105 protein-coding genes and 11 tRNA genes (1 of these 116 cut by a window edge) are annotated in these 112,069 nt (G+C 65.1%); 71 read left to right on the forward strand and 45 right to left on the reverse strand.

What is annotated here, in order from left to right; translation table 11 throughout:
- Positions 1-222 precede the first annotated feature (222 nt).
- The 3 genes from LK539_RS16210 to LK539_RS16220 form a co-directional block, all read right to left on the reverse strand.
- Positions 223-1,416: a PLP-dependent aminotransferase family protein gene (locus tag LK539_RS16210; protein WP_227802102.1), complete on the reverse strand. Its 1,194-nt coding sequence runs from the start codon at positions 1,414-1,416 to the stop codon at positions 223-225.
- Positions 1,417-1,528: 112 nt separating this feature from the next.
- Positions 1,529-1,990, reverse strand: a complete 462-nt coding sequence (locus LK539_RS16215; RefSeq protein ID WP_227802103.1) for a RidA family protein — start codon at positions 1,988-1,990, stop codon at positions 1,529-1,531.
- 65 nt (positions 1,991-2,055) lie between these two features.
- Positions 2,056-2,961, reverse strand: a complete 906-nt coding sequence (locus LK539_RS16220) for a DMT family transporter (protein ID WP_227802104.1) — start codon at positions 2,959-2,961, stop codon at positions 2,056-2,058.
- Between the two features lie 113 nt (positions 2,962-3,074).
- On the opposite strand from LK539_RS16220, the gene LK539_RS16225 reads away from it, so the two are divergent.
- Positions 3,075-4,493, forward strand: coding sequence for a PLP-dependent aminotransferase family protein (locus LK539_RS16225; RefSeq protein WP_227802105.1), 1,419 nt, complete (start codon positions 3,075-3,077; stop codon positions 4,491-4,493).
- A 1-nt stretch (position 4,494) separates the two neighbouring features.
- On the opposite strand, the gene LK539_RS16230 is transcribed toward LK539_RS16225, so the two are convergent.
- The 10 genes from LK539_RS16230 to LK539_RS16275 all read right to left on the reverse strand — a co-directional run bounded on the left by LK539_RS16230 (position 4,495) and on the right by LK539_RS16275 (position 14,984).
- Positions 4,495-4,983: a VOC family protein gene (locus LK539_RS16230; RefSeq protein ID WP_227802106.1), complete on the reverse strand. Its 489-nt coding sequence runs from the start codon at positions 4,981-4,983 to the stop codon at positions 4,495-4,497.
- Between the two features lie 84 nt (positions 4,984-5,067).
- Positions 5,068-6,264 carry a Gfo/Idh/MocA family protein gene (locus LK539_RS16235; RefSeq protein ID WP_227802107.1) on the reverse strand — a complete coding sequence of 399 codons (1,197 nt, stop codon included), beginning with the start codon at positions 6,262-6,264 and terminating at the stop codon, positions 5,068-5,070.
- The gene (locus tag LK539_RS16240) at positions 6,261-7,316 is read right to left on the reverse strand and encodes a sugar phosphate isomerase/epimerase (protein ID WP_227802108.1); all 1,056 of its coding nucleotides are present in this window, start codon (positions 7,314-7,316) and stop codon (positions 6,261-6,263) included. Before LK539_RS16240 ends, LK539_RS16235 begins: the two co-directional genes overlap by 4 nt.
- A gap of 13 nt (positions 7,317-7,329) precedes the next feature.
- A complete protein-coding gene (locus LK539_RS16245) occupies positions 7,330-8,295 on the reverse strand; it encodes a substrate-binding domain-containing protein (protein WP_227802109.1) in 966 nt (321 codons plus the stop codon).
- A 29-nt stretch (positions 8,296-8,324) separates the two neighbouring features.
- Positions 8,325-9,332, reverse strand: a complete 1,008-nt coding sequence (locus LK539_RS16250; RefSeq protein ID WP_227802110.1) for an ABC transporter permease — start codon at positions 9,330-9,332, stop codon at positions 8,325-8,327.
- Positions 9,301-10,800, reverse strand: a complete 1,500-nt coding sequence (locus LK539_RS16255; RefSeq protein ID WP_227802111.1) for a sugar ABC transporter ATP-binding protein — start codon at positions 10,798-10,800, stop codon at positions 9,301-9,303. Before LK539_RS16255 ends, LK539_RS16250 begins: the two co-directional genes overlap by 32 nt.
- Complete coding sequence (locus LK539_RS16260; RefSeq protein ID WP_227802112.1) at positions 10,797-11,651, reverse strand: sugar phosphate isomerase/epimerase; 855 nt, start codon at positions 11,649-11,651, stop codon at positions 10,797-10,799. The genes LK539_RS16255 and LK539_RS16260 overlap by 4 nt, the downstream gene beginning before the upstream one ends.
- 20 nt (positions 11,652-11,671) lie before the next feature.
- Positions 11,672-13,411: a GMC oxidoreductase gene (locus LK539_RS16265; protein ID WP_227802113.1), complete on the reverse strand. Its 1,740-nt coding sequence runs from the start codon at positions 13,409-13,411 to the stop codon at positions 11,672-11,674.
- A gap of 30 nt (positions 13,412-13,441) precedes the next feature.
- Positions 13,442-14,041 carry a gluconate 2-dehydrogenase subunit 3 family protein gene (locus tag LK539_RS16270; RefSeq protein WP_227802114.1) on the reverse strand — a complete coding sequence of 200 codons (600 nt, stop codon included), beginning with the start codon at positions 14,039-14,041 and terminating at the stop codon, positions 13,442-13,444.
- Positions 14,042-14,081: 40 nt separating this feature from the next.
- A complete protein-coding gene (locus LK539_RS16275) occupies positions 14,082-14,984 on the reverse strand; it encodes an AraC family transcriptional regulator (RefSeq protein ID WP_227802115.1) in 903 nt (300 codons plus the stop codon).
- Between the two features lie 262 nt (positions 14,985-15,246).
- Here LK539_RS16275 and LK539_RS16280 point away from each other — a divergent pair, with 262 nt between their 5' ends.
- A complete protein-coding gene (locus tag LK539_RS16280) occupies positions 15,247-16,086 on the forward strand; it encodes a DUF1080 domain-containing protein (RefSeq protein WP_227802116.1) in 840 nt (279 codons plus the stop codon).
- A gap of 105 nt (positions 16,087-16,191) precedes the next feature.
- Entirely contained in the window at positions 16,192-18,111 is a 1,920-nt protein-coding gene (gene htpG, locus LK539_RS16285; protein WP_227802117.1) for a molecular chaperone HtpG, read from the forward strand.
- A gap of 99 nt (positions 18,112-18,210) precedes the next feature.
- Here the strand turns inward: htpG and LK539_RS16290 are convergent, their stop codons facing one another.
- Genes LK539_RS16290 through kynU form a run of 6 tightly spaced genes read right to left on the reverse strand, consistent with a single transcriptional unit; the run spans position 18,211 to position 23,022 of the window.
- Positions 18,211-18,609, reverse strand: a complete 399-nt coding sequence (locus LK539_RS16290) for a GFA family protein (RefSeq protein WP_227802118.1) — start codon at positions 18,607-18,609, stop codon at positions 18,211-18,213.
- Positions 18,606-19,145 (reverse strand): GNAT family N-acetyltransferase, encoded by a 540-nt coding sequence (locus tag LK539_RS16295; protein WP_227802119.1) that lies wholly within the window; start codon positions 19,143-19,145, stop codon positions 18,606-18,608. Before LK539_RS16295 ends, LK539_RS16290 begins: the two co-directional genes overlap by 4 nt.
- Entirely contained in the window at positions 19,142-19,693 is a 552-nt protein-coding gene (locus LK539_RS16300; protein WP_227802120.1) for an alpha/beta hydrolase, read from the reverse strand. Before LK539_RS16300 ends, LK539_RS16295 begins: the two co-directional genes overlap by 4 nt.
- A gap of 57 nt (positions 19,694-19,750) precedes the next feature.
- Complete coding sequence (locus LK539_RS16305) at positions 19,751-20,863, reverse strand: acyltransferase (RefSeq protein WP_227802121.1); 1,113 nt, start codon at positions 20,861-20,863, stop codon at positions 19,751-19,753.
- A gap of 54 nt (positions 20,864-20,917) precedes the next feature.
- Complete coding sequence (gene kynA, locus LK539_RS16310; protein ID WP_227802122.1) at positions 20,918-21,754, reverse strand: tryptophan 2,3-dioxygenase; 837 nt, start codon at positions 21,752-21,754, stop codon at positions 20,918-20,920.
- A gap of 11 nt (positions 21,755-21,765) precedes the next feature.
- Entirely contained in the window at positions 21,766-23,022 is a 1,257-nt protein-coding gene (gene kynU / locus LK539_RS16315) for a kynureninase (RefSeq protein WP_227802123.1), read from the reverse strand.
- A gap of 637 nt (positions 23,023-23,659) precedes the next feature.
- On the opposite strand from kynU, the gene flhD reads away from it, so the two are divergent.
- The 15 genes from flhD to LK539_RS16390 all read left to right on the forward strand — a co-directional run bounded on the left by flhD (position 23,660) and on the right by LK539_RS16390 (position 36,095).
- Entirely contained in the window at positions 23,660-23,977 is a 318-nt protein-coding gene (flhD, locus tag LK539_RS16320; protein ID WP_027863769.1) for a flagellar transcriptional regulator FlhD, read from the forward strand.
- Positions 23,978-24,041: 64 nt separating this feature from the next.
- Positions 24,042-24,590 carry a flagellar transcriptional regulator FlhC gene (gene flhC, locus LK539_RS16325; RefSeq protein WP_227802124.1) on the forward strand — a complete coding sequence of 183 codons (549 nt, stop codon included), beginning with the start codon at positions 24,042-24,044 and terminating at the stop codon, positions 24,588-24,590.
- Positions 24,587-25,324, forward strand: coding sequence for a methyltransferase domain-containing protein (locus tag LK539_RS16330; RefSeq protein ID WP_227802125.1), 738 nt, complete (start codon positions 24,587-24,589; stop codon positions 25,322-25,324). The genes flhC and LK539_RS16330 overlap by 4 nt, the downstream gene beginning before the upstream one ends.
- Positions 25,325-25,462: 138 nt before the next feature.
- The gene (gene motA / locus LK539_RS16335; RefSeq protein ID WP_227802126.1) at positions 25,463-26,317 is read left to right on the forward strand and encodes a flagellar motor stator protein MotA; all 855 of its coding nucleotides are present in this window, start codon (positions 25,463-25,465) and stop codon (positions 26,315-26,317) included.
- A 46-nt stretch (positions 26,318-26,363) separates the two neighbouring features.
- Entirely contained in the window at positions 26,364-27,296 is a 933-nt protein-coding gene (gene motB, locus LK539_RS16340) for a flagellar motor protein MotB (RefSeq protein WP_227802127.1), read from the forward strand.
- Between the two features lie 19 nt (positions 27,297-27,315).
- Positions 27,316-27,864 carry a chemotaxis protein gene (locus LK539_RS16345; RefSeq protein WP_227802128.1) on the forward strand — a complete coding sequence of 183 codons (549 nt, stop codon included), beginning with the start codon at positions 27,316-27,318 and terminating at the stop codon, positions 27,862-27,864.
- A 75-nt stretch (positions 27,865-27,939) separates the two neighbouring features.
- The gene (locus tag LK539_RS16350; protein WP_227802129.1) at positions 27,940-28,305 is read left to right on the forward strand and encodes a response regulator; all 366 of its coding nucleotides are present in this window, start codon (positions 27,940-27,942) and stop codon (positions 28,303-28,305) included.
- A gap of 36 nt (positions 28,306-28,341) precedes the next feature.
- Positions 28,342-30,501, forward strand: coding sequence for a chemotaxis protein CheA (gene cheA / locus LK539_RS16355; RefSeq protein WP_227802130.1), 2,160 nt, complete (start codon positions 28,342-28,344; stop codon positions 30,499-30,501).
- Between the two features lie 24 nt (positions 30,502-30,525).
- The gene (locus LK539_RS16360; protein WP_227802131.1) at positions 30,526-31,026 is read left to right on the forward strand and encodes a chemotaxis protein CheW; all 501 of its coding nucleotides are present in this window, start codon (positions 30,526-30,528) and stop codon (positions 31,024-31,026) included.
- A gap of 85 nt (positions 31,027-31,111) precedes the next feature.
- Positions 31,112-31,969: a CheR family methyltransferase gene (locus LK539_RS16365; protein ID WP_227802132.1), complete on the forward strand. Its 858-nt coding sequence runs from the start codon at positions 31,112-31,114 to the stop codon at positions 31,967-31,969.
- Between the two features lie 17 nt (positions 31,970-31,986).
- Complete coding sequence (gene cheD, locus LK539_RS16370) at positions 31,987-32,580, forward strand: chemoreceptor glutamine deamidase CheD (RefSeq protein ID WP_227802133.1); 594 nt, start codon at positions 31,987-31,989, stop codon at positions 32,578-32,580.
- A gap of 50 nt (positions 32,581-32,630) precedes the next feature.
- Positions 32,631-33,692, forward strand: a complete 1,062-nt coding sequence (locus tag LK539_RS16375) for a chemotaxis response regulator protein-glutamate methylesterase (RefSeq protein WP_227802134.1) — start codon at positions 32,631-32,633, stop codon at positions 33,690-33,692.
- Between the two features lie 119 nt (positions 33,693-33,811).
- Positions 33,812-34,204: a chemotaxis response regulator CheY gene (cheY, locus tag LK539_RS16380; RefSeq protein WP_159697806.1), complete on the forward strand. Its 393-nt coding sequence runs from the start codon at positions 33,812-33,814 to the stop codon at positions 34,202-34,204.
- 1 nt (position 34,205) lies between these two features.
- Positions 34,206-34,844 carry a protein phosphatase CheZ gene (gene cheZ, locus LK539_RS16385; RefSeq protein ID WP_227802135.1) on the forward strand — a complete coding sequence of 213 codons (639 nt, stop codon included), beginning with the start codon at positions 34,206-34,208 and terminating at the stop codon, positions 34,842-34,844.
- 45 nt (positions 34,845-34,889) lie between these two features.
- The gene (locus LK539_RS16390) at positions 34,890-36,095 is read left to right on the forward strand and encodes an EAL and HDOD domain-containing protein (RefSeq protein ID WP_227802136.1); all 1,206 of its coding nucleotides are present in this window, start codon (positions 34,890-34,892) and stop codon (positions 36,093-36,095) included.
- A gap of 170 nt (positions 36,096-36,265) precedes the next feature.
- Here LK539_RS16390 and LK539_RS16395 read toward each other — a convergent pair whose 3' ends face one another.
- The 6 genes from LK539_RS16395 to metG form a co-directional block, all read right to left on the reverse strand.
- Positions 36,266-37,039 (reverse strand): PilZ domain-containing protein, encoded by a 774-nt coding sequence (locus LK539_RS16395; RefSeq protein ID WP_227802137.1) that lies wholly within the window; start codon positions 37,037-37,039, stop codon positions 36,266-36,268.
- 114 nt (positions 37,040-37,153) lie between these two features.
- Positions 37,154-37,993: a pantoate--beta-alanine ligase gene (panC, locus tag LK539_RS16400; RefSeq protein WP_227802138.1), complete on the reverse strand. Its 840-nt coding sequence runs from the start codon at positions 37,991-37,993 to the stop codon at positions 37,154-37,156.
- Between the two features lie 32 nt (positions 37,994-38,025).
- The gene (locus tag LK539_RS16405) at positions 38,026-38,937 is read right to left on the reverse strand and encodes a ScpA family protein (RefSeq protein ID WP_227802139.1); all 912 of its coding nucleotides are present in this window, start codon (positions 38,935-38,937) and stop codon (positions 38,026-38,028) included.
- 19 nt (positions 38,938-38,956) lie between these two features.
- Positions 38,957-39,166 carry a DUF3460 family protein gene (locus LK539_RS16410; protein ID WP_227802140.1) on the reverse strand — a complete coding sequence of 70 codons (210 nt, stop codon included), beginning with the start codon at positions 39,164-39,166 and terminating at the stop codon, positions 38,957-38,959.
- Between the two features lie 66 nt (positions 39,167-39,232).
- Positions 39,233-40,549, reverse strand: coding sequence for a hypothetical protein (locus LK539_RS16415; RefSeq protein ID WP_227802141.1), 1,317 nt, complete (start codon positions 40,547-40,549; stop codon positions 39,233-39,235).
- 167 nt (positions 40,550-40,716) lie between these two features.
- Positions 40,717-42,876, reverse strand: coding sequence for a methionine--tRNA ligase (gene metG / locus LK539_RS16420; protein ID WP_229520785.1), 2,160 nt, complete (start codon positions 42,874-42,876; stop codon positions 40,717-40,719).
- A 148-nt stretch (positions 42,877-43,024) separates the two neighbouring features.
- Between metG and apbC the strand changes: the two genes are divergently transcribed.
- Both apbC and LK539_RS16430 read left to right on the forward strand, forming a co-directional pair.
- Positions 43,025-44,113, forward strand: a complete 1,089-nt coding sequence (gene apbC / locus LK539_RS16425; protein ID WP_227802142.1) for an iron-sulfur cluster carrier protein ApbC — start codon at positions 43,025-43,027, stop codon at positions 44,111-44,113.
- Positions 44,114-44,146: 33 nt separating this feature from the next.
- Positions 44,147-44,923, forward strand: coding sequence for a hypothetical protein (locus LK539_RS16430; RefSeq protein ID WP_227802143.1), 777 nt, complete (start codon positions 44,147-44,149; stop codon positions 44,921-44,923).
- A 1-nt stretch (position 44,924) separates the two neighbouring features.
- On the opposite strand, the gene LK539_RS16435 is transcribed toward LK539_RS16430, so the two are convergent.
- Positions 44,925-46,094 carry an EAL domain-containing protein gene (locus LK539_RS16435; RefSeq protein WP_227802144.1) on the reverse strand — a complete coding sequence of 390 codons (1,170 nt, stop codon included), beginning with the start codon at positions 46,092-46,094 and terminating at the stop codon, positions 44,925-44,927.
- Positions 46,095-46,271: 177 nt separating this feature from the next.
- On the opposite strand from LK539_RS16435, the gene LK539_RS16440 reads away from it, so the two are divergent.
- From LK539_RS16440 to LK539_RS16475, 8 genes are all read left to right on the forward strand, one after another.
- Positions 46,272-48,809, forward strand: a complete 2,538-nt coding sequence (locus LK539_RS16440; protein WP_227802145.1) for a diguanylate cyclase — start codon at positions 46,272-46,274, stop codon at positions 48,807-48,809.
- A 36-nt stretch (positions 48,810-48,845) separates the two neighbouring features.
- Positions 48,846-50,201: an aminotransferase class I/II-fold pyridoxal phosphate-dependent enzyme gene (locus LK539_RS16445; protein ID WP_227802146.1), complete on the forward strand. Its 1,356-nt coding sequence runs from the start codon at positions 48,846-48,848 to the stop codon at positions 50,199-50,201.
- Between the two features lie 82 nt (positions 50,202-50,283).
- Positions 50,284-51,675 (forward strand): glutamate--tRNA ligase, encoded by a 1,392-nt coding sequence (gene gltX, locus LK539_RS16450; protein WP_227802147.1) that lies wholly within the window; start codon positions 50,284-50,286, stop codon positions 51,673-51,675.
- 125 nt (positions 51,676-51,800) lie between these two features.
- Positions 51,801-51,876 (forward strand) — tRNA-Ala (locus tag LK539_RS16455).
- A gap of 45 nt (positions 51,877-51,921) precedes the next feature.
- Positions 51,922-51,997, forward strand: a tRNA-Glu gene (locus LK539_RS16460).
- Between the two features lie 94 nt (positions 51,998-52,091).
- Positions 52,092-52,167, forward strand: a tRNA-Ala gene (locus LK539_RS16465).
- Positions 52,168-52,199: 32 nt separating this feature from the next.
- Positions 52,200-52,275: transfer RNA gene (locus LK539_RS16470), tRNA-Glu, on the forward strand.
- Positions 52,276-52,347: 72 nt separating this feature from the next.
- Positions 52,348-52,423, forward strand: a tRNA-Glu gene (locus LK539_RS16475).
- Positions 52,424-52,674: 251 nt separating this feature from the next.
- Here the strand turns inward: LK539_RS16475 and LK539_RS16480 are convergent.
- The 3 genes from LK539_RS16480 to LK539_RS16490 are packed head-to-tail and all read right to left on the reverse strand — an operon-like array spanning position 52,675 to position 55,770.
- The gene (locus LK539_RS16480) at positions 52,675-54,564 is read right to left on the reverse strand and encodes a S8 family serine peptidase (RefSeq protein WP_227802148.1); all 1,890 of its coding nucleotides are present in this window, start codon (positions 54,562-54,564) and stop codon (positions 52,675-52,677) included.
- 30 nt (positions 54,565-54,594) lie between these two features.
- The gene (locus LK539_RS16485; RefSeq protein WP_227802149.1) at positions 54,595-54,861 is read right to left on the reverse strand and encodes a hypothetical protein; all 267 of its coding nucleotides are present in this window, start codon (positions 54,859-54,861) and stop codon (positions 54,595-54,597) included.
- 60 nt (positions 54,862-54,921) lie between these two features.
- Entirely contained in the window at positions 54,922-55,770 is an 849-nt protein-coding gene (locus LK539_RS16490) for a hypothetical protein (protein ID WP_227802150.1), read from the reverse strand.
- Between the two features lie 402 nt (positions 55,771-56,172).
- On the opposite strand from LK539_RS16490, the gene earP reads away from it, so the two are divergent.
- Entirely contained in the window at positions 56,173-57,354 is a 1,182-nt protein-coding gene (gene earP, locus LK539_RS16495; protein WP_227802151.1) for an elongation factor P maturation arginine rhamnosyltransferase EarP, read from the forward strand.
- A gap of 111 nt (positions 57,355-57,465) precedes the next feature.
- The gene (locus LK539_RS16500; protein ID WP_227802152.1) at positions 57,466-58,041 is read left to right on the forward strand and encodes an elongation factor P; all 576 of its coding nucleotides are present in this window, start codon (positions 57,466-57,468) and stop codon (positions 58,039-58,041) included.
- 63 nt (positions 58,042-58,104) lie between these two features.
- Here LK539_RS16500 and LK539_RS16505 read toward each other — a convergent pair whose 3' ends face one another.
- Positions 58,105-58,719 carry a TetR/AcrR family transcriptional regulator gene (locus LK539_RS16505; protein WP_227802153.1) on the reverse strand — a complete coding sequence of 205 codons (615 nt, stop codon included), beginning with the start codon at positions 58,717-58,719 and terminating at the stop codon, positions 58,105-58,107.
- A 383-nt stretch (positions 58,720-59,102) separates the two neighbouring features.
- On the opposite strand from LK539_RS16505, the gene LK539_RS16510 reads away from it, so the two are divergent.
- Positions 59,103-60,713: an amidase gene (locus LK539_RS16510; protein WP_227802154.1), complete on the forward strand. Its 1,611-nt coding sequence runs from the start codon at positions 59,103-59,105 to the stop codon at positions 60,711-60,713.
- Between the two features lie 6 nt (positions 60,714-60,719).
- Here the strand turns inward: LK539_RS16510 and LK539_RS16515 are convergent, their stop codons facing one another.
- The 11 genes from LK539_RS16515 to LK539_RS16565 all read right to left on the reverse strand — a co-directional run bounded on the left by LK539_RS16515 (position 60,720) and on the right by LK539_RS16565 (position 72,423).
- Positions 60,720-61,259, reverse strand: a complete 540-nt coding sequence (locus LK539_RS16515; RefSeq protein WP_227802155.1) for a TssQ family T6SS-associated lipoprotein — start codon at positions 61,257-61,259, stop codon at positions 60,720-60,722.
- The gene (locus tag LK539_RS16520) at positions 61,256-62,380 is read right to left on the reverse strand and encodes a hypothetical protein (RefSeq protein ID WP_227802156.1); all 1,125 of its coding nucleotides are present in this window, start codon (positions 62,378-62,380) and stop codon (positions 61,256-61,258) included. The genes LK539_RS16515 and LK539_RS16520 overlap by 4 nt, the downstream gene beginning before the upstream one ends.
- Positions 62,381-62,536: 156 nt before the next feature.
- Positions 62,537-63,946 carry an ATP-dependent RNA helicase DbpA gene (dbpA, locus tag LK539_RS16525; protein WP_227802157.1) on the reverse strand — a complete coding sequence of 470 codons (1,410 nt, stop codon included), beginning with the start codon at positions 63,944-63,946 and terminating at the stop codon, positions 62,537-62,539.
- A gap of 46 nt (positions 63,947-63,992) precedes the next feature.
- Positions 63,993-64,232, reverse strand: a complete 240-nt coding sequence (locus LK539_RS16530; RefSeq protein WP_227802158.1) for a hypothetical protein — start codon at positions 64,230-64,232, stop codon at positions 63,993-63,995.
- Positions 64,233-64,332: 100 nt separating this feature from the next.
- Positions 64,333-64,409: transfer RNA gene (locus tag LK539_RS16535), tRNA-Met, on the reverse strand.
- A 78-nt stretch (positions 64,410-64,487) separates the two neighbouring features.
- The gene (locus LK539_RS16540) at positions 64,488-65,630 is read right to left on the reverse strand and encodes a class I SAM-dependent methyltransferase (RefSeq protein WP_227802159.1); all 1,143 of its coding nucleotides are present in this window, start codon (positions 65,628-65,630) and stop codon (positions 64,488-64,490) included.
- A gap of 10 nt (positions 65,631-65,640) precedes the next feature.
- Positions 65,641-65,850: a hypothetical protein gene (locus tag LK539_RS16545; protein WP_027863734.1), complete on the reverse strand. Its 210-nt coding sequence runs from the start codon at positions 65,848-65,850 to the stop codon at positions 65,641-65,643.
- A 155-nt stretch (positions 65,851-66,005) separates the two neighbouring features.
- Positions 66,006-66,542: a hypothetical protein gene (locus LK539_RS16550; RefSeq protein WP_227802160.1), complete on the reverse strand. Its 537-nt coding sequence runs from the start codon at positions 66,540-66,542 to the stop codon at positions 66,006-66,008.
- 118 nt (positions 66,543-66,660) lie between these two features.
- Entirely contained in the window at positions 66,661-67,281 is a 621-nt protein-coding gene (locus LK539_RS16555; RefSeq protein ID WP_227802161.1) for a DUF1287 domain-containing protein, read from the reverse strand.
- Between the two features lie 133 nt (positions 67,282-67,414).
- Positions 67,415-71,173, reverse strand: a complete 3,759-nt coding sequence (locus tag LK539_RS16560; protein WP_227802162.1) for an AAA family ATPase — start codon at positions 71,171-71,173, stop codon at positions 67,415-67,417.
- Complete coding sequence (locus LK539_RS16565) at positions 71,170-72,423, reverse strand: exonuclease SbcCD subunit D C-terminal domain-containing protein (RefSeq protein WP_227802163.1); 1,254 nt, start codon at positions 72,421-72,423, stop codon at positions 71,170-71,172. The genes LK539_RS16560 and LK539_RS16565 overlap by 4 nt, the downstream gene beginning before the upstream one ends.
- A 111-nt stretch (positions 72,424-72,534) precedes the next feature.
- On the opposite strand from LK539_RS16565, the gene LK539_RS16570 reads away from it, so the two are divergent.
- From LK539_RS16570 to clpB, 7 genes are all read left to right on the forward strand, one after another.
- Complete coding sequence (locus tag LK539_RS16570) at positions 72,535-73,773, forward strand: winged helix-turn-helix domain-containing protein (protein WP_227802164.1); 1,239 nt, start codon at positions 72,535-72,537, stop codon at positions 73,771-73,773.
- A 219-nt stretch (positions 73,774-73,992) separates the two neighbouring features.
- Complete coding sequence (locus LK539_RS16575) at positions 73,993-74,568, forward strand: hypothetical protein (RefSeq protein WP_227802165.1); 576 nt, start codon at positions 73,993-73,995, stop codon at positions 74,566-74,568.
- Positions 74,569-74,660: 92 nt separating this feature from the next.
- Positions 74,661-77,270, forward strand: a complete 2,610-nt coding sequence (locus LK539_RS16580; protein ID WP_227802166.1) for a DUF349 domain-containing protein — start codon at positions 74,661-74,663, stop codon at positions 77,268-77,270.
- A 20-nt stretch (positions 77,271-77,290) separates the two neighbouring features.
- On the forward strand, positions 77,291-77,749 hold the full coding sequence (gene moaE, locus LK539_RS16585) for a molybdopterin synthase catalytic subunit MoaE (protein ID WP_227802406.1): 459 nt from the start codon (positions 77,291-77,293) through the stop codon (positions 77,747-77,749).
- A complete protein-coding gene (gene crcB, locus LK539_RS16590) occupies positions 77,746-78,120 on the forward strand; it encodes a fluoride efflux transporter CrcB (protein WP_227802167.1) in 375 nt (124 codons plus the stop codon). Before moaE ends, crcB begins: the two co-directional genes overlap by 4 nt.
- Before the next feature lie 199 nt (positions 78,121-78,319).
- The gene (yiaA, locus tag LK539_RS16595) at positions 78,320-78,742 is read left to right on the forward strand and encodes an inner membrane protein YiaA (protein WP_227802168.1); all 423 of its coding nucleotides are present in this window, start codon (positions 78,320-78,322) and stop codon (positions 78,740-78,742) included.
- Positions 78,743-78,834: 92 nt separating this feature from the next.
- The gene (clpB, locus tag LK539_RS16600; RefSeq protein WP_227802169.1) at positions 78,835-81,441 is read left to right on the forward strand and encodes an ATP-dependent chaperone ClpB; all 2,607 of its coding nucleotides are present in this window, start codon (positions 78,835-78,837) and stop codon (positions 81,439-81,441) included.
- 72 nt (positions 81,442-81,513) lie between these two features.
- On the opposite strand, the gene LK539_RS16605 is transcribed toward clpB, so the two are convergent.
- Both LK539_RS16605 and LK539_RS16610 read right to left on the reverse strand, forming a co-directional pair.
- Positions 81,514-82,089 carry a PEP-CTERM sorting domain-containing protein gene (locus LK539_RS16605; RefSeq protein ID WP_227802170.1) on the reverse strand — a complete coding sequence of 192 codons (576 nt, stop codon included), beginning with the start codon at positions 82,087-82,089 and terminating at the stop codon, positions 81,514-81,516.
- Between the two features lie 175 nt (positions 82,090-82,264).
- Positions 82,265-82,936, reverse strand: coding sequence for a PEP-CTERM sorting domain-containing protein (locus LK539_RS16610; protein ID WP_227802171.1), 672 nt, complete (start codon positions 82,934-82,936; stop codon positions 82,265-82,267).
- 377 nt (positions 82,937-83,313) lie between these two features.
- Between LK539_RS16610 and aceA the strand changes: the two genes are divergently transcribed.
- From aceA to LK539_RS16625, 3 genes are all read left to right on the forward strand, one after another.
- Positions 83,314-84,612 carry an isocitrate lyase gene (aceA, locus tag LK539_RS16615; RefSeq protein ID WP_227802172.1) on the forward strand — a complete coding sequence of 433 codons (1,299 nt, stop codon included), beginning with the start codon at positions 83,314-83,316 and terminating at the stop codon, positions 84,610-84,612.
- Positions 84,613-84,775: 163 nt separating this feature from the next.
- Positions 84,776-85,969 (forward strand): 23S rRNA (adenine(2030)-N(6))-methyltransferase RlmJ, encoded by a 1,194-nt coding sequence (rlmJ, locus tag LK539_RS16620; RefSeq protein WP_227802173.1) that lies wholly within the window; start codon positions 84,776-84,778, stop codon positions 85,967-85,969.
- A gap of 120 nt (positions 85,970-86,089) precedes the next feature.
- Entirely contained in the window at positions 86,090-87,355 is a 1,266-nt protein-coding gene (locus LK539_RS16625; RefSeq protein ID WP_227802174.1) for an EAL and HDOD domain-containing protein, read from the forward strand.
- 166 nt (positions 87,356-87,521) lie between these two features.
- On the opposite strand, the gene LK539_RS16630 is transcribed toward LK539_RS16625, so the two are convergent.
- Both LK539_RS16630 and LK539_RS16635 read right to left on the reverse strand, forming a co-directional pair.
- Positions 87,522-88,271, reverse strand: a complete 750-nt coding sequence (locus tag LK539_RS16630) for an SAM-dependent methyltransferase (protein WP_227802175.1) — start codon at positions 88,269-88,271, stop codon at positions 87,522-87,524.
- Between the two features lie 20 nt (positions 88,272-88,291).
- On the reverse strand, positions 88,292-88,906 hold the full coding sequence (locus LK539_RS16635; protein WP_227802176.1) for a Maf family nucleotide pyrophosphatase: 615 nt from the start codon (positions 88,904-88,906) through the stop codon (positions 88,292-88,294).
- A 185-nt stretch (positions 88,907-89,091) separates the two neighbouring features.
- Here LK539_RS16635 and LK539_RS16640 point away from each other — a divergent pair, with 185 nt between their 5' ends.
- The 30 genes from LK539_RS16640 to LK539_RS16785 all read left to right on the forward strand — a co-directional run.
- Entirely contained in the window at positions 89,092-89,589 is a 498-nt protein-coding gene (locus tag LK539_RS16640) for a DUF177 domain-containing protein (RefSeq protein WP_227802177.1), read from the forward strand.
- Between the two features lie 234 nt (positions 89,590-89,823).
- Positions 89,824-90,006, forward strand: a complete 183-nt coding sequence (gene rpmF / locus LK539_RS16645; protein WP_005666806.1) for a 50S ribosomal protein L32 — start codon at positions 89,824-89,826, stop codon at positions 90,004-90,006.
- A gap of 197 nt (positions 90,007-90,203) precedes the next feature.
- Positions 90,204-91,229, forward strand: a complete 1,026-nt coding sequence (gene plsX, locus LK539_RS16650) for a phosphate acyltransferase PlsX (RefSeq protein ID WP_227802178.1) — start codon at positions 90,204-90,206, stop codon at positions 91,227-91,229.
- Positions 91,230-91,254: 25 nt separating this feature from the next.
- Positions 91,255-92,241, forward strand: coding sequence for a beta-ketoacyl-ACP synthase III (locus tag LK539_RS16655; RefSeq protein ID WP_227802179.1), 987 nt, complete (start codon positions 91,255-91,257; stop codon positions 92,239-92,241).
- Between the two features lie 169 nt (positions 92,242-92,410).
- The gene (fabD, locus tag LK539_RS16660; RefSeq protein ID WP_227802180.1) at positions 92,411-93,373 is read left to right on the forward strand and encodes an ACP S-malonyltransferase; all 963 of its coding nucleotides are present in this window, start codon (positions 92,411-92,413) and stop codon (positions 93,371-93,373) included.
- A 33-nt stretch (positions 93,374-93,406) separates the two neighbouring features.
- Entirely contained in the window at positions 93,407-94,144 is a 738-nt protein-coding gene (fabG, locus tag LK539_RS16665; protein ID WP_227802181.1) for a 3-oxoacyl-ACP reductase FabG, read from the forward strand.
- A gap of 169 nt (positions 94,145-94,313) precedes the next feature.
- Positions 94,314-94,553: an acyl carrier protein gene (gene acpP, locus LK539_RS16670; protein ID WP_020653257.1), complete on the forward strand. Its 240-nt coding sequence runs from the start codon at positions 94,314-94,316 to the stop codon at positions 94,551-94,553.
- A 32-nt stretch (positions 94,554-94,585) separates the two neighbouring features.
- Positions 94,586-95,836, forward strand: a complete 1,251-nt coding sequence (gene fabF / locus LK539_RS16675; RefSeq protein WP_227802182.1) for a beta-ketoacyl-ACP synthase II — start codon at positions 94,586-94,588, stop codon at positions 95,834-95,836.
- A gap of 157 nt (positions 95,837-95,993) precedes the next feature.
- Positions 95,994-96,491, forward strand: coding sequence for a flagellar hook-length control protein (locus LK539_RS16680; RefSeq protein ID WP_227802183.1), 498 nt, complete (start codon positions 95,994-95,996; stop codon positions 96,489-96,491).
- Between the two features lie 61 nt (positions 96,492-96,552).
- Positions 96,553-97,155: an RNA polymerase sigma factor RpoE gene (rpoE, locus tag LK539_RS16685; RefSeq protein ID WP_227802184.1), complete on the forward strand. Its 603-nt coding sequence runs from the start codon at positions 96,553-96,555 to the stop codon at positions 97,153-97,155.
- Positions 97,156-97,184: 29 nt separating this feature from the next.
- Positions 97,185-97,619 carry a sigma-E factor negative regulatory protein gene (locus LK539_RS16690; RefSeq protein WP_227802185.1) on the forward strand — a complete coding sequence of 145 codons (435 nt, stop codon included), beginning with the start codon at positions 97,185-97,187 and terminating at the stop codon, positions 97,617-97,619.
- Positions 97,620-97,821: 202 nt separating this feature from the next.
- Positions 97,822-99,303, forward strand: coding sequence for a DegQ family serine endoprotease (locus tag LK539_RS16695; RefSeq protein WP_227802186.1), 1,482 nt, complete (start codon positions 97,822-97,824; stop codon positions 99,301-99,303).
- Entirely contained in the window at positions 99,303-99,572 is a 270-nt protein-coding gene (locus LK539_RS16700; protein WP_227802187.1) for a glutaredoxin family protein, read from the forward strand. The genes LK539_RS16695 and LK539_RS16700 overlap by 1 nt, the downstream gene beginning before the upstream one ends.
- 270 nt (positions 99,573-99,842) lie before the next feature.
- Positions 99,843-101,636 (forward strand): translation elongation factor 4, encoded by a 1,794-nt coding sequence (lepA, locus tag LK539_RS16705; protein WP_159697641.1) that lies wholly within the window; start codon positions 99,843-99,845, stop codon positions 101,634-101,636.
- Positions 101,637-102,554 carry a signal peptidase I gene (gene lepB / locus LK539_RS16710; protein WP_227802188.1) on the forward strand — a complete coding sequence of 306 codons (918 nt, stop codon included), beginning with the start codon at positions 101,637-101,639 and terminating at the stop codon, positions 102,552-102,554.
- 15 nt (positions 102,555-102,569) lie between these two features.
- Complete coding sequence (locus LK539_RS16715; protein ID WP_227802189.1) at positions 102,570-102,971, forward strand: DUF4845 domain-containing protein; 402 nt, start codon at positions 102,570-102,572, stop codon at positions 102,969-102,971.
- Between the two features lie 48 nt (positions 102,972-103,019).
- Positions 103,020-103,814, forward strand: a complete 795-nt coding sequence (gene rnc, locus LK539_RS16720) for a ribonuclease III (protein WP_227802190.1) — start codon at positions 103,020-103,022, stop codon at positions 103,812-103,814.
- Positions 103,811-104,731 (forward strand): GTPase Era, encoded by a 921-nt coding sequence (era, locus tag LK539_RS16725; RefSeq protein ID WP_227802191.1) that lies wholly within the window; start codon positions 103,811-103,813, stop codon positions 104,729-104,731. The genes rnc and era overlap by 4 nt, the downstream gene beginning before the upstream one ends.
- Before the next feature lie 24 nt (positions 104,732-104,755).
- Positions 104,756-105,547 (forward strand): DNA repair protein RecO, encoded by a 792-nt coding sequence (gene recO / locus LK539_RS16730; RefSeq protein ID WP_227802192.1) that lies wholly within the window; start codon positions 104,756-104,758, stop codon positions 105,545-105,547.
- A gap of 11 nt (positions 105,548-105,558) precedes the next feature.
- Complete coding sequence (pdxJ, locus tag LK539_RS16735; RefSeq protein ID WP_227802193.1) at positions 105,559-106,341, forward strand: pyridoxine 5'-phosphate synthase; 783 nt, start codon at positions 105,559-105,561, stop codon at positions 106,339-106,341.
- Position 106,342: 1 nt separating this feature from the next.
- Positions 106,343-106,744, forward strand: coding sequence for a holo-ACP synthase (acpS, locus tag LK539_RS16740; RefSeq protein ID WP_227802194.1), 402 nt, complete (start codon positions 106,343-106,345; stop codon positions 106,742-106,744).
- Positions 106,745-106,954: 210 nt separating this feature from the next.
- Positions 106,955-108,847, forward strand: coding sequence for an excinuclease ABC subunit UvrC (uvrC, locus tag LK539_RS16745; RefSeq protein WP_373889558.1), 1,893 nt, complete (start codon positions 106,955-106,957; stop codon positions 108,845-108,847).
- 139 nt (positions 108,848-108,986) lie between these two features.
- Complete coding sequence (gene pgsA, locus LK539_RS16750; RefSeq protein WP_227802195.1) at positions 108,987-109,565, forward strand: CDP-diacylglycerol--glycerol-3-phosphate 3-phosphatidyltransferase; 579 nt, start codon at positions 108,987-108,989, stop codon at positions 109,563-109,565.
- 89 nt (positions 109,566-109,654) lie between these two features.
- Positions 109,655-109,730: transfer RNA gene (locus tag LK539_RS16755), tRNA-Gly, on the forward strand.
- Between the two features lie 81 nt (positions 109,731-109,811).
- Positions 109,812-109,887 (forward strand) — tRNA-Gly (locus tag LK539_RS16760).
- A 53-nt stretch (positions 109,888-109,940) separates the two neighbouring features.
- A tRNA-Gly gene (locus LK539_RS16765) sits at positions 109,941-110,016 on the forward strand.
- Positions 110,017-110,043: 27 nt separating this feature from the next.
- A tRNA-Gly gene (locus LK539_RS16770) sits at positions 110,044-110,119 on the forward strand.
- A 74-nt stretch (positions 110,120-110,193) separates the two neighbouring features.
- A tRNA-Cys gene (locus tag LK539_RS16775) sits at positions 110,194-110,267 on the forward strand.
- A gap of 132 nt (positions 110,268-110,399) precedes the next feature.
- Positions 110,400-111,308, forward strand: coding sequence for a tyrosine-type recombinase/integrase (locus LK539_RS16780; RefSeq protein WP_227802196.1), 909 nt, complete (start codon positions 110,400-110,402; stop codon positions 111,306-111,308).
- Positions 111,309-111,918: 610 nt separating this feature from the next.
- Positions 111,919-112,069, forward strand: the beginning of a protein-coding gene (locus tag LK539_RS16785; RefSeq protein ID WP_227802197.1) for a xanthine dehydrogenase family protein molybdopterin-binding subunit. Its footprint extends 2,495 nt past the window's final position; only the first 151 of its 2,646 coding nucleotides appear in the window; it begins with the start codon at positions 111,919-111,921; the stop codon falls past the right edge of the window.

Here is a 112,069-nt window from a genome sequence, read left to right on the forward strand (position 1 = left end):
CGCGGTAGGCCATTACCCACCTCTCCAACATGGCATGGGTCGTCAACCCGTGCCGCTTCGCGATCCCACGATACCCAATAGAGCTGTCGGCTAGATAGTCTTGGACAACCGCGAGCTTGAATTGCTCGCTGTACTTGGTCATGAAAAAACCCCAAAAGTTGTGTCCAACTTTTGGGGGTCAGTTCACATGCCGGCGGTTTTGGGGGCCTGGAAAGGCAGGACTTACAGCATGTCCTTGATCAGCTTGCCGAGGATGGCGATGCCTTCGCGGATGCGTTCCGGCGGCACGGTCACGAAGGACAGGCGCAGGGTGTTGGTGGCCGGCTCGTTGGCATAGAACGGCGCGCCCGGCACGAAGGCCACGCGCGCGGCCAGCGACTGGTCGAGCAGCTTCATGGCGTCGACGTTCTTCGGCAGGGTGACCCAGATGAACATGCCGCCTTCGGGCTTGGTCCAGGTGACGCTTGCCGGGAAGTGCTCGGCCATCGCGTCCAGCATCACCTGGCATTGGTCGCCGTACAGCTTGCGGATGGTCGGGATGTGCTGGTCCAGGAAGCCATCCTTGACCACTTCGTGCACCATCATCTGGGTCAGCTGGGCGGTGTGCAGGTCGGCTGCCTGCTTGGCCAGCTCGAGGCGGCGCACCAGCGGCAGCGGGGCGCACACGTAGCCGAGGCGGATGCCCGGGGTCAGCACCTTCGAGAAGGAGCCCATGTAGATGACGCCGTCCGGGTTCATCGCGACCATCTTCGGCATCGGCTCGCCCTTGTACGACAGGGCGCCGTAGGGGTCGTCCTCGATCAGCGGCAGGCCAAAGCGGGCGCAGGTTTCCACCAGCTCCTGGCGGCGTTCGAGCGACAACGATCGGCCGGTCGGGTTCTGGAAGTTCGGCAGCGAATACAGCAGGCGCGCGCCCTCGGCCACGCCGGCGATCGAGGACGGCACCAGGCCGTGATCGTCGGTGTCGACCGACTTGAATTCAGGACGGTAGACCGAGAAAGCCTGCAGGGCGCCCAGGTAGCTCGGAGTTTCCACCAGCACGCGGCTGCCTTCGTCGATCAGGACCTTGCCCAGCAGGTCGAGCGCCTGCTGCGAGCCCGAGGTCATGAGGATCTGTTCCGGCAGGATGCGGCTGCCTTCCGTGGAGAGCGAGTTGGCGATCCATTCCCGCAGCGGGCCATAGCCATCGGTCGGTCCGTACTGCAGCGCGACCTTGCCGGTCTCGCTGAGGACCTTGTCGTACGCTTCTTTCATGCGCTCGACCGGGAAAGTGGCTGGCGACGGCAGGCCACCGGCGAAGGAGATGATCTCCGGACGCTGGGTGATCTTCAGGATTTCGCGGATGAACGAGCTTTGCAGCTGCTGCGCGCGCTCCGAAAACTGCCACTGGATGGGGTTTGGATTTTCGATTTTCATACTGGGCTCTCTAGGGACGGACCGCACGGGTGGTGCCGGGCCATTATAAAGCACGCTGGATAAGCGGCTTCGGGAACGAACCCGGCTGGGTAAACCGGGTCCGGGACAATGCTTATTCCACTTCGACAATCATTTCGATTTCGACGCAGGTGCCGCGCGGCAGCGAAGCGACGCCGAAAGCCGAGCGGGCGTGCTTGCCGGCATCGCCGAACACTTCGCCGATCAGTTCCGAGCAGCCGTTGGTGACCAGGTGCTGCTCGTTGTATTCCGGGGTCGAGGCGACCAGGCTCATCACCTTGACGATGCGCTTGACGCGGTTCAGGTCGCCGCCGACGGCTTCCTGCAGGGTGCCGATCAGGTCGATGGCGACGGAACGCGCGGCGGCCTGGCCGTCGGCAGTGGTCTTGTCGCGGCCCAGGATGCCGGCGTTTGGCGAGCCGTCCGCGTTCTTGGCGATGTGGCCCGAGATGAACACGAGGTTGCCAGTTTGCACGTACATGACGTAGGCGGCGGCCGGGGTGGCCGGCGCGGCCAGGGTGATGTTCAGTTCTTTGAGTTTGTCGTAGACGGACATGATGTATGCAATGACGTTGAAAGAAGCCGGTATTGTACGTCCAACCCCGGTCCATTTCAGATGTTTTACTGCTGACGTACCGCCATCCGGCGTCCCGCGAACACGACGGCGGCTACCGCCAGCGCGAATGCACAGTTGGCGAAGCTGAGCGCTTCGCCCAGCAGCAGGGCGGCCCCGACCAGACTGAGGAAGGGTTGCAGCAGCTGCACCTGGCCGACCCGAGCCACGCCGCCCAGCGCCAGGCCCCGATACCAGAAGAAAAAGCCGACAAACATCGAGATCGCGGTGACGTAGCCGAAGGACAGCCAGGCGGCCAGCCCGACCTCGCTTGCCTGCGGTACGCCCTGCCAGAGCACGATGGGCGCGACCGCCGGCGCGGCCAGCAGCAGCGCCCAGCAGATGACTTCCGGCCCGCCCAGGCTGCGCGACAGGCGCCCGCCTTCGGCATAACCGACGGCGGCCGACGCCACCGCGGCGAAGACCAGGAGGTCGGCCCGGTGCAGGGCGCCGCCGCCCTGGAACAGCGCGAAGGCGATCACCAGGCTCGATCCGAGCAGGGCCATGCCCCAGAAACCGCGCGAGGGCCGCTCGTAGCCGCGCAACGCCGAGTACAGGGCAGTCACCAGCGGCAGCACGCCGACCAGCAGGGCGCCGTGCGACGCGGGCAGGGTGCGCAGCGCCACCGAGGTGAACAGGGGGAAGCCGATGATGCAGCCCGCCGCCACCAGCGCCAGGGGCAGCAGCGCGGCGCGCGGCGGCGGCGCCGCGCGCTTCCAGGCCAGCCAGGCGCCTGCCAGCAGCGCCGCGCCCAGCGCCCGCCCAAAGGTCACGAACAGGGGATCGAGCTCGGCCACGGCGATCCGGGTCAGCGGCATGGTCAGGCTGAACATGGCGACGCCAATCAGGCCAAGCAGCATGGCGCGTCCCTGGTGGCCGGGAGGAGCGGGGCGGGAGCAGAAAGCAATACTCATGAAGATCCTTCGAAAGGGCGTTGCACGGTCACGGCGATCCTTCTATGCTAGCGATTGGGGCCAATACAGTCCCAGTACACTTCTGCACTTAATTTGTTCACTGTGATGGCGAAATGACCAATACACCTGCCGCAAGCGGCCTGAACCTGTCGCGTGAATCGGGTGAGCCGCTGGCCGACCAGATCGTGCGCGGCGTCGCCGGCCGCATCGAGGAGCGCCTGCTGCGTCCTGGCGCGCGCATGCCTTCGATCCGCCAGTTCGCGCAGGCGCACGGGGTTTCGCCATTTACCGTGGTGGCCAGCTACGACCGCCTGGTGGCCCAGGGCTACCTCGATTCGCGGCGCGGGGCCGGCTTCTTCGTGCGCGAGCGTCCCCAGCCGGCCCGGCATGCGGCAGCGCCTGCGCGGGAGGCTGCGGCGACGCTCGACATTGCCTGGCTGGTGCGCAACCTGTTCCGCCAGGCGCCGCTCCAGCTGTCGCCGGGGGCGGGCGTCCTGCCGGCGGACTGGCTCGATGGCGCAGCCGTGGCCAAGGCCCTGGCCGGCCTGAGCCGGCAGAACAGCGCCGGCCTGCTCGGCTATGGCGCGCCGCAGGGTTTCCTGCCGCTGCGCCAGCAGCTCCAGCACAAGCTGCTGGAAATCGGGATCGAGGCGCCGCCCGAACACATCGTGACGACCCTGGGCGTGACCCAGGCGCTCGACCTGGTGGCGCGCGAGTTCTGCCGCCCGGGCGACACCGTGCTGGTCGACGATCCCGCCTGGTTCCTGATGTTCGGCTCCTTTGCCGCGCTGGGCTTGACGGTGGTGGGCGTGCGGCGTCTGGCCGACGGGCCCGACCTGGAGCAGCTCGCGGAACTCGCGGCGCGCCACCGGCCCAGCCTGTTCATCGTCAACTCGGTGCTGCACAACCCGACCTCGAGTTCGCTGTCGGCAGCCAGGGCCTATGGCTTGCTGCGCCTGGCCGAGCAGTTCGATTTCACGGTGGTGGAAGACGATATCTATGCCGACCTGCATCCGGGAGGCGCAACGCGCCTGGCCGCGCTGGATGGCTTGAAGCGGGTAATCTACCTGGGCGGCTTTTCGAAATCGATGGCGCCGAATCTGCGGGTCGGCTTCATCGCCACCTCGCACGAGCGGGCCCAGCGCCTGGCCGACCGCAAGATGCTGTCCACGCTGTCGACCTCGGACATTGGCGAGCGTGTGGTTTACAAAATCTTGTCCGAAGGCCTGTACCGCAAGCACCTGGACCGGGTGCGCGCGCGGCTCGATGCGGCGCGTCCCAAAGCGCTGCGCCAGCTGGAGAGCCTGGGCCTGCGCCCGGACCCGGCGCCGGGTAGCGGCATGTTCGTCTGGGTCGATGCCGGCCGCGACACCAATGCCATCGCCGCGCGCGCCATGCGCGACGAGCTGCTGCTGGCGCCCGGCAGCCTGTTCTCGCCGCAGCAGCTGGCCTCGACCCATATGCGCCTGAACGTGGCGGCGCTGCAGGACGCGGGCACGATCCGGCTCTTGGCGCGTGCCCTGGCGGTGTGAATCAGCCTTGTTCGCCGCCGCAGTTGGACGGCATCTCTTTGGCCATGGCTTCCTGGATCTCTTGCGGCGTGAGGTCGCGCTGGTGGGTGGCGACCGCCCAGCGGTGGCCGAAGGGATCGACGAACTGGCCGTAGCGGTCGCCCCAGAAGGCGTCGCCCAGCGGCATGATGGACTGGGCGCCGGCGGCCATCGCACGTTCCCACACGGCGTCGGCGTCGCGCACGTACAGGTGGATCACCACCGGCGAGCCCTTCAGCGCGATCGGACCCGGGCTGCCGTAGTCGGGAAAATCGTCGCACAGCATGACCATCGAATCGCCGATGCGCATCTCGGCGTGCATCAGCCTGCCGTCCGGGCCGGGCATGCGGGACACTTCGACGGCGCCGAAGCACTCGCGGTAAAAGTCCAGCGCCTTGGCTGCGCCTTCGCAGACCAGGTGCGGGGTAACGCTATGAAAACCTTCGGGGATGGCGCGGGTTGCCTGTTTCATCTCGAATCTCCAGTCTTGGTTGTCGGGTGTTGCTGCCACCACGACGAACGGGGAGGCTGGAATTCGACACGCAGCACAAAAAAATCAGGCCTTGCCGAGTTTCACCCAACGCGAACCCGCCGCGTGGCTCGCCAGCACGGCGTCGATGAAGCGCAGGCCGTCCACGCCGTCGTCGACCGTCGGCAGGCTGGCGCTCGCCTCGGGCAGGGGCTGGCCCGCCTCGACGGCATGGATCTGCGCCGCCGCGTCGCGGTACAGCTGCGCGAACGCTTCCAGGTAACCTTCCGGATGGCCGGACGGGATGCGGGTGGCTTGCCCGGCGGCGGCACCCCTTACCCGGCCGCGTGTGAGCCGCTGCGCGCAGCCGCCCTGGGGCGTGAGCAGCAGCTCGTTCGGGTTTTCCTGGTCAAAGGCCAGGCTGGCCTTGCTGCCGAATACGCGCAGCTTGAGCGCGTTTTCGCAGCCGGTCGCCATCTGGCTCGACCACAGCATGCCGCGCGCGCCGTTCGGGTAGCGCAGCATCACCTGCACGTGGTCATCCAGGATACGCTCGGGCGTGAAGGAATGCAGCTCGGCCAGCAGTTCGCTCGGCTGGATGCCGGTGACAAAAGCCGCGAGGTGGAAGGCATGGGTGCCGATGTCGCCGGTGCACCCGGTCGGGCCGGCACGCTGCGGATCGTTGTGCCAGTTGGTCGCCTGGAAGTCGGCGGACTGGTTGGCGCTTTCCGCCATCCAGTCCTGCGCATACTCGACATGCACCAGGCGCACTTCGCCGATTGCCCCGGATGCCACCAGTTCGCGCGCGTGGCGCACCATCGGATAGCCGCTGTAGGTGTGGGTGAGGGCGAATACGCGCTGGTTCGCGCGTGCCAGCGCGGCCAGTTCCTCGCCTTCGGCCAGAGAAATGCCGAGCGGCTTGTCGCAGATGACGTGGATGCCGGCTTCCAGGAAGGCGCGGGCGACCGGGGCGTGCAGGTGATTGGGCGTGACGATCGCCACCACGTCGATGCCGTCCGGGCGCTCCACCTCGCGGCGCGCCATCTCGCGGTAGTCCGTATAGCTGCGCGCCGGGTCGAGCCGGATCGCCGCGCCGCTCGCCAATGCCCGTTGCGCGTCGCTCGACAGGGCGCCGGCCACCAGCTCGTAGCAGTCGTCCAGCCGCGCCGCGATGCGGTGCACGGCGCCGATGAAGGCGCCGTCGCCGCCGCCCACCATGCCGAGGCGCAGGCGGCGCGCGACCTGGCCGCCATCCTGATTGTCCTTGCGTCCGATCGCCGTCATGCCTCGATCCCCATCAGTTGGCGCAGGGCGGTGCGCTCAAGGCCGCTGCCCGCGAAATCGTCGAAGGCCCTTTCCGCCACCCGGATGATGTGACGGCGAATGAAGTCGGCGCCCTCGCGCGCACCGTCTTCCGGATGCTTGAGACAGCACTCCCATTCGAGCACCGCCCAGCCGGCGTAGTCGTACTGGGCCAGCCTGGAGAAGATCGCCGAAAAATCGATCTGGCCGTCGCCCAGCGAGCGGAAACGTCCGGCCCGTTCCAGCCAGCCGCTGTAGCCGCCGTAGACGCCCTGGCGTCCGTTCGGGCGGAACTCGGCGTCCTTGACGTGGAAGGCCTTGATGCGCTCGTGGTAGATGTCGATGAAGGCCAGGTAGTCGAGCTGCTGCAGCACGAAGTGGCTCGGGTCGTACAGGATGTTGGCGCGCCGGTGGCCCTTGACGCCCTCCAGGAAGCGCTCGAAGCTGACGCCGTCGTGCAGGTCCTCGCCCGGGTGCAGCTCGTAGCAGACGTCGACGCCGGCATCCTCGAAGGCGTCCAGGATCGGCAGCCAGCGCCGCGCCAGTTCATCGAAGGCTTCCTCGACCAGGCCGGCGGGGCGCTGCGGCCACGGATACAGGTAGGGCCAGGCCAGCGCGCCCGAGAAGCTCGCGTGCGTCGTCAGGCCGAGGCGCTGGGAGGCGCGCGCGGCGTTCTTCATCTGGCCGACCGCCCATTCCTGGCGCGCCTGCGGGTTGCCGCGCACGTGGGCGGCTGCAAAGCCGTCGAACAGCGTGTCGTAGGCCGGATGCACGGCCACCAGCTGGCCCTGCAGGTGGGTCGACAGCTCGGTGATCGCCAGCCCGTGCGCGGCCAGTAAGCCCTTGATCTCGTCGCAGTAGGTCTGGCTCTCGGCGGCGATGTCGAGGTCGAACAGGCGTTTGTCGGTCGGCAGCTGGACGCCTTCGTAGCCCAGCGAACTGGCCCAGGCGCCCAGGTTGTCGAGGGTGTCGAAGGGCGCCTTGTCGCCCATGAATTGGGCGAGGAAGATCGCCGGTCCCTTGATGGTTTTCATGCCTGTTCCTGTGTCAGTAGGGCGAGTCGGGGAAATAGAACTGCTTGGCGTTCGCGCGCGTGATCAGCACCGAGGGGATGATGGTCCTGGCGGGCAGCGCCTGGCCCTTCAGGCGCGCCTCCGCCGTCATCTTGATGGCGTCGTAGATGAACTTGGGCGAATAGGACACGTCGGCCTGCACCAGTTTGTCGCCGTCCATCACCTTCTTGACCGCGAACTTGGCGCCAGCGCCGCCGAACACCTCCTTGATGTCGCTGCGCTTGGCCTGCTCGATGGCCTTCAAGACGCCGATCGCCATGTCGTCGTCCGAGGCCCAGACGGCGTCGATCTGCTTGAAGCGGGTCAGGTAGTCCTGCATGACCTTGAAGGCGTCGTCGCGGTTCCAGTTGCCGTATTTGGCATCCAGCACCTTGATGCCCGGATGCTTCGCGATCTCGGCCTTGAAGGCGTTCACGCGCTCGTTGTCGATGGTGCTGGGCATGCCGCGCAGGACCACGATATTGCCCTTGCCGTTCATGCGCTTCGCCAGGTACTCGGCCGGCAGCCGGCCGAAGGCGGTGTTGTCGCCGGCGACATAGGCATGCTGGGCCGCCGGGTTGGTGAGCCCGCGGTCCACCACGGTCACATATACGCCCTTGTTCTTGACCTGGGCCACCGGCTGGGTCAGCGAGGCCGACTCGAGCGGCAGGATCACCAGCGCGTTCATCTTGTTCACGACCAGCAGGTCCTGCACCTGGTTGGCCTGCTCCGGCGTGCTGCCGGCGGTCTTGATGATGACCTTCAGCCCCGGGTTGGCCGCTTCCAGTTCGCGCTTGGCCTGGTTGGCCCACCAGACGATGCCGCCGGTGAAGCCGTGGGTAGCGGTGGGGATCGCCACGCCGAGGGTCAGGTTGGTGGCGGCGAGGGCGTGGCCGCTGCCGAGCGCCAGCAGGCAGGCGGCGGCGCCGAGTTTCAGGATCGAGCGGATGGATGAACGCATGAGGTTTCCTTTTTTGTACAAATAGGGGTTCAGCGGCGGCCGCGCTGCAGGTAAGCCACGGCAATGATCACCACGCCCTGCACGGCAGGGTTCAGGTGCACGCTGATAATGCTGGTGAGGTTCAGGATGTTGCCGATCACGGACAGCAGGATGGCGCCGATCACGGTGCCCATGACGCGCCCGGAGCCGCCCCTCAGCGAGGTGCCGCCCACGACCACGGCGGCGATCGCCTCCAGCTCCCACAGGATGCCGGTGGTCGGGGTGGCCGAGCCCAGGCGCGGCACGTATAGGATGGTGGCGATCGCCACGCACACGCCCAGCAGCAGGTAGGTGATCACCTTGACGCGGTCGACGCGGATCGCCGCATAGCGCGCCACCTGTTCGCTGGAGCCGATCGCCTGCACGTGCTGGCCATAGGCGGTGCGATTCAGGATCACGGCGCCCAGCAGCGCCACCAGGGCGAACACCCACACCGGGATCGGTATTCCCAGCAGGCTGCCGTAGTAGACCGGGCTGTAGGCTTCGGACAGCGTGAAGTCGAGGGTCAGGGCGCCGCCGTCCGAGAGCCAGGTCAGCACGGCGCGGAACACCCCGAGGGTGCCGAGCGTGACGATGAAGGCTTCGATGCGTCCGCGCGCAATCAGGAAACCGTGCAGGACGCCGAACACCGCGCCGAAGGCGAGCGCGAGCCCGATCCCGAGCAGCACGATGCTAGTCGGCCCGGGGGGACTCGCCCCGGTCGCCAGGGTGTTCATCGCGACGATCATGACCCCGGCGATCAGGGCTGCCATCGAGCCGACCGAGAGGTCGATGCCGCCGGAGACGACCACGAAGGTCATGCCGACCGCGATGATGCCGATGAAGGCGGTGCGGGTGAGCACGTTCATCAGGTTGTCGACGGTGGCGAAATCGGGATTGAGTAGCCCACCCGCGATGCACAGCAGGATCAGGGCGAGCACCGGGCCGGCGCCTTTCAGGCGCGGCAGGGCAGGGAAGAAGGATGGCCTAGTGGCCGGCGTGTTGGGTGTCGGTTGCATGGGAAATGATGTTTTCTTCACTGAGTTGATCCGGGCCGAGCACGGCCTGCAGGCGCCCGCCGTGCAGCACCGCGACCCGGTGCGACAGGCCGATCAGCTCGATCAGTTCGGACGAAATGACGATCACCGCGCGTCCTTCGCTTGCTAAGCGGTGGATCAAGGTATAGATGTCGCGCTTGGCGCCGACGTCCACGCCGCGGGTCGGCTCGTCGAGCACGACCACGCGCGGATCGGAGTGCAGGTATTTGGCCAGCGCCAGCTTTTGCTGGTTGCCGCCCGAGAGCGAGCGCGCGAGGCAGTCGGGGTCGCGCAGGCGGATGCCGAAGCCCGCGATCGCCCGTTCGAGCGCGGCGCGTCCGGCCTTCAGGTCGACCCAGGGGCGGGCGTCGCGCTCCAGGGTCATCATGGTGAGGTTTTCGCGCAGGCCGAGGTCAAGGTGCAGGCCCTTGCCCTTGCGGTCTTCGCTCAGGTAGGTCAGGCCATGGCGCATGGCGTCGCGCGGGCTGCGGATGTCGACCGGCTGGCCCGCGATCTCGATCCTGCCGCTCTGCCTTGGACGCAGGCCGAGGATGGCCTCGAAGGCTTCGGTGCGGCCGGCGCCGACCAGGCCGGCGAAACCGAGGATCTCACCCGCGCGCACCTCGAAACTGAGCTTGTCGACCCAGCCCGGCACGCTCAGGCCGGACACGCGCAACGCTACCGGCGCCTTAGGGGGCGCCGGCTGCTTGGGCGGGAACATGTCCGACACGTCGCGCCCGACCATCAGGTTGGCCATCTGGCGACGGTTGACCTCCGCGGTGAGCGCGCGGGTGACGAACTTCCCGTCGCGCATGACGACCACTTCGTCGGTATGCGCTTCCATCTCGTCGAGCTTGTGCGAGATGTAGACGATGGTCACGCCCTCCTGTTTCAGGCGCGCCATCAGGGCAAACAGCGTGCGGGTCTCGCCCGCCGACAGGCTGGCGGTCGGCTCGTCCATGATCAGGAGGCGCGCCTTGCGCGCCAGGGCCTTGGCGATCTCGACCAGCTGCTTTTCGGCGACGATCAGGTCGGCGACCGGGGTATCCGGGTCGCGCGCCAGGCCCACCTGCTCGAGGTGGACGGCAGCCTCGCGCGCCATGGCGCGGCGCTCCAATAGTCCGCCGCGGGTCTTTTCGTGGCCGAGGAAGATGTTCTGGGCGATGCTCAGGTGCTCTGCCAGGTTGAATTCCTGGTGGATCAGGGCAATGCCGAGCGCTTCCGCCTCGCGTGCGCTCTCGAAGCGGCGCTCGGCGCCGTCGATCACCAGCTGGCCGGAGGTCGGACGCTCGTAGCCGGCCAGGATCTTCATCAGGGTCGACTTGCCGGCGCCGTTCTCGCCCAGCAGGCCGACCACGCGCCCCGGTTCGAGCGCGAAGTCGACGCCGTGCAGCACGCGCACGGGGCCGAACTCCTTGACGATGTGGTGGAAGCGGACCGACAGGCTCATTGCGCCGGCATCGTCGCAAGCACGGCCTTCAGGCCGGCCAGGGAGGCCGCTACGGTGTCGAGCTGGCCCATCCCGTTCGGGTATTCCTCCTGCTCGACGATGATCCATTCGGTGCCGCCGGCCTGGCGCAGGGCGCGCGTCAGGCCCGCCCAGTCGGTCTTGTCCTGGCCGATGATCGGGGTGCTGCCAGCAACTGCGGCGCCGGGCGCGAACTTGGCCTTGTAGTGGGTGCTCACGGTGCGGCCCGGGTACTTGTAGACGTAGGCCACCGGGTCCTTGCCGGCGAAGGTCGTCCAGCCCACGTCCTGCTGCAGGATCGATTCCTTCGGCGTGCTGCGGGCGATGACGTCCCAGGGCGTGCTGCCGACCGCCCCCGCCATTTCCTGGGCGTGGTTGTGGTAGCCGATGCGCATGCCCTTGGGGGCCAGCTTGCTTGATAAGGCGCTCAGTTCGCGGCTCATCGCGGCGCTGCCGTCGACGCTGGCGCCGCGCGCGTCCATCGGGATCACCAGGTTGCTGCAGCCGAGGGTTTTGTAGAAGGCGGTGGTGGCCTCGAAGCGCGCGTCTGTCAGCTGGTCGAAATGCACGTGCGCGCCGGCGCATTGCAGCCTGTTCTTGTCCAGGAAGGCGCGCAAGGCCGCCGGATTGTCCTTGTAGGGCCCGAACTCGCCGGCGAATTCCACGCCCTGGAAGCCGAGCCTGGAAATCCTGGTGAGCGTGCCCTCGAAATCCTGCTTGATCTCGTCCTTGACGGACCACAGCTGCACGCCGAGACGCGGCTCGGCCGCCATGGCCTGGGAAGCGCCGAGTAAGGTGCCCAATACGGCGCACAGCATCGCTTGCTTGTTCATCTTGTCTCCCTTGTGTGTGATCAGATCTTCCCGGCCTTGAGCTGGTCCACCGCGTAGGCGCAGGCGCGCGCGGTCAGCGCCATGAAGGTCAGCGAGGGGTTTTGCCAGGCGCTCGACGCCAGCGAGGAGCCGTCGGTGACGAACAGGTTGGGGACATCGTGGGCCTGGTTGAAACCGTTGAGCACCGAGGTCCTGGGGTCGCGCCCCATGCGCGCCGTGCCCACCTCGTGGATCGCCAGGCCGGGAGGGAACTCGGTTTCGCTCTGCTTCCCCTTGCGTACATCCTTGAGGCCGAGGTCCTCGAGGATGTTGCCGGCAGTATCGGCCATGTCCTCGCGCATCTTGCGGTCGTTCTCGCCGTGGGTGATGTCGACGTGCAGCTGCGGCATGCCCCACTTGTCCTTTTTGCTCGGGTGCAGGCTGACCTTGTTCTCGAAGCGCGGCAGCATCTCTCCCTGCCCGTACAGGTGGAAGTGCCAGGGGCCGGGCTTTCTCAGCATGGCCTTGAAGTCCTTGCCGAAGCCGGGTTTCCAGGTTGCCGACTGCCAGCCCTCGCGCGATGCGCTGCCCGCCAGCGCATAGCCGCGCAGGAAGGCCGGGTGGCGGTCGACCACGTTGCGAAAGCGCGGGATGTAGGTCGCGGTCGGACGGCGGCCGCGGTAATAATCGTTCTCGAATCCCTCGACGCGGCCGCTGGCGCCGGCGGCCCACAGGTGGTCCATCAGGTAGTGGCCGAGCACACCGGAGGAATTGGCCAGGCCGTTGGGGAAGGCGCTCGAGGTCGAGTGCAGCAGGATCGCGGTCGAGGCCAGGGTCGAGGCGCACAGCAGCACGACCCTGGCGTGGAATTCGCGCGTCTCCATGGTCTCGGCATCGATCACCCGCACCCCGGTGGCGCGGTTGGTCTTGGGGTCGTAGATCACGCTGTGCACGATGCTGTCGGTGGCGATGCGCAGGCGCCCGGTCTTGAGCGCCGCCGGCAGGGTCGAGCTCTGGGTGGAGAAATAGGCGCCGAAGGAGCAGCCCCGGTGGCACTGGTTGCGCGCCTGGCAGGGCGCGCGGCCCTGCGCCAGGTGCGCGTCGCCGGCCTTGTTCAGGTTGGCGGTACGGCCGATGATCATGCGCGCCGGTGCGTACTTGAGGTCGAACTGCTTTTTCAGCGCCAGTTCGACGGTATTCATCTCGAAGGGCGGCAGGAATTCGCCGTCCGGCAGCACGGCCAGGCCTTCCTTGCTACCGCTGATGCCGACGAAGCGCTCCACGTGGCTGTACCAGGGCGCCAGGTCGGCATAGCGGATCGGCCAGTCGGCGCCGTGGCCGTCCTTCAGGTTGGCTTCGAAGTCCAGGTCGCTCCAGCGGTAGGACTGGCGCGCCCACATCAGCGACTTGCCGCCCAGCTGGTTGCCGCGGATCCAACTGAATGGACGCTCCGCCGGCGTCGAATAGGGCATGTCGCGGTCGTTGTTGAAGAACTGCTTGGTGTGCTCGTCGAAGGCGTAGCACTGGCGCTGGACCGGGTACTGTTCCTCGGCCACTGTGGCGTCGACCCGGCCGCGGTTGGGCATGGCCCACGGGTCCTTGTTCTCGCCGATGTAATCGATGCCATGCTCGACCGGCCGGCCGCGCTCGATCATCAGGGTCTTGAGTCCCCGCTCCGTCAATTCCTTGGCGGCCCAGCCGCCAGTGATGCCCGAGCCGACGACGATCGCGTCGAACTGTTCGGGACTGCTCTTGATGTAAAACGAGGAGACTGGTTCCATGGGCGGCGGCAGGTAGAGGGTTGGCTGGTGTCAGATGGCCCAGTTGCGGGTCGAGCGGGTGAGCTTGTAGTTGCCCTGGAAGCCGCCGGGAATGGGCAGGTAAGCCAGCTCGCGCGTGGCGCCGGCCTCCGAGGTGTAGTAGGCAAAGGCGACGTAGCCCTTCAGCTGGCGGAAGAATGCCTGGCCATCGGCGTCGAAGGGGGCGCGGCCCCTGTCCATGGCTTGCAGCAGGGCGACCTGGCGCGCTGCCGGCAGGGCCCCGAAGCTGCGCCCGCCCTGCGCCTGCGCAGCCGCCTCGATGCGGGCCAGCCCGGCCTTGAAGCGCGCCTGTTCGGCCTCCAGGGAGCACACCTTGAGCAGGTGGTCGATGACCTGGTGCGCGCCGACTTCCAGGGCGCCGGGGGTGTCGGTGCGCGGGATGATCAGCTCGGCCAGCACGCCGGTCAGCTGCAGTTCGTCGCGGGTGAGGAGCGCGGGCTGGTAGGCGGCGCCGCTCCTGGCCGCCGCGACGGCGGCGAGCACCTCGCCGCTGGAGGCCAGTCCGGACAATCCGGCCAAGCCGCACAGGGCGCCCAGGCGCAGCAGGGCCGAACGACGTGGCTGGGCGGCGGTAGCGGGAGGGTTCGGCATGGCTTCCTCTTTCTGTGCAAAGGTCATGGCGGTGAGCCGGTCAAGCCGACGGCGCGGCGGCGGGGCGTGCGCCCAGGGCGCGTCCGGCGGCCAGCGACAACTGGTACTGCTTGGGCGTGATCCCGACGATGCTGCGGAACTGCTTGGTGAAGTAGCTCTGTCCGCCGAAACCGGTGGCCAGCGCGACCCGGGCGATGCTGCTGGCGCCGGGGAGCAGGCGGCAGGCTTCGTGCACTTTCATGTGCAGCACGTACTGCTTGGGCGTGAGCGAGAAGTGCTCCTTGAACTTGCGCTCGAAGGTCGACAGCGACATGCAGGACAAGCGGGCGAGGTGGTCGATACTGATGTTTTCCGTGAGGTGTTCCTGCACGTACTCGACGCAGGCCTTGAATTCATGGAAGGGCGCGATCGTGTCCTGCGAACGGCGGGCGTCGCGCGAGAAGCCTTCGATGCCGACGATCGCCCCCTCGCGGTTGCGGATCGGGACCTTGGTGGTGAACAGCCAGGTCAGTTCGCCCTTGCCGCCGTCGATCACTTCCAGCTTGTTCTTGACGCTGACGCCAGTCTCCATCACCGCCAGGTCGTCGGCGCGGATACGGTCGGCGATATCGCGCCGGAAGAAGTCGTGGTCGGTCTTGCCGAGGATGTCCTTGACGCCCGCCAGCGCATGCTGCTCCTGCAGCAGGCGGTTGCCCCAGACGAACTGGCCGGCCTTGTTCTTGGCAAAGTAATAGGTGTCGGAGAGTGTGTCGAACAGGATGCTCGGGGTCGAGATGCCTTGCGCGGCAAAGAAATTGGCGCATTCCTCGCGCGTCGCCGAGGAGGAGCCAAGGGATGGCGCACGCCCGGCGCGCTTGCGCTCGCTGCGCTCCTTGCGTTCGGCGTGCTCGGCGGGCGAGCCCATGGCAATGACCATGCCCATGCCAACGACGATTGTGCTCATCCTGCCTGTCTCCGATCTTGTGGCGGAACCGCGTGCTCGTTGCCGATGCCGGATTCCTTATGGGGAAATAGTAGCATTCTGAAAAGTTTAAGAGTGTCAATAAATCGGAAAAATTTATAACGAATTCGGCAAGCTAACTCCGGGTGGTAGCGCTATCAACATTGCCCGTGCTAGATTGACATCGCCCGTACGGACGGGCTGCTCGCGCCACCGCGACAACATTTTTCGGCGAACGCGTATTTATAAGAGAAGGAGACTCCCGATGACCCGTTTTTCCCCGGCCCGCAGGGCTGCCATCCCCCGTCTTGCCCTGTCCGGCATCCTGGCCGGCGCGATGCTCCTGTGCGCGCCGCTGCATGCCGCCGAGGCCGGATGGACCTCGCTGTTCAACGGCCGGGACCTGTCCGGCTGGACGACCTGGGTCAGCATGCAGCCGACTTCCCCGAACATGAAGGTGCCGACCTCGGTGCGCGGCTTGAACAAGGATCCGCGCAAGGTGTTCTCGGTGGTCGACGGCATGTTGCGCGTGTCGGGCGAGGAGTGGGGCGCCATCACCACGGTGGGCGACTACGAGAATTTCCACCTTAAATTCGAGGTCAAGTGGGGAACGAAGAAGTGGGCGCCGCGCCTGGATGCGCCGCGCGACAGCGGGCTGCTGTATTACGCGGTCGGTCCGGAGGGCGCCGAGAGCGGGCACTGGATGCGCAGCCACGAGTTCCAAATCCAGGAAGGCGATTGCGGCGATTACCACAGCCTGGACGGCGTGACGGTCGATGCGCACGTGGGCGACGCCAACCAGGGCGACTGGAAGTTCTTCCGCTACGACCCCTCGCTGCCGCTGCGCACCGGCTTGAAGGCGCGCATCCTCAAGCGCGGCAACTTCGAGAAGCCGACCGGGGAATGGAACACGATGGAAGTCATCGCCGACGGCAAGACGCTGATCCACATCGTCAATGGCCAGGAGGTGCTGCGCGCCGAGCGTCCGCGCCAGGAAGTGGGTGGCCAGATGGTCCCGCACACACGCGGGAAGTTCTCGCTGCAGTCGGAGGGCGCGGAGACCTTCTTCCGCAATATCGAGGTGAGGTCGCTTGGGTTAAAATAATTGCAATATTGCAGCCATGAACAGGAGGGGCCTTGAAATCCTTGTCGGTGTCCCTATATGGCTGCAATCCGTATTTTTTAACCTAGACCCACCACGAGGAACAAGATGGCAGTCGCCGAAAAAGAAACCCTTGGCTTCCAGGCAGAAGTAAAACAGCTGTTGCAGCTCATGATTCACTCCTTGTACTCGAACAAGGAAATCTTCCTGCGCGAACTGATCTCGAACGCGTCCGACGCGGCCGACAAGCTGCGCTTCGAGGCGATCAATAACGACGCCCTGTACGGCAACGACCACGAGCTCAAGATCAAGGTCGCTTTCGACAAGGATGCGCGCACCATCACGATTTCGGACAACGGCATCGGCATGAGCCGCGACGAAGTCATCTCGCACCTGGGCACCATCGCCAAGTCGGGCACCAAGGAATTCTTCAGCAAGCTGTCGGGCGACCAGCAGCAGGACGCGGCCCTGATCGGCCAGTTCGGCGTCGGCTTCTACTCGGCCTTCATCGTGGCCGAGAAGGTGATCGTCAACACCCGCCGCGCCGGCGCGTTCGCTTCGGAAGGCGTGCGTTGGGAATCGACCGGCGAAGGTGACTACAGCATCGAGCAGATCGAGAAGCAGGGCCGCGGCACCGACGTGATCCTGCACCTGCGCGCCGGCGAGGAAGAGCTGCTCTCGAGCTGGAAGCTGAAGTCGATCATCCGCAAGTACTCCGACCACATCTCGCTGCCGATCGTGATGCAGAAGGAAGAGTGGGACGAGGAGAAGAAACAGACCGTACTGAAGGACGAACTCGAGACCGTGAACCAGGCCAGCGCGCTGTGGGCCCGCTCGAAGTCGGACGTCACCGACGAACAGTACAACGAGTTCTACAAGCACGTCTCGCACGACTTCCAGGACCCGCTGGCCTACACCCACAACCGCGTCGAGGGCCGCAGCGAATACACCCAGCTGCTGTTCGTGCCGAGCCACGCCCCGTTCGACCTGTGGGACCGCAACAAGCGTGCCGGCATCAAGCTGTACGTCAAGCGCGTGTTCATCATGGACGACGCCGAGCAGCTGATGCCGACCTACCTGCGCTTCATCAAGGGCGTGATCGATTCAAGTGACCTGCCGCTGAACGTCTCGCGCGAGATCCTGCAGGAGTCGCGCGACGTGCGCGTGATCCGAGAAGGCTCGACCAAGCGCGTGCTGGGCATGCTGGAAGAGATGGCCAACTCGGAAGAGCAGGCTGGCAAGGACAAGTACGTCACCTTCTGGAAGGAGTTCGGCCAGGTCCTGAAAGAGGGCATCGGCGAGGACGCGACCAACAAGGACCGCATCGCCAAGCTGCTGCGCTTTGCCTCCACCACCAACGATTCGGACGTGCAGAACGTCTCCTTCGGCGACTACATCGGCCGCATGAAGGAAGGCCAGGACAAGATCTACTACGTCACCGCCGACAGCTACACCGCCGCGAAGAACAGCCCGCACCTGGAGATCTTCCGCAAGAAGGGCGTCGAAGTGCTCCTGCTCACCGACCGCGTCGACGAATGGATGCTGTCCTTCCTGACCGAGTTCGAGGGCAAGGAACTGGTGTCGGTCGCCAAGGGCGGCCTGGACCTGGGCGCGCTCGAGGACGAGGCCGAGAAGAAGGAACACGCGGAATTCGAAGCCGGCTACAAGGAGCTGCTCGAGAAGATGAAGGGCGCGCTGGGCGACAAGGCCAAGGACGTGCGCGTGAGCTTCCGCCTGACCGATTCGCCGGCCTGCCTGGTCGCGGACGAGAACGAGTTGTCGGGTAACCTGCTGCGCATGCTGAAGGCGGCCGGCCAGAACGCGCCGGAATCGAAGCCTATCCTCGAGATCAACCCGAACCACCCGCTGGTGACGCGCCTGAAGTACGAGGATGCGGGCGGCAGCCGCTTCACCGACTGGTCGCACATCCTGTTCGACCAGGCCCTGCTGGCCGAAGGCGGCAGCCTGAGCGATCCGGCTTCCTTCGTGAAGCGCCTGAACGAGATGCTGCTGGCGACTGCCAAGTAAGAACGAACCGGGGCCGCGAGCCCCGGTTTTTCATTGTGTCCGCACGCGGTTTCTCGTAGGGTGGTCGGCGGAGCCGACCACCCTACCGCTTTTGATGGATCAAAGATGCCGGACTTCGGCGGGCGGCGTTACCCAATTGTCGTTGCGCCCGTCGAGATAGCGCACCGGCGCCGCCACCAGGTCTTCTACCGGCAGGTCGTCGAGGCAGGCCAGCACCACCGCATGGAAGGCGCCCAGCGCCGGCGATTCTCCCGTCGAGAAGGTATTGATGCCGCAGTTCCCGCAAAAGTAATGGGCGTCGCGCCGCGTGTGGTAGCGGTATTCGCGCAAGGCCTCCGCGCCGCGGGTCAGGCGGAAGGCGCTGGAGGGCACCTGCGCCGCCCAGAAGCGCATCTTGCTGCAGATGGTGCAGTTGCACTTGATGGTGCCGGCCTGGATGTCCAGCTCGGCCTCGAACCCGACGCTGCCGCAGTGGCAGCTGCCGTGGTAGGTCTTCATCGCTGCTTCATATCGCGCGTCGCGGCAAACGCCGATGCGCCGATGTCGTACACCGCTACCGTTTGGCCGTGCCAGACCTCGTCGCCGCGGTAGCGCATGCCGAGGCGCGCCATCACCTTCGCCGAATCGGCATTGTCCGGATGGCAGATCGCCGCCAGCGAGGGCGCCCGCAAGTCATCAAAAGCAAAAGCGGCCATGCGGCGCGCCGCCTCGCTGGCGTAGCCGCGCCCCCAGCGGTCCGGACGCAGGCGCCAGCCGATCTCGTGCTCGTTGGCGGGATCGTGGCCGAGGTGCTGGATGCAGCCGGCGCCGACCAGTTCTCCCGTCTCCTGTTCGATGACACTCCACCACGAATGGCCGAACTGCTTCCAGCGGCCCTGCACGCGTTCGATCATGGCCGCCGTTTCCGCAGGCGTCTCCGGCCGGCCGCTGATGTAGCGCTGCACCGCCGGGTCGGCGTTCAGCACGCGCAGGCCCTCGTAGTGCTCCAGACAGATCGGTTCCAGGCGCAGGCGCGCCGTATGCAGGACCGTCATGTGCTGTGCCCGATCTGGTCGCAGAATTCCTGCAGCAGGCGCTCACCTTCCGGCCAGGGGCCGTGGCCCGAGGTGCCGTTGATGTGGCCGGCATCGCCGATGCGTACCAGGCGGCTGCCCCAGGCGCGGGCAAAGGCGTCGGCGCGTTCGTTGGTCACGTATTCGTCATTCGTGCTGCTGACGACGACGCTGGGAAAGGGCAGGGGAGCGAGCGGGATCGGGGCGAAGCCGTTGACCGGTACCGGATAGCTGGACGCCTCGACGTCGCTCGGCGCCACCAGGAAGGCGCCACTGACTTTCAAAGGCGAACGGCTGGCCGCCCAGTGCACCGCCAGCATGCAGCCGAGGCTGTGCGCGACCAGAATAGGCGCGCCCTTGCAGGCGGCGATGGCGGCGTCGAGCTCGGCGACCCATTCTTCGCGGTCCGGCGAGTTCCAGTCACGGTGTTCGGCCTTGGTCCAGGCCGGATAGCGGGCCTGCCACAGGGTCTGCCAGTGTTCGGGTCCGGAATTCCACAGGCCGGACAGGATCAGTACATCGCACTTCATCGCCTGCTCCCTTGAAAGAAGATCAAGGTCGATTGTACGTCGAAAGCGCGACGCGCATCAGGCGGCGGAGCGGTCGGCCGCGACGCCGCGCGGCGCCAGCAGGCGCTCGAAGCAGGCGCGCCAGGCCGGGCGGCGTCCTTCCGTCACGGCGCCCAGCACGATGGCGGTGGCGGCGATTGCAGCAAGCAGTACCAGGATGCCGCCAGCCGTGCTCCGGCCCGGATAGAACAGCTGCCACAGCCCGATCACCAGCGCATGCGAGAGGTAGAGCGTGAAGGTGTGCGAGGCTAGATAGCGCACCGGGCGCGCCACGCGCAGCAGGGCCGTGAAGCCGGCGTCGCGCGCGCAGGCGAAGTTGGCCAGCACGATGAGGCACAGCAGCCAGTCGCCGAGGTAGCGGTCGGCGCTGCCCAGCGGCAGCGCGGCGAAGGGCCAGATGGCGTTGCCGAGCGCGCGCAGCTGCTCTTCCAGGTGCAGGCCGACCCAGGCGCCAAACAGCAGCACGCTGGCCAGCCAGCCGATCCGCGCTGCGTGCACCCCCAGCCAGGGAGCGCGGTAGCTGCGGCACAGCCAGGCGCCGGCCAGCCAGACCGGCAGCAGCAGCCACAGTTTGTAGCCCATGAAGCTCAGCGCCAGCGCCAGCATCAGGATGCGGCGCCGGCCGCGCAGATAGCAGGCCAGGCCGAACAACAGGTAGTACCAGGCTTCGTAGCCGAGCGACCAGTAGGGCAACATGTAGGGCGGGGTTTCCGCCAGGGTCCAGTGCCCGCCGAGGAATAGCAGGTGCAATGGCAGGTACACATACAGCTTGTCGAGCACGTAGGCATTCGGCGGGACCACGTCCGTGAAGCTGCGCACGGCGGCGGCGGCGGCCAGCGCCAGCAGCAGGATCGGCAGCGCCACCGAATACACGCGCGACAGGCGCGCCGCCGCGTAGGCGCACGCCGAGGGACGGCGCTGGGCGGTGCTGGAGGCGATCACGTAGCCGGACAGCACGAAGAACACCATCACCGCTTCGCGCCCCATGTGCGGCAGCAGGCCCCAGGCCCCTTCAGGAATGACGCCGAAGTAGCTGATGTGCGCGAGCACGACCACGACCGCGGCGGCAAAGCGGGTCAGGTCGAGGTAGAGCGAGAAGGGCTGCCCGAGGGCGGGCGGGGCGGCTTGCATTGTTTCTTGTAATCATGAAAACAATGCGATGATACACCGCCCGCGCGCCGTGGATCAGAGTGCGGTTCGCAGCGCGAACAATTCCGGGAACAGCACCACGTCGAGCATCTTGCGCAGGTAGCTGGCGCCCGAGGTGCCGCCGGTGCCCTGCTTGAAGCCGATGATGCGTTCGACCGTGGTGACGTGGCGGAAGCGCCAGAAGCGGAAGGCGGTCTCGAGGTCCACCAGCTTTTCGGCCAGCTCGTACAGCGCCCAGTGGTGCTCGGTATCCTGGTAGACCCCGAGCCAGGCCGCCTTCACGCTCTCGTCCAGCTGGGTCGGCCGGGTCGGATCAAGGGCCAGGCGCTCGGGCGCAATGGCAAAGCCGCTGCGATGCAGGAGCATCACCGCCTCGTCGTAGACCGAAGGCGCGTGCAGCTCGCGCTCGAGGATCGCGTGCGCCTCGGGCGACTTCTCGTGCACCGCCAGCAGGTTCGGATTCTTGTTCCCGAGGATGAATTCGAGCTGGCGGTACTGGAAGGACTGGAAGCCGGACGAGGCGCCCAGATAGGGGCGGATCGCCGTGTATTCGGGCGGCGTCATGGTCGCCAGCACGTCCCAGGCGTGCACCAGCTGGTCCATGATGCGCGCCACCCGCGCCAGCATCTTGAAGGCCGGCGCCAGGTTACCCTCGCGGATGTTATGGCGCACGGCCTGCATCTCGTGCAGCATCAGCTTGATCCACAGCTCGCTGGTCTGGTGCTGGATGATGAACAGCATCTCGTTGTGGTTGGGCGAGAGCGGGTGCTGGGCCGACAGAATCTGGTCCAGGCCCAGGTAGTCGCCGTAGCTCATCGATTCCTTGAAATCGAGCTTGGCGCCGTGCCATTCGGCCTTGGTTTGGTCGTTCATGCTGCTTCCTCTCAAGTCACCGCGCTGCGCTCGAGCGCCACGTCATAGGCCTCGTTGTCGAGGATGTCCTTCAGGATCGCCACTGCATCCCACACGTCGGCGAAGCTGGTGTAGAGCGGGGTGAAGCCGAAGCGCATGATCTCCGGTTCGCGGTAGTCGCCGATCACGCCGCGCCCGATCAGGGCCGCCATCACCGCGTAGCCATGCGGGTGGGTGAAGCTGGCCTGGCTGCCGCGGCGCGCATGCTCGCGCGGCGTAACGAGGCCCAGCGGATGCGCGGAACAGGTGGCTTCGACCAGCTCGATGAACAGGTCGGTGAGCGCCAGCGATTTGCTGCGGATCGCGTCCATCGTGGTTTCCTCGAACACCTCCAGCCCGCACTCGACCAGGGCCAGCGAGACCACCGGCTGGGTGCCGCACAGGGCGCGCCCGATCCCCTCGCAGGGGGCGAAGCCGTGCGACATGGCGAAGGGTTTGGCGTGGCTCCACCAGCCCGTGAGCGGATGGGCAAACGCCGCCTGGTGGCGCTGCGGCACCCAGATGAAGGCCGGGGCGCCCGGGCCGCCATTCAGGTATTTATAGGTGCATCCGACCGCGAAGTCGGCTTCCGCCGCGTGCAGGTCGACCGGCACCGCGCCGGCCGAGTGGGCCAGGTCCCACACCGCCAGGGCGCCCCTGGCGTGGGCGTGGCGGGTGAGGGCGGCCATGTCGTGCTGGTAGCCAGTGCGGTAGTTGACGTGGGTGAGCATCAGCACGGCGCAGTCGGCGTCCACCGCGGCCGGGATCTCGTCCACCGAGTCGACCAGGCGCACCTGGTAGCCGCGGTCCAGCCATTGGGCCAGGCCTTCCGCCATATAGATATCGGTCGGGAAGTTGCTACGTTCGGTGACGATGGTGCGGCGGGCCGCGTTCGGGCCGGACGCCTGGATCTGCAGGGCCGCGGCCAGGGCCTTGAACAGGTTGAGCGAAGTGGTGTCGGTGACCACCACCTCGCCCGCGTTCGCGCCGATCAGCGGCGCCAGGCGGTCGCCCAGGCGCTTGGGCAGCTCGAACCAGCCGGCCGTGTTCCAGCTCTTGATCAGGTCCTGGCCCCACTCGCGCGCCACCACCTCGTGGACACGGCTCGATGCGGCTTTCGGGCGGGCGCCGAGCGAATTGCCGTCCAGGTAGATGACGCCGTCGGGCAAATCGAAGCGCTCGCGCAGCATGCGCAGGGGATCCTGCTGGTCGCGCGCGGCGCAGTCGGCGCGGGTAATCTGGGTACTCATTGAATTTCCTTGTGGGGCAGCGCGTGCAGGATGGCCAGGACCGGGCTGGCATCCATGCAGCGCCTTGGATCAGTTGAAGCTTGAAGCTTTTGTCAGTCTCGCAGTGTAGCAAGTTCCAGTGGCCGCCGTCCTCTTTTGTTGACTTTACGATAAGTTTTGGCGAGCGCAAAAAAAATTCAAAATTTTTTCTCAAGAACCCTAAAGTTCCCCAAACCCCTGCCGTTACCCTTTCCAGAAGCGCGGTAAAGGGTCTTGAAAAATATTTTCAAAAAACCCTAAAGTTCCTGCCAGGCGCTCCGTTAAGAGAGTGGAGAGGGCAGCAAAAGATTGAAAAAATATTTTGCGAAAACCCTAAAGTTCTCCAAAAGCTTGACGTAAACCGTATCAAGCGCACGACAGAAGCAGCGTCGCGCACCACAATTTGGCCGGTTTCCCGGCACCTTCCCAAGCCCCTTCTTCATAGGGGCGCCAGAGTGATCCAAGCGGGTTTGTCAGACAAACTCCTACGGGTCACGTCAGTCGTTCCCGGACGAAAAATACAGACTTTGTCCAATTCCTCAAAAGTTGCCCCACGGTCAGAATCTATCTCATCGGCAACACGCAAGTCGCCGAACCAACGGAACCCCGGAGATAGAAAATGACGATGAACGACATGATGGCTGAAATCCGCGACGCGAACCTGAGCTACCTGATGCTGGCCCAGCAAATGATCCGCGCCGACAAAGTCACCGCTATCTTCCGTCTCGGCATCTCCGCTGACATCGCCGAGCTGATCGAAGGCATGAGCAACGCCCAGATCCTGAAGCTGGCAAGCGGCAATATGATGCTGGCCCGCTTCCGCTTCGACGACACTGCCATCCTGTCGATGCTGACCAGCCACACCAAGGAACGCAGCCTGGCCCAGTCGCACGCCGCCATCCTGATGGCCGGCCAGCCTGTGGAAGAGATCGTATAAAATCCTGCCAGACGCGGTCCCGTCGGGATCGCCCATCAAGAAGTAACACAGGCGGGAGCAGCACATGAGCAAGAAAAGCGTCGTTTCGGAAGCCCAGGAAATCCAGCTTGCGATCGAACTGATCAACTTGGGGGCGCGCCTCCAGCTGCTCGAAACCGAAGTCTCGCTGTCGCGCGAGCGCCTGCTCAAGCTGTACAAGGAACTCAAGGGCGTCTCCCCGCCCAAGGGCATGTTGCCGTTCTCGACCGACTGGTTCCTGACCTGGCAGCCGAATATCCATTCCTCGCTCTTCATTAATATCCATAACTTCCTGGTCGAGCATGCCGGCGCTACCGGCATCCAGGCGGTGATGAAGGCGTACAAACTCTACCTCGAACAGATGCCGCCCGAGCCGGGCGAAGAGCCGCTGCTCTCGCTCACGCGCGCCTGGACCCTGGTACGTTTCTTCCAGAGCAATATGCTGGTGCTGGCCTCCTGCCAGAAATGCCAGGGCAAGTTCGTCGTCAACTCCCTCGACCTGAACGCCGGCTACCTGTGCGGTCTGTGCCACATGCCTTCGCGCGCCGGCAAGACCCGCAAGGCCAAAGAAGCTGCGGCCAACGGCGGCGAGTGAAGCCTGCCGTCGCGGCCCTGCTGCTGCAGGTCGCCGCCGTTCCGCTGACGTTGAGCGCGACCTGGCTGCTGGCCAGCAGCGGCATCCCGATGTCCTATGCCGGCGTTGCGCTGCTGCAGGGCGCCTTCGCGCTCGTATTGACGTGGTGGCGCGGCCTGGCCGCCTGGTGGCGCTTGATTCAGTTCCTGTTCCCGCTGGCGCTCGTCGGCGCCTCCCGCCTGGACATCCCGCCGCCGGTCTTCCTGGCCGTGTTCCTGTTCCTGCTTCTCCTCTATTGGTCGACCTACCGGACCCAGGTGCCGTACTACCCATCCAACCGGCGCGTGTGGGAGGAGGTAGCGCGCCTGCTGCCGGATGGGAAGGCGAGGGTGATCGATATCGGCAGCGGCCTGGGCGGGCTGGTGCTGGACATGGCGCGCCGCCCCGGCGTCGATGCGACGGGGATCGAGCTGGCGCCGCTGCCCTGGCTGGTGAGCAGCGTCCGGGCACGCCTGGCTGGAAGCCGGGCGCGTTTCATCCGCGGCGACTACCACCGCCTCGATTTTGCCGACTACGACCTGGTGTTCGCCTACCTGTCGCCAGCCGCCATGGACGCCCTGTGGCGCAAGGCCAAATGTGAAATGCGGCCGGGCGCGCTGCTTGTCAGTTACGAATTCGGCATTAACGATCGTTTACCGAACCGTACCGTCTATCCCACAGAGGGCGGCCCCGCCCTCGATATCTGGCACTTTTAGGCGACAAAACCGGCCTTTTTGCTTGCCGCTGGGCCGTTCTCCGGCTAGAGTGGTTCCTTGCGTCAACTTTGCTTGAAATCACTATTTTGATAGAGCCAGCCGGACGGTCCATTCCCGGCTTATCTGGAGCGGAATTCCTTGTTAGTCATTATTGGTTACATCGTCGTCTGCGCCTGCGTGTTCGGCGGCTTCGTCTGGTCCGGCGGCCACATCGCGTCGCTTTGGCAGCCGCTCGAGCTCCTGATGATCGGCGGTGCGGCCGCGGGCGCCTTCTTCGTCGGTAACACGATGAAGTCGGTGAAGGCGACCATGAAAGCCCTGCCGAGCATCTTCAAGGGCTCGCAGTACACCAAGGACATGTACATGGAGCTGATGGCGCTGCAGTTCGACGTGCTGTCGAAAGTGCGCAAGGAAGGCCTGATGTCGATCGAAGGCGACATCGAAGCGCCGGAAGCCTCGCCGCTGTTCTCCAAGTATCCGGCGGTGCTGGCCGACCACCACATCATCGAATTCATGACCGATTACCTGCGCCTGATGGTGTCGGGGAACATGGACGCGATGCAGATCGAAAACCTGATGGATAACGAGATCGAGACCCACCACCACGAAGGCGCGATCCCGGCCCACGTGATCGCCAAGGTGGGCGACGGCCTGCCGGCCTTCGGTATCGTGGCGGCCGTGATGGGCGTGGTCCACACCATGGAGTCGGTGGGCCTGCCGCCGGCCGAACTGGGCATCCTGATCGCGAAGGCGCTGGTCGGTACCTTCCTCGGCATCCTGCTGGCCTATGCGTTCGTCTCCCCGCTGGGTAACGTGCTGGAACAGAAGCTGGAAGAATCGACCAAGATGTTCCAGTGCGTGAAGGTGACCCTGCTGGCGAGCCTGAACGGCTACGCGCCGGCGCTGGCCGTCGAATTCGGCCGCAAGGTGCTGTACTCGACCGAGCGCCCGAGCTTCGCCGAGCTCGAAGAGCACATCAAGAAGAAGAAGTAAGCCGTGATGCCGCTTCATCCGATCAACCAGCACAGACGAGGGGACCATGGCTGACGACAACATGCGTCCCATCGTCGTCAAGCGCATCAAGAAGGTGGCCGGCGGCCACCACGGCGGCGCCTGGAAGATCGCGTACGCCGACTTCGTGACCGCGATGATGGCCTTCTTCCTGCTCATGTGGCTGCTCGGCTCGACCGCCAAGGGCGACCTCGAAGGCATCTCGGAATACTTCAAGACGCCGCTGAAGGTGGCGATGTCCGGCGGCTCGGGCGCGGGCGATGCTTCGTCCGTGATCAAGGGCGGCGGCACCGACCTGACCCGCCGCAATGGCCAGGTCAAGAAGGGCGATATCGACCCGACTTCGAAGACCTACAACCTGGAAGCGGCCAAGGCGCAGGTGGCAAAAGCCGAGGCCGACCGCCTGCAGTCGCTGAAATCGAAGATCGAATCGGTCATCGAGGTCAACCCGCTGCTGAAGAAATACAAGAACCAGCTGCTGCTCGACATCACCAGCGAAGGCCTGCGCATCCAGATCGTGGACGAGCAGAACCGCCCGATGTTCGCCCTGGCCAGGGCCGATCTGCAGCCGTACACCAAGGACATCCTGAACGTGATCGGCATGGTCCTGAACGAAGTACCGAACAAGATCGGCCTGTCGGGGCATACCGACTCGACGCCGTATCCGAGCGATGCCGGCTACAGCAACTGGGAACTGTCGGCCGACCGCGCCAACGCCTCGCGCCGCGAACTGGTGCGCGGCGGCCTGGGCGACGACAAGGTGCTGCGCGTGGTGGGCCTGGCCTCGGCCGCGCCGCTCGACCGCACCGATCCGTTCAACCCGATCAACCGGCGCATCAGCATCATTGTGATGAACAAGCGCACCGAGGAAGCCGTCCAGCGCGACGCGGCGAACCTCGAGGTGCCGGCGCAGCAACCCGCGGCAGCGGCCGAGGCGGTCGCCGCGGCAGGCGCGAAGTAGCCAGGACAGGAGGACCCGAATGAAAAGAAAAAAGATACTGGGCTCGCACGTGAAGCGCCTCCTGTCCGGGGTGGCGATCCACGGGCGGCGCCACCTGAATGAAGTCGAGACCGATCTGCTGCAGACCGAACTGCTGCTGGAAGAAGCCATCGACAAGCTGACCAGCAGCTTCATGGCGATCCACACCGCCGTCGGCGCGCGCCAGGAAGCGATCAACCGCCTGCTGGCGGGCGAGACGCCGAGCGCGGAAGACAGCGCGAACCTGGCAGACATGTCGGGCGAGATCGGCCAGCACGTGAACACGGCGATCACCAGCATGCAGTTCCAGGACATGACCAGCCAGCTGATCGACCGCACCCTGCGCCGCGTGGCCGGGCTGCGCGAATTCCTCGGCACGCTCAGCGAACACGGCGCGGAAATCGCGCCCGAGACCGACAGCGAGGAAATCGTCGAACGCCTGGGCAAGGTCAGCATGGCGCTGGCGATCCAGTCGCTCGAGCTGCGCAGCATGCTGCGCAAGTCGGTGGACCAGCATCATCTCGAAAGCGGGGACATCGAGCTCTTCTGAGTCCGCTGGCCACAACTATTTAGCCACTCAACATTCAACCGGAACAGTCCGGGATTAAAACAGCAGGAGCAAAACATGGCAAAAACGATTCTCGCGGTCGACGATTCCAGTTCGCTGCGCCAGATGGTGGCCTTTAGCCTGAAGGCCGCCGGCTACAACGTCGTGGAGGCGGTCGACGGCATGGATGGCCTCGAGAAGGCGAAGCTGCAGGGCGTGGACCTGGTGCTGACCGACCAGAACATGCCGCGCATGGACGGCCTGTCCTTGATTAAGACCCTGCGCACGCTGCCGACCTACGCCAAGACCCCGATCCTGATGCTGACCACCGAATCGTCCGACGAGATGAAGGCCAAGGGCCGCGCCGCCGGCGCCAATGGTTGGCTGGTCAAGCCTTTCGATCCGCAGCGTCTCATCGAAGTAGTCAAGAAAGTCATTGGCTGATGCCATGATGCTTCAGGCTTCAGAACGGATTTCATCATGACGATCGACATCAGCCAGTTTTACCAGGTCTTTTTCGACGAGGCAGAGGAACTGCTCGCCGAAATGGAGCGGCTGCTGCTGGGCGTCGACGTGGCAGCGCCGGACCCGGAAGACCTGAACGCCATCTTCCGCACCGCCCACTCGGTCAAGGGCGGGGCGTCGACCTTCGGCCTCACCGACATGAGCGAAGTCACGCACGTGCTCGAGTCGCTGCTGGACCGCATCCGCAAGGGCGAGATGGCGCTGACCTCGAACCACGTGGACGCCTTCCTGGCGGCCAAGGACAGCCTCAAGATGCAGCTTGACGGCCACCGTCACGGCGCCAGTGTCGACCAGGAAGCGGTCGCCAACGTGCGCATGGTGCTGCACGACCTGGCCGAGGGCCTGGTGCCGCAGGCGCCGGTGGTGGCGCCGTCCTACCTCACGGCGGACGCAAAGAACCATCACCCCACCGAGGGCGCGCACCGCTACAAGATCGAACTGCCGCCGGTGGAGCAGCGCGACATCAGCGCCCTGGTCGATGAACTCGGCCTGATGGGCCGCGTGAAGGTCACGCCGCTCGAAGGCGGGCGCAGCGCCATCATCATTACCACCCATGAGAGCCTGGACGACATCATCGCGATCTGTTCCTTCGTGCTCGACCCGGAAGACCTGAAGATCTTCGAGGCCCCGGCATTGACGCCGGAGCAGCGCGCCATCGAGGCGGCCGAGCGCAAGCGCATCGAGGAGCAGCAGGGCTACGGCTTCTTCGACTTCGACGACGAGGCCGAGGCCGGCGCGGCCAGGGAAGATGAACTGTCGGACGACGAGCGCGGCTACGGCTTCTTCCAGCCGATCGAACAGATCCGCGCCGCGGCCGGTATCGGCAGCGAAGCCGCGCCGCCGCCGGTGAAGGAAACGCGCCCGGACCCGATCGAACTGTCCGAGCTGGCCGCCGAGAAGAAGGCCGCAGCCAAGAAGGATCCGCATGCCGAATCGTCCTCGATCCGGGTCTCGGTGGAGAAGGTCGACCAACTGATCAACCTGATCGGCGAACTGGTGATCACCAACGCCATGCTCGAGCAGCGCAGCGGCAACCTTGACCCGATGGCGCACGAGCGCCTGCTCAATTCGATCAGCCAGCTGGGCCGCAATACCCGCGAACTGCAGGAAGCGGTGATGTCGATCCGCATGATGCCGATGGACTTCGTGTTCTCGCGCTTCCCGCGCATGGTGCGCGACCTGGCGTCGAAGCTCGGCAAGAAGGTCGACTTCATCACCAACGGCGCCGCCACGGAACTGGACAAGGGCCTGATCGAGCGCATCGTCGATCCGCTCACCCACCTGGTGCGCAACTCGATAGACCATGGCATCGAGATGCCGGCCGCGCGCGTGGCTGCCGGCAAGTCGGAAGCAGGGCGCTTGTTCCTGTCGGCCGGCCACCAGGGCGGCAACATCGTGATCGAAGTGTCGGACGACGGTGGTGGCCTGAACCGCGACCGCATCCTGGCCAAGGCCAGCGAGAACGGCCTGGCGGTGTCGCCGAACATGACGGACGAGGAAGTCTGGCAGCTGATCTTCGCGCCGGGCTTCTCGACCGCCGAGCAGGTGACCGACGTGTCCGGCCGCGGCGTGGGCATGGACGTGGTCAAGCGCAACATCGCCTCGATGGGCGGGACCGTGGACATCCGCTCCGCACGCGGCTTCGGCACCACGATCTCGATCTCGCTGCCCTTGACGCTCGCCATCCTGGACGGCATGTCGATCAGGAGCGGCGACGAGATCTACATCCTGCCGCTGTCCTTCGTGGTCGAGTCGCTGCAGCCGACGGCGGAAGATATCCGCGACATCGCCGGCCGCGGGCGTGTGCTGAAGGTGCGCGGCGAATACCTGCCGCTGATCCCGCTGTACCAGATGTTCGACATCACACCGCGCATCACCGACCCGAGCGAAGGCATCGTGGTGATCCTCGAGACCGAAGGCAAGAAGGCCGCGCTGTTCGTCGACGAACTGGTGGGGCAGCAGCAGGTTGTGGTCAAGAATCTGGAAGCGAACTACCGCAAGGTGGCCGGCGTCTCGGGCGCCACCATCCTGGGCGACGGCGGCGTCGCCCTGATCCTGGACGTGGCTGCGCTGGTGCGATCCTCGCGCCAGCTGCTCGACGACGCAACCGTTTAATCATTACCAACCAAGGACGTGAACATGTCTACTGTACAGAACAACAAGCCGCTGGAAGGCGCAAACGAAGGCGCTGGCAGCGAATTCCTGGCCTTCACCCTCGGCTCCGAGGAATACGGCATCGACATCCTCAAGGTGCAGGAAATCCGCGGCTACGAAGCGGTGACCCGCATCGCCAATGCACCGGAATTCATCAAGGGCGTGATCAACCTGCGTGGCATCATCATCCCGGTGGTGGACATGCGCATCAAGTTCAAGCTGGGCACCCCGGTGTACGACCAGTTCACCGTCGTGATCATCCTGAACATCGCCGGCCGCATCATGGGCATGGTGGTCGACAGCGTGTCGGACGTGACCACGCTCACCCCGGACCAGATCAAGCCGGCCCCGGAAATGGGCACCGCCTTCGACACCAACTACATGATCGGCCTGGGCACCGTGGACGAGCGCATGCTGATCCTGGTCGACATCGACAAGCTGATGTCGTCGAGCGAGATGGGCCTGATGGACAAGCTGGCGGCGTAAGCCACCGCTCCACCGGTTCCGGCACGAGCATCAGGAAATGGGAAAGCCCGGGCGACCGGGCGCACAGCAAGAAAGAGGCAAGCAAGTGCCGCAGCAAAGAACCGATACGGTCAAGGAATTCGATTTCACACGCAGTGATTTCGAACGGGTCCGCGCGCTGATCTACCAGCGCGCCGGCATCTCGCTGGCCGACAGCAAGCAGGAGATGGTCTACTCGCGCCTGGCGCGGCGCCTGCGCGCGACCGGCATCCAGTCCTTCGCGCGCTACCTCGACGATCTCGAGGCCGGCCGCATGGCGAGCGAGTGGGAATCCTTCACGAATGCGCTGACCACCAACCTGACCTCGTTCTTCCGCGAGGCCCACCACTTCCCGCTGCTGGCGGAGCACCTGCAGGCGCTGCGCCGCCGCGACGGCGCGCCGCTCACCATCTGGTGCTCGGCCGCGTCCACCGGCGAAGAGCCGTACTCGATCGCGATGACGGCCTGCGAGGCCTTCAACACGCTCACCCCGCCGGTGCAGATCGTGGCCACCGACATCGACACCAACGTGCTCGCCACCGGCGAGAACGGCGTGTATCCGATGGACCGCGTCGACAAGGTGGGCGCCGAGCGCCTCAAGCGCTTCTTCCAGAAAGGGAAGGGCGCCAACGCTGGCATGGCGCGGGTGCGGCCGGAGCTGCGCCAGCTGGTCAGCTTCCGCCAGCTCAACCTGCTGGCGGGCGAGTGGCCGGTACAGGGACAGTTCGACGCGATCTTCTGCCGCAACGTGATGATCTACTTCGACAAGGACACCCAGCGCCGCATCCTGGCGCGCTTCGTGCCCCTGATGAAGCCGCACGCCCTGCTGTTTGCCGGGCACTCCGAAAACTTCCTGTACGTGTCGGATGCGCTGCGCCTGCGCGGCAAGACGGTGTACGAACTCGACCAGGCCGCGCGCCGCTGATCGCCTGGGACACCGACATGAACAACCAGTTTGCCACCAACGTCTACTACGACCGCACCTTTGATTGCGACGCGGCCAAGATCCTGCCGGGCGAGTACTACTACACCGGCAAGAACATGCTGATCGTGACCGTGCTCGGCTCCTGCGTGTCGGCCTGCATCCGCGACCGCATCACGGGCCTGGGCGGCATGAACCACTTCATGCTGCCCGATGGCGGCGACGGCAGCAGCCCGGTGTCGGCCTCGATGCGCTACGGGAGCTTTGCGATGGAGATCCTGATCAACGACCTGCTCAAGGCGGGCGCGCGGCGCGAGCACCTGGAAGCCAAGGTGTTCGGCGGCGGCGCGGTGCTGCGCGGCTTCACGGCGATGAACGTGGGCGAGCGCAACGCGGCCTTCGTGACGGACTTCCTGAAGACCGAGCGCATCCCGGTGCTGGCCTCGGACCTGAACGACATCTACCCGCGCAAGGTGTACTTCTTCCCGAAGACCGGCAAGGTGCTGGTGAAGAAGCTGATGCAGACCCAGAACGACACGCTGGCAAAACGCGAACTCGATTACGCCAAGCGGCTCAAGGTCGAGCCGGTCGGCGGCGACATCGACCTGTTCTGACGCGTTTGACCCAGTTATAAATAACAATAAAGACCTGAAAGGGACGACTCATGACAATCAAGGTACTGATCGTCGACGACTCTGCGCTGATCCGCAGCGTGATGAGCGAAATCGTCAACTCGCAACCGGACATGGAAGTGGTGGCCACGGCCCCCGATCCGCTGGTCGCGCGCGACCTGATCAAGCGCCACAACCCCGACGTGCTCACGCTCGACGTCGAGATGCCGAAGATGGACGGCCTAGACTTCCTGGAAAAGCTGATGCGCCTGCGCCCGATGCCGGTGCTGATGGTGTCCTCGCTGACCGAGCGCGGCTCGGAAATCACGATGCGGGCGCTGGAACTGGGCGCGGTCGACTTCGTGACCAAGCCGAAGATCTCGATCCAGACCGGGATGCGCGAATACACGGAGCTCATCGCCGACAAGATCCGCGCCGCCTCGCGCGCGCGCATCAAGCGTGCGGTGCCGGGCGCGGTGCCCACGGCGCAGCTGTCGGCGCTGCGCAGCCCGCTCATCTCTTCGGAAAAGCTGATCATCATCGGCGCCTCCACCGGCGGCACCGAGGCGATCCGCGAATTCCTGATGCAGATGCCGTCGGACTGCCCGGGCATCCTGATCGCCCAGCACATGCCGGAAGGCTTTACCAGCTCCTTCGCCAAGCGCCTCGATTCGCTGTGCAAGATCAGTGTCAGCGAGTCGCAGGGCAACGAGCGGGTACTGCCGGGCCACGCCTATATCGCCCCCGGGCATTCACACCTGCTGCTTACGCGTTCGGGCGCCAACTACATGACGAAGATCGAACAAAGCCCGCCGGTCAACCGGCACCGGCCCTCGGTGGACGTGCTGTTTCGCAGTGCGGCCGAGGCGGCGGGCAAGAACGCCGTTGGTGTTATCCTGACCGGCATGGGCAAGGACGGCGCGGCGGGCATGCTGGACATGCGCAATGCCGGAGCGCACAATTTCGCGCAGGACGAGGCGAGCTGTGTCGTGTTCGGCATGCCGCGTGAAGCGATTGCGATCGGTGCTGCCCACGAAACGGGCAGTTTGCAGGCTTTGCCGCGCATGGTGCTCGAGCACCTGGCCCTGCAAGGCAGCCGAGCGTTGCGTGTTTGATCCGGATGCGGTTGTATTGCTGCCATTTTATCGCCGTACGGCAACAAAAATGCTATTCTGGAGGCTGTTGCAGTCTCCATCCACTAAACCAAAGTACAAGTTTCAAAACGGAGTAATTCATGGCTGATCCAAAGATGCGTTTTCTGGTTGTTGACGATTTCTCGACGATGCGTCGCATCGTCCGGAATCTGTTGAAAGAACTGGGTTATGCCAATGTCGACGAAGCGGAAGACGGCGTGATGGGCCTGGCCAAGCTGCGCAGCGAGCAGTTCGACTTCGTGGTCTCGGACTGGAACATGCCGAACATGGACGGCCTGACCATGCTGCAGAATATTCGTGCCGATCCCGCGCTGGCCAAGCTGCCGGTGCTGATGGTGACCGCCGAAGCCAAGAAGGAAAACATCATCGCGGCCGCGCAGGCAGGCGCCAGCGGCTACGTGGTCAAGCCGTTCACGGCCGCCACCCTGGACGAGAAGCTCAACAAGATCTTCGAAAAGATGGACAAGGGCTGACATGATGGAGCAGACTGCTGTCCAGGTGGAAGGCTCCCACGAGGAGGTCCTGAGCCGGATCGGCCACATGACCCGCGCATTGCACGAAAACCTGCGCGGTCTGGGCCTCGACAAGCTGATCGAGAAAGCGGCGAGCGACATCCCCGATGCGCGCGACCGCCTCGACTATGTTGCCCGCCTGTCGGAACAGGCCGCCAAGCGCGTGCTGGACGCCACCGACACCGCCGGTCCCGTGCAGGACGCGATCGAGACCCGGTCGAGCGAGCTGGCCGGCTCCTGGCAGGCGCTGCTGGACAAGGGTGCGTCGGACGCCGAGTGGCGTGCGCTAGCGCAGCGTACGATCGCCGGCCTGAACGAGTCGCGCATCGGCGCCGCTGCGACCCGCAGCCAGCTGATGGACATCATGATGGCCCAGGACTTCCAGGATCTGACCGGCCAGGTGATCGGCCGCATCACGGGCATTGCCCAGAACCTCGAGAAGCAGCTGGTGCAGGTGCTGATCGATTTCGCTCCGAGCGAGATCAAGCGCGAGCTGGACAACGGCTTGCTGAACGGTCCGCAGATCAACCCGGAAGGCAAGAGTGAAGTAGTAGCCGACCAGGGCCAGGTCGACGACCTGCTCGACAGTCTCGGTTTTTGATGCACGCCGGGCCGCGTGCTCGTCCAGTTTCTACTCCGCGCCCACATGCACCAAACCAATTTCATCGTTCGTGAACCGCTGCTTGATCCCAAGCAGCGCGTCATCGGCTACGAGCTGTCGTGGCAGCACCACGACGGCAAGGTGGCAACCGACAAGGAGCTGGAAGACCTGGTCGGCTTCGTCGCCGAGCACGTCAACCATGCCGAGCATGGCTGGCTATTGCGCGAAAAGCTCCTGTTCCTTGATGCCGTCCCGGAGATGCTCTCGCTGGATGCGCTGCATGCGCTGCCGCCGGAAAAGACCGTCCTCACCCTCAACATCCGCCGCCTGACCGATCCCGATGTGCGCGCTGCCGTGCAGGCGGTGCGCGTGGGCGGGGTCGGGGTGTCGATCCGCGGGGCCGACCTGAACCTGCTGGGCCGCAACCTGTCTCCCTATGCCTCCTATGTCGAGGTGCAGTTCGCCGGCGCCGACGTCGCCACCCAGGCACGCACCTATGCCGCCGCCAAGAACGCCGCGGTGCGCATGGTGGGCCGTCCTGTCGCCACCTGGGCCGACTTTGACGCCTGCGCCGCGCTCGGCCTTGATTCCTTTGTCGGCAAGCTGCACCTGACCCCGCGTCCGGGCAATCCGGTCAAGGGCATGAATCCGACCCAGAGCACGATCCTGCAGCTGATGCAAATGGTGCAGAACAACGAGGACGTGCCGAAGATCGAGAACGTCCTGAAGCGCGATCCGGCGCTGACCTACAAGCTGCTCAGCTACATCAACTCGGCCGGCTTCGGCGCGGCGCGGCGGGTAGAGTCGCTGCGCCAGGCCATCGCCCTGATGGGCTACGCGCCGCTGTACCGCTGGCTGGTGCTGCTGCTGGCCACCGCCAGCACCAGCGGCTTCTCGCCGGTGCTGATGGAAACCGCGGTGGTGCGCGGCCGCCTGGCCGAGCTGCTCGGCATGAAGGCGCTGCGCGGAGAGGCCGAGAACCTGTTCGTGGCGGGCATGTTCTCGCTGCTCGACCGTCTATTGGGCCTGCCGATGAAGGAAGTGCTGGAGACGGTGCCACTGCCGGAAGAGGTGGTCAGGGCGCTGATCGGACGCGAGGGCAAGTATGGGCCCTACCTGGCGCTGGCCGAGGCCTGCGAGCTCAATTCCAACCTGGTGGCGTCGCTGGCGGAGTCGCTCGATATCAGTCCGCTGGATGTGAACAAGGCGCATTTGTCGGCGCTGGCGTGGGCGCAGAGCGTGGCGGCGTAGAGGTTAAAGCACCTTGGATCCCGGCCTGCGCCGGGATGACGTCGATTCCGTTTCGGTTAAGCAGAGGCAGCGGTTTCTATACCGTTGACTGAAAACCGTCGTTCCGGCGAAGGCCGGAACAATCCCACTGGCATTGTTCCGCCCAAGTTCGTTCCGTAACCGCTAGCGCATCACCGCGCCGTAGCGCGCCGCTCCACCGCCCCGGTCGTTACAAACTTCTCCAGCGTCTGCTGCAGCTCCATCGAGATACTCGCAAAACTGCAGCCCACCTGCACCTGCTCGCCCAGCAGGAAGGTACGGAAGGGCCGCAGCAGGCGCACTTCGAGGTCGGCCATGACCACCAGGTTCGGACCCAACTCCAGGCGCACGCCTTCCAGCTTTTTCCCCACATGCAGGCCGAAGCACTGTTCCGGCGTGGCGCGCAGGCCGACGCCGCCCTGGGAGAAGTCGTACAGGGGCAGCTCGACCTGGGTGCCCTTGACGCGGAAACTCGCCATGTAGTGCACGCCCACCGGGGTCTCGACGCGGCGCGCGGCGCGGCGGTTCAGCACCAGGCAGGACGGCGGGAATTCGGCCGCCACGTGCATCCGGTTGTCCGGGGTCGGCTTCCAGGACTGGTCGAGGTCGAACTGCAGCTTGGCGTTGCCGCCGAGCGAAGCCACCAGCGTGGCCTTGCCGGCCGGCGGGCGCTCGCTGCCCGAGAAGTCGAGTACGAAATGGGGCAGTTCCGGATCGACCGACTCGATGCGCGCCATCAGCGGTTCGATCCAGCCGGCCGGGAACACGGTGACCGGTTCGCCGGACAGCGACAGAGCGGTGAGCGCCTCGCCGATGTCGAACGGGTCGCGCATTTCATGCGGCTCGGCGGTGCTGCCGATACGGCTGAGCGCATCCGACTGCTTCGGCGGGCCCTTGCGGTTGAGGGGAGCGGCGGTTTCGTTCACGGCGGAGTCCTTGGTTAGGCGCGGCTGTGCAGTGAGCAATTGCCGCGCACGTCAAGTATAAAGCCAGTCTTACCGATATTGCAATTCTGCAAGCAAAGTTTGCTTCCTGCTACCTCAAATTTCCAGGTTGTCGATCAGGCGCGTATTGCCCAGCTTGGCCGCGGCCAGCACCACCAGCGGTGTGCCGGCTTCCAGGTCGGCCGCGCTCGGCGCCTGCAGGTCGATGCGCTTGCGGATCGAGACATAGTCCGGTTTCCAGCCGCGTGCGGCCAGGTGCTCCATCGCGCGGCGCTCGACGGCCAGCGGATCGCGCTCGCCGGCGCGCATCGCTTCCGCCACGCCGTTCAGTTGCTGGTACAGCACCGGCGCTTCCGCCCGTTCTTCGCTGGAGAGGTAGCCGTTGCGCGAGGACAGGGCCAGGCCGTCGTCGGCGCGGTAGGTCTCGGCGCCGATGATCTCGGTGGGCAGGCCCAGCTGGCGCGCCATGTTACGGACGATCATCAGCTGCTGGTAATCCTTCTTGCCGAACACGGCCACGCGCGGCTGCACGCAGGAGAACAGCTTAGTCACGACGGTGCACACGCCCTCGAAGAAGCCGGGGCGGAACTCGCCTTCCAGGGTGTTGCCCAGCCCGTCCGGCGGGCGCACGCGGTATTCCTGGGGTTCCGGATACATGTCCTTCTCGGTCGGAGCGAACAGCACGTAGACGCCTTCCCTTTCCAGTTTCTCGACGTCGGCCTGGAAGGTGCGCGGGTATTTGTCGAAATCCTCGTTCGGGCCGAACTGCAGGCGGTTCACGAAGATGGAGGCGACCACCGGATCGCCATGCCTGCGCGCCAGGCGCATCAGCGAGAGATGCCCCTCGTGCAGGTTGCCCATCGTCGGCACGAAGGCGGTGCGCAGTTGCCCGTGCAGCTGGTCGCGCAGGTCGTCGATGGAGGAAATGATTTTCATGGGTAATAGAAGCTAATAAGGTAACCGGCCAATCAAGCCGGGGAATAGGCCAGGCGCACATAGATCGGCGCGAAGGGTTCGGCCTGCGTGATCTCGATCAAGGTTTCCTTCGCTAGTTCGAGCATGGCGACAAAGTGTACAACCACGATCGGAATCGTGTGCTGGCCTGCGAACAGTTCGGAAAATTCGACGAAGCGCTGCGACTGCAGGGTGCGCAGGATGGCCGACATGTGCTCGCGCACCGACAGTTCCTGGCGGCTGATCCGGTGGTGCTGGGTCAGCTTGGCGCGGCGCAGCACATCGAGCCAGGCGCGCTGCAGGTCCCAGGGATCGACGTCGGGCAGGGCGGGCTGGAGCGACTGCTCGACGAACAGCTGGGGACGCACGAAGTCGCGGCCTTCCTGCGGCAGGGCGCCCAGCGCCACGGCGGCCGACTTGATCTGCTCGTAGTCGAGCAGGCGCCGCACCAGTTCCGCGCGCGGGTCGCCGACGTCCTCGACCAGGTCGTCCTGGCGCTTGGGCAGCAGCATGCGGGACTTGATCTCGATCAGCATCGCCGCCATGAGCAAATACTCGGCGGCCAGTTCCAGGTTGCGCTGGCGGATCTGCTCGACGTATTCCAGGTATTGCAGGGTTACCTGCGCCATCGGAATGTCGAGGATGTTGAAGTTCTGCTTGCGGATCAGGTACAGCAGCAGGTCGAGTGGACCTTCGAAGGCGTCGAGGAAGACCTCGAGCGCATCCGGCGGAATGTACAGGTCGTTCGGCAGGCGCGTCAGCGGCTCGCCGTACAGGCGTGCGATGGCAGCCTCGGCCGCATCGGCCGCAGCATTCAGCTGGGCGTCGGCCAGCTGGGCGTCGTCAGGGGGCAGGGGCGTCCCATCCTGCGGGGGATCGGCCGGCGTCGCGTCTTCCGACTGCGGCGCCGCCTGCTCGGGCAGCATCAGGACGGGTCCCTCGGGTTCAGACCTTGGTCTGGTACGGGTAAGCCTGCTGGCGCAGGCGCGACTGCTTGATGCGCTCCTGCTCGTCCAGCGACAGCGGGGCCTTGTCCCACAGCAGGGAGCGGCCTTCGACCTGGCGCTCTTCCATGCCAGGGGTCTTGGATTTCAGTTCATTGATGAACTTGGTGTGCTCGGATTCGTACAGCGAGTGTTGTTTCTTGAAAAACATGATTTCCAGAATGAGGTAAGGAAGGTGCCGGGCAGATTCTTGTTCCCGGCAGCGTTCACGTCAAGTTTACTTGTGCAGTTCGTTCAGCTGGCGCGCGATGATGTCGTGGCTGAGCCACAGCACCGGGGCGATCTTTTCCGATGCGCCATGGAACATCAAGGGGCCCGCGCCTTCCAGCACCAGGCTCGACAGGTGGTCGGTGATCAGGGCCTTCTTGTCCTTGTGCAGGCCGGTGATCTCCTCCGAGGTGCCGATCATGACGTCGGCCAGCGCCGGCGTGTTGTCCATCGGCCAGGCCTCGAAGTTGCGGAAGTGGGCGCTGGTGGCGTCGTTATTGTACTGTTCGATCTTGTCGAGCAGCGATTGCAGCGAGGTGCCTTCGCCCAGCAGATCCTGGCAGATCTGCCACTGCTGCTCGGCCCAGGCGCCGCCGCCTTCCTTCTTCAGGGCGGTCAGGAGCGGGAACAGCGACAGCTCGACGCCGACGAAGATGTCGGAGGAGTTGGTGCGGATTTCCGGGCAGTTGAACACGGTGGCGTAGACGCCAGCTTTCCAGGCCGCTTCGGCGATCGACTCCAGGCGCATCTTGGCATAGCCCTGGGTGTAGTTGGTGTAGGTCTGCCAGACGTATTCGCCGCCGATCAGGATCTCGGTGCCGTGGTAGCCGTAGGCGGTGTAGCGGACTTCGCCGCCGGCTTTGCTCACGCGCTCGCGGATCGCGCTTGACGCATCGATCAGGTACTTGAGGGTATTGGCGGTGACTTCGTCGAAGTTCATCAGGATCAGCTTGCCCAGGTCGCTGTCGAGCAGGGCGCGCGAGGATTCGAAGCGCTCGCCGCGGCCTTTGTAGATGCGGTTGGCGATGGCCAGGAAGGCCTTGATCTTCGGGATGCCGCCGGCCATGGTGTGGGCAAAGAAGACGTTGGCGCCGTCCGGGATCAGCTTGTCGATCTCGGCCATCGCCTGGGCGGCGGAAGTGGTGAAGCGGCGCACGCCTGCTTCGCGGCAGCGCTCGATCTTTGCCCAGTCCAGCTTGTCGTCCTGCCAGGTCTTCAGCTTCACGTCCGCCAGCAGTTCAGTCGGGTTCTGCTCGCCGTCCGGGGCGTCCATGTCGAAGCCTGCCATCAGGGGCACATTGATGATCGTTCCGCCCAGCTTCTCTTCCGCCTCCGCGTGTTCTTCCGCGGTCAGGGCGCGCAGCGCGCCGCTCTCGTCACGGCGACCGACGGTGATGCCGACGATGGTCATGCCCGCCTTGCGCGCCTCGTCGATCAGGCCATTCACATAGCCGCGGCCGAACAGTTCGCCGAACAGGACGAAGACGTCGCCTTTGCGGAACACATTGGCGTCCGGGATATGGCGGAGAGGGGTGAATTCGGTCATCTTATTATCTACCTATCTTGTATGGTCTGAAGAGGGCATGCCGGCGTGAACGCAGCGGCGCTAGTTTCAGAAAAAACACGCCATTATAACGCTGGGAATCAGCGCGAGTTTGATTTTGGCGGCTGGCAGGGACGGGCTTGCGCAAGGGGCAAGCCCGCTGGCATTGCTTAGCGAATGCGCATGCCCGGGGTGGCGCCCGGCATCGGATCGAGCAGGTACAGGCCCGGATTGGCCTTCTCGTCGGCTGCCGAGGCACACAGCACCATGCCTTCCGACACGCCGAACTTCATCTTGCGCGGCGCCAGGTTGGCGACCATGACGGTCAGCTTGCCGACCAGCTCTTCCGGCTTGTAGGCCGACTTGATACCCGAGAACACGTTGCGGTAGCGGCCTTCGCCCACGTCCAGGGTCAGGCGCAGCAGCTTGCCGGCGCCTTCCACGTGTTCGCAGTTGACGATACGGGCCACGCGCAGGTCGATCTTCGTAAAGTCGTCGATCGAGATTTCCGGGGCCAAGGCTTCGATATCGCCGGCTGCCGGTGCGGCCGCATCGTCTTCCGCCGGGGAAAGCGCCGCTACCGCGAGACTGGCATCAGACACGACGGCAGGGGCAGCCGGTGCGGCAGGCTTGTCGAACAGGTTCTCGACCATCTTCGCATCCACGCGCTGCATCAGGTGGCTGTAGGCGCCGATCGTGCGGCCCAGCATGGTCTCGTAGACGGCGGCGCCGTGGGTGTCGGCCCAGCTCAGTTCGCCATCGCCCAGGAACTCGGTGACGCGTGCAGCGACTTGCGGCAGCACCGGGGACAGCATGATGCTCAGCTGGCGGAACAGGATCAGCGCCGTGGTGCAGACGTCGTGCAGTTCGGCGGTTTTCGATTCGTCCTTGGCCAGCAGCCAGGGCTTGTTCTCGTCCACGTACTGGTTGACGATGTCGGTGATCTCCATGATCTCGCGCATCGCACGGCCGTACTCGCGCGCTTCGAAAGCGGCCGCGATGCTGGCCTGGCGTTCGGCGCCCTCGTTCATCAGGGCCTTGCAGATCCAGCCCTTGGCGTTGCTTGAGAGCGTGTCGGCCAGCTTGCCGTCGAATTTCTTGGCGATGAAACCGGCGCAGCGGCTGGCGATGTTGATGTATTTGCCGATCAGGTCGCTATTGACGCGGGCCACGAAGTCTTCGCCATTGAAGTCCAGGTCTTCGACTTTCGCGTTCAGCTTGAATGCCAGGTAGTAGCGCAGCCATTCCGGGTTCATGCCCAGCTCGAGGTAGCGCAGCGGCGAGATGCCGGTGCCGCGCGACTTCGACATCTTTTCGTTGTTGACGGTCAGGTGGCCGTGCACCGCGACCTTCAGCTTTTCGATGATCGGGTGGTGCGAGAAATTCAGCATCGCCGGCCAGAACAGCAGGTGGAAGGAGACGATGTCCTTGCCGATGAAGTGGACCTGCTCGGCTGCCGGGTCGTTCAGGAAGCTTTCATAGTCGATGCCCTTCTTGCTGAAATAGTTCTTCAGCGACGCCAGGTAGCCGACCGGCGCGTCCAGCCACACGTAGAAGAACTTGCCCGGCGCATCGGGAATCGGGATGCCGAAATAGGGCGCGTCACGCGAAATGTCCCAGTCGGCCAGCTTTTCGCCGGATTCGCCCAGCCATTCCGAGACCTTGTTGACCATTTCCGGCTGCAGGCGGCCCGGGGTGTTCAGCCATTCCTTGAGAAAAGCGAAGCAGCGCGGGTCGGACAGCTTGAAGAAATACTGTTCCGACGGTTTCAGGATCGGGGTCGAGCCGGTGAACACCGAGAACGGATTGATCAGTTCGGTCGGCTGGTAGGCGGCGCCGCAGACTTCGCAGTTGTCGCCGTACTGGTCCTTGGCGTGGCAGACCGGGCACTCGCCCTTGATGTTGCGGTCGGCCAGGAACATGCCCTTGACCGGATCGTAGAAGCGGTCGACGGTCTTGGTGACGATCAGGCCGGCGTCGCGCAGTTGACGGTAGATGCCCTGCGACAGTTCGACGTTTTCCGGCGAATCGGTGGAATACCAGTTGTCGAAGGCGATATGGAAGCCGTTCAGGTACTGCGGGCGGCCGGCAGCGATCTTGGCCACGAATTCCTGGGGCGTGATGCCTTCTTTTTCGGCGGCGATCATGATCGGGGTGCCGTGGGTGTCGTCGGCGCAGACGAAGTGCACCTGGCGCTGGACACCATTATCGCGTTGCATTCGCTGGAAGCGGACCCAGATGTCGGCCTGGATGTACTCCATCATGTGGCCGATATGGAAGGCAGCGTTGGCGTAGGGCAGGGCGGTGGTGACGAACAGCTTGCGGGTCATGGTCGAAGCGTGTGTGGTTATATGAAAAGAAGCATTTTAACAGCCGAAGGCCCTACATGCGCAGGGGGTAATGCCGAGGTTTGCCAAAGCAACAAGAAGTGCGCGGCATTTTGCGCTACACTTCGCCCCAATCACCTTGGAGAAACACATGAGCATCACAGAGAACGACGTCAAGGCGGCATTGTCGGCGGTCATCGATCCTAACACCGGGAAGGATTTCGTTTCTTCCAAATCCATCAAGAACATCAAGCTCAGCGGAAACGACGTCGCGCTCGACGTCGAGCTGGGCTATCCGGCAGCCAGCCAAGTCGCGTCGATCCGCGACAGCGTGGTCGCCGGCGTGCGCGCGCTGCCGGGTATCGGCAACGTGACCGTCAAGGTTTACAGCAAGATCCTGTCGCACGCGGTCCAGCGTGGCCTGAAGGTCATGCCGAACGTGAAGAACATCATCGCGGTCGCCTCGGGCAAGGGCGGCGTGGGCAAGTCGACCACCGCCGTCAACCTGGCGCTGGCCCTGGCCGCGGAAGGCGCCAGCGTCGGCATCCTGGACGCCGACATCTACGGCCCCTCGCAGCCGATGATGTTGGGGATTAACGCGCGCCCTGAAAGCCGCGACGGCAAGACCATGGAACCGCTCGAAAACCACGGCGTGCAGGTGTCCTCGATCGGCTTCATGATCGACCCGGACGAGCCGATGGTCTGGCGGGGCCCGATGGTCACCGGCGCGCTGCAGCAGCTGCTCGAGCAGACCAACTGGAACGAGCTCGATTACCTGATCGTCGACATGCCGCCGGGCACCGGCGACATCCAGCTGACCCTGTCGCAGAAAGTGCCGGTCACGGGCGCGGTGATCGTCACCACCCCGCAGGACATCGCGCTGCTGGACGCGCGCAAGGGCCTCAAGATGTTCGAGAAGGTCGGCATTCCGATCATCGGTGTGGTGGAGAACATGAGCACCCACATCTGCTCGAACTGCGGCCACCACGAATCGATCTTCGGCGAAGGCGGCGGCGAGAAGATGTGCCAGGACTTCGGCGTCGACTTCCTCGGCAAGCTGCCCCTGACCCTGTCGATCCGCGAGCAGACCGATTCGGGCCGCCCGACCGTGGTCGCCGATCCCGAAGGTCCGGTTGCGAGCATCTATAAACAGATCGCGCGCAAGGTCGCCGTCAAGGTGGCCGAAAAGGCCAAGGACATGACCAGCAAGTTCCCGAGCATCGTCGTCAAGAACGACTGATTGCGCGTGCGTTTGAGCAAACGGGCTTGAAACATGGATGAACAGATCCAGGCGCAGATGCAGCGCATGCAGACCCTGGACGCCGAAGAGCGCTACGGCGAACTGCTGGCTTACCTGCAGGAGCTGTACGCCGCGACCGAGGCGCTGCCTGCGCCGGCGCGCACGGACTACTTCATGACGCTGTTCCAATGGAAGATGCTGATCGAGAAGTACCCGCCGGCGGCCGAGGCCCTGGCCCGGGCGCGTGACGAACAGGCCCGGCGCCTGTTGGCAGGTGAATACCATGTGGGTAGCGCTCCTCACGACCCCATGCACTTCCAGCGCGCCGATCGTGTAGCGCTGATGGTCGAGATGAACCGCACGCTCGAGGATCCTGGCGCTACCCGGGCGGTGTTTCTGCAACTTGAAGCCAGTGATCCGGCCCTGGCGCGCCGTGACGCGTACCGGATGCTGGAAGCAATTGTCGAGGCAGGCGATTTCGCGCTCGGGGAGCGCTACCGCGGCGACCCGCTCGCACTGCTGCGCGACGTGAATGTGAATGCCCAGTCGATGCCGCTGTTTCCGCCTGGCCGGCAGGCGCCAAGGCTGGCAGCAGAGCTGTCGAACCTGACCAAGGATGTCCGCATTGCCATCGCCGTACTGTGTGGGCTGCAGCGGGAAGATGAAGCACACGCCCTGCGTCGCGCGCTGCTGGATGGCCTTGCCAATGACGAACTGCGCGCGATGGCCGAACGCGAACTGGATGTCCCGGGCACCATCTTCGGCATCCACGCCGAGCGCCAGACAGCATTGGACGAGGCGGGCGGCTGATTCAGTTCTGCAGCGCCGGCCGTCCGAAAAGGTAACCCTGTCCTGCCTTGATGCCGAGCCCGCGCAGCACGCCGAGCTCTGCATCCGTTTCCACCCCTTCCGCGACCACGTCGCAGCCGGTATCGCGGGCAAACATTGTCAGCGCCGCAGCAAGTGCGCGCCGTCCCGGATCGAGGTCGATCTGGCGGATCAGGCTCTGGTCGAGCTTGATGATGTCGGGCCGCAGCTGGAGGATGTGGCGAAAGCTCGCATAGCCCGATCCGGCGTCGTCGATGGCCAGGCGCAGGCCGCCCCGGCGCAGGCCATCCAGGCCGGCTGCGATCGCCGCGTACTCCTCGACCGGCGCGTGCTCCGTCACTTCCAGCACCAGCCGGTCCAGCGGCGCCGCGCCGAGGCGCCTTGCCAGCGCACTGCCGAGGATGGTCTGCGGCGATACGTTCAGCGACAGGTAGGCACTCGGCGGCAGCTGCGCCAGGCTCCCCAGGGCAAGCTCGATCGCCAGCAGTTCCAGCTCGCTGCCCTTGTCGACGCGGTGGGCGTCGTCGAACCACTGCGCCGGCCCCCTGTCCGCGACAGCGGGAAAGCGCGACAGCGCCTCGTAGCCGAGGATCGTGCCGTCGGCCAGTGCGACGATCGGCTGGTAGGCGATGGCGAGTGCACGGCCATCGATCACCTCCGACAGCCGCAGGCTGGCCTCTTCGTGCGCCCGCTCGTTCAGGACCCGTTGCTCCAGCATGTCCGCGATCAGGCGGGCGAAGCGCGCCATGCCCTCGACGTCGACCTCGCGCAGGCTCGCGCTCGGCCTGCGGCTGTAGCAGCAGAAGGTCCCGAACACCGAGCCGTCCGAGAGCCGGATCGGTACGCCCAGGTGGGCGCGGATGCGCATGGCCTCGGTGCAATCCAGGCGCTTGAGGATGGGATAGATATGGCTGTCGTCGACGATCGAGGGGATCGATCCGTCGATGATGTGCTGGCAATAGCTTTCTGATAGAGGATCGGCATGGCCGGGCTGGACCGGCAGCTCGCCGTCGGCGGCGATGTGGCGGAAGATGCGCAGGCCGTTCCTGAATTCGGAGATGAAGGCCACGTCCATCCGCAGGCAGATCCTGGCCAGGTCCACGGCGGACTCGATAATGTCGTGCAGAGGGGCTGGAGACTGCTGGGTTGGCATCGAGACGGACCCGGAGTTGTCTTAGTGGCATTGTAGGGGGCACGGTTCGGTCCGTAAATACCTGCGCCGCAGTCTATCCATCCCGGATGTTTCCAGCGACTTTCTGTCCGAGAATAAAGCCTCCGGGAAATATCCTACTTACACTCATTGTTGGACTGTGGCGCATGGGAATCCCGGATGAGCGACATCAGAGAGCGGCGGTGGGGCGGGCGTTACCTGGACGCGGCCCACCTGTTCGTCCCTGTCAGGCTGCGGCAGGACGCCAGTGTGCTTGCCCGCGCCGAGAACGTGGTCAACGCGGCCCTGATGGCGGCCACCGCGGGACCCTTGTACGCATTGGCCTACCGGCTGCTCGGCCTCGAGCTGGCGGCGGTCGAGATCCTGGCCTGCTGCGTGGTGATGCTGATGGCCCCCCTGGTCCTGCGACTGAGCGGCAGCATCGCGCTGGCGCGCGAACTGTTCCTGTGCGCGCTGTTCTTCAATTTCACCTGGCTGACCTGGCACCTGGGCGGCATCCACGCGCCCACCGCTAGCTGGCTGATCACGGCGCCGGTGGTCGCCATGTTCCTGGGCGGCGTGGCCAGCGGAGTGTCCTGGCTGGCGATGAGCTGCGCCGCGGCCGCCGTCATCTGGGGCCTGCCGGCCTTCGGCCGCGCCGTGCCGCCGGCGCCGAATCTCGACATGCCGCTGCTGCACCTGATCTGCAACCTCGGCCTGTACGTGGTGGTGCTGGTGTTCGTGCTGCTGTTCGAGCTGACCAAGACCGAAGGCTTCGTCAAGCTGCAGCGCGCCCTGTCCACCATCAACGAGCTGGCGATCCGCGACGAGCTCACGGGCAGCCATAACCGCCGCTTCCTGCTTGGCCTGATCGACCGCGAGAAGGAGCGCAGCGACCGCAACGGCCGGCCGTTCTGCCTGTGCCTGTTCGACATCGACTTCTTCAAGCGCATCAACGACAACTACGGCCACGCCGCCGGTGACCTGGTGCTGCGCAGCTTCGCCGACGCCGTGCAGGGCCAGGTGCGCGGCACCGATGCCTTCGGGCGCTATGGCGGTGAGGAGTTCCTGCTGATGCTGCCCGAAACGCCCGCACCGGACGCGGTGGTGCTGGCCGAGCGCGTGCGGCGCGTGATCGCCGGCCTGCGCTGCCACGACAACGGCAGCGAGATCACGCTCACGGTGTCGGTCGGCGTGGCCGAATACCGGCTGGGCGAAGCCGTGGCCCAGGCCATCGGGCGCGCCGACGAGGCGCTGTACGTGGCCAAGTCGCTGGGGCGCAACCGGGTGCACTGCCACGACGACGATGAGCACCTGCCGGTGGTGGCCAGGCCGGCGGGGCAGGGGGGCGGACGGCGGTCGGCAACGAGCCCCGCGCGCCTGATCGACGGCGCCCAGTGCGACCAGCTCACTGGGCTGCTCAACCGCAACCTGCTGCGCGATCGCCTGCGCCATGCGATGGACCGGGCCAACCGCAACCGCCGCCTGGTGGCGCTGCTGCTCCTGAATATCAACGGCTTCAAGGAGATCAACGACGAACTGGGCTACGAGGCGGGCGACGACCTGCTGAACCAGGCGGGGGCGGCGGTCCGGCGCTGCCTGCGCGATTCCGACACCGTGGCGCGCTGGGGTGGCGACGAATTCATCGCGCTGCTGGAAGACCTGAGTTTCGAATCCGACGCCCAGGTGGTGGCCGAGAAGATCCTCGACCGCTTCGGCCTGCCGCTGAACGTGGCGGGACGCGAGTGCTTCGTAACGCTGGCGGTGGGCGTGGCCCTGTACCCGGCGGCCGACTGCGACCTCGATGCGCTGCTCAAGCGCGCCGACATTGCCATGCGCGGGGCCAAGCGCTGGGGCGAGAACAGCGTGCAGGTGTACTCGGGCGACACCGTGCAGCCGCAGAGCGAGCGGCTGGCGCTGAAGAACGGCCTGCGCGAGGCCCTGGTCCAGGGACAGCTGTTCCTCGAATACCAGCCGCAGATCGACCTGGTGACGCGCCGGGTGGTGGGCGTCGAGGCGCTGCTGCGCTGGCAGCATCCGGTGTACGGCCGGGTCGCGCCGAGCCGCTTCATTCCGCTGGCCGAAGAAACCGGCATGATCGTGCCGATCGGCGACTGGGCGCTGCGCACCGCCTGCCTGCAGAACCGCGCCTGGCGCGCGGCCGGACTGCCCGAGATCAAGACCGCGGTGAACCTGTCGGCGCGCCAGCTGAAGGAGCCCGGCCTGCCGGCGCGGGTGCTGGCCATCCTCGGCGAGACCGGGATGCCGGCGCACTGCCTCGACCTCGAGATCACCGAGGGCATGCTGATCGAAGACCTGGCGGGTAACTGCACCGTCATGAACGGGCTGCGCCAGGCCGGCGTGGTGGTGTCGATCGACGATTTCGGCACCGGCTATTCGAGCCTGAACTACCTGTCCGAGCTGCCGGTGGACATCCTCAAGATGGATGGCCTGTTCGTGCGCCGGCTCGGCGCCGGCGCCGCCGCCGGCAAGTGCGGGCGCTCGTTCGCGATCGCCGAAGCCATTGTCGCGATGGCGCACCGGCTGGGCATGGACGTGATCGCGGAAGCGGTCGAGACGCCCGAACAGCTGGCCGACCTGTGCGCGATGGGCTGCGATGCGGCCCAGGGCTACCTGTTCGCCCGGCCGCTGCCGCCCGGCGAGGTCGCCGCCATGCTGGCGGGCCAGGTCGAGGCCGCGCCGCTCATCCCTGCGTGAATACCGACTCACCCATTCTTGTGCCGGAGGCCTACCTTGCTGAACGAACCGATTCCGTTTGACCCCGCCCACGACCTGGATGCGCTGGCCGCCTCCGGCGCCCTGGGCGGCAACGTCGCCCTGTACCGCCAGCCGCGCGGCCCCGACCTGCTGCGCCGCGCCGCGCCGCTCGAGGACTGGTGCGCGCTGCGCATGCGCCACGGGGTGTGGCCGTATGCGCGACTGCTGTCGGGTCCACCGGGGCCGCTGGCCACGGTCGAGGGGGACGGGCTGGCGGCGGCCCAGGGGATCAACTTCGCTTCGCAGGACTACCTGTCGCTGGCCGCGCACCCGCGGGTGCTTGACGCCGCCATGCGCGTGCTGGCCGAATGCGGGCCGCACAGCGCCGGCTCGGCCATCCTGCTCGGGAACAGCCGCTATTCCGCCGCGCTGGAGCAGGAACTGGCCACGCTGCTGCGTTGCCAGCACGCGGTGCTGTTCCCGACCGGCTGGGGCGCCGCCTTCGGGGCGGTGACAAGCCTGGTCCACAGCGCCGACCACGTGCTGATCGACACCCTGGCCCATGCTTCGCTGCGCCAGGGTGCGGCGGCGGCGACGCGCAACGTGGCGGCGTTCCGGCACCTGGACTGCGACCACCTGCGCGAGCTGCTGGCGGGGATCCGTGCGGTCGACGCCAACGGCGCGATCCTGGTCGTCACCGAAGGCCTGTTCAGCATGGACTCCGACAGCCCCGACCTGCCCTTGATCCAGTACCTGTGCCGCGAGTACGGCGCCACGCTGCTGGTGGACGTGGCGCACGACCTGGGCGCCATGGGTCCGGGCGGCGCCGGCGTGATCGGGGCCCAGGGCATGCTGGGCAAGATCGACATCGTGATGGGCGCCTTTTCCAAGACCTTCGCCTCGAACGGCGGCTTCGTCGCCTGCAATGAGCGCAGCGTGCGGCGCCAGTTGCAGCTGTTCGCAGGTCCCCACATGTTCTCGAACGCGCTGTCGCCGGTGCAGGCGGCCACGGTGCTGGAATGCTTGAAAATCGTAACCGCCCCCGAAGGAGAGAAGCTGCGCGCGGACCTGATGCGCAACGCGGTCGAGCTGCGCGCGCTGCTGCAGGAGGAAGGCCTGCGCTGCCTTGGCGAGGCGTCGCCGATCGTCCCGCTGCTGCTCGGTTCCGAAGCGGCCACGCGCATCGCCGGCATGCTGCTGGCGCGTGAACAGGTCTTTGTGAATCCGATGGAATTCCCCGGCGTGCCGCTGGGCGCGGCGCGGCTGCGCCTGCAGCTGATGGCGCGCCATACGCCGGCCCAGATCCGGCGCGCGGCGCAGTTACTGGGCACGGCGGCGCGGCGGGCGCTGGCCGCCCCGCGGCCGCTGCTGCGTCGGGGCGCGGCGGCCTGAACGCAGCGGGCAGGGCGGTGCGGGGTGCGCGCGCCGATGGCGAGGGAGTAGAATAACGCCTTTCCCTTTTTTGCATCCTGACATGACCGTCCGCACCCGTTTCGCCCCGAGCCCGACCGGCTACCTCCACCTGGGCGGCGCCCGCACCGCGCTGTATTCCTGGGCCTATGCACGCCACTTCGGCGGCACCTTCATCCTGCGCATCGAAGACACCGACCTCGAACGCTCGACGCCGGAAGCCGTGCAGGCGATCCTGGACGGCATGCAGTGGCTCGGCCTGTCGCACGACGAAGGCCCGTTCTACCAGATGCAGCGCATGGACCGCTACCGCGAGGTCGTGGCCTCGATGCTGGAGCAGGGCACGGCTTACCTGTGCTACTGCTCGCCGGAAGAAGTCGAGGCGATGCGCGAACGCATGCGCGCCGCCGGCGAAAAGCCGCGCTACGACGGCACCTGGCGCCCGGAACCGGGCAAGACCCTGCCGGCTGTGCCGGAAGGCGTGAAGCCGGTGGTGCGTTTCAAGAACCCGCTCGACGGCGAAGTCACCTGGAACGACGTGGTCAAGGGCCCGATCACCATCGCCAATAAAGAACTCGACGACCTGATCATCGCGCGCCCCGACGGCACCCCGACCTACAACTTCTGCGTGTCGGTCGACGACTGGGACATGAAGATCACCCACGTGCTGCGCGGCGACGACCACGTGAACAACACGCCGCGCCAGATCAACATCCTGCGCGCGCTCGGCGCCGAGCTGCCGCAGTACGGCCACCTGCCGATGATCCTGGGCGCGGATGGCCAGAAGCTGTCCAAGCGCCATGGCGCGGTCAGCGTCATGCAGTACCCGGAGCAGGGCTACCTGCCGGAGGCAATGCTGAACTACCTGGCGCGCCTGGGCTGGAGCCACGGCGACGACGAGATCTTCTCGATGGACCAGTTCGTCGAGTGGTTCAACCTGGAACACTTGACCGCCTCGGCCGCGCAGTTCAATCCGGAAAAGCTGGCCTGGCTGAACAACCACTATATCAAGCAGGCCGACAACGAGCGCCTGGCGGGACTGGCCCGTCCTGTGCTCGAGCGCGATGGCGCGCAGTTCGAGGGTGCGCCGGCATTGCCGACCGTAATTGCGCTGGTGAAGGACCGCGCCAACACCATCAACGAGCTGGCCGATACCGCCATGCTGTTCTACCGCGAACCGAAGCCGGACGCGGCGCTGCTGGACCAGCACCTGACGGATGCGGTGCGTCCGGCCCTGGCGACCTTCGCCGAGCGCTGCAAGGACGTGGAATGGAACAAGGCCGCGATCGCCGCCATGTTCAAGGAAGTGCTCGCCGCACACGGCCTCAAGATGCCGCAGATCGCGATGCCGTTGCGCCTGATCGTCACCGGCCAGCTGCAGACGCCGGCCATCGATGCGGTGCTTGAATTGTTCGGGCGCGACGTTGTTTTGGCCCGCGTGGCAAAGTACCTCTAATGCTTTATTCGTGGAGCGCGCATTTTCTGAAAACAGGTATTTGCGAAATGCAAGGCGCTCCGCTATAATGCTCGCACTTCAGCAGCACATGGTAGTAAAGAAGCAGCAGCTACAGTGTGAAAAGAGGGGGTATAGCTCAGCTGGGAGAGCGCTTGCATGGCATGCAAGAGGTCAGCGGTTCGATCCCGCTTACCTCCACCAAACTCTGAAGTGCAGTAAGTAGCAAGGCAGTACGGTAGTTCCAAGGTCCCCATCGTCTAGAGGCCTAGGACATCACCCTTTCACGGTGAGTACCGGGGTTCGAATCCCCGTGGGGACGCCAGGGATTTGGTTCAGACTGAATTCCGGCGGCGTGCAACCAGCGGCACGCCGTAGTAAGAAGTAGTCGCAGTATGTTAGAATGTTGTTTTCCCGTAGGGGGTATAGCTCAGCTGGGAGAGCGCTTGCATGGCATGCAAGAGGTCAGCGGTTCGATCCCGCTTACCTCCACCACGTAGGAAAAACAACAGTTCTGACAGTCCAGGGTCCCCATCGTCTAGAGGCCTAGGACATCACCCTTTCACGGTGAGTACCGGGGTTCGAATCCCCGTGGGGACGCCAAGAATTTGGTAATAGTACGTTGATGCCGCGGTGCGGTGCAGCGGATAGTAGTAAAGCAGCAGACAGTTTTAGGTCCCCATCGTCTAGAGGCCTAGGACATCACCCTTTCACGGTGAGTACCGGGGTTCGAATCCCCGTGGGGACGCCAGTCAAGACCGGAGTAGACCAACGCGCATGCGCGGAGAGGTGCTCCGGTTTTTCTTTTGGTGCGTCGGTTTCGATGCGCCTCCATCACGCCTCGCAGGCGCTGCATTTCCCCTCGATCACACAGCAAGGCACACGGCGCCATGCCACGCTTGCCGCCCTCCGGCACCCTGCGCTGTTGAGGCGGACAAGTGCGGACGGATGCGCTTTGCAGCTGCTGCTGAGCTTACCCGTCCTGCCTCCTGCCTTACCCGCTTACCAGCCGGAAGGGTGCAGCCCGCCCGGTCCGAGTCCGAACGGGAAGCCCGGCATGCCGACCGCCTGCTGTGCCGCAAAGCCGGCCGGGTAGCGTACGCCATTGTCACCTGCCATCATTCCCGGCGCCATCGCGACACCCATCCCCGGTATCTGCCACTGCCCCGCCTGCTGGCCGGGCATCATCGACAGGCCGAGGGCTACCAGCGCATCCGGCATGCCGTAGCCGATGCGTGTCGGATCCCCCAGCGTCACCGGCCGTGCGCTCAGCCGCAGTACCTGGAACAGGCGCTCGACCCGTTCCGCCGACCGTGCGCGCAACAGTCCCTGGAACTCGGGCCGGTGAGCCAGCACCAGCGCCGCCAGGCCGGTCACGTGGGGCGCCGCCATCGAGGTGCCGTCCCAGGCGGCAAAATTATTCGGTGGCACCGACGAGACGATGGCGACACCCGGTGCGCACACGTCCACCTGCGGCCCGGCGCAACTGAAGCGCGCCGTGTAGAAGCCCTGTGGATCGATGTCCTGGCCGACGGTTTCGATGTGATAGCTGTCGGGCGGGAATTCGTCGATCTTGCCGATGGCGGCCACGGCCAGTACGTGGGGCGAGGCGGCGGGATACTGCACCGGCCCGCCGGAATTGCCGGCGGCCGCGATGCAGGCGACGCCGGCCTGCCTGGCGCGCAGGATCTGGCGCTCGAGGGCCTCGGACGGGCCGCTGCCGCCCAGGCTCAGGTTGACGACGTCGATCTGGTTGTCGATGCAGTATTCCAGCGCATCGATCAGCTGGCTGATCTGCCCGCCCGGGAACAGCTTGCAGACGTGGATCTCCGCTTCCGGCGCGAAGCCGCGGATGCCCCAGGCCGGATCGGCGGCGCCGATCACGCCGGCGCAGTGGGAACCGTGGCCGAGCGTGTCGGTGTTCCAGGTAGTGCGGTCGACCGCCTTGTTGATGACGTCGAAGCCGGCCCGGATGCGGTTGAGGTTGCCGTGCGTGGTAGCGACGCCGGAATCGATGACGGCGATCCGGACACCCTGGCCCCGGAAGGGAGGCGGCACCTGGTCGAGGCGCATGGCGCGCGCACCCCAGCCGAGCGTGTTCTGGCGCGGCAGGTTCTGCAGGGCCGGCCAGTCGGACAGGGGACGCAGCATGACGAGGTTCGGTTCATTCAGGCTGATGTCGGGGTCGCGCTGGTAGAAACTCCAGTGGTCGGCGCGCGGCTTGACGTACAGTCCGCTGATGGTGTGTGTGTCCTCGCCGTACAGCTTCAGCTGCGCGGTGCCGTCGGGACCGGTAACGGCGGTGCTCGGCAGCAGGCCGCCGAACAGCGACACTTCGGCATCCGCCAGCGGCGCACCGTCCCTGCCGACCACCGCGACCATGACCTCGGTCACCGGGCCGCTGTAGGGCGTCAGCGAGGACACCAGGTCGGGCCGGCGCAGCATCGGGTCGAGCAGTTGCAGGTGCTGGTCGCGCTCGACGATCAGGCGGCCCTGGCCGCGCTGGTGCAGCTCGCCGGCCTTCTGGTCGGTCATGCGCGCCACCAGCACGCCGTCGTCCGCGCCGCCGTCGCCGATACCGCCGATGCTGGAGGCGCCGATGTTGCTGCGCGCGCCGACGGTGTCGACAATGTCGATGTCGCCCAGGTTCTGCAGCGCCTGCTGCACGGACGACAGCGACAGGCTCGGCACCAGGGCCTGCGGCGCCAGGAAGCCGGCAGTGGCGGGCAGGCTGCGCGGCGCCACCAGGTATTTTTTCTTGCGTTCGGCCACGGCGCGGCCACGCGTTGCGTCGCGCGTGCGCGCGCTTTCGTCGGCGCTGGGGCGGGTCTCGGCGGCGCCGTCAGGCGGCTGCCCCGGCTGCTCGCCTGCGCCCAGGGGAGTCTTTGGCATGGTGTTTCCTTTTCTGGCGAACTGGGTGCGCTAGTCGAACAGCGACAGCGGCTGGTCCGGCTCGATCGTTAACTGGTTGAGGGTCCGACGCTTGAGCTGCTCGGCGGTGTCGTGATCGGTCTCGACCACGACGGTGTGCGGCGGCCCGCCGGCGGGCCCGATCGTGTCGACCAGGCGGATGGCAGGCTGCGCGCCCAGGCTGTCGATGAAGGCGCCGAGCGCGTGGCTGTCGGCGGCGGCGCGGACGATGTAGCGGCTGCTGCGGCCCTGGTCCGGCGCGCTGGTGGAACTCGGCATGGACAAACCTCCTTGGATAGAACCGCCTCCCACGGGGGAGGCGGGTGGTGGCACGGACGCTTAGTGGATGGTCTGCTGTGCGCCCATCTGTGCCTGCTGGGCGTAGGTCGTCCACGGGTCGGCCGAGAACGGCAGCATGCCGCCGAGCTGGCCGGCAACGCCGCCGATCGTGCTGCCCAGGGCCTGGTTGCCGAACTGGCCGCCGATGAAGCCGCCCACCGGCTGCGCAACCCGCTTGATCACGTTACCGAACCAGCCCTGCGGCGCCACCTGGCCCCCTTGCTGTTCGGCGGCGAGCTGCTGCTGCAGCACGGCCTGCTGCTGCTGGACCTGCTGCAGCTGCTGCAACAGTTGCTGCTGCTGGACCTGCAGTTGCTGCAGCTGCTGCACCACCGGGTGCTGCTGGATGCCGGCGCCTTGCACGCCGCCAGCGCTCGCATCGGCGCCGAAGGGCAGCAGGCCGCCCAGGCCGGAGAGAACACTGCCGGCCACGTTGCCAATGGTCGAGCTGCCGGTCAGGTCACCAATCAGGCCGCCGGCGGGCTTGCCGAACTGGCTGAACAGGTTGCCGACGAAGCCCTGCGGCGCCAGCTGGCCCATCTGGGCTTGCTGCTGCTGTTGTTGCTGCAGCTGCTGCAGTTGCTGCAATTGCTGGAGCTGCTGCAGTTGCTGAAGCTGTTGCGGCTGGCTCGCATAGGCAGCGCTCACCGGATCGGCGCCGAAGGGCAGCAGGCCGCCGCCGATGCCGCCGGCGATCTGGCCGATGCGGCTGCCCAGGTTGGGGTTGCCGAAGATACCGCCGATGCCGCGCCCGATCGCGCCGCCCAGCGGTGCGCCGAACATGCCGCCCAGGAAAGCCTGGGGTGCCAGTTGGCCCTGGCCAATGCCGTATTGCTGGTATTCGTTCATAGTCAACTCCTTCGTGTGAGTGCGGCCGCCGGCATCAGTTCGGCACCGCAGGCCTGGCAAGCAGGACATGACGGTGCCGACGCCCTTACGCGCCTGGCGCGGGCGACTGCGTACATGGCATTCGCGCGCCGGGTAAGGTCGGGCGCGAACGGAGCGCAGGGGCCGGGTTCATTCGGCCGGGCTCCCTGCAGGTAGGCGTTGGACTAGGGGTGGGTAGTGAAGTTTGCGGGCATGATGGAGATTGCCGGCCGCTTGCGGCACCCCTTGCGATAGCGCAGAGAACCTGCGCCCCGCGCTTGCAAACTGCTGCCGCAGGGCTTATACGCGCGGCCTTTGTTGCGGGAGAAACTGCCCGTCGAGTGAGGTAGAATGGCGGGCTTTCGACGCCTCCCGCCTTCCTGCATGAGCCTTCCCGATTCTTTCAACCGCGCACCCACGCTCGCGATCTTCTGCAAGGTCGTCGACAACTATGGCGACATCGGCATCTGCTGGCGCCTCGCGCGCCAGCTGTGGCGCGAGCACGGCGTGCGCGTGCACCTGTGGGTAGACGACCTGCGCAGCTTCCGCCACATCTGCCCGGAGGTCGATCCGAACGCAGCCGCGCAGGAGGTTGAGGGCGTGCAGGTCATCCACTGGCGCGACCAGGAAGGCAGCTTCCTGCCCGACGAGGTGGCCGACATCGTCATCGAATTTTTCGCGGTCGACATCCCGCCCGGCTACGTCGCCGCGATGGCGCAGCGCAGCCCGCGCCCGGTGTGGTTCAACCTCGAAGGCCTGACGGCGGAAGAGTGGGTGGAAGGCTGCCACCGCCTGCCTTCGATGCATCCGCGCCTGAAGCTGACCAAGCATTTCTTCTTCCCGGGCTTTACCGCGAAGACCGGCGGCCTGATCCACGAGGCCGGGCTCGAAGAGGCGCGCGCCGCCTTCCAGTCCGACCCTGCCGCCATGGCCGGCTTCCTCGCGCGTTTTGGCGTAACGGCGCCTGAGATGGACGCGCTCAAGGTATCGCTGTTCTGCTACCCGCACGCCCCCGTGGCCGAGCTGCTGCGCGCCTGGTCGGAAGGAACCCGTCCCGTTACCTGCCTGGTGCCGGAAGGCGTGGCGAGCGAGGCGGTACAGGCCTTCATCGGCGCCGCCGCGACTGCCGGCAGCAGCGCCACCCGTGGCGCGCTCACGCTGCGGGTGCTGCCCTTCGTGCCCCAGCCCGACTACGACCGCCTGCTGTGGGCCTGCGACCTGAACTTCGTGCGCGGCGAGGATTCCTTCGTGCGCGCCCAGTGGGCCGGCCGGCCTTTCGTGTGGCACATCTACCCGCAGGACGAAAACCTGCACCACAAGAAGCTGCGCGCCTTCCTCGGCCGTTACGCCGGTGGCGATGCGCTTGAACACTTTTCGCTGGGCTGGAACGGCGCCCAGCCGATCCCGTCGATGCCGGCCGCCTGGCAGGAGCTGCACACCGCCTTGCCGCAGCTTGCCGTGCGTGCAGAAGAATGGCGGGAGGAAGTGCTCGCCCATGGTGATTTGGCGACGAATCTGCTCGATTTTGCCCGCGCGCTGAGGCTTGCCTCGGAAAATCCGGTATAATGCGCGGTTAGTCTGTAACGAAATACCCAGGATCAAACGTAGGCTTCAAGGCTTTCTTCGCTCACCAGCCACCGCTGATTTAATGCAACTTACTTTTTACGTAAAACACCTATGAAATTCGCTAAAGAAATCCGTGTTGGCAACATCATTATGGTCGAAGACAAGCCGTTCATCGTGCTGCGTTCGGATGTGAACGGTTCGAGCCGCACGGGCTTCACCTACAAGTGGAAGATGAAGAATCTTCTGACCAACGCACCGCTGGAAAACGTGTTCCGCGGCGACGACAAGTTCGACGTGGTCGTGCTGGACAAGAAGCCGGTGACCTACTCGTACTTTGCCGATCCGCTGTACGTCTTCATGGACGAAGAGTACAACCAGTACGAGATCGAAGAAGAAAACATGGGCGACGCCATCAACTACCTGAAAGACGGTATGGAATGCGAAGCCGTGTTCTACGACGGCAAGGCGATCTCGGTCGAACTGCCGACCACCATCGCACGCCTGGTCGTGTACTCGGAGCCGGCTGTCAAGGGCAACACCTCGGGCAACGTCCTGAAGGAAGCCAAGATCGAGAACGCTATCGAAGCCAAGCAGCACACCGTGATGGTGCCGCTGTTCGTCAGCACCGACGACGTCATCGAAATCGACACCCGCACCAACGAATACAAGCGCGTCGTCCGTAACTGATCGACCGCCTGCTCGAAAAAAAACGCTGCCTCGGCAGCGTTTTTTTTCGTCCGTTCAATCGGCTCAGGACGCCGGCGTGCAGCGCAGGCCGTCGACCAGCAGCCCGACCATGCGCTTGGTGGCAGCCGTTTCCTCAATAGGATTGGCCTTGCACAGGGTCGCTACCGCACGCAGCAGTTCGTCGGCTTCGTAGCCGGGGCGGATCAGCTGCCGGTCGACCGCCGCCTGCAGCAGCGAAGCGAGGGCAGGGCGCAGGCGTCCATAGAAATACTCCGGCAGCGCGGCGTACGCGGCGCTGTCCGACTGCAGGGCACTCGACAGGCCGCGCTTGGTGACGATAAAGTCGACATAGCGCTCCATCCAGCGTGCCAGCGCTTGCGGTGGCTCGAACTCGGCCGCCAATACCGGCGCCGCATCGGCGCAGGCGTCGATCTGCGACTTCAGCACCGCGACGATCAGGTCGGAACGCTGGGGAAAGTGGCGGTACAGCGTGCCGACACCGACGCCGGCGCGCTCGGCGATCTCGCGCACCGGCGCATCCATGCCCGATTGGGCGAATACCTCCATGGCGGCATCCAGCAGAGAACGCAGGTTGCGCTGGGCGTCGGCACGGCGGCTGCGCGGCTGGTTTTCCTCGACTGGCGAGGCGGTATCTTGCTGGTTTGGAGTCGTATGCATAAAAAAATCTATAAAACGGAACAAAGTTCCGCTTATAATGCGGAATCGTGTTCCGCTTTCTAATGGTAACAGGTCTTGCGCAAGCAGGGCAGCGGGCACTCCAAACGTTTGAAAGGAGAAGCCATGCACAACTCGCAAGTATGCATGTTCTGCCGCTACAGGAGAACTGTTTTCGAGGATGGCGTTATCGTGCCGTGCCGGCACGGGGCGCGTTCTGTTCATAGCGTAAAGGAAGCTCTTTCCCCCACGGAGATGCAACTGGAACAGGTCCTGCGCCAGCCCGCGCCAGCAATGAAATCGCAAGGCCATTTCCGCTAGGTGAACCCGTGTCACATGAGTAACTTTGCTGCTATGCTCATGCATTATTTGACACGGAGGCTTGTATGAAGCGCAGGGATTTCGTTCGGCTGGGCGTCAGCGCGGGGATGGTAGCAGGCGCCACCGCCGGGGTGGCGGGAACGGCAGCAGCAGTTGGTGCCACCAGTAAGGCGGCGGGCGGCATCCTGGAGGCGGGCGTCCGTGAACAACAGGCGCAGATGACGGCCGGCAAGCTAAGCTCGGCCTCGCTCGTGAAGCAATACCTGGCACGCATTGCCGCCATCGACAAGGCCGGGCCACGCCTGAACTCCGTCATCGAGACCAATCCGGATGCGCTCAAGATTGCCGCCGACATGGACCGCGAGCGCGCCGCCGGCAAAGTGCGCGGGCCGCTGCATGGCATCCCGGTTCTGCTGAAGGACAATATCGCCACCGCCGACCGCATGAGCACCAGCGCCGGCTCGCTCGCCCTCGACGGCGTACGCGCCGTGAAGGACGCCCACATCGTGACGCAGCTGCGTAATGCCGGCGCCGTCATCATCGGCAAGACCAATTTGTCCGAATGGGCCAACATGCGGTCGACCAACTCGGTCAGCGGCTGGAGTGGCCGCGGTGGACAGACGAAGAATCCCTACGCGCTCGACCGCAACACGAGCGGTTCCAGTTCGGGCTCGGGCGCAGCTGCGGCCGCCAGCCTGGCCACGCTTACCGTCGGCACGGAGACCGATGGCTCGATCGTTTCGCCATCGTCTTCCTGCGGTATCGTCGGCATCAAGCCGACCCTGGGCCTGCTCAGCCGCAGTGGCATCATTCCAATCGCCCATTCCCAGGACACCGCCGGCCCGATGACCCGCAGCGTGGCTGACGCCGCCTTGATGCTGGCCGCAATGGCGGGCCCGGATGCGGACGACAAGGCGACCGCCGACAGCAGGCGCCACATCAGCGACTACGCGGCGGCGCTGCGCACGGACGGCCTCAAGGGCAAGCGCATCGGCGTCGCCCGCAACTTCTTCGGCAGCAATGACGCGGTAGATGCCATCATCGAGCAGGAACTGGCGGTATTGAAAGCCCAGGGCGCGATCCTGGTCGACGTGAAAGTGCCGAACGTCGACAAGTACAACGACAGCGAGCTGCAGGTGCTGCTGTATGAATTCGCACCGGGCTTGGCGTCTTACCTGAAGAACTACGCGCCGCACGCCCCCGTCAAGAACATGGCGGACGTGATTGCCTTCAACGAGAAGAATGCGGCGCGCGAGATGCCTTACTTCAAGCAGGAGCACCTGATCGCCGCCCAGGCCAAGCCGGGACTGGATGCCAAGGAATACCGCGAGGCCCTCGCCAACGACCTGCGCTACTCGCGCGAAGAGGGCATCGACCAGGTGCTGAAGGAGCACAAGCTCGACGCGCTGGTGGCGCCAACCGGCGGCCCGGCCTGGCTGACCGACTACATCAACGGCGACCACTACGGCGGCAGTTTCTCGAGCCCGGCCGCGGTGGCGGGTTATCCGCACGTTACAGTACCCGCTGGTTATACGCGCGGACTGCCGGTGGGGATCTCGTTTGTCGGCAGCGCCTGGAGCGAAGCCAGCCTGATCGGCATGGCCTACGCCTACGAGCAGGCCTCGCAGCGCCGCCGCCCGCCGACCTTCCCGGCGAGCATCAACGTCAAGCTGTAAGCGGCCTCAGCGCGACGCTTCGCGCGCGCCCTCGCGCCCGCCGGCGTTCTGGCGCGCCTTGGCGAAGGCCGGCCCCCACAGCGGGTGGCCTTGTTCGCCGGGCGCGAGGTCGAAGGCCCCGTCCAGTCGCAGGGCCCGCTCGAAGGCCTGGCGGCAGGGCACCGGGCGGTTCGTCACGCAATAGCTGAAGGCCGTGTACTTGAGGGCGGTGACGCGGTTGCGCACCGAGCCGCCGTTCATGTCGGCCGAGCTCAGGCGCTTGATGGCGGCATTGAATTCGCCCTCATGGTAGAGCGCGATGCCTTCGCGCAGGGCGATGTCGTCGCGGTCGGATGCCGAACGGTCGGGACGCGGCGCGGGACGTTCGTAGCGCTCGGCCCGTTCCGCGCGCGGGCGTGTGCGCTCCTCGGCGCGCGGATGAGACCGCGCCGGTTCGCGCCCGCCGAACAGCGCATCGATCTGCGGCTTGATCTGGGCGCAGCCGCCCAGCAGTACGGTTGCGGTGAGAAAGCAGGCGCGCAAGATGCGTGGGGCTGGCGGCGTCATGGCGTCTCCTCTTCGGTAAAGTCCATTTCGATCACGGCGGTGGCGCCTTTGACGGCGTTCACCGACACCGTATGCTCGGGGAAGTTCGGGTTGACGATGCGGATCGTGTGCTGGCCCGGCCCCAGCGTCAGGCGCTTCAGCGGCGGGCTGGCGCCATGGTCGACGCCATCGACCTGCACCATGGCCCAGGGCTTGATCACCAGCTTGTAGGTGGCCCCGGCAGCCGCGGCAGCAGGCTTAACTGGCACAGCCTGGACCGGGGCCTGGGCCGGCGCAGCAGGGGTGGCAATGGCCGGCGCCGGCACCATGTCGGCGGGCAGTCCGGATGGGAGCGCGGCAGCTGCGGCAGCTTCGGCCGGCGCCGGCGGCGTCGCTAGCGTCTCGGTTTCGGGCACAGCGCCAGGCGTTTCCGTGACGGCCGGTGTGTCGCCCGGCAGCGCCAGCGTCACCGTGTCGCGCGAGTCGGCCTGGTGCAGCAGGGCGAACAGGGCGCCGAGGGCGCCCAGCAGCACCGTCGCGGCGGCGATCAGGAGCAGCCAGCGCCGCAGTCCGCCGCGTTCGGCGAGGGGCGCGGGATCCTTCAGGAAGGATACGGCCGGCTCGGGCGGCACAGTAGAGGCCGGGGCCTGGGCTGGAGCCGGGATGGCCGGGCCCAGCGGCACGATGCCGAGCAGGTTGCGCAATTGTTCGATGGTATGCGGGCGCTGTTGCGGATCCGTGGCCAGGCAGCGGTCGACGGCCTGCATGAAGGAGTCGCTGTAGTCGCCAGGCAGGCCCAGGCTGCGGCCGGCGAGCGGCGCTGCCGGCGGGAATTCGCGGGTGATGGCGTAATGGACCACCGCGGCCAGGTCGTGCAGGTCGCCGGCTTCGGACCAGGCCGCGCTCACGTCCTGGGTCGGCAGCAGCATCGGGTCGCCGGAATCGAGGATCAGGATGGTGTCGGGACTGATCGGGCGATGCGGCATCTGCATCGCGTATTGCAGTTCGAGCGACTGCAGGATCTGGCGGAAGATGCGCCGGCACCAGACCTCGTTGACGAGTTCCTGGTTGAACTCGACCACCTCGCGCACGGTCCGGCCGTCGGTCTGCTGTTGCTGGGTTACGGGAGTGCTGGTCATCATGGCGTCAAGCCGCGCCCCGACCCGCAGGGTATGCCCGAAACGTGTCCCGGCGCGGTATTTGTATTTTGACAAATAATGCCAGATTTGCAGCGGCGGTGGTGCTGCTGAGCCAACCGTGCGCGGCTGTTACAACTCGGTTACAAACAGCCGTCCGGCTTAGACTTCGATGAAGCGCATCTTGAAGTAACGGCCCTTGATGGCGCCGAATTCCGGGCCGGGGGCCTGGCGGTCATTCAGCTTCGCTACCGCGGCCTGGGCCACGTGGCGATCCAGCGCCACATAGCTGGCGAACTCGCCGACGCTGATCTTGCCCACCTGTTCCTTGGACAGGCCGGCGTCGCCGGTGAGGGCGCCGAGGATGTCGCCCGGGCGCAGCTTGGCCTTCTTGCCGCCGGCGATGTGCAGGGTCAGCATCGGCGCCGGGGCGCCAGCTTCCTGGTGTTCACCCAGCTCGTCGAATCCGTGCCAGCTTGCCGGCGCGTCCTGGTATTCCTCGATCAGGCGCACCCATTTCTTTTCGTTCGGGGCGCACAGGGTCAGGGCCAGGCCTGCTTCATCGCCGCGGCCGGTGCGGCCGATGCGGTGCACGTGCACTTCCGGATCCTTCGACACATCCGCATTGATCACGGTATCGAGGTTGGCGATGTCGAGGCCGCGCGCGGCGACGTCGGTGGCCACCAGCACCGAGCAGCTGCGGTTGGCAAACAGGATCAGGATTTCGTCGCGTTCCCACTGTTCCAGCTCGCCGTACAGGGCCAGCGCCGAGAAGCCATGCTCGCGCAAGGTATCGGCCAGCTCGCGGCAATGCGCTTTGGTGTTGCAGAAAGCGAGGGTGGAGACGGGCTGGTAGTGCTTCAGCAGGCGCGCCACCGCGTCGTCACGGCCTTCGAAGCCGATCTCGTAGAAGCGCTGCTCGATCTTTTCCGCGCTGTGCTGGCTTTCGACCGCCACTTCCAGCGGTTCATGCAGAAAGCCGGCGGTGGCGAAGCGGATGTCGTCCGGATAGGTGGCCGAGAACAGCAGGGTCTGGCGGCGCTGCGGGCAGGCGCTGACGATGCCGGCGATCTCGTCGTAGAAGCCCATGTCGGTCATGCGGTCGGCTTCGTCCAGCACCAGGGTCTGGACCTTCGAGAGGTCGAGGGTGTTGCGGCCCAGGTGGTCGCGGATGCGCCCCGGGGTGCCGACCACGATGTGGGCGCCGTGCTCGAGCGAAGCGATCTGGGGACGCATGGCCACGCCGCCGGTCAGGGTCAGGATCTTGACGTTGCCCACGCCGCGCGCCAGGCGCCGCAGTTCACCTGCAACCTGGTCGGCCAGCTCGCGGGTCGGGCACAGCACCAGGCCCTGCACCGCAAACCAGGCGGGATTGAGCTTGTGCAGCACGCCGATGCCGAAGGCCGCGGTCTTGCCGCTGCCGGTCTTGGCCTGGGCGATCAGGTCGCGTCCTTCGAGCACCGCCGGCAGCGATTCGGCCTGGATCGGCGTCATCTGGTGGTACCCGAGGGTGGCCAGGTTGGCGAGGAAGCGCGGCGCGAGCGGCAGCGAGGTGAAGGGTTGCGTAGTCATGGTAGTCCGAGCCAAAGGGTGGCCACAGTGTGGCCAGATAGCCGGACTAGGTCGGGGCCGGCGCCCAGACCGGCAGGCCGGTCAGGTCAAGCGAATCGTCGCGGCGCCAGACAGGCAGGCCGCTCGTATCGGTTTCTTCCAGCAGCTGGAGCTGTTCCTGCTTCAGGGAGGCACGACGGGGACGCGGACGCGCTTGACTACGCGCCGGCTCGACAACGGAAACGGGCGGCTCGGCCGGTTCGAAACCGGGCAGATCGATCGTTGCGTTGTCTTTCTTGTCTCTCATCAGCTCACTGCGCAAAGCTCACGCTGCCTGTGCTGCCGCAGCATTTGCTGCCGCAGAAAACAAAAGCCCGGCTACGAGAGTCGGGCTTTTGTGCGGTATTTGGTTGCGGGGACAGGATTTGAACCTGTGACCTTCGGGTTATGAGCCCGACGAGCTGCCAGACTGCTCCACCCCGCGTCTGAGAAAAAGATTATAGCGCGAACCAAGCGCCGGCGCAATCGATGATTTTTCCAGACGGGCAATGCTTGAGCTAACTCAAGCCTTTGCCCGCAGGCGCCACAGCGAGGTCACCTCAAGCGAGCGCGCCGCATGCAGCGGGTCGTCCGGGTCGCTGGCCTTGCCGTGCGTGGGGCGCACATCGTGCCGCGCGACGACCTCCAGCCCGGCGGCGGCAATCCAGCCCAGCAGTTGCGCGCGCGGGCGCAGGCCGAGGTGCTCGGCCAGGTCGGACAGCACCAGCCAGCCTTCGCCGCCCGGCTCCAGATGGGCCACAAGGCCGTTCAGGAAACCCTTGAGCATGCGGCTGTCCGGATCGTAGATCGCGTATTCGATGGCCGAGCTGGGCTTGCCCGGCAGCCAGGGCGGATTGCAGACCACCAGCGGCGCGCGGCCGTCCGGGAACAGGTCGGCCTGGATCACCTCGACCTGGCCTGCTAAGCCGAGGCGGGCGATGTTCTCGCGCGCACAGCCGAGCGCACGGGCATCCATGTCGGTCGCCAGCACCCGTTCGATGCCGCGCCGGGCCAGCACCGCCGACAGCACGCCGGTGCCGGCGCCGATGTCGAAGGCCAGCTTCGCCCCTGGCGGCAGCGGCGCCTGCGCCACCAGCTCGACGTACTCGCCGCGCACCGGCGAGAACACGCCGTACCAGGGATGGATGTGGGCGTCGAGCGCGGGAATGCGCACGCCCTTGCGGCGCCACTCGTGGGCGCCGATCACGCCCAACAGCTCGCGTAGGGAAGCGACGTAAGGGCTGTCCGCCGGGCCGTAGGCCTCGAGGCAGGCTTCCGCTACGTCAGGGGCGCGGCGCAGCGGGATCACGTGGCCGGCCTCGAAAGGAATCAGGAGCATGGCGAGCGTGCGTGCGCGCTGCAGCTGCTGCAGGCGGTGGCGGTGGAACAGCTCGGTCGGCGTGACTTGCTGCTTGCCGGCCTTGGCGCGGCGCGTCCGGTCGCTCTTGTGGTCGACCCGTCGCACCAGGGCGTTCAGCAGCTGGCGCGCGTTCTGGAAGTCGCCGCGCCACAGCAGGGCGGTGCCGTCCAGCGCCAGGCGATAGGCGGCGTCGGCCGTCATGGTGTCGTCGGCGAGCACCACCTTCTTCGGCGCCGGCCAGCCGCTCTCCGAACGCCACTGCGCGCTGCGCTCGGCGCCACCCTCGAGCCAGGTGATCTCGCTCATCAAGGGCCGATCAGTGATGGTGATGCCAGTTGCCGTCGGCCGATTCGAGATAGGACTTGACCGCGTCCGGGCTGCCGGTCGCGTGGCGCTTGGGCTCGCCGCACTCGCAAACGCCCAGGTAGGGCTGGATGTGCGAGCAGGCCGAGACCTTCTGCAGGGTGACCTTGACCGGTTTGGCGCATTTGGCGCATTTGAAGGTGAGGAAGCGGGCTGGTTTCATGGTGGTTGAGCGAATGCGTGCAAAGGGCGCATTGTACAAGGGAGATCGATGCCTGTCGAAAGGGCGAGACCAAGCGATCTGTCGAGCTTGTGACCGTCTACTTCTGGTTGGTTGAAGATCTATTGTCGCGTCCGCTATCGAGCCATTGCGGACCTTTATGCAGAAGGCGTCGACCGGTTGAGATGCCATATCCGCCCTGTCAACACGGAAAAGTAGATGCCCGACAATAGAAAGCAAACAAGCAACCAAGAGGCGACCGCGTTATCAGAGCGGTACCCTTCCTTCGAATCTGCGACTGTTCGTACCGGTCTGTCATCGACGGATAGTTGCCACACATCGTAGTACGCCTCAGAGCGGAACCTCGACATGCGTGGCTCCGGATTGAACAACAGAGCAATTTCTTTGTTTTCGGCTGTCGTGAGAGCCGATTTCACAAGGTCGTACCCTTTGGCCTTCGTCGGATAATCGAAGATTTCTGCTCGACCATAAAGCCGAAACTTTATCCCATATCTATGCGGTGTGATGCTTGCTAGAGGTCCACGCGCCTCGCGCAGTTCCGACACAAGCGGGATGCCGGCACTGTGATCCAGCGCGGGCGCCCATGTTCCCGCAGCCAGCGCGAAGCTGAGCGCGGCGAAAGCTGCAAGCTTGGCAGGGCTGTAGCCGCGAGGGACCACGAAGAATCGACTCATGAGGGGCAACTAAGTAAAGTGGAAACGATAGTCCGCTCCTGGCCGAACCCGGCCGTTCGCAGGTCTCAGTGTACGGCCGGTTTTGCTCTACTGACAAGTAAGGTCTTGAGAGACGTACTTAGCGGCTTGGCACCACGTGGTTTGCCGGGAAGCGGTAATGCCCGGTGATCGGATAGGCGAACAGGCGGTCTTCCAAACGTGTACCGGCACCGATATTGTGAATGACGAGCGGCACCCCGGCCGGTGTGCGGATGTCGGCCACCAGACCGATGTGCGGCAAGCCCGGCGGCAGCATCCAGGTCACGATGTCGCCGGGCCTGTAATCCGTTGCCAGCCTGCTGACCGGCAGCGACTGGCCATGGCGGGTGAAAAACGTGGCCAGGTTCGGCACCCTGCGGTGGTCGATGTTCGGGTCGGGGCGCTTGAGTCCCCAATGGGCAGGATAAGCCTTCCAGGCGGCTTTGATGTCGCGATGGACGAGTTCCTGCAAGTCGATCCCGACGCGCCGGTAGGCGCGCACGATGACATCGGTGCACACGCCACGGTCTGCCGGGACGTCGCCGTTCGGATAAGCCAGCTGCTGGTAGGTGGCGTCGTACAGGAGGGTGACGCCGATCTGTTCTTTCGCTGCAGCGACCAAGTCCGGTGCAGGACCGGCGAACGCAGGCAAGGCCGGGATGAAGCACAGCGTTGCGAGAACGAACTGAATTGATTGAAGGAGGGCGGGGCTTGGACGCATGGCAGTCTCCAACGACGCTAGGACGCCAGCATGCACGGTCACGTTCGCTGAATGTTGACCATACTCACGTGCGACCCAGCTTCGCATCGCATGGTACGGCCGGCCGGGCTCGGCGCCGGCACCCCAGTCTCGATTACTCGACCACGACCGCGCTGCTGCCGCCTCCGCCCGGACGCACCAGCACCTTGGTGGCGATGCGCTCCGTCATTTCCTGCACGTGCGAGATGACGCCCACCTTGCGGCCGAGCGATTGCAGGGCGTCCAGCGCGTCCATTGCCACGCCCAGGGTGTCGGTGTCGAGGCTGCCGAAGCCTTCGTCGATGAAGAGCGATTCGACCCGCACCCGGTTCGAGGACAGCGAGGCCAGGCCCAGCGCCAGCGCCAGCGAGACCAGGAAGGATTCGCCGCCGGACAGGGAATTCACGGAGCGCACTTCGCCGCCCATGTCCTGATCGCGCACCATCAGCGCCAGCGAAGGTGCGTTCGCATAGCTCACGCGCTCGAGGCGGTAGCGGCGCGCCAGCTGGCCGAGGTGGGCGTTGGCGTAGCCGAGCAGGACGTCGAGCGTGAATTGCTGGGCGTAGTTGCGGAACTTCTTGCCATCGGCGGAGCCGATGAGTTCGGACAGCTTGCCCCAGCGCTGCTCTTCAAGCTGCTGGCGCTCGATCTCGGCCAGCCGCGCCTGGGATTGCACCCGGCGGGTGTCGTCCTGGGCCGCGCGCATGCGCAGTTCGGTGGCGAGGTCGTGGGCGGCGCGGCGCTCGGCCGTGAGGGCCTCGACGGCGGCGGCCACCGTCTCCGCGCTCAGGCCGCTCTCGGGCCGGCCCTCGGCGTGCACGGCGCGCTGGGCGCGGCGTTCGGCCAGCACGGCGCCCAGACTGGCGACCTGGGCGTCGATTGCGCCCAGGGCCGTGCGCTCCTGGGCCAGCCAGGTGCCGCCGACCGCCAGCAGGCGGCCGAGTTCGTTGCTGTCGTCGATCGGATCGAGCCCGTTGAGGAAGGCCGACTTGCCGTACTCGTCGAGCCAGTCGGCAAGGCTTGATGCGGCTTTCACGCCCGCGTCGTCGAGTTTGGCGATGTGTTCGGTGAGCTGGGCCAGCGCGCTGCGGGCGCTGGCTTCGCGCTGGACGGTCTCGAGGGCGACGGCCTGGCGCGCCGCCAGGTGGTTGCGGGCGGCGCCCACGCCGGCCTGGAGTTCCTGCTCGACCTCGGCCACGGCGCGGCCGTTCCACAGGGCCTGGCGCTGGCCGCGCTTCTCCTTGAGTTCGGCATCGATACGATTGAACTCGGCAGCTACCCCGGCGCCGTGGCGGTCGGCCTGGGCGATGCGTTCGGCCGCGCCCGCTACTTCGGCTTCGAGCGTGGCGACGGCGGCGCTGCTGCGCGTCTGCAGCAGCGTCTGTTCCTGCCACTGCGCGGCCTCCCGGGCGCGCGCCTCGCGCCAGCCGGCCGGCTGGGGCCGCCAGGCGTCCTGCCAGCTATCGCCACAGGCGTCGGCAAGGACGGGGTCGAGTTCGGCCAGCAGAGCAGCCAGCTGGGCCGCCGCGGCCTGGTGCTGGACCGTCATGGCGCGCAGCTCGGCCTGCAGGCGGGCGCCGCTGTCGCGGGCCTCGTCGGCGCTCTGGCGCAGCCGCGCCTGTTCCTGCTGCGCCTTGTCGTAGGCGGCTTGGGCGGCGTCGCGCGCCTGGGCTGCGCGGCGCAATGCGGCGGCGCGGCCGTCCAGCGCCGCCAAGGCGCCCCGCAGGGCGTCGCGCGACTCGGCAAACCAGGCCATGCGCGCTTCCTCGGCCGGCGGCTCGAGGACCAGGTGCTCAGTCCATTCGGCTTCGAGCTCGTCCAGCACCTTGCGCAGGGTCGTGCGTTCGCGTTCCAGGCCGGCCACGCGTTCGCCAGCGGCGGCCAGGGTGGCGGCCTGGCTTGCCTGCACCCCTTCGTTGTCGCGCACGCGGGCGCGGCAGTCAGCGACTTCGCCGCGCAGGTCGGACAGCATGCTGCGCAGCATGTCCTCGCGGCCATCGTCGCGGTAGGGATGGGCGTGCGAACCGCAGACCGGGCAGGGCGTATCGTCGTGCAGGGTGGAGCGCAATTCTTCCACACTGGCGGCGCAGGCGAGTTCAGCCACGCCCAGCGATTTCTCGGCCTGCTGCATGGCCGAGAATAGGGCCGGCGCCGCGGCGCGCGCTTCCTCGAGCAGGCGGCCGGCGCCGGCGCGTGCAGTGTCCGCGCGGTCGAGTTCGGCCGCGGTGTCGGCGAATTCCTGGCGTGTGCTGACCAGCGCCATCCACGCTTTTTCAGCGGCGGCGAGGCGCTCGCGGCGCGCGTCCAGCCCCTGGCGTTCGTTGTCCAGCGCCTGTGGATCGCTCGCCTCCAGGACGGCCATTGCTTCGCGCCGCGTGGCGTCGAGCGCGTCGAGGCGGCTAGTTGCCTCGGCCAGGGCCTGCACGGCGGCCTGTTCGCGCGTGGCGGCCTGCTGGGCCTGGCTGCCGGCGGTGCTGAGCGCGGCATCGGCGGCAGCATCGGCGCTGACCGCCTGCGCGGCCTGGGCCAGCAGCTTGTCCCAACGCGGCCATTGCGCGGCCATTGGCTCCAGCCGCGCATGCGCGGCCAGCCAGCCGGCGGCGTGTTCGCGCTGGGTTTTGGCGGTGTCGAGTTCGGCCGCCTTGGCGCCGTGGACGGTGCGCGCCTGGCGCGCTTCCTGGCGCGCGGCTTCCAGGGCGGCGGCTGCCTGGCCATGCGAGGGGGCAAGAGCGGCAATCGCCGCCTCCAGTGCCTTGGCGCCGTCGAGCTGCGGGCCAGCGGCGCGCAGTGCGGTTTCGGCTGTCTCGAGGGCGGACTGGGCGGCATCGACGTCGAGCGCCGCCTGGCGGCGTGCGTCCAGGGCAGCGGTGAGCGCGCTTTCCAGCTTGCCGGTCGACTCGACCGCGGCCTTGCGTTCTTCCTGCAGGCGCAGCACTTCCGCTGCCAGCGGCCGCGCCGGCTGCACGGCGTCCAGCGTGGCCAGGCGCTGGCGCCGTCCGGCCGCCTCCTGCTGGGCGGCCTGGGCCGCGGTGAGCGCATCGGCGGCCTGGGCTTCGCTGCGATCGAGCTTGATGGCCTCTTCGTGCCAGCGCAGTTCGCCCTCGAGGGCGGCGCGGCGCGCATCCACCGCTTCCAGCGCCAGCTCGGCATTCACGCGTTCGGCGTCGAGCTTCTCGCGTTCTTCCGCCGGCATCGGGGCCTGGTTGGCCAACTGGGCAGTGAGGGCGCGCGTGCGTTCCTGTTCAAGGCGGTAGCGCTCGAAGGCGCGGCGCGAGATGTCGCTGTAGATCGTGGTGCCGGTCAGGGTTTCGAGCAGCTCGCCGCGTTCGTTCTCGTCGGTCTTGAGGAAGGCCGAGAACTCGTTCTGGGCCAGCAGCACGGCGCGCGTGAACTGTTCGAACGACAGGCCGATGCGCTGCACGATTTCCTGTGCGACTTCGGTCTTGGTGCCGCCCAGCGGGTCGAGCTCGGGCAGGCGGTGCAGCGTCATCTTGGAGGGCTGCAGGGCGCCACCTGGTTTGCCGTAGGCGCGGCGCACGCTCCAGCGCGCGCGGTAGCGGATGTCGTCGTTGCCGGCGAAGTCGACTTCGGCCCAGGCTTCGGCGGCGCCGCGGCGCAGCAGGGTGCGCGGGTCGAGCGCGGAGATGGTGTCGCCGCCGACGTCGGGCAATTGGCTGCCGGCGCGCTTGAGCAGGCGCGGGGTGGCGTCGTACAAGGCCAGGCACAGGGCATCCAGCAGGGTGCTTTTTCCCGCGCCGGTGGGGCCGCTGATGGCGAACAGGCCGCTGGAGGCGAGCGGTTCGGATTCGAAGTCGACCAGGAATTCGCCGGCCAGCGAGGCCAGGTTCTTGCCGCTGATGCGCAGGATCTTCATGCCGCGTCTCCGCCCAGGGCTGTGCTCAGCTCGGCAAAAGCGGCCAGCTGCTCGGGTGGGGCGTCGTCGCCGAAGCGCTGGGTCCAGAGGCGGCGGAAGATGTCGTCCGGCTGCAGCTGGGCCAGCTGGTCCAGGCTCAGGGCTTCGCTGGCGTTCTCGGGTGTGGCATGGCGGCGGGTCGGTTCGATCTTGGCCAGGCGAACCGCCTTACCGTTCAGCGCCGCTTCGATGCGGGCGCGCAGGCCGGGTTCGGGCCCTTCGAGCAGCACGCGCACCTCGAGGAAGGGCTGCTGGTGCTGGGGCGCGTCCGGCAGTTCTAGCGCTTCCAGCGCCGCAATGACTTCTTCCAGCGGCGCCGGCTGGGCCGGCACGCGCAGCAGCTGGACCGCGCGCGGCACCTGCAGGGGCGTGACCGACTTCGTGACCGGGCCGTCGAGCTCGATGCGCAACACCTGGTGCTGGTAGCCGACCTCGGAAAACGACAGCGGCAGCGGGCTGCCGCAATAGCGCCGATGCTCGTGGCCGCCGACGCGCTGGGCCAGGTGCAGGTGGCCCAGCGCCACGTAGGCGACGGCCGGGTCGAACATGGTGGCCGGCAGCGCCTCTGTACCGCCGATCACGATGCGGCGCTCGGAATCCTGGGATGACTGGCCGTCGACCATGTGGCAGTGGCCCATGGCGATGATCGCCTCACCGGCCGTGGCGCGTGACTGCGCCAGCGCGAAGGCTTGGCGGTAGAGCAGGGTGGTGCCGTGCAGATACGGGTCCAGGCCCAGCTCCGCATCTTCGGCCACTGCGCGCGGCACGTCGCCCGGACGCAGGAAGGGGATGGCCAGGCACCATGCGGCCACCGTGCCGTCGCGGCGGCGCAAGGGCACCAGCAGGCGCTCGACGTCGATGGCGCCGCCCGCCGTGCGCGCGACGTTGCCGACCACGATGGTGCCGTGCGCCTCCAGCAGCGGGGTGGGCGCTTCGAGCCGGCCGGGCGAATCGTGGTTGCCGGCAATGACCACCACCTGCAGGTGCGGCACCCGGGCGCGCGCCTGCTGCAGGAAGCGGTACAGCTGGCGGTGGGCCGCGGCCGACGGGTTGGCGTTATCAAAAATGTCGCCGGCGACCAGCAGCACGTCGATGTCCTCCGCCACGAGCGTATCCACGAGCCAGTCGAGGAAGCACGCGTGTTCGTAGGCACGGTCGAAATTGTGCAGGGTCTGGCCCAGGTGCCAGTCGGAGGTATGAAGCAGCCGCATGGTTATATTGGAAAGTCCGGTCGGCGCCCACTATAGCGCAGACTAGCCGTGTCGCCCAGAAAAAGACTGTGTTTTTTTACAGTAGTATTGGTTTGCTATTAGAATAATGTCATGAGCGAGATCAATCTCACCGTAGCCGCCGCCCGCGCCCTGCACCTGGCCGCCCAGGACATGCTGGCGCCGCGTCGCCACCGCGCCAGCAAGGCCGATGTGCTGGCCGCGATCCGGCACATGGGCATGCTGCAGATCGACACCATCAGCGTGGTCGCGCGCAGTCCCTATCTGGTGCTGTGGAGCCGGCTGGGCGACTACGAGCCGGGCTGGCTCGACGAACTGCTGGCCGAGGGGAAGCTGTTCGAATACTGGGCCCACGAGGCCTGCTTCCTGCCGATCGAGGACTACGCTTTGTACCGCCACCGCATGCTCGATCCGGAAGCCATGGGCTGGAAGTATTCGGCCAAGTGGATGCGCGAGCGCGCCGACGAGGTAGCAAAGCTGCTGGCCCACGTGCGCACGCACGGCCCGGTGCGTTCATCGGACTTCGAGCGCAGCGACGGCAAGGGCGGCGGCTGGTGGGAGTGGAAACCCGAGAAGCGCACGCTCGAGGTGTTGTTCACGGCGGGCGAACTGATGATCGCGCGGCGCCACAACTTCCAGCGCATCTACGATTTGGCCGAGCGCGTGCATCCGGAATGGCACGACAGCCGCATGCCGCCGCTGGATGAGGTGCGGCGCAGCTTCGTGCTGCACACGGTGCGCGCGCTGGGGCTAGCGAAGGCGGCCTGGATTCCCGACTACCACCGCACCCGGCGCCCGCACCCGGACCCGGCGCGCATGGCCGACGAAGGCCTGCTGCTGCGCGCCCGGGTCGAAGGCTGGGACGACCCTGTTTACATCCACCCTGACCACGCGCAGCTGGCGCTCGACGCGATGGCGGGCCGGCTGGCGCCGCGCCTGACGACCCTGCTGTCGCCATTCGACCCGATCGTCTGGGACCGGCGGCGTGCGCTCGAGCTGTTCGGCTTCGACTACCGGCTCGAATGCTATACCCCGGCCGAGAAACGGCGTTACGGCTACTTCACCTTGCCGATCCTGCGCCGCGGCGCGCTGGTCGGGCGGATCGACGCCAAGGCGCACCGCAAGGCCGGCGAGTTCGAGTTACGCGGCATCCACCTGGAACCCGGCGTGCGCATCAGCGCGCGCCTGGTCAAAGACGTGGCGGACGCCGTGCAGCGCTGCGCGCGCTGGCATGACTGTCCGCAAGTGCGCGTAAACCATGGCGCCGTGGGCAGTTTTAGCGGGCGGCTGGGCGCCGCATTTGATGCCGCCGGGACAATCTCAACGGCTTAAGATTACTTGGACATTTGAACAACTAAAAAGTCTCCAAAGTCTACGGGTCCGGGTTTGCGCCAGCTCAAACCCGAGTGAGGGCATGTCTCTACACTACGAGTTCCCAGAGGCTGGCTACAACAACAACAGCTGCCGCCCACCCCGACAAAAACAGCTTCCCCAGCCAACGCATCGCGGCCCGCCAAGGTCACGCGCTGGCGAAGCCATCTGAGAGGAGACATGATGCTGACATCTACCTTTACGCTGGTTGCATTGTCCATCGAACAAGCCAGCGCCCGCATCGGTTTGCAATCCCTGCTCGAGCGTTGGCAGCCAGATGCGTGGAGCCACAAGGCGCCGACAGCGCGCGAATTCGAACTGGCCTGCGACGCCTTGCGGGTGGCTTTCGACAACTGCTACTGGCGCAAGCTCGACAAGTTCGTGCTGCCGGCCCTGCACCGTGCCGGCGCGGCCGAGGCGCTGCTGGCCGAGCTCGACGCGTTGACCCTGGCCGCGATCGAGGCGCGTGCCGATGCCCATGCGGCCGCGGCCGTGCACGATTCCGTCGCATTCGGCGTCGCACTGGAGCGCTGCTGCCATCTGCTGCTCGAGCGCCTGGAGCGCGAGGAGCGCGAGCTGTTCCCGCTGGCGCGCGTTCACGTGCCGAGCGAAGCCTGGTTTGCGATCGCCAACCAGATGCTGGCCCACGACGCCTGGCAGAACGAGAACCGCGGCTACCCCTCCGGCAAGGCCATGGCTGGCAGCACCCGCAGGCAGAGCGCGGCCGTCGGCAGGCCGCATTTCGCCACGCACTGAGCCCGCCAGCCCGGGCTGCGCAACCCGGGCTGCGCGGCGAGCCCCAGCTTGGTTCTTTGCTATGATGGGGCTTTTGGAAGTGCGATTTCATCATGTTCGAATTCCTATTCAAGCGGCAGGGTGGCGACAAGCCGGCCGGCACCGGCGGCGAACAGCCTGAGGGCAGCGCTGCACCGGCCCAGTCCGTGCCGGCGGCGTCCGGCGCGCCGACGCCGCGCGAGCAGCAGGCCGAACAGCTCAAGCACTTGAACGGCGACGAAGAGACTGCCGTCGCCTTCATCCTTTCCTCCGATTTCTCCGAATTGCGCCTGGCCGCGGCCGAGCTGGTCCACAGCCGCGCACAGCTCGAGCGCGTGCACACGGCGATGCGCAATACCGACCGTCGCGTCGCCAAGCTGATGCAGTCGCGCCTGGACGCCATCCGCCACCATGAAGCCGAGCTGCGCCGCGGGCAGGAAGCGCTGGCGCACGCCAGGGCGCTGCTCGACGACCAGCTGCTCACGCCCAACCATGTCGCCGAGCTCGACCGTCAGTGGGCGGTCGTCACCGCGCCCGAGCTGGCGCCCGAGTTCGATGGCATCCGCGCCGAATTGGGCAAGCGCCTGGAAGCCCAGGTGCAGCTGCAGCGCGCCATGATCGACCGCCTCGCCGCCCTGCGCCAGCTCGAAGCGGCCGGCCTGGATGCCGCCGCCTTCGGCGAACGTTTGGAAAGCCTGTCGCGCGAGCAGGCCGCCGCCCTGGTGGCGCCCGGCCACGCCTCGCTGCCGCGCGCCCTGGTCGCCGAGTTCGCCACCGAGCAGGCGCGCCTGCAGGCCAGCCTGGCCACCATCGAGCAGGACCGGGCGGCGCTGGCCGCACGCGAAGCCGCGCTCGCGGGTTGGCAGGCCCAGCCGGTTACGGAGCTGAAGGCCGAGCTGCTGCGCAAGGAATGGCAGCGCCTGCCGGCCTTGCCGTCCAATGGTCCCGGCGCCCAGCTGCAGCGCCGCTTCGACGAGCTGCTGGCCAGCCTGCCGCAGGAAGTGCGCAAACCGAAAGAGCCGCGTCGGCCTGAAGCCGGTGCAGCAAAGCCGCCCAAGCCCCAGAACAAGGGCGCCGACCAGCACTTCCTCGACCGCCTGGATGCGATGGAGGCCGCCCTGCAGCAGGGTTCGCTCGGCACTGCTGCCGAACTCGACAAATCGCTGAAGGAAAGCAAGGACAAGGGCATGCGCCTGACGCCCGCCCAGCTCGACCGCCTGAACCACGTGCGCGCCGAACTGAAGCGCCTGTCGGACTGGGCGCGCTGGGGCGGCAACGTCTCGCGCGAAGAACTGATCAAGTCGGTCGAGGCCCTGCCGACCCAGAACCTGGCGATGGGCGAGCTGGCCAAGAAGGTGGGCAGCATGCGCGAGCGCTGGAAGGCGCTCGACAGCCTGTCCGGCGCCGCGCCGCGCTCGCTGTGGGAGCGCTTCGACGCCGCCTGTACCGCCGCCTATGCGCCGGCCGCCGCCCACTTCCGCCACCTGGCCGACGAGCGCCACGCGAACGCCGCGCGCGGCCAGGCCCTCGTTGAAGAAGCGCAGGCCGAGATCGCACGCCTCGAATCGGGCGAAGCCGACTGGAAGCACGTGTCGGGCACCGTGCAGCGCCTGCGCACCGCCTGGAGCCACCTGGGCGCGATCGACCGCAAGGACAGGAAGCGCCTCGACCAGCTGTTCGGCGACGCGCTGAACACGCTCCAGCGTCCGCTGGAGCAGCAGCGCAAGGGCGAGATGGCGGTGCGCGAGGCCCTGATCGAGGAAGCGCTGGCGCTCGACCCGCATGACCGCCACGCGGTCGACGCGCTGCGCCACCTGCAGGCGCGCTGGCAGGAGCATGCGCGCGCGCTGCCGCTGGAACGCAAGGCCGAGCAGGCCCTGTGGCAGCGCTTCCGCGCCGCCTGCGACGCCCTGTTCGCCCAGCGCAAGGAACAGGCCCACGTCGCCGACTCCGAGCGCCGCGCCCACGAAGCGGCCAAGGAAGCGCTCAGCGCACGCCTGGAAGCAGCCGCACTAGAGACGACGCCCGCCACCGCCGGCAAGCTGCTGCGCGAAGCAGCGGCCGAATGGGCGGCGATCGGCCCGGTGCCGCGCGCCCACGAAGCGCGGGTCGAGAAGCGCTACCACGCCGCGGTGGCTGCCGTGCAGCACCATGCCGACGTGGCGCGCCGCGCCGCCGGGCTGGCGCTGGCCGGCGCCGTGCGCGACAAGCTGCGCCTGATCCAGGCGCTGGAAAATGCCCTCGTCAACCCGGACGCCCACACCAATCCATCCGACTGGCGCGGACGCTGGGATGCGCTCCTGCCGCTCGAGGGCGGCTACGAGCCGGTACTGCGCCAGCGTTTCGACGCGGCCCTGGCTGCGCTCGAAGGCGACCGCAGCGCCTACACGCGTCAACTGGAAGCAAACCGCGAGCACCTGATGCACGAACTGCTGCGCCTCGAAATCGCGGCCGGCATCGACAGCGGCGCCGAGTTCGCGCGCGAACGCCTCAAGCTGCAGGTCGAGGTGCTGCAGAGCTCGCTCAAGTCTGGCCACAAGACGGGGCAAAAGCCGGGGCAGGGCACGGGTCACGACTTGGGTAGCGGCCTGCGCGCGCTCCTGAGCCTGCCAGCGCTGCTGGACGCCCGCACCGAAACGCGCGTCGAGCACCTGCTGACGCGTGTCGCGAAGGACGGCCGGTGAACGCGCCCCTTGCTACCGGGGTGACCGACGTCCGTGTCCAGCAGGATGACTTCGACCTGTCGCGGGAGCTGGCAGCCCTGCGCGCCGGCGACGGCCGGGTCGGCGCCGTGGTTTCATTCGTGGGCACGGTGCGTGACCTGAACGAGGGGGCCCAGGTCTCGGAGATGGAGCTGGAACACTATCCGGGCATGACGGAAAAGGCGCTGGCGGACATCGTGGCGCAGGCGCGCGAGCGCTGGCCCTTGTACGGCGTGCTGGTGATCCACCGCGTCGGTCCCCTGAAGCCGCTCGACCAGATCGTGCTGGTGGCCTGCAGCTCAGCCCATCGGGGCGAAGCCTTTGCCGCCTGCGAGTTCATCATGGATTACCTCAAGACCGACGCGCCGTTCTGGAAGAAGGAACAGACGCCGGATGGCGCACGCTGGGTCGACGCCCGGGCGAGCGACGATTCCGCCAAGCAGAAGTGGAATAAGAATTGAGCTGGCTGGCGGTCGGTACCGGAGCGGCAATCGGCGCCTGGCTGCGCTGGGGCCTGGGCCTGTGGCTGGGCAGCCTGCATGCCTACGTGCAGCTCGGCACGCTCGCGGCGAACCTGGTCGGCGGCTATCTCGTCGGGCTGGCGCTCGGCTTTTTTACCGCCAACCCGCACGTCGCACCGGAATGGCGCCTGTTCGCCATCACCGGCTTCCTCGGCGGGCTGACCACCTTTTCCAGCTTTTCCGGAGAGTCGGTGGTGCTGCTCCAGCGCGGGGAATATGGCTGGGCGCTGGCGCACACGCTGCTGCACTTGCTGGGCTCGATCCTGTTTTGCGTGGCTGGTTTCGCGACATGGCGCGCCCTGCGCGGCTAGGAGCGCCCGGCAAAACCCGCATGGCTGCGTTGCAGCGTCTCGCCGTACCTGCGTACTGTCTTCGACGCTGCGCCTTGCCCTGCGAGTTTTGTCGGGCGCTCCAGGCGGTATCGCCTGCCGATACCAAGGCATAGCGCAATGGCGCGCAGTTCCTGGCGTGATAATTTTGCGGCTGGTCTATTTATTTAAGGAACCAGCCATGCAAACCGTTCAACGTCCCACTTCCGCCTTCGTCGGTGCTTCCTGGGCCGCGCTGGCGATCGGCGCCATCGCTTTCCTGATCGGCCTGTGGAACGCCCAGATGCAGCTGAACGAGAAGGGCTATTACCTGACCCTGCTGCTGTTCGGCCTGTTTGCGGCGGTGTCGCTGCAAAAGACCGTGCGCGACCGCTCGGAAGGTCTGCCGGTCACCGGCATTTATGCCGGCCTGTGCTGGGTCTCGCTCATCGCTGCCATCCTGCTGCTTACCGTCGGCCTGTGGAACGCCACCCTGGCGCCGAGCGAAAAAGGTTTCTATGCCATGTCATTCAGCTTCAGCCTGTTCGCCGTGGTAGCGGTACAGAAGAACGTGCGCGACCTGGGCAGCCTGCGCGAACCAGGGCTGAAACCCGAGCTGGAGTGATTCTTGCATGGGGTCGCCATTGCACATCTTGAAAAGCGGATAGTGGCCCTTATTTTGCTCCTCAGTCAAGAACACCACTAGGGAGCAATACCATGCGGCAAGACAAACTGACGACCAAGCTCCAGGAAGCGCTGGCGGATGCCCAGAGCCTGGCGGTCGGCAACGATAACCAATACATCGATCCGGTGCACCTGCTCGTCGCCCTGCTGAACCAGGACGACGGCGGCGCCCGCTCACTCCTGCAGCGCGCCGGCGTCAACGTCGGCGGTCTGTCGAATGCGCTCAAGTCTGCGCTGGAACGCCTGCCCAAGGTGACCGGCACCGGCGGCGACGTCCAGGTCTCGCGCGAACTCGTGTCGCTGCTGAACCTGGCGGACCGAGAATCGCAGAAGCGCGGCGACCAGTTCCTGTCCTCCGAAATGATCCTGCTGGCGCTGACCGAGGACAAGTCGGACGCCGGCCGCCTGGCGCGCGAGCACGGCCTGGCGAAGAAGGCGCTCGAATCCGCGATCCAGGCCGTGCGCGGCGGCGAGTCGGTGAATTCGCAGGACGCCGAAGGCCAGCGTGAAGCGCTGAAAAAATACACCCTCGACCTGACCGAGCGTGCTCGCCAGGGCAAGCTCGACCCCGTGATCGGCCGCGACGACGAGATCCGCCGCGCGATCCAGGTGCTGCAGCGCCGTTCCAAGAACAATCCCGTGCTGATCGGCGAGCCGGGCGTCGGCAAGACCGCCATCGTCGAAGGCCTGGCCCAGCGCATCGTCAACGGCGAAGTGCCCGACTCGCTCAAGGGCAAGCGCGTGCTCTCGCTCGACATGGCGGCCCTGCTGGCCGGCGCCAAGTACCGCGGCGAGTTCGAGGAACGCCTCAAGACCGTGCTGAAGGAGCTGGCCCAGGACGAAGGCCAGACCATCGTCTTCATCGACGAGATCCACACCATGGTCGGCGCCGGCAAGGCCGAAGGCGCGATGGACGCCGGTAACATGCTCAAGCCGGCGCTGGCGCGCGGCGAACTGCACTGCGTGGGCGCCACCACGCTGGATGAGTACCGCAAGTACGTCGAGAAGGACGCCGCGCTCGAGCGCCGCTTCCAGAAGATCATGGTCGACGAGCCGAGCGTGGAGGCGACCATCGCCATCCTGCGCGGCCTGCAGGAAAAGTACGAGCTGCACCACAAGGTCGAGATCACCGACCCGGCCATCATCGCCGCGGCCGAGCTGTCGCACCGCTACATCAGCGACCGCTTCCTGCCGGACAAGGCGATCGACCTGATCGACGAGGCGGCCTCGAAGATCAAGATCGAGATCGACTCCAAGCCGGAAGTCATGGACAGGCTGGAGCGCCGCCTGATCCAGCTGAAGATCGAGCGCGAGGCCGTGCGCAAGGAGACCGACGAAGCGTCCATGCGCCGCATGGAGCTGATCGGCGAAGAGATCGCGCGCCTGGAACGCGAGTACAACGACTACGAGGAGATCCTCAAGTCCGAGAAAGCGGCGGTGCAGGGCACCACCCATATCAAGGAAGAGATCGAGCGCATCCGGCACCAGATGGAGGAAGCCAAGCGCCAAAGCAACTGGCAGCGTGTCTCCGAGCTGCAGTACGGCCAGCTGCCGCAACTGGAAGCGCAGCTCAAGAAAGCCGAGGAAGCGGCCGAAAGCGCAGATGGCGATACCAGCAAGCCGCGACTGCTGCGCACCCAGGTCGGCGCCGAGGAAATCGCCGAAGTGGTGGCGCGCGCGACCGGCATTCCGGTGTCGCGCATGATGCAGGGCGAGCGCGAGAAGCTGCTGCACATCGAGGACGAACTGCACAAGCGCGTGGTGGGCCAGGACGAGGCGATCGAGGCGGTGTCGGATGCGATCCGCCGCTCGCGCGCCGGCCTGTCCGACCCGAACCGCCCCTACGGTTCCTTCATGTTCCTGGGCCCGACCGGCGTCGGCAAGACCGAGCTGTGCAAGGCGCTGGCCAGCTTCCTGTTCGACACCGAGGAGGCCCTGATCCGCATCGACATGAGCGAATTCATGGAGAAGCACTCGGTTGCCCGCCTGATCGGCGCGCCGCCGGGCTACGTCGGCTACGAAGAAGGCGGCTACCTGACCGAGGCCGTGCGCCGCAAGCCCTACAGCGTGATCCTGCTGGACGAGATCGAGAAGGCGCACCCGGACGTGTTCAACGTCCTGCTGCAGGCGCTGGACGACGGCCGCATGACCGATGGGCAGGGCCGCACCGTGGACTTCAAGAACACGGTGATCGTCATGACCTCGAACCTGGGTTCGCACAAGATCCAGTCGATGGACACGGATGAACCGGCGGTGGTGAAGCTGGCCGTGATGGCCGAGGTGCGCGGACATTTTCGCCCCGAGTTCATCAACCGGATCGACGAAATCGTGGTCTTCCACGCGCTCGACGAGAAGAACATCGGTGCGATCGCCAAGATCCAGCTGCGCAACCTGGAGGAACGCCTGGCCAAGATGGACATGCAGCTCGACATCGACGACGAGGCGCTGCAGAAGATTGCGGAAGCTGGCTTCGACCCGGTGTACGGCGCCCGCCCGCTCAAGCGCGCAATCCAGCAGCAGATCGAAAACCCGCTGTCGAAGGCGATCCTGTCCGGCCGTTTCGGGCCGAAGGATACGATCCCGGTGCGGGTGCGCGGCGGGAACCTCGTGTTCGGCGAACAGGTGGAGCTGGCCAAGTAAGCCGCTTCGCGCCTACCAATAAAAACGGCGCGTCCCGCAAGGCACGCGCCGCTTTTTTACGTCATCACACCATTACGGCTGCCTGCGCTTCCTCCGCGCCATGAAGCCCATCAGCCCCAGCCCGCCCAGCATCATCGCGTAGGTCTGCGGCTCCGGCACCGGCGCGATGGCCTGCGACAGCAGGCTGCCCACCTTGCGCTCGCCCTCGCCGAAGAAGTTCACCTTCAGGTGCGGGGCATCGAGCGCCGGCGCGCCGCCGCTGAAGCTGAACTGGAACACCATGTCGTCCGAAAGCAGCACGCGCTCGCCGGAGAAGCACAGGCTGCGTCCCGCGTGGGCGCCGCCGCTGCATCCGTTCGCATTCAGTTCGTTCGAGGACAGGGTCCAGTCGGTGGCCGCGCCGGGCGCGGAGACCAGGGTGACGTCGGAGAAGCTGCCGAGGTCCTTCAGCTGGAGGGCGCCGATGCTGGTCGCATCCAGCCAGTCGCCGCTGCGCTTGGCGGCGTCGATTTCCAGGGTGAGCAGGTTTCCCGACCAGGTCGACGTGAACGTCACGCCTTGATAGGTGAGGGTGCCGGCCTGGCTGGAGGCGATGACGCCCGCGGTGAGGGCCAGGATGGCTGTTGCTTTGGCTAGTAAGGTCTTCAATTCGATCTCCTCGATGATATTGAATGACCAGGCCTTCGCGTCGGCGAACGGCCCGGACCTGCGTACGGATGAGCACGCAGGCCCAGACTATTCCGCCCGTATTGACCTTTCTGTTAGGCGACTAACCAATGGCTGAGCTAGGGTTTCCCTGCAGCAAGCAGCGCTGCAAGGGGGCTCAGGACTTGCGGCGACGGGTCAGGCCCAGCATCGCGAATCCTGCAGCCAGCAGCGCCAGGCTCTGCGGTTCCGGCACATTCGACGCCGTGTTCGAGAGGGCCGGGCTTGCCGGCAGGGTGCCGTTCGCTGCAGCCGTTTCCTTCACCGGCAGGGTGAGAACCGGCGCCGGGATCAGTTCTGGGGTCGCCGGGAAGTCGAGCGAGAGCAGGCTGCCGACCTTGTTGCCCTTGGCGTCGATGAAATGGACCTTCAGGTGCGGGGCCGACAGGACCGGGGTGCCGGTGAAGGTAAAGGTAAAGACCATATTGTCGGCCAGGGCGATGCCGGGGCCGGTGTAGCACAGGCGTGTCATGCCGGTCGAGCCTGCGCTGGCCTTGGCGGCGCCACAGCCCTTGGCGAACAGTTCGCTCGACGACAGGGCCCAGGGCGCGGCGCCGGGCGTACTCATGTTCACGCCGGAAAAGCTGCCGATCGTCTTGAGCGACAGGGCGTCGATCGCGCTGGCGCCAAGCCAGCCGCCGCTGCGGTTCGCCGCATCGATTTCCAGGGTCAGGACATTGCCGGTATAGGTCGAGGTAAACACGACCCCATCCTGCTTGATAACGCCGGCAGATGCGTTTTGTGCGGCGAGGAAGAGGAAACCGCTGGCGAGATGGAGGAGAGGGCGCATGATCATTTTCGTTAAATTGTTGGTTATTTTGACGGATTTGATGATTGCATCATGTCATCAGTTTTTCGTCTGGTCAACAAATATTTGGCGTCACTAAGTAATTACGTGCCGCCTAGCAACGGTGTATGTCGTCCTGTTTTTACATTGTGAAATGCAGATGCCGTCTGACGAAATGCGCAGCAAAAGCGCTATGCTTCCTTGTTCTCATTTTAAGAAATTTCATGCCGCATCATGAAATGAAAACGCCAAGTCATTGAAATAACAGGATTAAAAATTCTTTTGATGTCTTATATAAGAGTTGTTGTGCTCCGCACAAACTGATCTATGATTGTCTCAACAGATTCTTTCGCAATTCATTTTTCTATCAGGAGAACAGCATGGCAACTCGTGAACAGCAGATCAGTGAACTCCAGCAAGACTGGGAGACCAACCCGCGTTGGCAAGGTGTGACGCGCAACTACACGGCGGCCGACGTCGTGCGCCTGCGCGGTTCGATCCAGATCGAGCACACCCTCGCCAAGCGTGGCGCCGAGAAGCTGTGGGACCTGGTCAATAACGAACCCTACGTTAACGCCCTGGGTGCGCTGACCGGCAACCAGGCCATGCAGCAGGTGAAGGCCGGCCTGAAGGCTATCTACCTGTCGGGCTGGCAGGTGGCGGGTGACGCCAACGTCGCCGGCGAAATGTATCCGGACCAGTCGCTGTACCCGGCCAACTCGGTGCCGCAGGTGGTCCGCCGCATTAACAATACCTTCCAGCGCGCCGACCAGATCCAATGGTCCGAAGGCAAGGACGACATCGACTACTTCGCCCCGATCGTGGCCGATGCGGAAGCCGGCTTCGGCGGCGTGCTCAATGCCTTCGAGCTGATGAAAGCGATGATCGACGCCGGTGCCGCCGGCGTGCACTTCGAAGACCAGCTGGCCTCGGTCAAGAAATGCGGCCACATGGGCGGCAAGGTGCTGGTGCCGAGCCGCGAAGCGGTCGAGAAGCTGAATGCGGCGCGCCTGGCGGCCGACGTGATGGGCACCCCGACCCTGGTCATCGCCCGTACCGATGCCGAAGCTGCCGACCTGCTCACCTCGGACGTCGACCCGATCGACCAGCCCTTCTGCACCGGCGAACGCACCGTCGAGGGCTTCTACCGCGTCAAGCCGGGCATCGAGCAGGCCATCTCGCGCGGCCTGGCCTACGCCCCGTTCGCCGACCTCGTGTGGTGCGAGACCGGCAAGCCGGACCTGAACTTCGCCAAGCAGTTCGCCGAAGCCATCCACGCCAAGTTCCCGGGCAAGATGCTGGCCTATAACTGCTCGCCTTCGTTCAACTGGAAGAAGAACCTGGACGACGCGACCATCGCCAAGTTCCAGCGTGAGCTGGGCGCGATGGGCTACAAGTTCCAGTTCATCACCCTGGCCGGCTTCCACGCCCTGAACTACAGCATGTTCAACCTGGCCCACGGCTATGCCCGCCGCGGCATGTCGGCCTTCGTGGAACTGCAGGAAAACGAGTTCGCTGCCGCCGAGAAGGGCTTCACCGCCGTCAAGCACCAGCGCGAAGTCGGCACCGGCTACTTCGACGCCGTGACCCAGACCATCCAGCAGAACCAGAGCTCGACCACCGCGCTGCATGGTTCGACGGAAGACGAGCAGTTCTTCGACGAAAAGAAAGTCGCTTAAGGCAAGCCGTAACACCTCCAAGGATTTGCCGCAGTGCCCATCAGGGCCTGCGGCTTTTTTATTTCCCGTGCATTTTCCCGACCGGGAGGCGTGATAGTGGATAATGGCGGCCATTGCGCCGTCGAAAGGACGGCAACGACACTTTTCTCAGGAATTCCAGCTTATGTTGAGCTACCGCCACGCCTTCCACGCGGGTAACCACGCCGATGTCCTCAAACACTTTGTACAGGTGCAGCTGCACCTGTATATGAACCAGAAGGACGTTGCCTACACCTATATCGACACCCACTCCGGCGCCGGCGTCTATGCGCTGGACAGCTTCCAGGCCACCAAGACGGGCGAATTCGATACCGGTATCGGCCCGCTGTGGAATGCGACCAACGTGCCGGCGGCGCTGCAGCCCTACCTCGACCTGGTCAAGGGGATGAACCCGAGCGGCAAGATGCGCTACTACCCGGGCTCGCCCTATGTCGCGGACCAGATGTCGCGCCTTGACGATCGCCTGCGCCTGTTCGAACTGCACCCGGCCGACGTCAAGATCCTGAACGAGAATGTCCGCAAGGCCGAGGCGCACAAGGCCGAGCAGGGCGAGCGAGCGCGCGGCAAGCGCGTGATCATCGAGCACGGCGACGGCTTCCAGAGCCTGAAAAAGCTGCTGCCGCCGCCTTCGCGCCGGGCGCTGGTGCTGGTCGACCCGCCCTACGAGGTGAAGGACGACTATAAAAAGGTGCGCGATGCGCTGGAAGAAGCGCTGGGCCGCTTCCCGAGCGGCATGTACGCGGTCTGGTATCCGGTGCTGCAGCGCATGGAATCGCGCCAGTTCCCGGACAAGCTCAAGCGTCTGCCGGCCAAGGAGTGGCTGAACGTCACGCTCACCGTGTCGACGCCGGGCCCGGACGGCATTGGCCTGCACAGCAGCGGCATGTTCATCCTGAACCCGCCCTATACCCTCGAGCCGATGCTGCGCGAGACCATGCCTTACCTGGTGCAAGTGCTGGGCAAGGACGCCGGCGCGCGCTTCACCATCGAAACCGGCACTCAGGTAACCGGTGCCGCGTCGGCGCGCCTGGCCGGCGAAGGACCACGCGCGCCGGTCGGCAACGCCCGCCGCGCCAGCCCGCTGTCGGGCAAGGGCAGCCTGCGCCTGCCGGGCCAGAGCATGGTGCGCGAAGGCGAAGAGGCCAAGCCGGCCGCCAAGGCGCCGGCGCCACGCCGCGCATGGCGTCCGGACGGCAGCGCGCAGGTCAAGCCCGCAGCGGTAGGACAGGGCGAATCGCGTGCTCCGGCCAAGCGTCCGGCGGGCGCACAGCCGCGTGCGGCCGGCCCGCGCCCAGCCGGCAAGGGCGGCAAGCGCTAGGCGCGATTCGATATAAAAATGCTAATAATGTCGGATTTGTAGTATAGTCGTCGAGACAGGCGTCCACACGCCTGCTCGGCAGGCTCATCCGTGCCGCAACAGTTTCCGGGAGTTTTTTAGATGCATGCCGAAGCAACGGCAGCGGCGTCCGCGCCGTCCAACGATTTTTTCCTCGCACGTCAGCCCATCCTCGGCCGTGACCAGCATCTCGTGGCATTCGAGCTGCTGTTCCGTGCCGCCGGTGAGGACGACGATGCGAAGCTGACCGACAACGCTGCGGCGACGGCGGCCGTGATTTCGCACGCGTCGCAGCTCGGCATGGAGCAGGTGGTCGGCGAGCAGCTCGCCTTCGTGAATGTGGACGAGGTCGTGCTGATGAGCGACTTCGTACGTTTCCTGCCTCCCCATAAGGTTATCCTCGAAATCCTGGAAACCGTCAAGCCGACCCGGCAGCTGCTGGCGCGTGTCGCCGAACTGAAGGAACTCGGTTTCAAGTTCGCGGTCGACGACGTGGTCGAGCATTCTCCCGAGCTCGACCGGCTGGTCGGTCTGGTGGACGTCATCAAGGTCGACGTCAAGCTGGTGCCGCGCGAGGAGCTGCAAGACTTGGTGGCCTCGCTCAAATCCACCGGCAAGAAGCTGCTGGCCGAAAAGGTCGAAACGCTCGACGAGTTCCGGCTGTGCATGGACCTCGGCTTCGAATACTTCCAGGGCTATTACTTTGCCCGTCCGGTGATCTTGTCGGGCAAGAAGATCACGCCGTCCGAGATGGCGATCCTGCGCCTGTTGGAGCTGGTGAGTTCGGATGCCGACGCCCATGTGATCGAAACCGCGGTCAAGCGCGACGCCCTGATCAGCCTGAACCTGCTGCGCCTGGTGAACAGCCGCGCGGCGCCGGGACCGCAGATTGAATCCCTGTCACAGGCGCTGAGCCAGCTGGGACGGCGCCAGCTGCAGCGCTGGCTGCAGATCCTGCTCTACACCACGGCCGGCGGCGTCGAGCTCGCTTCACCGCTGCTGCAACTGGCCACCACGCGCGGCAAGCTGCTCGAACTGATGACCCTGGCCAAGCGCCCGGACGATGCGGCGCGGGCCGACCGCGCCTTTACCGTGGGGATCATGTCGCTGGCCGATGCGCTGTTCTCGATTCCGATGCAGGAAATCCTCGACAACGTCGAAGTCGCCGACGACGTGCGCGCCGCGCTACTGGACCGGGAGGGGGAATTCGGCACGATGCTCAGGGTGGCCGAGCTGCTGGAAGCGGCCGAGGGCGGGTGTAAGCTGTACAACGCGCTGCGCAAGCTGGGCTTAAGCGTGGCGCAGATTCGCGAGATCGAGTTGAAGGCGTTTGATTGGGTGAGGGAGCTCACCAATGAGGTGCACTGACACGCCGCGTCGAGCAGCGCTTTTAACTACCTCTAACCTAAAAACCGTCGCTCCGGCGAAGGCCGGAGCCCAATTTCTCGTGAGCCGCCACTGCCTTCCAGCGTAGCCGGTACGCGGTGAAACTTGGGTCCCGGCCTCCGCCGGGACGACGAGGTGGCGTCGCGGGTTATTGGGCGAGGAACAGGAATACGGTCGGCTTCTTGTGGAAGTCAGGCGCCTTCCCGGCCGCCAGTGCTTGCTTCCACTTCGCCGCCGTCATCGTCCTGACCGACTCGCTCGTCAGCGACAAATCCGTCGCCACGCAAATCAGGGTCCCCGGCTGGCACGCTGCCACGAGCGCCTCCAGCATTTGCCCGTTCCGGTACGGCGTCTCGATCAGGAGCTGCGTCTGCTTCTCGCTGCGCGAGCGCCCCTCGAGCTGCTGGATCCGCTTGCTGCGCTGCCCCGCGTCCGTGGGCAAATAGCCATTGAAGGCAAAACTCTGGCCGTTCAGGCCGCTGGCCATCACCGCCAGCAGCAGCGAGGATGGCCCCACCAGCGGGCGCACCGCGATTCCATGCTGGTGGGCGAGGCGCACCAGGTCGGCGCCAGGGTCGGCCACTGCCGGCACCCCGGCTTCCGACACCAGCCCCGCATCGCGTCCCGCCAGCAGCGGCGCCAGCAATTGGGCGAGGGCGGCCGGCGGCGTGTTGACGTTGAGTTCCGCGATCTCGATCTCCTGCAGCGGTTTCGCCAGCGGATGGTCGATGCCAATCAACTTCAGGAAGGCGCGCGCCGTCTTGGCGTTCTCGGCGACGAAATAATCGAGCTTGGAGGTCAGCGCCTGCACCTGCGTCGGCAGCAGGGTGGACAGGGCGTTTGGTGCGGCATCGACGGGACCAAGGGTGTTCGGAATCAGGTAAAGGGTGCCAGGCATCGTTCAGAAAATATAAGGTGTTACACGCCGAAGAAGGAAACACTGGCGCGGCGCAGCATGCCTGTCAGGGCGATCAGGGGCAGGCCAGTGAGGGCGGTCGGGTCGCTCGACTCGATCCTTTCGAGCAGGGCAATGCCCAGGCCTTCGTTCTTGGCGCTGCCGGCGCAATCGTAGGGTTGCTCGATGCGCAGGTAGGCGTCCAGCTCGGCATCCGGCAGGTTGCGGAAGTCGACGAAGACCTGTACGTTTTCCACCTGCGCCGCCTGCGCGGGGTTGGCCACGCGGCTATCCCACAGGCACAGTGCCGTATGGAAGACCACGCGCCGTCCGCGCATCAGCTGGAGCTGTGCCAGCGCGCGCGCATGGTCGCCAGGTTTGCCGATCTGCATGCCGTCGAGTGTGGCGACCTGGTCCGAGCCGATCACCAGCGCGCCGGGCGCCCGCGCCGCCACCGCGGCCGCCTTGTCGCGCGCCAGGCGCAGGGCGGTGTCCTGCGGCGCCTCGCCCGGCTGCGGCGTTTCGTCGATATCAGGTGCGATCGCTTCGAAGGGCAGTTGCAGGCGCGACAGCAGCTCGCGGCGGTAGGCGGAACTTGAGGCCAAAATGAGGCGCGGTGGCGTGGAACTTGGTATCATTGCGGTCTGTCGAATGGAAAAACTATAAGACAAGCTTATAGATCATATATCTCCGGCAAGTAAACCTGATAAATCCAACACATCGGTTATTGCGAACAACGCGGAGGGGTCAAAAACGACGTAAGTCTTTGACTCTGCGGGGAGAAGCCTGTTATTATCGCAGGTTTTCCGGGGAAGTTTTCCAAATGAGCGCTTTTGTCATTGACGCCTTCGAGTTTTGCCGGAATAGCGGACACCGCGAGGGCGTGACGCCCGTGGCCGAGATGACCCGTCTGGCAGCCGATTGCGCCGACAAGTCTGGCGAGATTCGCTGGTCGATCGACGGCGGCCTGACCAAGCAGGGATATCCATCGATGACCCTGGCGGTCGCCGGTCCCGTGAAGCTGGTGTGCCAGCGCTGCCTGACGGCCCTTGACTACGAAATCGATTCGTCCACCATGCTGGTGCTCGGCAAGGACGATGAAGATGCGGACGGGATCGAGGAAGTCCTCGACGACGAGAGCATCGACGTGATCGTCGGCAGCCACGAATGCGATATTCGCCAGCTGCTGGAAGATGAAGCCCTGCTGGCCCTGCCGCAGGCACCGAAACACGAGGTATGTCCGGACACCAAGCTGCTGGACGCCCTGAAGACCGAAAAGGTCTCGCCGTTTGCGGCACTGAAAAACCTCAAGTCCGAATAAAGCAGTAGAACGAATTAGTAGTACCGCAGAGCAGTAATGCAATGCGCCGCAGTACGACTGAAAGAACGTGTCAAACGCGTGCAGTAGTCGAGTATGGCAGTAGGCAGTTGATGTAGGCAGCGTTAAAACATGTCGGCAATGGATGAATAAGAAATTGCCGCTGGGATACTCGATCTGCATGAATTTGCAAGTCGAATGTGTTAGAATTTTAGAACTTATGTATTAGGAGTCATCATGGCAGTTCAGCAGAATAAGAAGTCCCCGTCGAAGCGCGGCATGCACCGTTCGCACGATTTCCTGACCGCACCGAACCTGGCAGTCGAGCCGACCACCGGCGAAACCCACCTGCGTCACCACATCAGCCCGAACGGTTTCTACCGTGGCCGTAAAGTCCTGAAGACCAAGAACGACGAGTAATCGACGTCTTGTCCTTTAGTACCATGAAAGCGGTGCAACGTATGTTTTCTGCGTGGCGCCGCTTTTTCTTTTCCGTTTTCAGCGGCTGCAACAACTTTGCAATCCGTCATTTTGAATTGCGCGGACAGCGGCTGGCCATGCGCCACGCCCCATCCCATCCTGCCGCCCGCATTGCGTGAGCCGGCATCCCCCGACAAATGACAATCACAATTTCTATTGACTGTATGGGCGGCGACCACGGCCCCTCAGTTACCATTCCAGCAGCCATCTCGTTTCTAAAAAAACAAGCTGACGTCCACCTGATCCTGGTGGGCCTGGAAGACGTCGTGCGTGCCGAGCTCAAGAAGCATGGCGCCGAGTCGCACTCCCGCATCACCGTCAAGCATGCCGCCGAGGTCGTCACCATGGACGACCCGCTGGAAATCGCCCTGCGCAAGAAGAAGGATTCATCCATGCGCGTGGCAATCGAGCTGGTCAAGGACGGCAGCGCCAACGCCAGCGTCTCGGCCGGCAATACCGGCGCCCTGATGGCCGTCTCGCGCTACGTGCTCAAGACCATGGCCGGCGTCGACCGCCCGGCGATCTGCTCGATCATGCCGAACCAGAAGGGCGGCCCGACCTACATGCTCGACCTGGGCGCCAATGTGGACTGCGAGCCGCACCACCTGCACCAGTTCGCCATCATGGGTTCGGTGTTGTGCGCAACCATGGAGAATATCCCGCGTCCTACCATCGGCCTGCTCAACGTCGGAACCGAAGAGATCAAGGGCAACGATGTGGTCAAGGCCACCGGAGCGCTGCTCAAGGCCGACCACGAGCGCGGCAAGCTGAATTTCTTCGGCAATGTCGAAGGCAACGATATCTTCAAAGGCACGGTCGACGTGGTCGTGTGCGACGGTTTCGTCGGCAACGTCACCCTCAAGGCCATCGAAGGCGTGTCGCGCTTCTTCAAATCCGTATTCACCGAGAACTGGATCTCGACGCTAGGTGCGCTGCTGGCCCGCAAGTCGCTCAAGAAGCTGAATCCGGAACGCTACAACGGCGCCAGCCTGCTCGGTCTGAAAGGCCTGGTATTCAAGAGCCATGGCGGCGCCAACGCCTTTGCCTTCGAGTGGGCGCTCAAGCGCGCCTATGACGCAGCCAAATACGATCTACAAGAGCAGCTGTCGGCGCTGATCGCCGAACTGATGCCGACCCCGCCCGACGTCCAACGCCAGGCGTAAATCACAATAGCAGGATGGTGGAGAGATGACTGTCTACAGCAGAATCACCGGTACCGGCAGCTACCTGCCGGCCAAGCGCGTGACCAACGAGGAACTCGCGGCCCAGCTGGCCGGGCAGGGCATCGAGACCTCCGACGAATGGATCGTGACCCGCAGCGGCATTTCGAGCCGCCACTACGCGGCCGCTGACGAAAACGCTTCCGACCTGGCCGTCAATGCCGCCCGCAAGGCGATCGAAGCGGCCGGCAAGACCCCGGGCGAGATCGACCTGGTCATCGTCGCCAGTTCCACCCCTGACTTCCACGGCAGCTTCCCCAGCACCGCCTGCATCGTGCAGCAGAAGCTCGGCATGGCGAATAATAGCGCCGCGTTCGACGTGCAGGCGGTGTGCAGCGGCTTCGTGTATGCGATGTCGACCGCCGACGCCTTCATCCGCGCCGGTGTCTATAAACGCGTGCTGGTGATCGGTGCCGAAGTGTTCTCGCGCATCCTCGACTTCAGCGACCGCACCACTTGCGTGCTGTTCGGCGACGGCGCCGGCGCCGTGGTGATGGAAGCATCAAGCGAGCCGGGCGTGCTGGCCACCAAGCTGCATGCCGACGGCAGCCAGTCGCACATCCTGTCGATCCCGGGCAACCTGGCTGGCGGCGCCGTGGCCGGCAGCGGCTTCCTGTACATGGACGGCCCGGCGGTGTTCAAGCTGGCCGTCACGGTGCTGGAAGAAGTCGCCAAGGAAGCGCTCGAGCACGCCAAGATGCAGCCGTCCGACATCGACTGGCTGATCCCGCACCAGGCCAACCTGCGCATCATGAAGGGCACCGCCAAGAAGCTCGACCTGCCGATGGAAAAGATGGTCGTCACCGTCGACCAGCACGGCAACACCTCGGCCGCCTCGATCCCGCTGGCGCTGGACGCCGCGGTGCGCGACGGCCGTATCAAGAAGGGTGACAATGTGCTGATGGAAGGCGTCGGCGGCGGCTTCACCTGGGGCGCCGTGCTCGCCCGAATGTAACAGCACAGATATCGTATTTGTAGGGTGGGCGGCTCCGCCGCCCACGCGGTGATAGGTACCGGCAAGATCATCGCGCCCGACATTTGAACCGATAACAATCACCGCGTGGGCGTTCGTAATTCCGGACATTGCCCGAAATTACCCCGCGCACCCTACGGAGAACAATAAAATGAACAAATTCGCTTTCCTGTTTACCGGCCAGGGCGCCCAGGCCGTCGGCATGCTGAACGGCTTCGCCGGCAACCCGGTCGTCGAGCAGACCGTCGCTGAAGCATCCGATGCACTCGGCTTCGACCTCGGCAAGCTGATCGCCGAAGGCCCGAAGGAAGACCTCGACCTCACCACCAACACCCAGCCCGTGATGCTGACCGCCGCGGTCGCCGTGTACCGCGCCTGGATCGCCGCCGGCGGCCCGGCGCCGTCGCTGGTTGCCGGCCACAGCCTGGGCGAATACTCGGCCCTGGTGGCTGCGGGCGTGATCAAGTTCAAGGACGCGGTGCCGCTGGTGCGCTTCCGCGCGCAGTCGATGCAGGACGCGGTGCCGGTGGGGCAGGGCGGCATGGCCGTCGTGCTGGGCCTGCAGGCCGAGGACGTGCGCGCCGTCTGCGCGGAAGCCGTCAGCGGGGAAAATGCGGGCGAAGTCGTGGAAGCCGTGAACTTCAACGAGCCGACCCAGATCGTGATCGCCGGCCACGCTAGCGCGATCGACCGCGCCTGCGAGATCGCCAAGGCCAAGGGCGCCAAGCGCGCCATGAAACTGGCCGTGTCGGCCCCCTTCCACTCGTCCTTGCTCAAACCGGCCTCGGATCGTTTGCGCGAGTACATGGAAAACATCGAATTCTCCGCGCCGCAGATCGACTTGATCAACAACGTGGACGTTGCTATCCTGCACGATCCGGCTGCGATCAAGGACGCCCTCGTGCGCCAGGCGGCCGGTCCGGTGCGCTGGGTCGAGACCATGCAGAAGATGGCCGCCAGCGGTGTCACCCAGGTGATCGAATGCGCGCCGAGCAAGACCCTGATCGGGATGGCCAAGCGCATCGACCCGGCGCTCGCCGGCGAAGCCCTGGTCGACCAGGCTGCGCTGGAGCGGGTCCTGGCGTCGCTCAGTGCAGCCGACAGCGCGGCCTGAAGCACATCAAGCACACCACATAAGAGGAAAAGCATGAATCTGGAGAACCAAGTCGCTCTCGTCACCGGCGCTTCGCGCGGCATCGGCAAGGCCATCGCGCTGGAGCTGGCGCGCCAGGGCGCGAAGGTCGTCGGCACCGCCACCAGCGAGTCCGGCGCTGCGGCGATCACCGATTACCTGAAGGAGTTCGGTGGCAAGGGCGTGGTCCTGAACGTCACTGATGCGACCCAGTGCGCCGCCGTGGTCGAGGACACGCAAAAGGGCTTCGGCAGCCTGTCGATCCTGGTCAACAACGCCGGCATCACCCAGGACAACCTGGCCATGCGCATGAAGGACGAGGAGTGGGACAGCGTCATCTCCACCAATCTCACCGCAGTCGGCCGCCTGTCGCGCCTGGTGCTGCGCGGGATGATGAAGGCCAAGCACGGCCGCATCATCAACATCACCTCGGTGGTGGGCGCCTCCGGTAATCCGGGCCAGATGAACTACGCCGCCGCCAAGGCCGGCGTGGCCGGCATGACCCGCGCGCTGGCGCGCGAGATCGGCAGCCGCAACATCACCGTCAACTGCGTCGCCCCAGGCTTCATCGATACCGACATGACCAAGGCGTTGGGCGAAGGCCAGCACGAAGCGCTGCTGGGCCAGATCCCGCTGGGCCGCCTGGGCCAGCCGGAAGACATCGCCCACGCCGTCGCCTTCCTGGCCGGCCCGACTGCCGCCTATATCACGGGCAGCGAGCTGCACGTGAATGGCGGCATGTATATGAATTAACAAGGTAAAATGCCGGGTTTCGACGCTCGCGAAGAAAATCCGGTGTAATCGCCTCTTTTAGCAGTAATTTCGGTGGAAATAACCGTTATCGCCGAAAGTAGTTTTTCACCGCGCAAACCTGATAAAATGCGCGCACTTTCCGCAACACATACCTTAATGGAGCCATAACATGTCGGATATCGAACAACGCGTTAAAAAAATCGTCGCTGAGCAACTGGGCGTTGCAGAAGCAGACATCAAAATCGAATCCTCGTTCGTTGACGACCTCGGCGCTGACTCGCTGGACACCGTGGAACTGGTGATGGCACTGGAAGACGAGTTCGAAATGGAAATCCCTGACGAGCAGGCTGAGAAGATCACCACCGTCAAGCAAGCCATCGACTACGCTACCGCGCACGTCAAGGCCTAAGCTGTCGCTTTAAAAGTTTCTGGGAGAATCGCTTGAGCCGTTCACGCAACCGCCGTGTCGTCGTTACCGGCCTGGGCTGCATTTCACCAATCGGCAATACCATTGCCGAGGCGTGGGAAGCGGCGCTGGCCGGTAAGTCGGGCATTGCCAACATCACCAAGTTCGACGCGACGCCGTTCACGACGCAATTCGCCGGTGAAGTGAAGAACTTCAAGGTGGAAGATTACCTGCCGGGCAAGGAAGGCCGTAACATGGATAGCTTTATCCATTACGGCATGGCCGCCGGCATCCAGGCCCTGCAGGATTCGGGCCTGGAAGTGACCGAGGAAAACGCGGACCGCATCGGTGTGACCATCGGTTCGGGTATCGGCGGCCTGCCGATGATCGAAGCCACCAAGGAAGAGTACATGAATCGCGGCCCGCGCCGCATCTCGCCCTTCTTCGTGCCGGCATCGATCATCAACATGATCTCGGGCGATCTCTCGATCAAATTCGGCCTGCGCGGCCCGAACCTGGCGATCGTCACCGCCTGCACCACCGGCCTGCACTGCATCGGCGCCGCCGCTCGCCTGATCGAGTACGGCGATGCCGACGTGATGATCGCCGGCGGTGCGGAGTCGACCGTGTCGCCGCTGGGCCTGGGCGGCTTCGCCTCGGCACGCGCGCTGTCGACCCGTAACGACGACCCGACCACCGCGTCCCGTCCGTGGGACAAGGATCGCGACGGCTTCGTGCTGGGCGAGGGCGCCGGCGTGATGGTGCTCGAAGAGTACGAACACGCGGTCAAGCGCGGCGCGAAGATTTATGCCGAAGTCATCGGCTTCGGCATGAGCGCGGACGCCAACCACATCACCTCGCCGGTCGAGGATGGCAGTGGCGCGGCGCGCTGCATGGTGGCGGCACTGCACAACGCGGGCCTGAATGCCAGCGAAGTCCAGTACGTCAACGCGCACGGCACCTCGACGCCGCTGGGCGACGTGGCGGAAGTGCGCGGCATCAAGCGCGTCTTCGGCGACCATGCCAAGAGCGGCCTCGTCGTGAACTCGACCAAGTCGATGACCGGCCACCTGCTCGGTGGCGCGGGCGGCCTGGAATCGGTGTTCACCGTGCTGGCGATGCACCATCAGAAATCGCCGCCGACGATCAACATCTTCAACCAGGATCCGGAATGCGACCTGGACTTCGTGGCCAACACGGCGCGCGACATGAAGATCGATTATGCGGTGAAGAACTCCTTCGGCTTCGGCGGTACCAACGGTACCCTCGTGTTCGCCAAAGTCTGAGTTTTTTCATACCGCGGGTCTGAACCAGACCACGCCCATCCCGGTCTAACTGGGATGGGCGCCTGACAGCCTGGACCATTCGGTCCTGCGCATCCCTCCTTGCACCTTCCGCACGGCCCCGGCCAGCGGCGCTCCTTCCTTTCCCTTTTTCGCACCCATGTCGATCGCGGTGACCGTCGTCATTGCGCCGTCGCGCTGCCTGCGCTGCCTGCTCGCCGGCTTCGGCGCTTCCCTGATCGCGGCCGCCTGCGCCGTGGGCCTCGTCGCGCCCCCAGGCTACGCCGGCGGGCCGCTTGTGGCGCTGGCGCCGCTGATCGCCGGGCTATGCGTGGCGCATGCGGCGCTACGTCCTGCAATGGTGCATCGCATTGATATTTCTGGACCCGGCCAGATACGGCTGACGGTACAACAGGGTGTGCGACCGGAACGAGAAGCGGCGCTGCCGGCGATGCTGCTGCCCGGTTCGACACTGTGGCCGCGGCTGATGCTGCTGCGCCTCGGCACAGGCCGTCGTGCCTCCGGGCGGGCCGCTTGCTGCACCGTGCCTGTGCTCCCCGACAGCCTGGCGCCCGACGCCTTCCGCGCCCTTGTCGTGGCGCTCGGCGCCGGTGCAGAGGCGGCAGGCAGGGCGACGCTGGAGCACAAAATACTTTGAACTTATTGCAGCGGACCAACTCTTATGGAGGAGGACCGTGGCAGCCGATGGGGCAGGGTCCGTGACGACAGAACGCGAGGGTGATCAGGTGTTGGTAGAGCGCGTCCAGGCCGGTGACCGGGGGGCGTTTGATCTGCTTGTGGCCAAATACCAGCGACGCCTGATGCGTCTGGTGTCGCGTCTCGTACACGACCCGGCCGAAGCGGAAGACGTGGTGCAGGAGACCTTCATCAAGGCCTTCCGCGCGCTGCGCCACTTCCGCGGCGATTCCGCCTTCTACACCTGGCTGTATCGCATCGGCATCAACACGGCGAAGAATTTTCTGGTCACACAGGGCCGCCGCGCGCCGACCTCCACCGAGGCCGACGCGGAGCGGGCAGAGGGGTTCGACGACGCAGACAGCTTGCGCGACATAAACACACCAGAATCAGTGTTGGCGAGCAAGCAGATTGCCCATACGGTGAACGCGGCGATGGAAGCCCTGCCGCTGGAATTGCGAACGGCTATTGTCCTGCGAGAAATAGAAGGATTGAGCTACGAAGAAATCTCCGAGGTGATGGCGTGTCCGATAGGAACCGTTCGCAGCCGGATTTTCCGTGCGCGCGAAGTCATCGCCGAGAAATTGCGCCCATTGCTCGATTTCCCGGTTGACAAACGTCGGTAGGTAGCAGGATCGTACATAGGCAGGACAAATTGAACACACCGACGGCGGCGGGTTACCAGATGGACACGAACAAGAAGATACGCGAATACATATCGGCCTTTGCGGACGGCGAGCTGCCGGAAGCCGACCTCGAGCTCGCGCTGGCAGCCCTGCGCGAAGCGGATGGCCGACAGGCATGGGACCTGTACCACCAGATCGGCGACGCCCTGCGCGGCGAACCGGGGCATGCCGAGCTGTCGCCAGACTTCCGCGCACGGCTGGCCGACAAGCTCGCTGCCGAGCCGATGCCGCTGCGGCGCGCGGCAGCGCGGCCCAGTACGCCGGCTGACACCCTGGCGGCCATTGCGCCCTCGGTGGTCGCGGCCGGCGAGGCCCTCAACGGCTCCAAGCTGGCCGAGGACACGGCCGCGTCGCACGATGCCCCGGCTCCCGAGTCCAGTCCAGCCGTCGCCAAGCGGCTCTGATGGGCACGCGCGGATGCAGTGATATGTCCGATGTATCTATGTGGCACGGTGATTCGTCCAGCGTATCAGTGACTCAGTAAGGTCCGGGCGGGCGCCGGTTTCATTCCGACCCGGCGTGGGGGCGCGGCACACCGCGCACGGCGCGACAAAGCGTGTTTTTTGGCTTACCATAAAGTCAATCTCAGCCTTCCACGCCAAGTCCATGACCCGTCCATTTCCACGCCGTTCCCCTGGCCTGATCCTGTCGGCCCTGCTGCTCTCCACCACCTGCGCCTTTGCCGGCGGCAGCGCCATCGCCGCCGCGCCGGTCCAGACCCCGGTCGTGACCGGCCTTCCCGATTTTTCCGACCTGATCGACAAGGTCGGCCCGGCCGTCGTCAACATCCGCACCACCGAACGCGTCACGCGCGGGCAGGGCGCGCCCGGTGAAGAAGAAATGCAGGAATTCCTGCGCCGCTTCTTCGGCGGCCAGATCCCGCGCGGCGGCGGGCGTGGCCAGGGTCGCCCCGGCGGCCAGGGCGGCGGTGCGGAAGAAAACGTGACGCGTGGCGTCGGCTCCGGCTTCATCATTTCCGCCGACGGCTTCGTGCTGACCAATGCCCACGTGGTCGAAGGCGCCGACGAGGTCACCGTGACCCTCACCGACCGCCGCGAATTCAAGGCCAAGGTGCTGGGCGCCGACCGCCGCTCCGACGTCGCCCTGCTCAAGCTGTCGGCCAACAACCTGCCTTACCTGCGCACCGGCGACTCGAGCAAGATCCGGGTCGGCGAATGGGTGGTGGCGATCGGCTCGCCCTTCAACCTCGACAACACCGTCACGGCCGGCATCATCTCCGCCAAGTCGCGCGACACCGGCGAATACCTCCCGCTGATCCAGTCCGACGTCGCGGTCAACCCGGGCAACTCGGGCGGCCCCCTGATCAACATGCGCGGCGAAGTCATCGGCATCAACTCGCAGATCGCCACGCTCTCGGGCGCCTACAACGGCATCTCGTTCGCCGTGCCGATCGACGAAGTCACGCGCGTGGCCGAACAGCTCAAGACCAGTGGCAAGGTCACCCGCGGCCGCCTGGGCGTGCAGATCAGCGAAGTCACGCGCGACGTGGCCGAGTCGCTGGGCCTGGGCAAGGCGCGCGGGGCCGAAGTCTCGATGGTGGAAGCGGGCGGTCCGGCGGAGAAGGGCGGCATCAAGGTCGGCGACATCATCCTGAAATTCAACAATCAACCGGTCGAAACCACCCGCGACCTGCCGCGCCTGGTCGGCGCGAGCAAGGTCGGCAGCCGCGCTACCGTCACCGTCTGGCGCCGCGGGGCCCAGCTCGAGGTGCCGGTGACCATCGTCGAGCTGCAGGAAGAGAAGGTCGCGGGCGCCCGCCCGACGCCGCCGAAGAAAGCCCCCGGCGCGGCCCCGAACGCCCTCGGCCTGGTGGTGTCCGACATCACGCCCGCCCAGCGCGCCGAGCTCGGCGCCGATGCTGGCGTGCTGGTCGAGGACGCCAGCGGCAACGCGGCCACGGCCGGCATCCGCCCGGGCGACGTGATCTCCCAGGTCGGCAATACCCAGGTAGCGAATGTGGCCCAGTTCAACGGGATCATCGCCAAGCTCGATCCGAAGAAACCGGTGGCGCTGCTGGTGCGCCGCGAGGACGTGACCCAGTACATCGTCGTGAAGCCGCGCCAGTGATGCGCCCGGTTCCCTTCACCCTGTATTCGCGCAGCTACTGCCACCTGTGCGAGGACATGCTGCAGGCCCTGATGGCCTTGCAGCAGCCGGGCGAGCGCTTCGACGTCGCGGTCATCGACGTCGACCTCGACCCCGCTCTGGTGGCCCGTTTCGACGAGCTGGTCCCGGTACTGTTCGGCGATCCGGCCGGCGAGGAGCTGTGCCACTACTTCCTCGACCCCGCCGCTGCGCGCGGCTGGGCGGATGCCTGCGCACCCGCACCGGCCTGAATCTCGCCGCCAAACCCGGCCATTTGCCCATCCTCCGGGCGAAAACCCGGGTTTCTGCCCCTGGACGACCCCAAAACCGGGCTTTCCGGCGCGGAATCCGGTAAAATGCCGGGGTCGGAAAAGCGTCTGTCCCTAACACACGCGATTCTCTCGCTTCATCAAGCGCTTCGGCCGGGGCCCGGTACGCCCCCACGGAGCGCTTTTTTGCATGGCGTCTTCGTTTGTAGCCTGCCGCGCTGTCCGCGGCCTTTTTGGTTTTGAGCTTTGTTAATGAACAACATACGTAACTTCTCCATCATCGCCCACATCGACCACGGCAAATCGACCCTGGCCGACCGCATCATCCAGCTGTGCGGTGGTTTGTCGGAACGCGAGATGGACGCGCAGGTGCTCGATTCGATGGACCTCGAACGCGAGCGTGGCATCACCATCAAGGCCCAGACCGCGGCGCTGCAGTACAAGGCGCGCGACGGCCAGACCTACAACCTGAACCTGATCGACACCCCGGGCCACGTCGACTTCTCCTACGAAGTCTCGCGCTCGCTGTCGGCCTGCGAAGGCGCGCTGCTGGTGGTCGACGCCTCCCAGGGCGTGGAAGCCCAGACCGTTGCCAACTGCTACACCGCGCTCGACCTGGGCGTGGAAGTGGTGCCGATCCTGAACAAGATCGACCTGCCGCACGCCGACCCGGACAACGCCAAGAAGGAAATCGAGGACGTCATCGGCATCGACGCGTCCGACGCCACCACCTGCTCGGCCAAGACCGGCCTGGGCGTGGAAGACGTGCTGGAAACCCTGATCGCGAAGGTGCCGCCGCCCAAGGGCGACCCGGATGCGCCGCTGCAGGCCCTGATCGTCGACTCCTGGTACGACCCGTATGTCGGCGTCGTGATGCTGGTGCGCGTGGTCAACGGCACCCTGCGTCCGAAAGAAAAGATCCTGCTGATGGCAACCGGTTCGGTGAACCTGGTCGAAAGCGTCGGCGTGTTCACCCCGCGTTCGGTCGCGCTGCAGGAACTGTCGGCCGGCCAGGTGGGCTTCATCATTGCCGGTATCAAGGAATTGACCGCCGCCAAGGTGGGCGACACCGTGACCCTGGCCGCCAAGCCGGCCCCGGCACCGCTGCCGGGCTTCAAGGAAGTCCAGCCGCAGGTCTTCGCCGGCCTGTTCCCGGTCGAGGCCAACCAGTACGACGCCCTGCGCGACTCGCTGGAAAAACTCAAGCTGAACGACGCCGCCCTGATGTACGAGCCGGAAGTCTCGCAGGCGCTGGGCTTCGGCTTCCGCTGCGGCTTCCTGGGCCTGCTGCACATGGAGATCGTGCAGGAACGTCTCGAGCGCGAGTTCGACATGGACCTGATCACCACCGCGCCGACCGTCGTGTACGAGGTCGAGATGCGCGACGGTTCGATGGTGCGCGTGGACAATCCGTCGAAGATGCCGGAACCCTCCAAGATCAATGAAGTGCGCGAGCCGATCGTCGACGTCAACCTGTACATGCCGCAGGAGTATGTCGGTGCGGTGATGACCCTGTGTAACGGCAAGCGTGGCGTCCAGATGGACATGGCCTACCACGGCCGCCAGGTCAAGCTGCACTACGAAATCCCGATGGCCGAGATCGTGCTGGACTTCTTCGACCGCCTGAAGTCGACCTCGCGCGGCTATGCCTCGATGGACTACGAGTTCAAGGAATACCGCGCCGCCGACGTGGTCAAGGTCGACATGCTGATCAACAGCGAGAAGGTCGACGCGCTGGCCATCATCGTGCACCGTGCCAACGCGCCTTACCGTGGCCGCCAGGTGGCAGCCAAGATGCGCGAACTGATCCCGCGCCAGATGTTCGACGTGGCGATCCAGGCCGCGATCGGCGCTACCATCATCTCGCGCGAGAACGTCAAGGCGCTGCGCAAGAACGTGCTGGCCAAGTGCTACGGCGGCGACATCTCACGTAAGAAGAAGCTGCTGGAAAAGCAAAAGGCCGGCAAGAAGCGCATGAAGCAGGTCGGTTCGGTGGAGATTCCGCAAGAGGCCTTCCTGGCCATCCTGCAGGTGGAAGAAAAATAAATGGATATGCAAACTGTCCTGAGCAATTTTGCCCTGATCCTGTTCGTGCTGATGGTGGTGACCGGCGTCATCTGGTGCCTGGATGTGTTCGTCCTTGCCAAACAGCGCCGCCGCGCCGCCGACATCGCCCTGCGCGAATACGACGCGCGCATCGACAAGCTGGCCAAGGAAGGCATCAAGGCCGACAGCGGCAACCAGCGCGCCGAAATCGAAGCGGCCCACCTGCGCCAGCCGACCTGGATCGAGTACTCGGGCAGCTTCTTCCCGGTCATTGCGCTGGTATTCATCCTGCGTTCCTTCCTGTGGGAGCCGTTCAAGATCCCGTCCTCGTCGATGGTGCCGACCCTGCTGGTGGGCGACTTCATCCTCGTGAACAAGTACGCCTACGGCATCCGCCTGCCGATCATCAACAAGAAGGTGATCGAGATCGCCGACCCGCAGCGCGGCGACGTGATGGTGTTCAAGTATCCGAAGGACATGAGCCAGGATTACATCAAGCGCGTCATCGGCGTTCCGGGCGACACCATCACCTATGAAAACAAGCGCCTGACGGTGAACGGCAAGCCGGTCCAGTACACCCCGATGGACGATTATCTGGATGACCAGCATCCGATCTACCACAAGCAGTTCCTGGAAAACCTGGCCGGCGTGCCGCACTGGATCCTGAATACCGCCGACAAGCGCGGCTTCGACCTGGGCGCCGTGGACTTCGTCAACCATCCTGAAGCCTGCAACTTCTCATACGATAAATTTACCTGTATCGTACCTGCAGGCAATTATTTCATGATGGGCGATAACCGCGACAACAGTGCCGACAGCCGCTATTGGGGCTTCGTACCGGACAAGAACATTGTTGGCAAGGCGATCGTCGTCTGGATGAATTTCGGCAATCCGAAACGGATTGGCGGCATCCAGTAATTTCGGAGATCCACCATGCAGAAGCAAATCCTCGTTCGCCAGTCCGGCATCTCGCTGACCGGCCTGATCCTCGTCCTGGCCGTGCTCGGCGTCGCAGCCGTGTTCGCGCTCAAGCTGATCCCGACCTACACTGAGTACAGCGCGATCAAGGATGCGATCGTGCGCGCCAAGGAAGCTGGCGGCACGCCGCGCGAAATACAGGTAGCCTTCGACAAGACCGCCGGCATCAACGACGTCACCGCCGTCCGCGGCCGCGACCTGACCATTACCCGCGACGACGGCGAAGTGCAAGTCAGCTTTGCCTACGAGAAGCGGGTCCCGCTGATGGGCAACGTCAGCCTGGTGATCGACTACGCGGGCACGACCGATCCGAGCGGCGTGGTGGCGGCCAAGGAAGCCGACGCACCTGCTCGATAAGCAACACGCGGCGTCCACGTGGGTGGGCGCTGAAACCACGACAGCACAATGAATCTACAGTTATTGCAAACACGCTTGGGTTATACGTTCCGGGACACCGGCCTGCTCCAGCAAGCCCTGACCCACCGTAGCCATAGCGCGCTGCATAACGAACGCCTGGAATTCCTTGGCGACTCGATCTTGAACTGCGTCGTGGCGTCGATCCTGTACGAACGTTTCAGCCACCTCGACGAAGGCGATTTGTCGCGCCTGCGCGCCAACCTGGTCAAGCAGCAGTCGCTGTTCGAGATCGCCCAGAAGCTGGAGCTGTCGCAGTTCCTGCGGCTGGGGGAGGGCGAGCTGAAGTCGGGCGGCTTCCGCCGGCCCTCGATCCTGGCCGACACCCTGGAAGCCCTGCTGGGCGCGATCTTCCTCGACACCGGCTTCGATGCGGCGCGCGACGTGATCCGCGCCTTCTACCTGCCGCTGCTCGAGACGGTCGACCCGGCGACGCTGGGCAAGGATGCCAAGACCCTGCTGCAGGAATTCCTGCAGAGCAAGAAAATCTCGCTGCCGACCTATAACGTGGTGGCAACCCACGGCGCCGCCCACAGCCAGGAATTCGAAGTCGAGTGCCTGGTGCCGAAACTGAACGTACAGGTCTTCGGCCGCGGCGGCAGCCGCCGCGCCGGCGAACAGGCCGCTGCCCGCCTTGCGCTGGAAGCGGCGCAGGCGGCAACGACGAAATCGCCGGCAGCGCGCAAATCGAAGCCACGCACCGCCCAGCTGAAACTGGGCATTGCCACCATCCAGAGCAGCGAACCGGTGGCACAACAGGAACAACCAGGAAGCAAGTCAGCATGAACATCGAGAGCACTACCGGCACCAACGCCACCCCAGAGGGCTTCCGCTGCGGCTACATCGCCATCGTCGGCCGTCCGAACGTCGGCAAGTCGACCCTGATGAACGTGCTGATCGGCGCCAAGGTGTCGATCACCTCGCGCAAGGCCCAGACCACGCGCCACCGCATCACCGGCATCCAGACCCGTGACGACGCCCAGTTCATCTACGTCGACACTCCGGGCTTCCAGACCCGCCATGCAAACGCGCTCAACAAGACGCTGAACAAGACCGTCTCGAACACGCTGACGTCCTCGGACGTGATCCTGTTTCTGGTCGAAGCCGGCACCTTCGGCCCGGCCGACCAGCAGGTGCTCGATTTGCTGCCGAAGAACGTGCCGGTGGTATTGGTCATCAATAAATCGGACCGCATGAAGGACAAGGCGGTGCTGATGCCCTTCGCCCAGAAGATTGCCGCGCTGCGCGACTTCACGGCCATCGTGCCGGTCTCGGCCAAGATGCGCTTCCAGGTCGATGCGCTGGAGAACGAGATCAAGCGCCACCTGCCGGAGAACGCCCCGATCTTCGGGCCGGACGACATCACCGACCGCAGCGAGAAGTTCCTGGCCGCCGAGATCGTGCGTGAAAAAGTGTTCCGCCTGCTCGGCGACGAGCTGCCCTACACCAGCACGGTGATCATCGAGCAGTTCCAGCAGGAAGGCAACCTGCGCCGCATCTTCTGCGCCATCCTGGTCGAGCGCGACACGCACAAGTCGATGATCATCGGGAACAAGGGCGCGCGCCTGAAGGAAATCTCGACCCAGTCGCGCCTGGACATGGAAAAGCTGTTCGACGGCCCCGTGTACCTGGAAATCTGGGTCAAGGTCAAATCCGGCTGGGCCGACAACGAAGCGGGCCTGCGCGCCTACGGCTACGAGTAACTCCCTGGAGGCCGTCCCCACCGCATGCCCAGCCCAGACGACCTCATCGACACACCGGAACAGAGCGTTCCGGTAACGGCCAAGCGCAGCCGCACACCTGTGCGCGAGACCCGGGTGAGCGGCCAGCCCGGCTTCGTCCTGCACAGCTATCCCTACAAGGAAACCAGCCTGATCGTGGACATGTTCACGCGCGACTACGGCCGCGTGGGCGTGGTCGCGAAGGGCGCCAAGCGTCCGCTGTCGAAGCTGCGCGGGGTGCTGCAGACCTTCCAGCCGCTGTCGCTCTCGTTTTCCGGCAAGTCCGAGCTGCGTACCCTGATCGATGCCGAATGGGTCGGCGGCATGCTGCCGCTGGAGAAGACCGCGCTGCTGTGCGGCTTCTACCTGAACGAACTCCTGGTGAAACTGCTGGCGCGCGACGACAAGCACCCGGCCTTGTTCGATCACTACGTCTCGACATTGAACCAGCTGGCCCATGGCGAGCCGGCGCCGATCGTCTTGCGAAAGTTCGAACGGGCCTTACTTAAGGAAACTGGCGTCGCGGCCGACCTCGGACGTTCGACCACCACCCGCGGCCCGGTCGAGCCGGAACGCGACTACGTGGTCGACCCGGAAAAGGGTGCACGCGAAGCGCTGGCCAGCGACGTGTGGCCGGTGGTGACCGGTAAAACCCTGCTCGACATGGAGCGCGAGGACTACGGCGACCCGGTGACGCAGGGGCAGAGCAAGCAGCTGATGCGCTTCCTGCTGGCGCACCACCTGGGCGGCGCACCACTCAACACGCGCCAGATTTTGATCGACCTGATGCAGTTATAAAGAGACCACAAATGAGCTTCCTGCAACCTGCCGGTTCGGTGATCGACCTCGGCGTCAACATCGACCACATCGCCACCGTGCGCAATGCCCGCGGCACCAGCTACCCGGACCCGATCCGCGGCGCGCTGCTGGCCGAGCAGGCCGGCGCCGACCTGATCACCCTGCACCTGCGCGAAGACCGCCGCCACATCAAGGATGCGGACGTGCTGGCGCTGCGCCCGCTCTTGACCACCCGCATGAACCTGGAAGCGGCCGTGACGCGCGAGATGATCGACTTCGCCTGCCAGGTCAAGCCGCAGGACGTGTGCCTGGTGCCGGAGCGGCGCGAGGAAGTCACCACCGAGGGCGGCCTGGACGTGATCCGCTACTACAAGGAAGTGGAAGCCGCGGTGCAGCAGCTCAAAGCGGAGGGCATCCGCGTGTCGCTGTTCATCGATGCCGATGAAGCGCAAATTGAAGCGGCCGCAAACGTCGGCGCCACCGTGATCGAGCTGCATACCGGGCGCTATGCGGAAGCCGAGGGCGAGGAAGCGGTTCGCGAGATCGAGCGCATTAAGGTGGGCGTGCGTGCCGGCGCGTCGCGCGGCCTGCGCGTGAATGCCGGCCACGGCCTGCACTACACCAATGTGCAGCCGATCGCGGCGATCCCCGACATCCACGAGCTGAACATCGGCCACGCGATCGTCGGCCACGCCCTGTTCGTCGGCTGGGAGAACGCGGTGCGCGAAATGAAGGCCATCATGGTGGCGGCGCGCCTGGGCGTGCAGTACGCGACACCTCGGACCGGGGCTTGAGATGATCTACGGGATCGGCACCGACATCGTCCAGATCTCGCGTATCGAGGCGGCCCTTGCACGCAGTGGCCCGCGCTTCGCCGAGAAGATCCTCGGCCCGCAGGAACTGGAAAAATACCACGCCCGCAGCGCCAAGAACCCGGTGCGCGGGCTGCGTTTCCTGGCCACCCGTTTCTCGGCCAAGGAAGCGTTTTCGAAGGCGATCGGGCTGGGCATGCGCATGCCCATGACCTGGCGCTCGGCCCAGATGCTCAACGCGCCCGGCGGCAAGCCGGTCATCGTGTGCAGCGGGGGCCTGGAAGAATTCATGCGCGCGAACGGTTTGAGCGCGCAGGTGTCGATCAGTGACGAAGCCGATTATGCGGTGGCCTTCGTCATCGTGACCAAGGACGTGGCCGCATAAAGTTCGAGTGAGCTGGACGTGAGCAAGGAAGAGCAGGGTCGGGCGGAGCCCGACGAAGGGCTGCACGAAGCGGAGCTCGCCTATGTGGCGAGCGGCGGGGCGGCGATGCCGGTCCCGGCATCTAGGGCCGCGCGCATCGGCGCCGCCAAACCCAGGATCAGGAAAGCAGAAGTCGTCGCGCCGCGCTTGCGGCCGGACAGTTGGCAGGCCATGAAAGAAGAATTGAAAGCGACATTGAAAGGCGACGCAGCGCAGCCGGTGCAGCCGAGCGAAGCGGCGCGCGAACAGGTACTGGCGACGGTCGCCAAGCTGCCCGCACTGCCGGGCGTCTACCGCTATTTCGACGCCAACCAGAACGTGCTCTACGTGGGCAAGGCGCGCAACCTCAAGAACCGCGTGTCGAGCTACTTCCAGAAGAACCTCTCGAGCCCGCGCATCGCGATGATGGTCTCGCAGATCGCGCACCTGGAAACCACGGTGACGAGCAGCGAGGCCGAAGCGCTGATCCTGGAAAACAACCTGATCAAGTCGCTCAAGCCGCGCTACAACATCCTGTTCCGCGACGATAAAAGCTACCCCTACATCAAGATCTCGGGCGGCGAGGCGCCGCGCCTGGGCTACTACCGCGGCGCGCTCGACAAGAAGAACCAGTACTTCGGTCCTTTCCCGTCCGCCTGGGCGGCCAAGGAATCGATCCAGCTGCTGCAGCGCGTGTTCCTGCTGCGCACCTGCGAGGACAGCGTGTACAGCAACCGCACGCGCCCCTGCCTGCTGCACCAGATCGGCCGCTGCAGCGCGCCCTGCGTCGACCTGATCGCGCCGGAAGACTACGCGCGCGACGTCGACAACGCGGCGCGCTTCCTGCGCGGGCGCCAGACCGAAGTGCTGGAGGATCTGGAGCAGAAGATGCAGGCCTACGCCATGGAGCTCAAGTTCGAGCAGGCGGCCAGCATCCGCAACCAGATCCAGGCCTTGTCCAAGGTGCTGCACGCGCAGAGCATGGAGACGGTGGGCGACGCCGACGTCGACGTGATCGCCGTGGTGGTGCAGGGCGGCCGCGCCTGCGTCAACCTGGCGATGGTGCGCGGCGGCCGCCACCTGGGCGACCGCGCCTACTTCCCGACCCACGTCGGCGAGTCGCTCGGCGAATGCCCGATCGAGGTCGAGGTGCTGTGCGCCTTCCTGGCCCAGCACTACGCGGGCCAGTTCATCCCGGGCACGCTGATCCTGAACATCGAGTTCGACCAGCCGGAGCTGATCGTGGCCCTGAGCGAGCAGTGCGGCCACCGCATCAACCTGATCTTCCAGCCGCAGGGCCAGCGCCGCCAGTGGCTGGAGATGGCCTGCAAGGGCGCCGAGATCGCACTGGCGCGCCTGCTATCCGAACAGGGCTCGCAACAGGCGCGCACGCGCGCGCTGGCCGATGTGCTCAATCTGGACGCCGAGACCCTGGACGAACTGCGCATCGAATGCTTCGACATCAGCCACACGGCGGGCGAGGCGACCCAGGCCTCCTGCGTGGTGTTCCACCACCACCAGATGCAGAACGGCGAATACCGCCGCTTCAACATCAACGGCATCACGCCAGGCGACGACTACGCCGCCATGCGCCAGGTGCTGCAGCGCCGCTACGAAAAGGTGGCCAACGGCGAAGGCGTCATGCCGGATATCGTGCTGGTCGACGGCGGCAAGGGCCAGGTCGAGATGGCGCGCCAGGTGTTCGAAGAGTTGGGCTTACCCATTTCGATGATCGTCGGCGTGGCCAAGGGAGAGGGCCGCCGCGTGGGCCTGGAGACCCTGATCTTCGCCGACGGCCGCGCACCGCAGGAGCTGGGCAAGGAATCGGCCGCGCTGATGCTGGTCGCCATGATCCGCGACGAGGCGCACCGCTTCGCCATCACCGGCATGCGCGCCAAGCGCGCCAAGGCCCGCCAGGCGTCCCGGCTGGAAGAGATCGAAGGCATCGGCGCCAAGCGCCGCCAGCGCCTGCTGGCCCGCTTCGGCGGCCTGCGCGGCGTGATCGACGCCAGCGTGGAGGATCTGATGTCGGTGGAGGGCATCTCGAGTACGCTGGCGGAGGAGATTTATCGTCAGCTGCACTGATTTACCGGACCGGGGCGCTTGCCCCGGTTTTACTTTGTACGGCCAGCGCGCGGCATACAGACGAGCTACCTAGTCCAATTTGCAATACCCATGTAGACTGTCGCCCAAACTTTTCATTCCCGTAATCAGTGCTTTTTCTATGCCTTTCAACATTCCGATTCTCCTGACCTGGTTACGTGTCGCACTGATTCCGCTGGTTGTAGGCGTCTTCTATCTCCCGACCCACTGGCTCCCGCTGGCCGACCGCAACCTGGCGGCGACGCTGGTGTTCATCGTCGCAGCCGTCACCGACTGGTTCGACGGCTTCCTGGCGCGGCGCTGGAACCAGACCTCGGCCTTCGGTGCCTTCCTCGACCCGGTCGCCGACAAGCTGATGGTGGCCGGCGCGCTGCTGGTGCTGGTCCAGCTGGACCGCGTGAACGCGATCATCGCCTTCATCATCATCGGCCGCGAGATCACCATCTCCGCGCTGCGCGAATGGATGGCCCAGATCGGCGCGACCAAGTCGGTGGCGGTGAGCTCGCTCGGCAAGATCAAGACCGCGGCCCAGATGACGGCGATCCCGATGCTGCTGTTCCATGACGTGATCCTCGGCGTCGACACCCATTACTGGGGCGAGTACTTCCTGTGGGTCGCGGGCGTGCTGACGGTTTGGTCGATGTTCTACTACCTGCGCCGGGCGTGGCCGCTTATTAAGGAAAAGGCAGGAAACTTGTAAGAAATGTTCGGTGTCATCCTTGACGTATGGAATAGAATCTCTATAATGCCTGCCTGTTGCGACGACATCGTTGCAGAATGAAAGACGAAGCGGGAGTAGCTCAGTTGGTAGAGCGCAACCTTGCCAAGGTTGAGGTCGAGAGTTCGAGACTCTTCTCCCGCTCCAAAGTTTCAAGATGATCAGTGCTCTGCACGATTGGCAATCTTGAAAAAATGTCAAAGTTCTGCAATAATGGTTGTCCTGAACGCGGGAGTAGCTCAGTTGGTAGAGCGCAACCTTGCCAAGGTTGAGGTCGAGAGTTCGAGACTCTTCTCCCGCTCCAGTTTGCTTGAAGCGAGCTGGTGCGACAGGCGCAGTAGATAGTAAGACTCCAATGCGGGAGTAGCTCAGTTGGTAGAGCGCAACCTTGCCAAGGTTGAGGTCGAGAGTTCGAGACTCTTCTCCCGCTCCAAAGGTTTTACGACAGTAATACTCCTAAGCGGGAGTAGCTCAGTTGGTAGAGCGCAACCTTGCCAAGGTTGAGGTCGAGAGTTCGAGACTCTTCTCCCGCTCCAAATTCAGAGAAGACATTCCTTCTCGGTTGATACGGCACATAACCGGCCGGATCAGCTCAGCTAAGATGAAATCTGGCGAGGTAGCAAAGCGGTTATGCAGCGGCCTGCAAAGCCGTCTAGACGGGTTCGACTCCCGTCCTCGCCTCCAGAACTCCATAGTACGGGCCCTTTTAGGGCCCGTTCGTTTTGGGTTCAACACCTCCTGAACTTTGTGGTGCACCACACTCTCTAACGGCCAAATTGCCGTCGTCTTCCGATAGCTGTTCACTATGACTAAATCATGGCGACCATCATCAAACGCCCTTATGGGTATCAACTACGCGTCACCCACAAGCTCCTGCCGAAACCTTTGTGGGCAACGTTCGATGACTATGAAACCGCTGAGCGGTATGGCAAGCAACTTGAAGGTTTGCTCGCGCAGGGGATTGTGCCAGCTGCTCTTCTAGAAAAGGCGAGTCCGAAGCAGCAAATATGGACCGTACATCGTTGCATTGCCGAGTACCTCCGGCATAATTCAGTACCGCTGTCGGATCAAAGACTTTTAGACACGGTCTTACCGAGCGTGACAAAGATTGCAACCAGCATGCTAAATTACGAGTGGGCAGAAGCGTGGATTTGCGAACTCAAGCGCACGCATCACTTGTCGCCGTCAACGATCCGCCATCGCCACGGTGCACTGGCTAGGTGTTTGGACTGGATGACGCGCAAGCACCCTGACATCATGGCACAAAACCCCCTGCGCCTCCTAAAGAGGGGGTTTGCAAGTTATACCGAGGCGGATGCGGAATTCCTTGCAGGCCGCGGTCTGGAACCTCGATACGACATTAGTCGCGACCGGCGGCTGCATGAGGGCGAAGAAGAGAAAGTCTTAAGCCTGCTAAGGCCGATGCCCGATGAGTTTACGTTGTTTCACTTAGCGGTGAACACAGCTATGCGGTTACGCGAGTGCTATACCTTAGAGTTGAGCCAGCTAAAGATTCAGCAGCGTACGATTACCCTTGATCGTACCAAGAATGGGGACACGCGCCAGGTCCCGTTGCCGAGGACTCTACTGCCCATTCTTTCAACGTACATTGATGAGCGAGTGGATGAGATTAAGTCCCGTGCTTGGAGAATCTTCCCCTTCTGGTCGGGTGAGCGAGACGAGCGGACACTCGACACTCCAGAGAAGGGAAATCGTGTTTTCTGATGCGTGACCTGACATGTCTGTACTAGTCCGCTCCTGCTGAACCTGCCCGTCAGCGTCACCATAGCATGTTGCTTAGGTGGAAAATCACGAGCGATGCTCAATAGAGGAATGCGCCGGCAATTCGGTGTTGGCGCCAACCGAACTTATCAAGCAGATGACGGTATCAGAAAAAACGTCATGCTGATCAAGGTAGGCTTGGTGTAAAAAGGGGATGCGAAGATGCCCTTCTCGGCCTCGCTGTGCCCGCTTGATTCCCTTCGTTAAACCCACCAATAAACCCGAGCAGGCTCTACAGTTGCATTGCTTGCGGCAAGTTTTTTCCAGTTGAAAAAAGCAACCTAATCGATCAAGTAAAACATATTTTTTTGGCATAAATTCTATCGAATTGTCACAATTTGTTATGCTGCAACAAATGCAACTAAAAGTCGACTTCCGTGTACGTACCTATGAGTTCTCGAATATGATTTCCGTGGCACAGGGAATGCAGTCTGGATGAAGTTTAATTGTCTAGTTCAACAGTCTGAGCGCGCGGGGGGGCCGTGCAAATGTCCGTTTTAACGGTCTCGCGTGCACGCAATACGCGGGCTAGACAGCCAACCATGAAATCTACATGAATGCTGACGACTTTCGCCGCGCTCGCGTAACTGGCGCTAAAACCTTTGCCAGCGATTACCGTCCCAAGGACTTCGGCTGGGGAACTATGTGTCAGCATGCGCTTGTGCTACGCTCAAGCCGCACCGATTGTGTCTTCCGCGGCTTTG

This window comes from Massilia sp. IC2-476 (genome assembly GCF_020707295.1).
Lineage (GTDB): Bacteria > Pseudomonadota > Gammaproteobacteria > Burkholderiales > Burkholderiaceae_D > Telluria.

What these genes read in the sequence shown, in the direction of transcription:
- LK539_RS16210 (WP_227802102.1), bottom strand. Translation starts at nt 1,416, where the DNA reads ATGAAAATCGAAAATCCAAACCCCATCCAGTGGCAGTTTTCGGAGCGC.
- LK539_RS16215 (WP_227802103.1), bottom strand. Translation starts at nt 1,990, where the DNA reads ATGTCCGTCTACGACAAACTCAAAGAACTGAACATCACCCTGGCCGCG.
- LK539_RS16220 (WP_227802104.1), bottom strand. Translation starts at nt 2,961, where the DNA reads ATGAGTATTGCTTTCTGCTCCCGCCCCGCTCCTCCCGGCCACCAGGGA.
- LK539_RS16225 (WP_227802105.1), top strand. Translation starts at nt 3,075, where the DNA reads ATGACCAATACACCTGCCGCAAGCGGCCTGAACCTGTCGCGTGAATCG.
- LK539_RS16230 (WP_227802106.1), bottom strand. Translation starts at nt 4,983, where the DNA reads ATGAAACAGGCAACCCGCGCCATCCCCGAAGGTTTTCATAGCGTTACC.
- LK539_RS16235 (WP_227802107.1), bottom strand. Translation starts at nt 6,264, where the DNA reads ATGACGGCGATCGGACGCAAGGACAATCAGGATGGCGGCCAGGTCGCG.
- LK539_RS16240 (WP_227802108.1), bottom strand. Translation starts at nt 7,316, where the DNA reads ATGAAAACCATCAAGGGACCGGCGATCTTCCTCGCCCAATTCATGGGC.
- LK539_RS16245 (WP_227802109.1), bottom strand. Translation starts at nt 8,295, where the DNA reads ATGCGTTCATCCATCCGCTCGATCCTGAAACTCGGCGCCGCCGCCTGC.
- LK539_RS16250 (WP_227802110.1), bottom strand. Translation starts at nt 9,332, where the DNA reads ATGCAACCGACACCCAACACGCCGGCCACTAGGCCATCCTTCTTCCCT.
- LK539_RS16255 (WP_227802111.1), bottom strand. Translation starts at nt 10,800, where the DNA reads ATGAGCCTGTCGGTCCGCTTCCACCACATCGTCAAGGAGTTCGGCCCC.
- LK539_RS16260 (WP_227802112.1), bottom strand. Translation starts at nt 11,651, where the DNA reads ATGAACAAGCAAGCGATGCTGTGCGCCGTATTGGGCACCTTACTCGGC.
- LK539_RS16265 (WP_227802113.1), bottom strand. Translation starts at nt 13,411, where the DNA reads ATGGAACCAGTCTCCTCGTTTTACATCAAGAGCAGTCCCGAACAGTTC.
- LK539_RS16270 (WP_227802114.1), bottom strand. Translation starts at nt 14,041, where the DNA reads ATGCCGAACCCTCCCGCTACCGCCGCCCAGCCACGTCGTTCGGCCCTG.
- LK539_RS16275 (WP_227802115.1), bottom strand. Translation starts at nt 14,984, where the DNA reads ATGAGCACAATCGTCGTTGGCATGGGCATGGTCATTGCCATGGGCTCG.
- LK539_RS16280 (WP_227802116.1), top strand. Translation starts at nt 15,247, where the DNA reads ATGACCCGTTTTTCCCCGGCCCGCAGGGCTGCCATCCCCCGTCTTGCC.
- htpG (WP_227802117.1), top strand. Translation starts at nt 16,192, where the DNA reads ATGGCAGTCGCCGAAAAAGAAACCCTTGGCTTCCAGGCAGAAGTAAAA.
- LK539_RS16290 (WP_227802118.1), bottom strand. Translation starts at nt 18,609, where the DNA reads ATGAAGACCTACCACGGCAGCTGCCACTGCGGCAGCGTCGGGTTCGAG.
- LK539_RS16295 (WP_227802119.1), bottom strand. Translation starts at nt 19,145, where the DNA reads ATGACGGTCCTGCATACGGCGCGCCTGCGCCTGGAACCGATCTGTCTG.
- LK539_RS16300 (WP_227802120.1), bottom strand. Translation starts at nt 19,693, where the DNA reads ATGAAGTGCGATGTACTGATCCTGTCCGGCCTGTGGAATTCCGGACCC.
- LK539_RS16305 (WP_227802121.1), bottom strand. Translation starts at nt 20,863, where the DNA reads ATGCAAGCCGCCCCGCCCGCCCTCGGGCAGCCCTTCTCGCTCTACCTC.
- kynA (WP_227802122.1), bottom strand. Translation starts at nt 21,754, where the DNA reads ATGAACGACCAAACCAAGGCCGAATGGCACGGCGCCAAGCTCGATTTC.
- kynU (WP_227802123.1), bottom strand. Translation starts at nt 23,022, where the DNA reads ATGAGTACCCAGATTACCCGCGCCGACTGCGCCGCGCGCGACCAGCAG.
- flhD (WP_027863769.1), top strand. Translation starts at nt 23,660, where the DNA reads ATGACGATGAACGACATGATGGCTGAAATCCGCGACGCGAACCTGAGC.
- flhC (WP_227802124.1), top strand. Translation starts at nt 24,042, where the DNA reads ATGAGCAAGAAAAGCGTCGTTTCGGAAGCCCAGGAAATCCAGCTTGCG.
- motB (WP_227802127.1), top strand. Translation starts at nt 26,364, where the DNA reads ATGGCTGACGACAACATGCGTCCCATCGTCGTCAAGCGCATCAAGAAG.
- LK539_RS16345 (WP_227802128.1), top strand. Translation starts at nt 27,316, where the DNA reads ATGAAAAGAAAAAAGATACTGGGCTCGCACGTGAAGCGCCTCCTGTCC.
- LK539_RS16350 (WP_227802129.1), top strand. Translation starts at nt 27,940, where the DNA reads ATGGCAAAAACGATTCTCGCGGTCGACGATTCCAGTTCGCTGCGCCAG.
- cheA (WP_227802130.1), top strand. Translation starts at nt 28,342, where the DNA reads ATGACGATCGACATCAGCCAGTTTTACCAGGTCTTTTTCGACGAGGCA.
- LK539_RS16360 (WP_227802131.1), top strand. Translation starts at nt 30,526, where the DNA reads ATGTCTACTGTACAGAACAACAAGCCGCTGGAAGGCGCAAACGAAGGC.
- cheD (WP_227802133.1), top strand. Translation starts at nt 31,987, where the DNA reads ATGAACAACCAGTTTGCCACCAACGTCTACTACGACCGCACCTTTGAT.
- LK539_RS16375 (WP_227802134.1), top strand. Translation starts at nt 32,631, where the DNA reads ATGACAATCAAGGTACTGATCGTCGACGACTCTGCGCTGATCCGCAGC.
- cheY (WP_159697806.1), top strand. Translation starts at nt 33,812, where the DNA reads ATGGCTGATCCAAAGATGCGTTTTCTGGTTGTTGACGATTTCTCGACG.
- cheZ (WP_227802135.1), top strand. Translation starts at nt 34,206, where the DNA reads ATGATGGAGCAGACTGCTGTCCAGGTGGAAGGCTCCCACGAGGAGGTC.
- LK539_RS16390 (WP_227802136.1), top strand. Translation starts at nt 34,890, where the DNA reads ATGCACCAAACCAATTTCATCGTTCGTGAACCGCTGCTTGATCCCAAG.
- panC (WP_227802138.1), bottom strand. Translation starts at nt 37,993, where the DNA reads ATGAAAATCATTTCCTCCATCGACGACCTGCGCGACCAGCTGCACGGG.
- LK539_RS16405 (WP_227802139.1), bottom strand. Translation starts at nt 38,937, where the DNA reads ATGCTGCCCGAGCAGGCGGCGCCGCAGTCGGAAGACGCGACGCCGGCC.
- LK539_RS16410 (WP_227802140.1), bottom strand. Translation starts at nt 39,166, where the DNA reads ATGTTTTTCAAGAAACAACACTCGCTGTACGAATCCGAGCACACCAAG.
- LK539_RS16415 (WP_227802141.1), bottom strand. Translation starts at nt 40,549, where the DNA reads ATGACCGAATTCACCCCTCTCCGCCATATCCCGGACGCCAATGTGTTC.
- metG (WP_229520785.1), bottom strand. Translation starts at nt 42,876, where the DNA reads ATGACCCGCAAGCTGTTCGTCACCACCGCCCTGCCCTACGCCAACGCT.
- apbC (WP_227802142.1), top strand. Translation starts at nt 43,025, where the DNA reads ATGAGCATCACAGAGAACGACGTCAAGGCGGCATTGTCGGCGGTCATC.
- LK539_RS16430 (WP_227802143.1), top strand. Translation starts at nt 44,147, where the DNA reads ATGGATGAACAGATCCAGGCGCAGATGCAGCGCATGCAGACCCTGGAC.
- LK539_RS16435 (WP_227802144.1), bottom strand. Translation starts at nt 46,094, where the DNA reads ATGCCAACCCAGCAGTCTCCAGCCCCTCTGCACGACATTATCGAGTCC.
- LK539_RS16440 (WP_227802145.1), top strand. Translation starts at nt 46,272, where the DNA reads ATGAGCGACATCAGAGAGCGGCGGTGGGGCGGGCGTTACCTGGACGCG.
- gltX (WP_227802147.1), top strand. Translation starts at nt 50,284, where the DNA reads ATGACCGTCCGCACCCGTTTCGCCCCGAGCCCGACCGGCTACCTCCAC.
- LK539_RS16480 (WP_227802148.1), bottom strand. Translation starts at nt 54,564, where the DNA reads ATGCCAAAGACTCCCCTGGGCGCAGGCGAGCAGCCGGGGCAGCCGCCT.
- LK539_RS16485 (WP_227802149.1), bottom strand. Translation starts at nt 54,861, where the DNA reads ATGCCGAGTTCCACCAGCGCGCCGGACCAGGGCCGCAGCAGCCGCTAC.
- LK539_RS16490 (WP_227802150.1), bottom strand. Translation starts at nt 55,770, where the DNA reads ATGAACGAATACCAGCAATACGGCATTGGCCAGGGCCAACTGGCACCC.
- earP (WP_227802151.1), top strand. Translation starts at nt 56,173, where the DNA reads ATGAGCCTTCCCGATTCTTTCAACCGCGCACCCACGCTCGCGATCTTC.
- LK539_RS16500 (WP_227802152.1), top strand. Translation starts at nt 57,466, where the DNA reads ATGAAATTCGCTAAAGAAATCCGTGTTGGCAACATCATTATGGTCGAA.
- LK539_RS16505 (WP_227802153.1), bottom strand. Translation starts at nt 58,719, where the DNA reads ATGCATACGACTCCAAACCAGCAAGATACCGCCTCGCCAGTCGAGGAA.
- LK539_RS16510 (WP_227802154.1), top strand. Translation starts at nt 59,103, where the DNA reads ATGAAGCGCAGGGATTTCGTTCGGCTGGGCGTCAGCGCGGGGATGGTA.
- LK539_RS16515 (WP_227802155.1), bottom strand. Translation starts at nt 61,259, where the DNA reads ATGACGCCGCCAGCCCCACGCATCTTGCGCGCCTGCTTTCTCACCGCA.
- LK539_RS16520 (WP_227802156.1), bottom strand. Translation starts at nt 62,380, where the DNA reads ATGATGACCAGCACTCCCGTAACCCAGCAACAGCAGACCGACGGCCGG.
- dbpA (WP_227802157.1), bottom strand. Translation starts at nt 63,946, where the DNA reads ATGACTACGCAACCCTTCACCTCGCTGCCGCTCGCGCCGCGCTTCCTC.
- LK539_RS16530 (WP_227802158.1), bottom strand. Translation starts at nt 64,232, where the DNA reads ATGAGAGACAAGAAAGACAACGCAACGATCGATCTGCCCGGTTTCGAA.
- LK539_RS16540 (WP_227802159.1), bottom strand. Translation starts at nt 65,630, where the DNA reads ATGAGCGAGATCACCTGGCTCGAGGGTGGCGCCGAGCGCAGCGCGCAG.
- LK539_RS16545 (WP_027863734.1), bottom strand. Translation starts at nt 65,850, where the DNA reads ATGAAACCAGCCCGCTTCCTCACCTTCAAATGCGCCAAATGCGCCAAA.
- LK539_RS16550 (WP_227802160.1), bottom strand. Translation starts at nt 66,542, where the DNA reads ATGAGTCGATTCTTCGTGGTCCCTCGCGGCTACAGCCCTGCCAAGCTT.
- LK539_RS16555 (WP_227802161.1), bottom strand. Translation starts at nt 67,281, where the DNA reads ATGCGTCCAAGCCCCGCCCTCCTTCAATCAATTCAGTTCGTTCTCGCA.
- LK539_RS16560 (WP_227802162.1), bottom strand. Translation starts at nt 71,173, where the DNA reads ATGAAGATCCTGCGCATCAGCGGCAAGAACCTGGCCTCGCTGGCCGGC.
- LK539_RS16565 (WP_227802163.1), bottom strand. Translation starts at nt 72,423, where the DNA reads ATGCGGCTGCTTCATACCTCCGACTGGCACCTGGGCCAGACCCTGCAC.
- LK539_RS16570 (WP_227802164.1), top strand. Translation starts at nt 72,535, where the DNA reads ATGAGCGAGATCAATCTCACCGTAGCCGCCGCCCGCGCCCTGCACCTG.
- LK539_RS16575 (WP_227802165.1), top strand. Translation starts at nt 73,993, where the DNA reads ATGATGCTGACATCTACCTTTACGCTGGTTGCATTGTCCATCGAACAA.
- LK539_RS16580 (WP_227802166.1), top strand. Translation starts at nt 74,661, where the DNA reads ATGTTCGAATTCCTATTCAAGCGGCAGGGTGGCGACAAGCCGGCCGGC.
- yiaA (WP_227802168.1), top strand. Translation starts at nt 78,320, where the DNA reads ATGCAAACCGTTCAACGTCCCACTTCCGCCTTCGTCGGTGCTTCCTGG.
- clpB (WP_227802169.1), top strand. Translation starts at nt 78,835, where the DNA reads ATGCGGCAAGACAAACTGACGACCAAGCTCCAGGAAGCGCTGGCGGAT.
- LK539_RS16610 (WP_227802171.1), bottom strand. Translation starts at nt 82,936, where the DNA reads ATGCGCCCTCTCCTCCATCTCGCCAGCGGTTTCCTCTTCCTCGCCGCA.
- aceA (WP_227802172.1), top strand. Translation starts at nt 83,314, where the DNA reads ATGGCAACTCGTGAACAGCAGATCAGTGAACTCCAGCAAGACTGGGAG.
- rlmJ (WP_227802173.1), top strand. Translation starts at nt 84,776, where the DNA reads ATGTTGAGCTACCGCCACGCCTTCCACGCGGGTAACCACGCCGATGTC.
- LK539_RS16625 (WP_227802174.1), top strand. Translation starts at nt 86,090, where the DNA reads ATGCATGCCGAAGCAACGGCAGCGGCGTCCGCGCCGTCCAACGATTTT.
- LK539_RS16630 (WP_227802175.1), bottom strand. Translation starts at nt 88,271, where the DNA reads ATGCCTGGCACCCTTTACCTGATTCCGAACACCCTTGGTCCCGTCGAT.
- LK539_RS16635 (WP_227802176.1), bottom strand. Translation starts at nt 88,906, where the DNA reads ATGATACCAAGTTCCACGCCACCGCGCCTCATTTTGGCCTCAAGTTCC.
- LK539_RS16640 (WP_227802177.1), top strand. Translation starts at nt 89,092, where the DNA reads ATGAGCGCTTTTGTCATTGACGCCTTCGAGTTTTGCCGGAATAGCGGA.
- rpmF (WP_005666806.1), top strand. Translation starts at nt 89,824, where the DNA reads ATGGCAGTTCAGCAGAATAAGAAGTCCCCGTCGAAGCGCGGCATGCAC.
- plsX (WP_227802178.1), top strand. Translation starts at nt 90,204, where the DNA reads ATGACAATCACAATTTCTATTGACTGTATGGGCGGCGACCACGGCCCC.
- LK539_RS16655 (WP_227802179.1), top strand. Translation starts at nt 91,255, where the DNA reads ATGACTGTCTACAGCAGAATCACCGGTACCGGCAGCTACCTGCCGGCC.
- fabD (WP_227802180.1), top strand. Translation starts at nt 92,411, where the DNA reads ATGAACAAATTCGCTTTCCTGTTTACCGGCCAGGGCGCCCAGGCCGTC.
- fabG (WP_227802181.1), top strand. Translation starts at nt 93,407, where the DNA reads ATGAATCTGGAGAACCAAGTCGCTCTCGTCACCGGCGCTTCGCGCGGC.
- acpP (WP_020653257.1), top strand. Translation starts at nt 94,314, where the DNA reads ATGTCGGATATCGAACAACGCGTTAAAAAAATCGTCGCTGAGCAACTG.
- LK539_RS16680 (WP_227802183.1), top strand. Translation starts at nt 95,994, where the DNA reads ATGTCGATCGCGGTGACCGTCGTCATTGCGCCGTCGCGCTGCCTGCGC.
- LK539_RS16695 (WP_227802186.1), top strand. Translation starts at nt 97,822, where the DNA reads ATGACCCGTCCATTTCCACGCCGTTCCCCTGGCCTGATCCTGTCGGCC.
- LK539_RS16700 (WP_227802187.1), top strand. Translation starts at nt 99,303, where the DNA reads ATGCGCCCGGTTCCCTTCACCCTGTATTCGCGCAGCTACTGCCACCTG.
- lepA (WP_159697641.1), top strand. Translation starts at nt 99,843, where the DNA reads ATGAACAACATACGTAACTTCTCCATCATCGCCCACATCGACCACGGC.
- lepB (WP_227802188.1), top strand. Translation starts at nt 101,637, where the DNA reads ATGGATATGCAAACTGTCCTGAGCAATTTTGCCCTGATCCTGTTCGTG.
- LK539_RS16715 (WP_227802189.1), top strand. Translation starts at nt 102,570, where the DNA reads ATGCAGAAGCAAATCCTCGTTCGCCAGTCCGGCATCTCGCTGACCGGC.
- rnc (WP_227802190.1), top strand. Translation starts at nt 103,020, where the DNA reads ATGAATCTACAGTTATTGCAAACACGCTTGGGTTATACGTTCCGGGAC.
- era (WP_227802191.1), top strand. Translation starts at nt 103,811, where the DNA reads ATGAACATCGAGAGCACTACCGGCACCAACGCCACCCCAGAGGGCTTC.
- recO (WP_227802192.1), top strand. Translation starts at nt 104,756, where the DNA reads ATGCCCAGCCCAGACGACCTCATCGACACACCGGAACAGAGCGTTCCG.
- pdxJ (WP_227802193.1), top strand. Translation starts at nt 105,559, where the DNA reads ATGAGCTTCCTGCAACCTGCCGGTTCGGTGATCGACCTCGGCGTCAAC.
- acpS (WP_227802194.1), top strand. Translation starts at nt 106,343, where the DNA reads ATGATCTACGGGATCGGCACCGACATCGTCCAGATCTCGCGTATCGAG.
- uvrC (WP_373889558.1), top strand. Translation starts at nt 106,955, where the DNA reads ATGAAAGAAGAATTGAAAGCGACATTGAAAGGCGACGCAGCGCAGCCG.
- pgsA (WP_227802195.1), top strand. Translation starts at nt 108,987, where the DNA reads ATGCCTTTCAACATTCCGATTCTCCTGACCTGGTTACGTGTCGCACTG.
- LK539_RS16780 (WP_227802196.1), top strand. Translation starts at nt 110,400, where the DNA reads ATGGCGACCATCATCAAACGCCCTTATGGGTATCAACTACGCGTCACC.